Source organism: Gordonia sp. SL306 (assembly GCF_026625785.1).
In the GTDB taxonomy this organism is placed as follows: domain Bacteria; phylum Actinomycetota; class Actinomycetes; order Mycobacteriales; family Mycobacteriaceae; genus Gordonia.
Map to the genome: position 1 here is coordinate 571,706 of NZ_CP113063.1, position 114,456 is coordinate 686,161.

At 66.9% G+C, this 114,456-nt stretch carries 111 protein-coding genes, 2 tRNA genes, 1 other RNA gene and 1 riboswitch (2 of these 115 only partly in view); of the genes, 40 read left to right on the forward strand and 74 right to left on the reverse strand.

Annotation, left to right across the window (positions count from 1 at the left end; translation table 11 throughout):
* Positions 1–1,340, forward strand: the 3' portion of a protein-coding gene (locus tag OVA31_RS02730; protein ID WP_267629591.1) for a S1C family serine protease. 55 nt of this gene lie to the left of the window's left edge; the window shows 1,340 of its 1,395 coding nt (coding positions 56–1,395); its start codon lies off the left edge, out of view; the stop codon is at positions 1,338–1,340.
* 102 nt (positions 1,341–1,442) lie between these two features.
* On the opposite strand, the gene OVA31_RS02735 is transcribed toward OVA31_RS02730, so the two are convergent.
* Together OVA31_RS02735 and OVA31_RS02740 are read right to left on the reverse strand one after the other, a co-directional pair.
* Positions 1,443–2,414, reverse strand: a complete 972-nt coding sequence (locus OVA31_RS02735) for an isopenicillin N synthase family dioxygenase (protein WP_267629592.1) — start codon at positions 2,412–2,414, stop codon at positions 1,443–1,445.
* Positions 2,411–2,920 (reverse strand): nucleoside deaminase, encoded by a 510-nt coding sequence (locus OVA31_RS02740; RefSeq protein ID WP_267629593.1) that lies wholly within the window; start codon positions 2,918–2,920, stop codon positions 2,411–2,413. The genes OVA31_RS02735 and OVA31_RS02740 overlap by 4 nt, the downstream gene beginning before the upstream one ends.
* An 87-nt stretch (positions 2,921–3,007) precedes the next feature.
* On the opposite strand from OVA31_RS02740, the gene OVA31_RS02745 reads away from it, so the two are divergent.
* On the forward strand, positions 3,008–4,588 hold the full coding sequence (locus OVA31_RS02745) for a PucR family transcriptional regulator (protein WP_267629594.1): 1,581 nt from the start codon (positions 3,008–3,010) through the stop codon (positions 4,586–4,588).
* A gap of 7 nt (positions 4,589–4,595) precedes the next feature.
* Here OVA31_RS02745 and OVA31_RS02750 read toward each other — a convergent pair whose 3' ends face one another.
* The 9 genes from OVA31_RS02750 to ehuB form a co-directional block, all read right to left on the reverse strand.
* The gene (locus OVA31_RS02750; protein WP_267629595.1) at positions 4,596–6,017 is read right to left on the reverse strand and encodes a purine-cytosine permease family protein; all 1,422 of its coding nucleotides are present in this window, start codon (positions 6,015–6,017) and stop codon (positions 4,596–4,598) included.
* 96 nt (positions 6,018–6,113) lie between these two features.
* Positions 6,114–6,635: a hypothetical protein gene (locus OVA31_RS02755; protein ID WP_267629596.1), complete on the reverse strand. Its 522-nt coding sequence runs from the start codon at positions 6,633–6,635 to the stop codon at positions 6,114–6,116.
* 88 nt (positions 6,636–6,723) lie between these two features.
* On the reverse strand, positions 6,724–7,986 hold the full coding sequence (locus OVA31_RS02760) for an RNA polymerase sigma factor (protein WP_267629597.1): 1,263 nt from the start codon (positions 7,984–7,986) through the stop codon (positions 6,724–6,726).
* Positions 7,970–8,341 carry a YciI family protein gene (locus tag OVA31_RS02765; RefSeq protein ID WP_267629598.1) on the reverse strand — a complete coding sequence of 124 codons (372 nt, stop codon included), beginning with the start codon at positions 8,339–8,341 and terminating at the stop codon, positions 7,970–7,972. Before OVA31_RS02765 ends, OVA31_RS02760 begins: the two co-directional genes overlap by 17 nt.
* 80 nt (positions 8,342–8,421) lie before the next feature.
* The gene (cynS, locus tag OVA31_RS02770) at positions 8,422–8,874 is read right to left on the reverse strand and encodes a cyanase (RefSeq protein ID WP_267629599.1); all 453 of its coding nucleotides are present in this window, start codon (positions 8,872–8,874) and stop codon (positions 8,422–8,424) included.
* A gap of 103 nt (positions 8,875–8,977) precedes the next feature.
* Positions 8,978–9,739, reverse strand: coding sequence for an ectoine/hydroxyectoine ABC transporter ATP-binding protein EhuA (gene ehuA / locus OVA31_RS02775; protein WP_267631380.1), 762 nt, complete (start codon positions 9,737–9,739; stop codon positions 8,978–8,980).
* Between the two features lie 52 nt (positions 9,740–9,791).
* Positions 9,792–10,436, reverse strand: a complete 645-nt coding sequence (ehuD, locus tag OVA31_RS02780) for an ectoine/hydroxyectoine ABC transporter permease subunit EhuD (protein ID WP_267629600.1) — start codon at positions 10,434–10,436, stop codon at positions 9,792–9,794.
* Positions 10,433–11,164, reverse strand: coding sequence for an ectoine/hydroxyectoine ABC transporter permease subunit EhuC (ehuC, locus tag OVA31_RS02785; RefSeq protein ID WP_267629601.1), 732 nt, complete (start codon positions 11,162–11,164; stop codon positions 10,433–10,435). The genes ehuD and ehuC overlap by 4 nt, the downstream gene beginning before the upstream one ends.
* Before the next feature lie 20 nt (positions 11,165–11,184).
* Entirely contained in the window at positions 11,185–12,081 is an 897-nt protein-coding gene (gene ehuB, locus OVA31_RS02790; protein WP_267629602.1) for an ectoine/hydroxyectoine ABC transporter substrate-binding protein EhuB, read from the reverse strand.
* A gap of 242 nt (positions 12,082–12,323) precedes the next feature.
* Between ehuB and OVA31_RS02795 the strand changes: the two genes are divergently transcribed.
* Both OVA31_RS02795 and OVA31_RS02800 read left to right on the forward strand, forming a co-directional pair.
* On the forward strand, positions 12,324–12,791 hold the full coding sequence (locus OVA31_RS02795; RefSeq protein ID WP_267629603.1) for a hypothetical protein: 468 nt from the start codon (positions 12,324–12,326) through the stop codon (positions 12,789–12,791).
* 17 nt (positions 12,792–12,808) lie between these two features.
* On the forward strand, positions 12,809–14,182 hold the full coding sequence (locus tag OVA31_RS02800; protein WP_267629604.1) for a diacylglycerol/lipid kinase family protein: 1,374 nt from the start codon (positions 12,809–12,811) through the stop codon (positions 14,180–14,182).
* Between the two features lie 46 nt (positions 14,183–14,228).
* On the opposite strand, the gene OVA31_RS02805 is transcribed toward OVA31_RS02800, so the two are convergent.
* On the reverse strand, positions 14,229–14,594 hold the full coding sequence (locus tag OVA31_RS02805) for a DoxX family protein (RefSeq protein ID WP_267629605.1): 366 nt from the start codon (positions 14,592–14,594) through the stop codon (positions 14,229–14,231).
* A 103-nt stretch (positions 14,595–14,697) separates the two neighbouring features.
* Here OVA31_RS02805 and OVA31_RS02810 point away from each other — a divergent pair, with 103 nt between their 5' ends.
* Entirely contained in the window at positions 14,698–15,111 is a 414-nt protein-coding gene (locus tag OVA31_RS02810) for a winged helix-turn-helix transcriptional regulator (RefSeq protein WP_267629606.1), read from the forward strand.
* Positions 15,112–15,142: 31 nt separating this feature from the next.
* Here OVA31_RS02810 and OVA31_RS02815 read toward each other — a convergent pair whose 3' ends face one another.
* Both OVA31_RS02815 and OVA31_RS02820 read right to left on the reverse strand, forming a co-directional pair.
* Positions 15,143–16,864, reverse strand: a complete 1,722-nt coding sequence (locus OVA31_RS02815) for an MFS transporter (RefSeq protein WP_267629607.1) — start codon at positions 16,862–16,864, stop codon at positions 15,143–15,145.
* Positions 16,861–17,301 carry a MarR family winged helix-turn-helix transcriptional regulator gene (locus tag OVA31_RS02820; protein WP_267629608.1) on the reverse strand — a complete coding sequence of 147 codons (441 nt, stop codon included), beginning with the start codon at positions 17,299–17,301 and terminating at the stop codon, positions 16,861–16,863. The genes OVA31_RS02815 and OVA31_RS02820 overlap by 4 nt, the downstream gene beginning before the upstream one ends.
* A gap of 239 nt (positions 17,302–17,540) precedes the next feature.
* Between OVA31_RS02820 and OVA31_RS02825 the strand changes: the two genes are divergently transcribed.
* Positions 17,541–18,950 carry an amino acid permease gene (locus OVA31_RS02825; protein ID WP_267629609.1) on the forward strand — a complete coding sequence of 470 codons (1,410 nt, stop codon included), beginning with the start codon at positions 17,541–17,543 and terminating at the stop codon, positions 18,948–18,950.
* Here the strand turns inward: OVA31_RS02825 and OVA31_RS02830 are convergent.
* Entirely contained in the window at positions 18,905–20,887 is a 1,983-nt protein-coding gene (locus OVA31_RS02830) for a hypothetical protein (protein WP_267631381.1), read from the reverse strand. The two genes, OVA31_RS02825 and OVA31_RS02830, sit on opposite strands and share 46 nt — an antisense overlap.
* A 139-nt stretch (positions 20,888–21,026) precedes the next feature.
* The gene (locus OVA31_RS02835; protein WP_267629610.1) at positions 21,027–22,268 is read right to left on the reverse strand and encodes an ATP-grasp domain-containing protein; all 1,242 of its coding nucleotides are present in this window, start codon (positions 22,266–22,268) and stop codon (positions 21,027–21,029) included.
* A gap of 250 nt (positions 22,269–22,518) precedes the next feature.
* Here OVA31_RS02835 and OVA31_RS02840 point away from each other — a divergent pair, with 250 nt between their 5' ends.
* On the forward strand, positions 22,519–22,968 hold the full coding sequence (locus OVA31_RS02840; protein WP_267629611.1) for an SRPBCC family protein: 450 nt from the start codon (positions 22,519–22,521) through the stop codon (positions 22,966–22,968).
* 167 nt (positions 22,969–23,135) lie between these two features.
* Positions 23,136–23,846: a DUF427 domain-containing protein gene (locus OVA31_RS02845; RefSeq protein ID WP_267629612.1), complete on the forward strand. Its 711-nt coding sequence runs from the start codon at positions 23,136–23,138 to the stop codon at positions 23,844–23,846.
* A gap of 5 nt (positions 23,847–23,851) precedes the next feature.
* Here the strand turns inward: OVA31_RS02845 and OVA31_RS02850 are convergent, their stop codons facing one another.
* The 4 genes from OVA31_RS02850 to OVA31_RS02865 form a co-directional block, all read right to left on the reverse strand.
* Positions 23,852–24,733 carry an acyl-CoA thioesterase gene (locus OVA31_RS02850; RefSeq protein ID WP_267629613.1) on the reverse strand — a complete coding sequence of 294 codons (882 nt, stop codon included), beginning with the start codon at positions 24,731–24,733 and terminating at the stop codon, positions 23,852–23,854.
* Positions 24,734–24,908: 175 nt separating this feature from the next.
* On the reverse strand, positions 24,909–25,892 hold the full coding sequence (locus OVA31_RS02855; protein WP_267629614.1) for an arabinofuranosidase: 984 nt from the start codon (positions 25,890–25,892) through the stop codon (positions 24,909–24,911).
* Positions 25,893–25,997: 105 nt separating this feature from the next.
* Positions 25,998–27,662, reverse strand: a complete 1,665-nt coding sequence (locus OVA31_RS02860; protein ID WP_267629615.1) for an ABC-F family ATP-binding cassette domain-containing protein — start codon at positions 27,660–27,662, stop codon at positions 25,998–26,000.
* A 148-nt stretch (positions 27,663–27,810) separates the two neighbouring features.
* On the reverse strand, positions 27,811–28,437 hold the full coding sequence (locus OVA31_RS02865; protein ID WP_267629616.1) for a TetR/AcrR family transcriptional regulator: 627 nt from the start codon (positions 28,435–28,437) through the stop codon (positions 27,811–27,813).
* Between the two features lie 103 nt (positions 28,438–28,540).
* Here OVA31_RS02865 and OVA31_RS02870 point away from each other — a divergent pair, with 103 nt between their 5' ends.
* On the forward strand, positions 28,541–29,398 hold the full coding sequence (locus OVA31_RS02870; RefSeq protein WP_267629617.1) for an SDR family NAD(P)-dependent oxidoreductase: 858 nt from the start codon (positions 28,541–28,543) through the stop codon (positions 29,396–29,398).
* 136 nt (positions 29,399–29,534) lie between these two features.
* On the opposite strand, the gene OVA31_RS02875 is transcribed toward OVA31_RS02870, so the two are convergent.
* Complete coding sequence (locus tag OVA31_RS02875; RefSeq protein WP_267629618.1) at positions 29,535–30,032, reverse strand: peptide-methionine (S)-S-oxide reductase; 498 nt, start codon at positions 30,030–30,032, stop codon at positions 29,535–29,537.
* 79 nt (positions 30,033–30,111) lie between these two features.
* The gene (locus OVA31_RS02880) at positions 30,112–30,753 is read right to left on the reverse strand and encodes a TetR/AcrR family transcriptional regulator (protein WP_267629619.1); all 642 of its coding nucleotides are present in this window, start codon (positions 30,751–30,753) and stop codon (positions 30,112–30,114) included.
* Positions 30,754–30,873: 120 nt separating this feature from the next.
* On the opposite strand from OVA31_RS02880, the gene OVA31_RS02885 reads away from it, so the two are divergent.
* Together OVA31_RS02885 and OVA31_RS02890 are read left to right on the forward strand one after the other, a co-directional pair.
* Positions 30,874–31,341, forward strand: coding sequence for an iron chaperone (locus OVA31_RS02885; protein ID WP_267629620.1), 468 nt, complete (start codon positions 30,874–30,876; stop codon positions 31,339–31,341).
* Positions 31,342–31,369: 28 nt separating this feature from the next.
* On the forward strand, positions 31,370–31,600 hold the full coding sequence (locus OVA31_RS02890) for a DUF1059 domain-containing protein (RefSeq protein WP_267629621.1): 231 nt from the start codon (positions 31,370–31,372) through the stop codon (positions 31,598–31,600).
* Between the two features lie 308 nt (positions 31,601–31,908).
* On the opposite strand, the gene OVA31_RS02895 is transcribed toward OVA31_RS02890, so the two are convergent.
* Entirely contained in the window at positions 31,909–32,412 is a 504-nt protein-coding gene (locus tag OVA31_RS02895) for a peptide-methionine (S)-S-oxide reductase (RefSeq protein WP_267629622.1), read from the reverse strand.
* Positions 32,413–32,499: 87 nt separating this feature from the next.
* Here OVA31_RS02895 and OVA31_RS02900 point away from each other — a divergent pair, with 87 nt between their 5' ends.
* Complete coding sequence (locus OVA31_RS02900) at positions 32,500–32,874, forward strand: VOC family protein (protein WP_267629623.1); 375 nt, start codon at positions 32,500–32,502, stop codon at positions 32,872–32,874.
* Between the two features lie 102 nt (positions 32,875–32,976).
* Here OVA31_RS02900 and ychF read toward each other — a convergent pair whose 3' ends face one another.
* The 3 genes from ychF to OVA31_RS02915 all read right to left on the reverse strand — a co-directional run bounded on the left by ychF (position 32,977) and on the right by OVA31_RS02915 (position 35,837).
* Positions 32,977–34,056 (reverse strand): redox-regulated ATPase YchF, encoded by a 1,080-nt coding sequence (ychF, locus tag OVA31_RS02905; RefSeq protein WP_267629624.1) that lies wholly within the window; start codon positions 34,054–34,056, stop codon positions 32,977–32,979.
* Between the two features lie 142 nt (positions 34,057–34,198).
* Positions 34,199–35,437 carry an AI-2E family transporter gene (locus tag OVA31_RS02910; RefSeq protein ID WP_420714131.1) on the reverse strand — a complete coding sequence of 413 codons (1,239 nt, stop codon included), beginning with the start codon at positions 35,435–35,437 and terminating at the stop codon, positions 34,199–34,201.
* 79 nt (positions 35,438–35,516) lie between these two features.
* The gene (locus OVA31_RS02915; protein ID WP_267629625.1) at positions 35,517–35,837 is read right to left on the reverse strand and encodes a hypothetical protein; all 321 of its coding nucleotides are present in this window, start codon (positions 35,835–35,837) and stop codon (positions 35,517–35,519) included.
* Between the two features lie 118 nt (positions 35,838–35,955).
* Between OVA31_RS02915 and OVA31_RS02920 the strand changes: the two genes are divergently transcribed.
* From OVA31_RS02920 to OVA31_RS02935, 4 genes are read left to right on the forward strand one after another with little or no spacing between them, the layout of a single operon-like run.
* Positions 35,956–37,623, forward strand: coding sequence for a DNA-3-methyladenine glycosylase 2 family protein (locus OVA31_RS02920; RefSeq protein WP_267629626.1), 1,668 nt, complete (start codon positions 35,956–35,958; stop codon positions 37,621–37,623).
* On the forward strand, positions 37,620–38,183 hold the full coding sequence (locus tag OVA31_RS02925; protein ID WP_267629627.1) for a methylated-DNA--[protein]-cysteine S-methyltransferase: 564 nt from the start codon (positions 37,620–37,622) through the stop codon (positions 38,181–38,183). Before OVA31_RS02920 ends, OVA31_RS02925 begins: the two co-directional genes overlap by 4 nt.
* A gap of 57 nt (positions 38,184–38,240) precedes the next feature.
* The gene (locus OVA31_RS02930) at positions 38,241–39,446 is read left to right on the forward strand and encodes a DNA recombination protein RmuC (RefSeq protein WP_267629628.1); all 1,206 of its coding nucleotides are present in this window, start codon (positions 38,241–38,243) and stop codon (positions 39,444–39,446) included.
* A gap of 34 nt (positions 39,447–39,480) precedes the next feature.
* Positions 39,481–40,488: a DUF6542 domain-containing protein gene (locus OVA31_RS02935; protein ID WP_267629629.1), complete on the forward strand. Its 1,008-nt coding sequence runs from the start codon at positions 39,481–39,483 to the stop codon at positions 40,486–40,488.
* Positions 40,489–40,499: 11 nt separating this feature from the next.
* Here OVA31_RS02935 and OVA31_RS02940 read toward each other — a convergent pair whose 3' ends face one another.
* The 6 genes from OVA31_RS02940 to OVA31_RS02965 form a co-directional block, all read right to left on the reverse strand.
* Positions 40,500–41,066, reverse strand: coding sequence for a nucleosidase (locus OVA31_RS02940; RefSeq protein WP_267629630.1), 567 nt, complete (start codon positions 41,064–41,066; stop codon positions 40,500–40,502).
* Positions 41,067–41,081: 15 nt separating this feature from the next.
* Positions 41,082–41,849: a fructosamine kinase family protein gene (locus OVA31_RS02945; RefSeq protein ID WP_267629631.1), complete on the reverse strand. Its 768-nt coding sequence runs from the start codon at positions 41,847–41,849 to the stop codon at positions 41,082–41,084.
* Positions 41,846–42,781, reverse strand: a complete 936-nt coding sequence (locus OVA31_RS02950) for an SDR family oxidoreductase (protein ID WP_267629632.1) — start codon at positions 42,779–42,781, stop codon at positions 41,846–41,848. The genes OVA31_RS02945 and OVA31_RS02950 overlap by 4 nt, the downstream gene beginning before the upstream one ends.
* A 59-nt stretch (positions 42,782–42,840) precedes the next feature.
* On the reverse strand, positions 42,841–43,962 hold the full coding sequence (locus OVA31_RS02955; protein ID WP_420714132.1) for an N-acetylmuramoyl-L-alanine amidase: 1,122 nt from the start codon (positions 43,960–43,962) through the stop codon (positions 42,841–42,843).
* Positions 43,963–44,158: 196 nt separating this feature from the next.
* Entirely contained in the window at positions 44,159–45,229 is a 1,071-nt protein-coding gene (locus tag OVA31_RS02960) for a CobW family GTP-binding protein (protein ID WP_267629633.1), read from the reverse strand.
* A complete protein-coding gene (locus tag OVA31_RS02965) occupies positions 45,226–46,107 on the reverse strand; it encodes a rhodanese-related sulfurtransferase (RefSeq protein ID WP_267629634.1) in 882 nt (293 codons plus the stop codon). Before OVA31_RS02965 ends, OVA31_RS02960 begins: the two co-directional genes overlap by 4 nt.
* A 64-nt stretch (positions 46,108–46,171) precedes the next feature.
* Here OVA31_RS02965 and OVA31_RS02970 point away from each other — a divergent pair, with 64 nt between their 5' ends.
* Both OVA31_RS02970 and OVA31_RS02975 read left to right on the forward strand, forming a co-directional pair.
* On the forward strand, positions 46,172–46,897 hold the full coding sequence (locus OVA31_RS02970; RefSeq protein ID WP_267629635.1) for a hypothetical protein: 726 nt from the start codon (positions 46,172–46,174) through the stop codon (positions 46,895–46,897).
* A gap of 204 nt (positions 46,898–47,101) precedes the next feature.
* A complete protein-coding gene (locus OVA31_RS02975; protein ID WP_267629636.1) occupies positions 47,102–47,437 on the forward strand; it encodes a histone-like nucleoid-structuring protein Lsr2 in 336 nt (111 codons plus the stop codon).
* Positions 47,438–47,520: 83 nt separating this feature from the next.
* Here the strand turns inward: OVA31_RS02975 and OVA31_RS02980 are convergent, their stop codons facing one another.
* Complete coding sequence (locus OVA31_RS02980; protein ID WP_267629637.1) at positions 47,521–48,891, reverse strand: LLM class flavin-dependent oxidoreductase; 1,371 nt, start codon at positions 48,889–48,891, stop codon at positions 47,521–47,523.
* A gap of 120 nt (positions 48,892–49,011) precedes the next feature.
* On the opposite strand from OVA31_RS02980, the gene OVA31_RS02985 reads away from it, so the two are divergent.
* The 3 genes from OVA31_RS02985 to OVA31_RS02995 all read left to right on the forward strand — a co-directional run bounded on the left by OVA31_RS02985 (position 49,012) and on the right by OVA31_RS02995 (position 51,938).
* Positions 49,012–49,719, forward strand: a complete 708-nt coding sequence (locus OVA31_RS02985; protein ID WP_267629638.1) for an alpha/beta fold hydrolase — start codon at positions 49,012–49,014, stop codon at positions 49,717–49,719.
* A 139-nt stretch (positions 49,720–49,858) separates the two neighbouring features.
* Positions 49,859–51,490, forward strand: coding sequence for an esterase/lipase family protein (locus tag OVA31_RS02990; protein ID WP_267629639.1), 1,632 nt, complete (start codon positions 49,859–49,861; stop codon positions 51,488–51,490).
* 10 nt (positions 51,491–51,500) lie between these two features.
* Complete coding sequence (locus OVA31_RS02995; protein WP_267629640.1) at positions 51,501–51,938, forward strand: VOC family protein; 438 nt, start codon at positions 51,501–51,503, stop codon at positions 51,936–51,938.
* Positions 51,939–52,485: 547 nt separating this feature from the next.
* Here the strand turns inward: OVA31_RS02995 and OVA31_RS03000 are convergent.
* Positions 52,486–53,127 (reverse strand): hemerythrin domain-containing protein, encoded by a 642-nt coding sequence (locus tag OVA31_RS03000; protein WP_267629641.1) that lies wholly within the window; start codon positions 53,125–53,127, stop codon positions 52,486–52,488.
* Positions 53,128–53,254: 127 nt separating this feature from the next.
* On the opposite strand from OVA31_RS03000, the gene OVA31_RS03005 reads away from it, so the two are divergent.
* Positions 53,255–56,644 (forward strand): AfsR/SARP family transcriptional regulator, encoded by a 3,390-nt coding sequence (locus OVA31_RS03005; protein WP_267629642.1) that lies wholly within the window; start codon positions 53,255–53,257, stop codon positions 56,642–56,644.
* A 122-nt stretch (positions 56,645–56,766) separates the two neighbouring features.
* Positions 56,767–57,684, forward strand: coding sequence for an NADP-dependent oxidoreductase (locus OVA31_RS03010; RefSeq protein WP_267629643.1), 918 nt, complete (start codon positions 56,767–56,769; stop codon positions 57,682–57,684).
* Positions 57,685–57,763: 79 nt separating this feature from the next.
* Here OVA31_RS03010 and OVA31_RS03015 read toward each other — a convergent pair.
* The 3 genes from OVA31_RS03015 to pgm form a co-directional block, all read right to left on the reverse strand.
* A tRNA-Ala gene (locus tag OVA31_RS03015) sits at positions 57,764–57,836 on the reverse strand.
* Positions 57,837–57,948: 112 nt separating this feature from the next.
* Complete coding sequence (locus tag OVA31_RS03020; RefSeq protein ID WP_267629644.1) at positions 57,949–58,695, reverse strand: DsbA family protein; 747 nt, start codon at positions 58,693–58,695, stop codon at positions 57,949–57,951.
* A gap of 114 nt (positions 58,696–58,809) precedes the next feature.
* Positions 58,810–60,450, reverse strand: a complete 1,641-nt coding sequence (gene pgm, locus OVA31_RS03025; protein WP_267629645.1) for a phosphoglucomutase (alpha-D-glucose-1,6-bisphosphate-dependent) — start codon at positions 60,448–60,450, stop codon at positions 58,810–58,812.
* A gap of 97 nt (positions 60,451–60,547) precedes the next feature.
* Here pgm and OVA31_RS03030 point away from each other — a divergent pair, with 97 nt between their 5' ends.
* Both OVA31_RS03030 and OVA31_RS03035 read left to right on the forward strand, forming a co-directional pair.
* Positions 60,548–61,714, forward strand: a complete 1,167-nt coding sequence (locus tag OVA31_RS03030; protein WP_267629646.1) for a lipase family protein — start codon at positions 60,548–60,550, stop codon at positions 61,712–61,714.
* Between the two features lie 10 nt (positions 61,715–61,724).
* A complete protein-coding gene (locus OVA31_RS03035; RefSeq protein ID WP_267629647.1) occupies positions 61,725–62,408 on the forward strand; it encodes an alpha/beta fold hydrolase in 684 nt (227 codons plus the stop codon).
* Here OVA31_RS03035 and OVA31_RS03040 read toward each other — a convergent pair.
* Positions 62,348–64,144, reverse strand: a complete 1,797-nt coding sequence (locus tag OVA31_RS03040; protein WP_267629648.1) for a long-chain-acyl-CoA synthetase — start codon at positions 64,142–64,144, stop codon at positions 62,348–62,350. The genes OVA31_RS03035 and OVA31_RS03040 overlap by 61 nt on opposite strands.
* Positions 64,145–64,337: 193 nt before the next feature.
* Here OVA31_RS03040 and OVA31_RS03045 point away from each other — a divergent pair, with 193 nt between their 5' ends.
* Entirely contained in the window at positions 64,338–65,840 is a 1,503-nt protein-coding gene (locus tag OVA31_RS03045; protein ID WP_267629649.1) for a carboxylesterase/lipase family protein, read from the forward strand.
* A gap of 71 nt (positions 65,841–65,911) precedes the next feature.
* Here the strand turns inward: OVA31_RS03045 and ssrA are convergent.
* From ssrA to OVA31_RS03090, 9 genes are all read right to left on the reverse strand, one after another.
* Positions 65,912–66,282, reverse strand: a transfer-messenger RNA (tmRNA) gene (gene ssrA, locus OVA31_RS03050).
* Positions 66,283–66,377: 95 nt separating this feature from the next.
* Positions 66,378–67,655: a glycoside hydrolase family 27 protein gene (locus OVA31_RS03055; protein WP_267629650.1), complete on the reverse strand. Its 1,278-nt coding sequence runs from the start codon at positions 67,653–67,655 to the stop codon at positions 66,378–66,380.
* Between the two features lie 3 nt (positions 67,656–67,658).
* On the reverse strand, positions 67,659–68,132 hold the full coding sequence (gene smpB, locus OVA31_RS03060) for an SsrA-binding protein SmpB (RefSeq protein WP_164308896.1): 474 nt from the start codon (positions 68,130–68,132) through the stop codon (positions 67,659–67,661).
* A gap of 25 nt (positions 68,133–68,157) precedes the next feature.
* Complete coding sequence (gene ftsX, locus OVA31_RS03065) at positions 68,158–69,066, reverse strand: permease-like cell division protein FtsX (RefSeq protein WP_190265677.1); 909 nt, start codon at positions 69,064–69,066, stop codon at positions 68,158–68,160.
* Positions 69,067–69,152: 86 nt separating this feature from the next.
* Entirely contained in the window at positions 69,153–69,839 is a 687-nt protein-coding gene (gene ftsE, locus OVA31_RS03070) for a cell division ATP-binding protein FtsE (protein WP_164308894.1), read from the reverse strand.
* 72 nt (positions 69,840–69,911) lie between these two features.
* Positions 69,912–70,376: a hypothetical protein gene (locus OVA31_RS03075; RefSeq protein WP_267629651.1), complete on the reverse strand. Its 465-nt coding sequence runs from the start codon at positions 70,374–70,376 to the stop codon at positions 69,912–69,914.
* Positions 70,366–71,322 (reverse strand): mechanosensitive ion channel family protein, encoded by a 957-nt coding sequence (locus OVA31_RS03080; protein WP_267629652.1) that lies wholly within the window; start codon positions 71,320–71,322, stop codon positions 70,366–70,368. Before OVA31_RS03080 ends, OVA31_RS03075 begins: the two co-directional genes overlap by 11 nt.
* Positions 71,315–72,430, reverse strand: coding sequence for a peptide chain release factor 2 (gene prfB / locus OVA31_RS03085; protein ID WP_267629653.1), 1,116 nt, complete (start codon positions 72,428–72,430; stop codon positions 71,315–71,317). The genes OVA31_RS03080 and prfB overlap by 8 nt, the downstream gene beginning before the upstream one ends.
* A 68-nt stretch (positions 72,431–72,498) precedes the next feature.
* On the reverse strand, positions 72,499–72,897 hold the full coding sequence (locus tag OVA31_RS03090) for a hypothetical protein (protein WP_267629654.1): 399 nt from the start codon (positions 72,895–72,897) through the stop codon (positions 72,499–72,501).
* A 107-nt stretch (positions 72,898–73,004) separates the two neighbouring features.
* Between OVA31_RS03090 and hisN the strand changes: the two genes are divergently transcribed.
* Together hisN and OVA31_RS03100 are read left to right on the forward strand one after the other, a co-directional pair.
* A complete protein-coding gene (gene hisN, locus OVA31_RS03095; protein WP_267629655.1) occupies positions 73,005–73,826 on the forward strand; it encodes a histidinol-phosphatase in 822 nt (273 codons plus the stop codon).
* Positions 73,827–73,912: 86 nt separating this feature from the next.
* On the forward strand, positions 73,913–74,308 hold the full coding sequence (locus tag OVA31_RS03100; protein WP_267629656.1) for a VOC family protein: 396 nt from the start codon (positions 73,913–73,915) through the stop codon (positions 74,306–74,308).
* Between the two features lie 16 nt (positions 74,309–74,324).
* Here the strand turns inward: OVA31_RS03100 and OVA31_RS03105 are convergent, their stop codons facing one another.
* Positions 74,325–74,984, reverse strand: coding sequence for an MBL fold metallo-hydrolase (locus OVA31_RS03105; protein ID WP_267629657.1), 660 nt, complete (start codon positions 74,982–74,984; stop codon positions 74,325–74,327).
* Between the two features lie 76 nt (positions 74,985–75,060).
* Complete coding sequence (locus tag OVA31_RS03110) at positions 75,061–75,543, reverse strand: DUF2752 domain-containing protein (protein ID WP_267629658.1); 483 nt, start codon at positions 75,541–75,543, stop codon at positions 75,061–75,063.
* Positions 75,544–75,698: 155 nt separating this feature from the next.
* Between OVA31_RS03110 and OVA31_RS03115 the strand changes: the two genes are divergently transcribed.
* Both OVA31_RS03115 and OVA31_RS03120 read left to right on the forward strand, forming a co-directional pair.
* Positions 75,699–77,087, forward strand: coding sequence for an acyl-CoA dehydrogenase family protein (locus OVA31_RS03115; RefSeq protein WP_420714133.1), 1,389 nt, complete (start codon positions 75,699–75,701; stop codon positions 77,085–77,087).
* A gap of 23 nt (positions 77,088–77,110) precedes the next feature.
* Positions 77,111–78,334, forward strand: a complete 1,224-nt coding sequence (locus OVA31_RS03120) for an acyl-CoA dehydrogenase family protein (RefSeq protein WP_267629660.1) — start codon at positions 77,111–77,113, stop codon at positions 78,332–78,334.
* A gap of 189 nt (positions 78,335–78,523) precedes the next feature.
* On the opposite strand, the gene crcB is transcribed toward OVA31_RS03120, so the two are convergent.
* The 6 genes from crcB to OVA31_RS03150 all read right to left on the reverse strand — a co-directional run bounded on the left by crcB (position 78,524) and on the right by OVA31_RS03150 (position 82,805).
* Entirely contained in the window at positions 78,524–78,889 is a 366-nt protein-coding gene (crcB, locus tag OVA31_RS03125) for a fluoride efflux transporter CrcB (protein ID WP_420714134.1), read from the reverse strand.
* Positions 78,889–79,389 carry a fluoride efflux transporter FluC gene (locus OVA31_RS03130; protein WP_267629662.1) on the reverse strand — a complete coding sequence of 167 codons (501 nt, stop codon included), beginning with the start codon at positions 79,387–79,389 and terminating at the stop codon, positions 78,889–78,891. The genes crcB and OVA31_RS03130 overlap by 1 nt, the downstream gene beginning before the upstream one ends.
* A gap of 19 nt (positions 79,390–79,408) precedes the next feature.
* A riboswitch (Fluoride riboswitch) is annotated at positions 79,409–79,498 on the reverse strand.
* A 16-nt stretch (positions 79,499–79,514) separates the two neighbouring features.
* Positions 79,515–80,021 (reverse strand): DUF6790 family protein, encoded by a 507-nt coding sequence (locus OVA31_RS03135; protein WP_267629663.1) that lies wholly within the window; start codon positions 80,019–80,021, stop codon positions 79,515–79,517.
* Between the two features lie 5 nt (positions 80,022–80,026).
* A complete protein-coding gene (locus OVA31_RS03140; protein ID WP_267629664.1) occupies positions 80,027–81,907 on the reverse strand; it encodes a propionyl-CoA synthetase in 1,881 nt (626 codons plus the stop codon).
* A 147-nt stretch (positions 81,908–82,054) separates the two neighbouring features.
* Positions 82,055–82,303, reverse strand: a complete 249-nt coding sequence (locus tag OVA31_RS03145; protein WP_267629665.1) for a DUF2630 family protein — start codon at positions 82,301–82,303, stop codon at positions 82,055–82,057.
* Between the two features lie 40 nt (positions 82,304–82,343).
* Positions 82,344–82,805, reverse strand: a complete 462-nt coding sequence (locus tag OVA31_RS03150; RefSeq protein WP_267629666.1) for a MarR family winged helix-turn-helix transcriptional regulator — start codon at positions 82,803–82,805, stop codon at positions 82,344–82,346.
* A 58-nt stretch (positions 82,806–82,863) separates the two neighbouring features.
* Here OVA31_RS03150 and OVA31_RS03155 point away from each other — a divergent pair, with 58 nt between their 5' ends.
* Complete coding sequence (locus OVA31_RS03155) at positions 82,864–83,115, forward strand: hypothetical protein (RefSeq protein ID WP_267629667.1); 252 nt, start codon at positions 82,864–82,866, stop codon at positions 83,113–83,115.
* Complete coding sequence (locus tag OVA31_RS03160) at positions 83,067–83,750, forward strand: alpha/beta fold hydrolase (RefSeq protein ID WP_267629668.1); 684 nt, start codon at positions 83,067–83,069, stop codon at positions 83,748–83,750. Before OVA31_RS03155 ends, OVA31_RS03160 begins: the two co-directional genes overlap by 49 nt.
* Positions 83,751–83,802: 52 nt before the next feature.
* Here OVA31_RS03160 and OVA31_RS03165 read toward each other — a convergent pair whose 3' ends face one another.
* From OVA31_RS03165 to OVA31_RS03190, 6 genes are all read right to left on the reverse strand, one after another.
* Entirely contained in the window at positions 83,803–84,414 is a 612-nt protein-coding gene (locus tag OVA31_RS03165) for an MSMEG_1061 family FMN-dependent PPOX-type flavoprotein (protein ID WP_267631384.1), read from the reverse strand.
* 67 nt (positions 84,415–84,481) lie between these two features.
* Entirely contained in the window at positions 84,482–84,907 is a 426-nt protein-coding gene (locus OVA31_RS03170) for a hypothetical protein (RefSeq protein ID WP_267629669.1), read from the reverse strand.
* Complete coding sequence (locus OVA31_RS03175; protein ID WP_267629670.1) at positions 84,907–86,040, reverse strand: molybdopterin-dependent oxidoreductase; 1,134 nt, start codon at positions 86,038–86,040, stop codon at positions 84,907–84,909. The genes OVA31_RS03170 and OVA31_RS03175 overlap by 1 nt, the downstream gene beginning before the upstream one ends.
* Complete coding sequence (locus OVA31_RS03180) at positions 86,037–86,720, reverse strand: class I SAM-dependent methyltransferase (protein WP_267629671.1); 684 nt, start codon at positions 86,718–86,720, stop codon at positions 86,037–86,039. Before OVA31_RS03180 ends, OVA31_RS03175 begins: the two co-directional genes overlap by 4 nt.
* Entirely contained in the window at positions 86,720–87,412 is a 693-nt protein-coding gene (locus OVA31_RS03185) for a TIGR04282 family arsenosugar biosynthesis glycosyltransferase (protein ID WP_267629672.1), read from the reverse strand. The genes OVA31_RS03180 and OVA31_RS03185 overlap by 1 nt, the downstream gene beginning before the upstream one ends.
* Entirely contained in the window at positions 87,409–88,065 is a 657-nt protein-coding gene (locus tag OVA31_RS03190) for a glycosyltransferase family 2 protein (RefSeq protein WP_267629673.1), read from the reverse strand. The genes OVA31_RS03185 and OVA31_RS03190 overlap by 4 nt, the downstream gene beginning before the upstream one ends.
* Before the next feature lie 116 nt (positions 88,066–88,181).
* Here OVA31_RS03190 and OVA31_RS03195 point away from each other — a divergent pair, with 116 nt between their 5' ends.
* From OVA31_RS03195 to OVA31_RS03205, 3 genes are read left to right on the forward strand one after another with little or no spacing between them, the layout of a single operon-like run.
* Positions 88,182–89,552, forward strand: coding sequence for a hypothetical protein (locus tag OVA31_RS03195; RefSeq protein ID WP_267629674.1), 1,371 nt, complete (start codon positions 88,182–88,184; stop codon positions 89,550–89,552).
* Between the two features lie 20 nt (positions 89,553–89,572).
* Positions 89,573–90,262 carry a response regulator transcription factor gene (locus OVA31_RS03200; RefSeq protein ID WP_267629675.1) on the forward strand — a complete coding sequence of 230 codons (690 nt, stop codon included), beginning with the start codon at positions 89,573–89,575 and terminating at the stop codon, positions 90,260–90,262.
* A 24-nt stretch (positions 90,263–90,286) separates the two neighbouring features.
* On the forward strand, positions 90,287–91,318 hold the full coding sequence (locus tag OVA31_RS03205; RefSeq protein WP_267629676.1) for a sensor histidine kinase: 1,032 nt from the start codon (positions 90,287–90,289) through the stop codon (positions 91,316–91,318).
* Here OVA31_RS03205 and OVA31_RS03210 read toward each other — a convergent pair.
* From OVA31_RS03210 to OVA31_RS03225, 4 genes are all read right to left on the reverse strand, one after another.
* Positions 91,216–92,358 carry an NAD-dependent epimerase/dehydratase family protein gene (locus OVA31_RS03210; protein WP_267629677.1) on the reverse strand — a complete coding sequence of 381 codons (1,143 nt, stop codon included), beginning with the start codon at positions 92,356–92,358 and terminating at the stop codon, positions 91,216–91,218. The genes OVA31_RS03205 and OVA31_RS03210 overlap by 103 nt on opposite strands.
* Positions 92,355–93,233: an S-methyl-5'-thioadenosine phosphorylase gene (locus OVA31_RS03215; protein WP_267629678.1), complete on the reverse strand. Its 879-nt coding sequence runs from the start codon at positions 93,231–93,233 to the stop codon at positions 92,355–92,357. The genes OVA31_RS03210 and OVA31_RS03215 overlap by 4 nt, the downstream gene beginning before the upstream one ends.
* A 152-nt stretch (positions 93,234–93,385) precedes the next feature.
* Positions 93,386–93,462 (reverse strand) — tRNA-Met (locus OVA31_RS03220).
* Positions 93,463–93,572: 110 nt separating this feature from the next.
* Positions 93,573–94,820, reverse strand: coding sequence for an MCE family protein (locus OVA31_RS03225; RefSeq protein WP_267629679.1), 1,248 nt, complete (start codon positions 94,818–94,820; stop codon positions 93,573–93,575).
* A 304-nt stretch (positions 94,821–95,124) separates the two neighbouring features.
* On the opposite strand from OVA31_RS03225, the gene OVA31_RS03230 reads away from it, so the two are divergent.
* Positions 95,125–95,412, forward strand: coding sequence for a hypothetical protein (locus tag OVA31_RS03230; RefSeq protein ID WP_267631385.1), 288 nt, complete (start codon positions 95,125–95,127; stop codon positions 95,410–95,412).
* Positions 95,413–95,496: 84 nt separating this feature from the next.
* On the opposite strand, the gene OVA31_RS03235 is transcribed toward OVA31_RS03230, so the two are convergent.
* Positions 95,497–98,490 carry a UPF0182 family protein gene (locus tag OVA31_RS03235; protein ID WP_267629680.1) on the reverse strand — a complete coding sequence of 998 codons (2,994 nt, stop codon included), beginning with the start codon at positions 98,488–98,490 and terminating at the stop codon, positions 95,497–95,499.
* A gap of 279 nt (positions 98,491–98,769) precedes the next feature.
* On the opposite strand from OVA31_RS03235, the gene OVA31_RS03240 reads away from it, so the two are divergent.
* Entirely contained in the window at positions 98,770–99,390 is a 621-nt protein-coding gene (locus tag OVA31_RS03240) for a PPA1309 family protein (protein ID WP_267629681.1), read from the forward strand.
* Between the two features lie 12 nt (positions 99,391–99,402).
* Here OVA31_RS03240 and OVA31_RS03245 read toward each other — a convergent pair whose 3' ends face one another.
* Positions 99,403–100,443, reverse strand: coding sequence for a PDZ domain-containing protein (locus tag OVA31_RS03245; RefSeq protein ID WP_267629682.1), 1,041 nt, complete (start codon positions 100,441–100,443; stop codon positions 99,403–99,405).
* Between the two features lie 88 nt (positions 100,444–100,531).
* Between OVA31_RS03245 and OVA31_RS03250 the strand changes: the two genes are divergently transcribed.
* The 3 genes from OVA31_RS03250 to OVA31_RS03260 all read left to right on the forward strand — a co-directional run bounded on the left by OVA31_RS03250 (position 100,532) and on the right by OVA31_RS03260 (position 104,480).
* On the forward strand, positions 100,532–102,019 hold the full coding sequence (locus OVA31_RS03250) for a zinc-dependent metalloprotease (protein ID WP_267629683.1): 1,488 nt from the start codon (positions 100,532–100,534) through the stop codon (positions 102,017–102,019).
* A gap of 122 nt (positions 102,020–102,141) precedes the next feature.
* Complete coding sequence (locus OVA31_RS03255; RefSeq protein WP_324290176.1) at positions 102,142–103,083, forward strand: hypothetical protein; 942 nt, start codon at positions 102,142–102,144, stop codon at positions 103,081–103,083.
* Positions 103,084–103,163: 80 nt separating this feature from the next.
* The gene (locus tag OVA31_RS03260; protein WP_267629684.1) at positions 103,164–104,480 is read left to right on the forward strand and encodes an ABC1 kinase family protein; all 1,317 of its coding nucleotides are present in this window, start codon (positions 103,164–103,166) and stop codon (positions 104,478–104,480) included.
* A 148-nt stretch (positions 104,481–104,628) separates the two neighbouring features.
* Here OVA31_RS03260 and OVA31_RS03265 read toward each other — a convergent pair whose 3' ends face one another.
* The 7 genes from OVA31_RS03265 to OVA31_RS03295 all read right to left on the reverse strand — a co-directional run.
* Positions 104,629–104,919: a WhiB family transcriptional regulator gene (locus tag OVA31_RS03265; protein WP_267629685.1), complete on the reverse strand. Its 291-nt coding sequence runs from the start codon at positions 104,917–104,919 to the stop codon at positions 104,629–104,631.
* Between the two features lie 563 nt (positions 104,920–105,482).
* Positions 105,483–107,528: a UvrD-helicase domain-containing protein gene (locus OVA31_RS03270; protein ID WP_267629686.1), complete on the reverse strand. Its 2,046-nt coding sequence runs from the start codon at positions 107,526–107,528 to the stop codon at positions 105,483–105,485.
* Between the two features lie 186 nt (positions 107,529–107,714).
* Complete coding sequence (locus tag OVA31_RS03275; protein ID WP_164308860.1) at positions 107,715–107,999, reverse strand: mycoredoxin; 285 nt, start codon at positions 107,997–107,999, stop codon at positions 107,715–107,717.
* A gap of 49 nt (positions 108,000–108,048) precedes the next feature.
* Positions 108,049–109,002, reverse strand: coding sequence for an NAD(+) diphosphatase (nudC, locus tag OVA31_RS03280; RefSeq protein ID WP_267629687.1), 954 nt, complete (start codon positions 109,000–109,002; stop codon positions 108,049–108,051).
* Entirely contained in the window at positions 108,999–110,069 is a 1,071-nt protein-coding gene (locus OVA31_RS03285; protein WP_267629688.1) for a potassium channel family protein, read from the reverse strand. Before OVA31_RS03285 ends, nudC begins: the two co-directional genes overlap by 4 nt.
* A 37-nt stretch (positions 110,070–110,106) precedes the next feature.
* Entirely contained in the window at positions 110,107–113,499 is a 3,393-nt protein-coding gene (locus OVA31_RS03290; protein ID WP_267629689.1) for an ATP-dependent helicase, read from the reverse strand.
* Positions 113,492–114,456, reverse strand: partial view of an ATP-dependent helicase gene (locus OVA31_RS03295; RefSeq protein ID WP_267629690.1) — the 3' end only. The gene runs 2,599 nt beyond the window's last position; the window shows 965 of its 3,564 coding nt (coding positions 2,600–3,564); its start codon lies beyond the right edge, outside the window; the stop codon is at positions 113,492–113,494. The genes OVA31_RS03290 and OVA31_RS03295 overlap by 8 nt, the downstream gene beginning before the upstream one ends.

A 114,456-nucleotide genomic window follows, 5' to 3' on the forward strand; every position in this document is an offset into this window, starting at 1 on the left:
GCAGCCCGATCACCCAACCATTCACCCAGCAGAGTCCGCCTCAGCCACCGAACCCTCACTGGGATACCTATCAGCCGAGCGCGTATCCGCCTCCGCCGGTGGCAGATCGCCCACGCAGCCTGGCCCGGCCGATCGTCGCGACCGCTGTGCTCGCGGGTCTCGTCGGCGGAGCCGTCGGGGTGGGCGGCAGTGCGTTGCTGAATCGTTCGGACGCGAGCCCGTCGGTCCCGTCACTCACCTCGCAGCCCGCGTCCGCGGCCAACGCCGCGGACGTGAAGCCCGGCTCGGTGACCTACGCCGCGCAGGTGGCCTCCAAATCGGCCGCCGACATCAAGGTGAGCACCGGCCAGGGAACCGCGGTCGGCAGCGGGATCGTCCTGTCCCCCGACGGCTATGTGCTGACCAACAACCACGTGGTCGCGGCGGCCGGCAACGGCAGCACCATCCAGGTGACGACCAGCGACGACAAGACGCACACCGCCAAGGTCACCGGCACGTCCCCGTCCTATGACCTGGCGGTCATCAAACTCGACAATGCCTCCGGACTCACCCCCGCCGCGCTGGGCGATTCGAGCGGCCTGCAGGTCGGCGAGCAGGTCGTCGCGGTGGGCAGCCCCGAGAACCTGTCGAACACGGTCACCTCCGGCATCGTCAGCGCTCTGTCGCGCACCGTCACCGCAGGCGACGAGAGCGGATCCGGGCTCACCGTCTACAACGGCCTGCAGACCGACACCGCCATCAATCCCGGCAATTCCGGTGGCCCGCTGGTGAATCTGAAGGGTCAGGTGGTGGGGGTGAACTCCGCCGTCGACACCGGTCAGAGTTCCAGCGGCGGGGTCCAGGCCTACGGACTCGGCTTTGCCATCCCGATCAACGCCGCCAAGCGCATCGCGAACGAACTGCTTCAGGACGGCCAAGCAACGAAACCTGTTCTGGGCGTGTCGGGTTCGCTGGCCTCAGCCAACGGCGACCAAAACGTCGAGGGTGCCCAGATCTCGGCGGCGCAGCCGGGTGGCGCGGCCGCGGACGCCGGCCTCAAGGCCGGCGACGTGATCACCAAGATCGGCGACACACCGATCAGCGATTACGCCGACCTGATGGCACAGGTCCTCACCCACGCCCCCGGCGACACCGTGCCGGTCACCGTCGGGTCGGGGAACAACGCACGCACCGTGCAGGTGAAACTCGGCAGCGCGGTCGACAAGGAACAGACGACCATTCCGGAGTCCGGCGGCCAGGGCGGTCGATCCGACGGCCAGGGCGGCTTCGGCGGCCAGGGTGGCGAGTCCGGCGGATCAGGACTGCCCTTCGGCGGCAGCCCCTTCGGCATGGTGCCCTAGAGAACCCCGGGGGAGCGGGGCGGCTCCGTCGATCACCTGATCGACGGAGCCGTTTGCCTGTCCGGCCCTCGTCGCGTGCTGGTCGCGCCGTCGCATCGACGGTCAGCCCACCGTGATGGCGTCGAGCCGCTCCTTGATGAAGTTCCCAGAGATCACCGGCGGACGGCCGGCGTGCCGGCCCACCGGCGGTTCGAGCGGTGACACGATCGCGTCGTGATCGAGCTCATAAAAGAAGATGAGTGACACCAGATCCTCCTCTGGCGCATCGGGTTGCGGCGGCAGGACGCGATGGCGCCCCGCCGGCCACCGGCCGCCCGACCAGTACTCGAGCAGATCGCCGATGTTGATGGTCAACGCGGCCGGATCGAATGGTGCGTCCGCCCAGCCGGTTTCGTCGCTGTACACCTGGAGGCCACCGGCGCCGGGCTCGCGGTCGAGCACCGTGACCGTACCGAAGTCGGTGTGCGGGCCGATCCGGAACTGGCCCGGTTCCGGATCTCCCACCACCGCCATCGGCGGGTAGTGGTTGATGTTCGACGTCCACGTGGAATTGCGTGCCAGCTCCTGGAAGGGATTCGCGTCGCCCACGAGCCCCAGTGACGCCGACATGAGCGCCAGCAGATCGTCGGAGAGTGCCTTCACCTGAGAAGTCCACTCGGTGAACAGTTCACGCAGGCGCGGCACCTCGGCCGGCCACACGTCCGGAGCGAACCAGTAGTCGTCGACCTCCGCAACACCCACCCGGGTCTGGGCGCCGGAGTTGTAGGTCTCCTTCAGGTCCGGCGGCGTCTCGGTACCCTCCGCATAGCCGTTGGCCTCCATCCCCGGCCCGATCCAGCCACGACCCCCGACTCCCACCGAGTACTGCTCTTTGACGTCGGTGGGCAACGCGAAGAACTGACGGGCGGCGGTTCGCAGCGTCGCCGCCAGATCGGGATCGATGCCGTGTCCGGTGACCAGAAGGAAGCCCGCCTTCTGCAGCGATTCGTCGACGGCCGCACACACCTGGTCGGCCGCCGCTCCCCCGGCCCGCCACTGCGCGATGTCGACGGTGAGGATCGGGCTCGCGGTCATACGTTGCCTCCGGTCAGCTTGGGTGCCGTCGCGTCCGCGACACCGATGTCCTCGTTCCACAGGGTGGGGTTCGCGGCGATGAAGTCGGCCATCATCGCCACGCACCGACCGTCGTCGACCACGGTCACCTCGACCCCGTTGTCCCGCAACCAGTCCTCGCCGCCGGAGAAGGTGCGGTTCTCCCCGACCACCACCGCACCGATCCCGAACTGACGGATCAGCCCACTGCAGTACCAGCAGGGCGCCAAGGTGGTGACCATGATCGTCGACGAATAGTCCCGCTGGCGTCCCGCCGCCCGGAAGGCATCGGTCTCGCCGTGCACCGACGGGTCGTCGTGCTGGACCCGACGATTTCGCCCCTCCCCGAGGAGGGTGCCGTCCGCGGCGAACAGGGCGGCTCCGATCGGGATACCCCCCTCATCCAGGCCGAGGCGCGCCTGACGGTAGGCGACGTCGAGCAGGACGGCCAGATCGAGGTCGGGCACTGCATCGGTGCGGCTTGTCATGCAGACGAGCCTGCCCCGGTACGACGCCGTGGACAACGGACAGTCCGTCGCCTCGCAAACCCGGACAGACGTGCATATCGTCGGACCATGTCCTCTGCTCCCGCGGCGCTGCCGACCTTGCGCGAGATCGTCGAGCGCCACCTGCACCGCGCCGACCCGCGGGTGCTGACCGCGCACGATCACCTCGACGTCCCGGTCGGTTGGGTGCACTCCAGCGAGATCTTCGAGATCGGTCCGCTGCTGTCCGGTGGTGAGCTCCTCCTCACCACCGGCCTCGGGCTCGGCGGACTGGACGCCGGCACACGCAGGCACTATGTGCGCGACCTCGCCGAGCGCGGTGTCGCCGGCCTGGCTTTCGAGATCGGCCGGACCTTCGACGCGATTCCGGAGGAGATGGTCCGGGAGGGCTCGGCGCGCCGTCTACCGATCATCGAGCTGCGTCGCGTGCTGCCGTTCATCGAGGTGTGCCGCGAGGCGAACACGTCCATCGTGACCGGCGAGCTCGCCGGCCTACGCCTGCGCGCGGTGCTCGACGATGCCCTGCACGCGGATCTGTTGGCCCCCGGCGCAGTGGCACGGATGCTCGCCCATGTGTCCGAGGTGACCGGCCACCCGATCGCACTGGTCGGTTCCGGCGGAGCACTGCTCGCCGCCCATGGCGTCGACGACGATCGATCGGCCTGGCGGATGGTCGACGCCGCGACGGCCTCGGCGGCAGTCATGGCGCGGGATCGCGAGATCGCCCGCCTGATTGCCGGAGGGGACTCGGCAGGCCACCCGCCACCCGTGGTCGCCATGATGCTGGCGGCCGCGGCCGGTCCGATCGCAGCAGCCCTGACCCGTTCCGGTACAAGGGGTTCCGCGGTGGGTACTCGTCTCGTCGAGGAGATCGTCGGCGGGCGGCACGTCCGCCGTGCGGATCTCTTCGCACGTCTCGTGAGTTCCGGGGTCCCGGTCACCGACTCGACGCGGCTCGTCACGGTGGCGGCCGAGGCGCCCGACCCGAGGATGGTGGAAGCGGCACTCGCACGCTCGGCGTCGGCCCTTCCCGGCCTGGTGCAGGCGACGATCGACGCCACCGTGTACGCGCTGGTGGCCGCGCCACGCTCCGAGCACGGTGACGATCCGGTCCAGCGGGTCACCGACACACTCGTCGGCCTCGGCCAGCAGGCCGGCCGGATCACCGCCGTGGTGGGCGAGGCCCACTCGCTCGACGCAGCGAACCCAGGGGCCGAACTCTCCGCGACCCTGGCCGCATCGTTGCACCGTTGCGCCGAAAGGCTGCCGATCGCCGTGGGTCTGATGCGCGACGGTGTCACCGACAAACGGATCTTCACCGGCCGCGAGCTCGTGGCCGACAGCGCCGCGCGGTCAGCCGACCCCGAGATCCACGACGAGTTACGCCAGCTCATCGCACCCCTGATTGCCCACGATCGCAGCCAGTCCACCAATCTCGTCACCACCCTCGACGTCCATCTCCGTCACGGATGCAGTGCGACCCGGTCTGCCGAGGTCCTCCATCTGGGCAGGCAGAGTCTCTACCAGCGACTCGACCGCATTCGCGGACTCCTCGGCTTCGACCCGACCTCACCGGCAACGTACACGTCGATGCTGCTGGCCATCAGTGCGTTCCGCTCACAGTCGCAGACACCGCCCGGGCGGCCGTGAGGACGGATCAGGCGTATTCGCGCTGTGATCGCTCGACACGCTTGCGGGCCAGGATCAGGTATCCGACGAAGGCGATGACGAAACCGACGAACGCCCCGATGTCACCGAGCTCCGGCACGGCGCGGACGACGTATCCGACGAAGCGCTCCTGATTGCAGAACAACAGCAGCGATGTCACCAAGCCGATCGCGAACGCGGCGACGCCACCCCAGTTGGTGTAGCGGGTGTCGTACAGCAGGGCGAGCGACGGCCGTTCCCGCCGGAGCAGCCGATCGGCGAAGACCACGCCGAGCCACGGGCCGATCCAATAGGCGACCAGCAGCAGGAACGCCTCATAGGACGCGGCGGCGTCGGCCAGCGCCCACCAGGCGACCAGGAAGCCGACGATGCCGAAGAACACCGTCACCAAGGCCCGCTGGATCCCGACCGGCAGCCGGAAGCCCATCGTCACGAAAGCCATTGCGCCCGAGTAGACGTTGATGGCATTCGCCGCGACGGCGCCGACGGCGATCGCCAGCAGCGTGAGATCGGCGACGACGCTCGGGAGGTTCGCCGTGAACGCCTCCGTCGGATTGTCGGAGGAGGGTGCGCCGATGGTCACCGACGCCGCTCCGACAACCATCAAGAACGTGCACGAGATGTACAGGCCCGCAGACGCGAACAGTCCGGTCTGCAGCTTGGACACGGTGGGCGGCAGGTACCGCGTGTAGTCGGCGGCATAGGGCGTCCAGCCCGCCGTGTAGCCGAAGGCCGCGCCGACGGTCAGCAGGAAGCCACCGAGCGAGAACCCGCCGTCGGCGGAGGCGGCCGAGACGTCGGACTTGCTGAAGATGATCACCGCACCGATCAGGAAGACCACGGCCAGCACCGGGGCGGCCACCCGCTCGAATCGCTGCACGAGATTGTGGCCGAAGAAGGCGAACGCGGTCTGGGCGATCACGATGATCACCAGACCGAGCAGCGGCGTGAATCCGAAGAGTGTCGACAGCGCGAAGGCACCGCTCACGCTGTTGGTGGCGAACCAGCCGACACCGCACATGATCGCCATGAACGTCGCGGGCAGGACGTTGCCGCGATGGCCGAATGCGAGGCGACCCAGCACCATCTGAGGCACCCCGTGCAACGGCCCCTCCGCCGACAACAGGAAGTGGGCAACCGCGCCGAGAAGGTTGCCGATCGCCATCGCCGCGACGGCCTGCCAGAACGACAGGCCGAAGTACAGCACGGAGATGACGCCGACGAAGATCGTCGCGAACTCGAGATTGGGCGCGGTCCAGGTCCAGAACAGCCCGCGCGGCGAACCGTGCCGCGCATCGAGCGGGATCGGCTCGTTGCCGCCCGGCTCGACGGCGAGAACCTTCTTGCCATAGCCGGCCTGTGGTGCGACGGCAGCCGCGTCGGGGTGTTCAGGGGGTGCGCCGAGGGTCATGGCGCAACTCTGCTGCCCCGGACTGACGTCGGCAACTGACGGACTGTCCGCTGCCGACGCCACGAGACGACACAGATCGACGCCCCCGAACCTCGACTACTTGATGTCGATCATTCCGTCGAAGACGAACGGGGTCATCGCCGGTCGGCAACCGTCGAACGACGACGTCGCCATCGGGCCCATGATGCCCACGTGGCTCGGGGCACCCGACGCCCCCTTGCGCACGGTGATCTGGACGGCGGCCGCACCACGGGCCGCGGCAGGCAGGATGTCGGGGGTGGTCGCGGTGATCGGATAGATCAACGACGCCGTGTTCCCTGCGGTGTAGAGGCAGGTGATGGGTCCGCGGACCTGGATCGGCGTGGGATTCGTCCCGTCCAGCACGGTTGCCCGATAGGTGCCCATCGTCTTCCCGTCCGCGGTGCGGGCGCCGATCGCCTCGATCCTCAGCAGGTGCACACCCGGGGCGATCGCCATGTCACCCGACACGACGAGTGCAGCGGGTTTCTCGGCGGTCATGGGCGCGGCGGACACCGCCGGTGCGGTCACCAACGCGGTCGCGCCGAGAACGGCAGACGCCGCGGCGACCAGGGCTCGACGAATTGTCGGATGACTCATCATTCCTCCTCGTGGAGTTGAGACCCGACCTGGGATCGAGGCTAATCCGCGGAACCGGCCGCGGCGACACCCCGCTCTCAGCGCAATTTCAGCTTGACCCGACCGTCGCCCGACGAGCTTCGAGGTGCGCCCTCTCGGCGGGATCGGTGGTCAGGGCGATCGCCTTGTCGAAGGCCGCGGTCGAGGCGTCATCGCGACCGAGCCGGTCCAGCAGATGCGCTCGCGTGACCCACGCCGGCTGGAACCGATCGGCGTCGGCCACACCGTCGAGCCGGCCCAGAGCGGCTGCGGCGCCGTCGGTCTCGGCCACCACCGCCACGAGCGCCACCGCGCCCGCCAATGTCGGCGAGAGCGTCTGCAACGCCTCGTGGAGTCGGCGCAGGGTGAGCCAATCGGGAGCTGCATCCGGCCGGCGGGCGCAGTGGACGGCACCGATGGCGGCCTCGAGCTGAAATCGACCGATCCGGCCGAGACCGTGTGCGGTGCGCAGGTGAGCGTGCGCGCGAGCGATGAGATCGGCGTCCCAACGCCCCGGATTCTGTTCGGCCAGCGGCACGAACCGCCCGTCGTCATCGGTCCGGGCGGGTAGTCGGGCGCTCGACAGCTCCATCAGCGCGACGAGGCCGTGCGCCTCGGCGCTTGTGGAGGCGACCTCGGCCACCACCTCGCCGAGTCCGAGGAGCAGGGCCTGACGCTCGTGCGCCAGGGCAGGCCATTCGATGGTGTACGCGGCGTAGATCGCCTCGAGGACAGGTGCGAGGCGGTCGGCGAACTCGTCCACCGGGGGAACCTCGAACGGCAACCCGAGGTCGCCGATGCGTCGTTTGGCGCGTACGAGGCGGGCCGCCATCGTGGTACCGGGAATCGCGAACGCGTGGCCGATCCGGTTGGCCGGGTAGCCGAGGACTGTGTTGAGCATCAGCGGCGCGTGCACTGCCGCGCTGATCTCGGGGTGAGCACACACCAGGAGCAACTCGAGGCGCCGATCCCGGAACGGTGACACCCGCCCGTCCGGGCCGTCGGCACCGCCCGGCGCCGAATCGAGTGACGCCGCGTCGAGGGGAACCGAGGTCCTTACCGCAGCCGAACGCCACCGGTCGCGTTGACGATTGCGGGCGACCGTCAGGAGCCAACCATCCGGATCGCGTGGCACGCCGTCGGCCGGCCACCGGGTCAGGGCCCGTTCGAATGCGTCACCGAGCGCGTCTTCGGCTCCCGCGAGGTCGTGTGTGGCTGCGGCCAACAACGCGAGAAGGCGACCATAGGAATCCCGTGCCGCCCCCTCGGCGTGCGCCCGCGCCTCGGCGATCGCACTCGCCGAGGGCGGGGCGCCGTCAGTCCGACCAGACACCGTCGACACAGGAGAGGACGGACCGCCTGACCTCCACGACCGCGTATTGCGTGGCGGGCATCTTCTCGGTCCAGGCCAGCGCGGCGTCGTGATCAGGGACGTCGATGACGAACACGCCGGCGAGCGCCTCCCTGGTCTCGGCGAACGGCCCCTGCTGCACCCGGAGGTCCCCCTCGCGCCTGGTCACCGTCTGCGTGGCGGAGGGCGAGGCGAGGATCTCGGCCGCCACCAGCACGCCGGCCGCGTACAACGCGTCGGTGTAGGCGCGGATCAACGACTTCATCTCGTCGACGGCCTCGGCGGTGACCTCACCCGGAGCGGGCTCGGCGTTGTTGATCAGCAATGCGTAGCGCATGGTGTCCTCCTTGTCTCAGTGTGGCCCGTTGTCGGTGCCACATCAGGAGGACGAACGAGATGCGCTGAAATCGACACCCCCTACCAGCGGTAGTCGAGGAACTTGCCGTCGAACGTGATCACCACCCGATCCCCGTCCGGATCGGCACGCCGGGCGAAATCGACCTTGAAGTTGATCGCGCTCATGATCCCGTCGCCGAACTCTTCGTGGATCAGCTCCTTGAGTGCCGGTCCGTAGACGGCGAGCGCCTCGTGGAAGCGATAGATGGTCGGGTCGGTCGCGACCGATTCGTCGGCGATCCGGGTCGGCTGGCGCACCAGACTCTCGATCACTCCCTCGCCGAGCCCGAGGAGTTCGCAGACGATGGTCGCCTTGTCCACCGGCACCGGATGCTGCCCGAGGAGTGCGGCCACCGTCCAGACGACCGGGGCGTCGATTCGCTCGGCGATGTCGGACCAGGACAGTCCCTGACGGATGCGGGCGGCGACGATCAGTTCTGCGGCATCGGTCTTCGGCATGATCGGAGTGGTCATCGGAGCTCCTCGACGATTCGGATGGACCGCTCTACCTTGACCACATCGCTTCCGGGGTGTCCACCGGAACCGGCGAGGGGCGTCCCCCACGCCCGTGACCGGATCAGTGCGACAGGACAGCCTTCAAGAAGCTCTTCGTGCGATCTTCCTGCGGATCGGTGAAGATGGCCTCGGGCGAACCCGCCTCCACGATCTTGCCCGCGTCGAAGACCAGGACCCGATCGGCCACGTCGCGGGCGAACCCCATCTCGTGAGTGACGATCAGCATGGTGATGTCGGTGGTCTCCGCGATCGCACGGAGAACGCCGAGGACATCGGCCACGAGTTCCGGGTCGAGCGCGGAGGTCACCTCGTCGAGGAGCAGGATGTCGGGGTCCATCGCCAGTGCACGCGCAATTGCGACGCGCTGCTGCTGTCCGCCGGAGAGCGTGGTCGGGTGGGCGTCTTCCTTGTCCTGCAGGCCAACCGTTTTCAACAGCTCGCGGGCCCGGGAAGTGGCCTCTCCCTTGCTCTTTCCGAGCACGTGTATCGGCGCCTCGGTGATGTTCTGCAGCACGGTCATGTTCGGGAACAGGTTGAACTGCTGAAAGACCATGCCGATCTTCGACCGGGCCGCCCGCTGATGCTTCGGCGTCGCCTTCACCAGCTTGTCGCCCTTGTACTGATGCGTGAGCGGCTCGCCCTCGACCCAGATCACCCCGTCATTGCACGGTTCGAGCGTCATCAGGAGACGCAGGATCGTCGTCTTGCCCGACCCGCTCGGGCCGATCAAAGCGACGCGCTCACCGCGCTGCACCGTGAAGTCGAGATGATCGAGCACGACGTGATCACCGAACTTCTTGACCACCTGGTCGAACACCACCATCGACCCATCGGCTGCCGGCCGCGGCCCGGTCGTCGCGAGTGATGGTTGCTCGTCAGTAGGCAAGGGACTTCTCCACTTTTCGGATGAGGATCGATGTCGGGTAGCTCGCGACCAGGAATATCACCCCGGCGATCGTGATGGGTTCCAGATACTGAAAGGTGCGCGCACCGTACTGCTGCGCCGCGGTGACCATCTCGACCACCGTGATGGCGAACAGGAACGGGGTGTCCTTGAACATGGAGATCGCATAGTTGCCCAGCGCCGGCGTGGTGCTGCGTATCGCCTGTGGGAGGATGACGGCTCGCCAGGTCCTCGCCATGGGAAGGGACAACGCATGCGCTGCCTCCCACTGGCCCTTCGGCACCCCGTCGATGCCGGCGCGGTACACCTCGGCCATGTACGTCGAGTAATGGATTCCGAGCACCGTGATGCCGATCTGCAGAGCCGAGAATTGCGGGAGCAGGTAATAGGCAAACAGCAGTTGCACCACGAGGGGCGTCAGCCGGATGAACTCGCTGATCATGCGCACCGGTACCGTGACCAATCTCGGCCCGGCGCGTCGCACGATCGCGATCGCCAACCCCAGGACAGCCGCAATGAGGAATCCCAGAACTGTTGCCAGCAGGGTGATCTTGAACCCCTCCAAGAGGACCGGAAGACAATCTGCTGCGCGTTGCCAACTCCAGGTGACGTTCATCGGCCGACTCCCACGGACTCGGAGATCTTCTCAGGACGTAGGCTCAGTACTTCGCGCATCGACGGCCCCACCCCCAGTCGCGACTTGGCGCGGACTTCCAACAGGTTCATGACGAGGGTCAGCACGTAGGCGATGCAGAAATACAACACGAGGCCGACCCCGAAAGAGAAGATGGTGTCGCCCGTTCCTCGACGCAACTGCTCGATCTGATAGGTCAGATCCTGAAGCAGGATGAAACTCGCAAGCGCACTCCCCTTGAGCAACTGGATCAGGAGATTCGTCAACGGCGGGATCATCTGCGCCCAGGCCTGCGGGAAGATGATCCGGTACAAGCGCTGCCACGACGAGAAGTTCAGGGCCACGGCGGCTTCCCGTTGCGGAGCGGGTACCGCCGCCAACGACCCCCGGACCACCTCGGCACCGTAGGCGCCGTAGTTGAGGCCCAATGCCAGTATTCCGCAGAACATCGGTTCGAGTTGGAACCCGAACAGCGGCAACACGTAAAACAACCAGAACAGCTGCACCAAGAGCGATGTGCCCCTGAAGAACTCGACGATCACGCGGGCGGTACCCCGGATAACGAGATGTCGTGACCCCGCTGCCACGCCCAGCACCAGGGCGAGCACAAACGCCAGCGCCGCGCCGCCGAGGGTCAGGTAGAGGGTGGTGAGAATGCCTTCCTGGATGCGCGGCCACGCATCCAGGAAGGCTTCGAAGTTGTCTCCCACAGTCGGCTACTCGACCATCCTCAGATGTTTCCCGCACACAGATCGGCCGTGGTCAGCTTCGGATCGGGCAGCTCCTTTTCGGTGAACCCGAACTTCCCGACGATCGAGAGGTACTTCTGCGGATCGGATGTGATCTTCTTGAGCTCGGCGTTGTAGGCATCGAGCAATTCCTTGTCGTTCGTGCGGAAGACGGTCCCGCCCGCCCCGACTTGGGGCTTCCCGTCGATGACGGCGACGAACGACGGCGTGACGTCGACCGGCGCTTCCGGGTTGTTGTTCTTCATCCAGTTGAGCGAGATACCGGTCAGCGCGAACACGTCGGCGCGCCCGGAGGTGACCGCATCCATCCCATCCTGAGGGGTGGCCACCTGCATGCTCGAGATCCCCAGACTCTTCGCGTAGTCTGACTCGATCGCACCGGTCATCGTGGCGAGTCGAGCACCGCTGCTCGCCACCGACTGCATATCCGTCATGCCCTTCGGGTTGCCCTTGTTCACCATCAGGGCCGTGGTGTAGTTGAACTCGGGATCGCTGAACGCGGCCTGTTTGCAGCGCTCGGGGAGTATCGACATACCCGCACTGACCACGTCGAAGCGGTTGGCCTGCAGGCCTGGGATCAAGGCCCCGAAGTCCGCATTCACGCCTTTGACCTCATTGATCCCCAGGTTGTGGAATATTTCCCGGTGCAGCGCCACGGTCGCGCCGGTCAGCTGCCCGTTCTCCTCAAATGAATACGGCGCCTCACCGGCGAAACCCACAGTCACCGCGCCTTTTTCACGCAATGACTCCAAGAGGTTCGAATCACCACCCGAATCGGTGGACGAACATGCCGCGAGACTTGCCGCGACCAGTGCGCTGACAGCCAATATGGTTGCCGACCTACGCTTCACAGACTTTCTCAACACCGAGATTGTCATCGACTCAGCCTTCCGATCGCGACCGGAAAGACTCTGCCCGCGCGTCGCTGAAGAGCGATTTCACGGGTATACGCACTTCCGACCGACTTATTCACCTTGTTCGATTTCTTACGCTTGTGAAGCTAACACGAGAATGGCGCCGCTTCCGCGCCAAATCCCAGGACACGTTGGTGAAGATGATGTTCATGTCACGAAATCACTTCCCCGGCCCGCCGCCGGACGTAGGGTGTAGCGTTGCAGGCGTGACGGGACCCACATCCCAACGGCCGCAGACGATGAAACTGCAGAGCGTGACCAACCGCATCGTCCGCGCCCTACTGGCCACACCCGTGATCAGCCGCGCGATCGGCCGACGTCTGGTCACCGTGTACGTCGTCGGGCGAAAATCCGGCAGGCTCTACTCCGTGCCGGTCGCCTACGCATCCCACGACGAGAAGTTGTTGATCGGCACGCCGTTCGGGTGGGGCAAGAACTTGAGAACCGGTGAATCGGTGGAAATCCGGCTGCTGGGCCGACGGCGGTCGGCCGATGTCGAGGCGTTCACCGACGAGCCGAGCGTCGTCGAGCACTACGCCGTCATCTGCCGCGACAACAAGCAGTTCGCCTCGTTCAACAAGATCGGCATCGACGCCGACGGCACGCCGAATCCCGACGATCTGCACACCGCATTCACCGCCGGAGCGCGCTCCTTCCTGCTGACCCCGCGCTGAGCAGCGGGACACGCCGCATGAAGTCCATCCCCGGGCAGTCGAGCCCTGCCTCGGTGCCGGGGCTCGACCGCCGCCTCAGCGCCGCCATCGCTCTCACCGGTGTCGCCCTGATGGCCGTGGTGGTGGCGCTGTTCCTGATCACCCGAGGGATCGACGTCGTGATCGGACTCCTCGGCTTCGGCATCACCATCGCCGGTGCGTGGTGGGTCATCACGGAGCGGGGCGTACGTCGTCTCGGTGGGGCGATCGCGGTCGCCGTGGGCATGGCCGTCATCGCCACCGCATTGACGCAGGCGCTCGCCGATCCCGCAACGGTGGCGGTTCGACTGCTCACGGCCGGCGCGGTGTTGGCCGTGGCCACCGGGTGTGCACGGTACGCGCTGGCCCCGGATCTGCATGCACTCGATCGGACCAGGGAGACGAGACGCCCGACGAATCCGGTGCTGATCTGCAATCCCAAGTCGGGCGGCGGGAAGGTCGAGCAGTTCGGCATCGTCTCTGCCGCAAGGGATCTGGGAGTCGAAGTGATCGTACTCGGCCCGGACGACGATCTCGAGCAGCTCGCCCGGGACGCCGTGGCGCGCGGTGCCGACTGCCTCGGCATGGCGGGCGGCGACGGATCGCAGGCCCTGGTCGCGTCGGTTGCCGTCGAGCACGGACTGCCGTTCGTCTGCGTCAGCGCGGGCACCCGCAATCACTTCGCCCTCGATCTCGGGCTCGACCGCGACGACCCGAAGGCGGGTCTGATGGCATTCCGCGATGCCGTCGAACGGCGGGTCGACCATGCCACCGTCAATGGTCGTCTGTTCGTCAACAACGTCTCGCTGGGCGTCTATGCAACCGTCGTGCACGAGAGCTCGTATCGGGCGGAGAAAGCCCAGACGTTCGCCACGATGCTGCCCGATCTGCTGGGCCGCACCGCAGAGCCTTTCGACCTCCAGTTCACCTCCCCCACCGGCGACGAGGTCGACGGGTCGTTTGTCATCCTGGTGTCGAACAATCCCTATACCGCAACGGCTTCGCTGGACGCCGCGGCGCGGCGGGTGATGGACACGGGCCGGCTCGGGGTGATCGCGATCTCCACCTCGACCGGGGCCGAGGCCGCCCGACTTCTGACCAGATCCGCGCTCGGGCTGCGCAGGACCAGCCCCTTCTGGCACGAATTCGCGACCGAGGAGTTCGAGATCCGATCGCACGGCGGGCGGGCCTTCGTCGGCATCGACGGCGAAGCGCTGGAACTGACGACACCCTTGCGATTCCGCAGTCATCCGAGGGCGCTGCGTCTCCTGGTCCCCGCCGGCAACCGGGCCGCCGCGGCGCGGCGCCGCGCACGCGCCGTGGACCTGCGGTCGCTGGTCGATCTCGCGAGGGGGCGTGCCCCGCGGATGTGAGATCCCGGGGTCATGGGCATCTGATGACCGCGACCCACCGACAGGCTCACCACCACACGGTTGACAGCCAAACGAGCACCGCAGCGACAGCGACCAATGCGACGTTCAAGCCGATGAGCCGAGCCTCACCTCGGCGGAGATGCAGTGCGATGGCACCGATCTGGAGCAGCACGAGCGCGACTGCCGACACCGACGCGAGGACCGCGGCGATGCCCGTGGCGGGCGGCAGGATCAGCCCGAGCGCGCCGAGCACCTCGAGGACGCCGATGATCCGCACGAACCCCAGCGGCACGGTGTCGATCCATCCCATCATCGGCCGGAGCTGGTCCGGGGATCGCACCACCTTGATTCCGCCCGAGTAGAGATAGAACAGCGCAAGGATCGCGCCGACGATCCAGTAGGCAATGATCACGGGGATCCTCCTTGGTTACGATAAGTAAGCAACTGCATTGTCGATCAGAATCGGATGCCGTACAAAAGGCACACGCGTGTGCGTCACTGACAAGGAGCGGTCGATGGCCGACGACGAACGCCTCTGTTCGATCCGGGGCGACCTGGGTCAGGCCGTGCGTGGACTGCTCGACCGGATCGCCGACAAATGGGCACTGCTCATCATCGCGACCCTGCACGACCGCCAGTTGAGATTCACCGAGGTGCAGCGGCTGATTCCCGGCATCTCACAACGGATGCTGTCGCTGACCCTGCGAAAGCTGGAACGCGACGGTCTGGTCGCGCGTACGGCATATGCGGAGGTGCCGCCCCGCGTCGAGTACCGACTCACCGACCTCGCGGACTCGCTGCTCCCCCATGCGATTGCGCTGGCCAACTGGGCGGCCGAGCACAACGACACCATCGGCACGAATCGTCGCGAGTACGACGCGCGGCGCGACGAGGAGGCGGCATCGCGCCGGAGACGTCGCATGCCGTGACGGCCGGCATCCCCACTCCGGACCGCGGCCCTCACTCCCTCGAACTCGCCACCGACCTCTGCGGCGGCTTGCCGCGCAACGCCGACGCCACCGCCGCACAGATCGACAGGGCGATCGAGGCGGCGAAGACCACCACGAGGCCGTCGTGGAAGGGCCCCGAGAGCAGATCCGGGAAGAAGCTGTGCCCGGTCAGGTGATCACGTTGGGTGGCCGTGAGCGCGTCGAGCGTTCCCGTTCCCGCGAGCAGGTGATCGATCGGGTTGACGCCGAGCATGGCCGAGAACAGTGAGGACACCGGCGGCAGGTTCGCGACATCGGTCGCGACGCCCGGCGACACGCCCTGCTGTTGGAGCCCGGCCGACATCGCCTCGGGCAGGTTTGCCGAGAGCCCGACCACCATGAGCGAGAAGAACACTCCGATCGACAGCGCCGTGCCGGAGTTCTGGAACGTGGCGCGCATACCCGACGCGACACCGCGGTAGCGCGCAGGCACACTGCTCATGATCGACGAGGTGTTGGGCGCGGCGAACATCCCCGTGCCCACGCCGTTCAGCGCGATCAACAGGGCGAAAGCCCAGTACGAGAAGGTGATCGGCAGGAACAGCAGTCCGACGAAGCTCGATCCGAACAGCACCATGCCGACGGTCGAGAATCCGCGCGCGCCGAATCGGTCCGACATCGCACCGGTGAGCGGGCCGGACACGAAGAAACCCAGCGTCAACGGCAGCATGAAGATACCCGCCCACAGTGGGGTGTCGGCGTAGTCGTAGCCGTGCAGCGGCAACCAGATCCCCTGCAGCCAGATGATCAGGATGAACTGCAGGCCGCCCTGCGCCAGCGAGGCGCAGAGAGCTGCCCCGTTACCCGCCGCGAAGGCGCGGATCTTGAACAGGCCCAGCTCGATCATGGGTTCGGCCACGCGCTTCTCGATGACGAAGAACGCAACCAGCAGCACCACCCCGGACACCAACAATGCGACCGTCGTCGGGGCGGTCCAGCCCATCGTGTGCCCACCGTGGGGCTGCAGGCCGATCGTGATGGCGACGAGGACCGCGGACAATCCGATCGCGAACGTTGCGTTGCCCCACCAATCGATCCGGCCGGGATGCCGTTCTCCACTGTCACGGAGTTTGAGATAGGCCCACAAGGTGAAGAAGACGCCGACCGGGACATTCACCCAGAACACGGCACGCCAGTCCCAGGCCGCCAGCAGGCCACCGAGAACCAGCCCGCTGAGTTGACCCGCCAGCGCGGCAACCTGGTTGAGTCCCAGTGCGAAGCCACGACGATCGGCCGGGAAGGCGTCGGTGAGAATGGCCGCCGAGTTGCCCGTCAGCATCGACCCGCCCAGGGCCTGGAGGACGCGCCAGGCGATCAGCCAGGTCGCGGCCGCTGAGGCGTGAAAAGGGTCGAACGACAACAGGATCGACGCCACCGTGAACACCGCGAAGCCCGCGTTGTAGATCCGCACCCGGCCGAACATGTCACCCAGCCTGCCCAGCGTGGTGACCGCCACCGCCTGGACCAGGCGGTACCCCATGATCATCCAGAGCAAGTACCCGATATTCTCCGACGCAAGGGGATCCAGGCCGATACCCCGGAAGATCGCGGGCAGGGAGATGATCACGATCGACCCGTCGAGCGCCGACATGAACACCGCCGCAGTGGTGTTCGACAAGGCGACCCAGCGATAGCCGTCGTCGGGTGCCTCGGGCGTCGGTGACGTGGACTGCAGTGTGGACGTGGAGCTCACAGGGCGCCCCGCAGTCGGTCGAGGAGCGGTAACGCGTCGGACACGGCTGCGATCTCGGCAGCGGTCAGGGTCGCCGACATCGCCTCCGCGATCGACCGCGTGCTGTGGTTGCGACGATCTGTGAGCGCCTCCCCACCAGCAGCGGTCAGGCTCAGCAGGATGCGACGGCCATCGGTCGGGTCCGGCGTGCGCGCGATCAGCCCCCGCTCCTGCAATCCGGCGATGGTCACCCCCATCGACTGAGGGCTCACATGACCGTGCCGGGCCAGGTCCGCAGCCGAACACGAGCCGTCCCGGTCGAGCCGGGCGAGGACCGTCGTCTCCGGCACACTCGGGTCGTCGGGGCCACGGTGTTGGCGCAGCCGTCGCACCAGCGACCCGACGGTGATCCGCAGCTCGGACGCCACGTCGAGGACATCGGAATCGTCATCGATCATTTCATCAACCTAACTTGATCAGTTTGGACTGATCAAGTCGGACATAACGGGTTGCACACCCTCCGCACCTCATCGACCACCGCCGCAGAATCCGTCGAATCCGACACCGGCTCCGGCCAATTCGGATGAATCGGACAAATATCGTGGCGATCGGCGGGCTGACGAAGCCTGAGTGATCGAGTGCACATCCGGACGTCTAGATTGGGCCGCTGACGGTACACAATTCTGAGGGAGTCGGTGTGGAGACGAACGAAGACGTCGATGTCCGGGCATCCACGGAGCGCGACGAGGGCTACCAGCGCGGGCTGACCACCCGGACGGTCCAGATGATCGCGATCGGTGGCGCGATCGGCACCGGGCTCTTCTACGGTTCCGGCGGTGCGATCGAGAAGGCCGGACCGGCCCTCATCCTCGCCTACGCCCTGGCGGGCCTGGCGATCTTCATCGTCATGCGCGCCCTCGGCGAACTGCTGATCTACCGGCCGATCTCGGGCGGCATCAGCGAGTACGCCGACGAGTTCCTGGGCCGCTTCGCCGGCTTCAGCCAGGGGTGGACCTACTGGGCCGTGTGGACCACGACCTGCATGGCCGAGATCACCGTGGCAGGCAAGTACATCAACTACTGGTGGCCGTCCATCCCCGTCTGGGTGACCGCGCTGGTCGCGCTGGTGGTCCTCTTCGGCGCGAACCTGATCTCGGTCGGCATGTTCGGTCGCGCGGAGTTCTGGTTCTCGGCGATCAAGGTCACCGCGATCCTCGGCATGATCATCGTCGGCATCGGGGTGCTGCTGCCGATCGCGGGCCTGGGACCTGACACCGGCCCATCGGTGACGAACCTGTGGAGTGACGGCGGCTTCTTCGCGACCGGGTTCACCAATGCGTTGCTGAGTCTGCAGATCGTGATGTTCGCCTACGTGGGTGTGGAACTCGTCGGCGTGACCGCCGGTGAGGCGCAGAACCCGAGGGTCACCTTGCGCAAGGCCATCAACTCCGTGCCGTTCCGCATCGGCGTCTTCTATGTGGGCTCCCTCGTGGTGATCCTCTCGGTACGGAGCTGGCGCGACTTCCAGGAGGGCCAGAGCCCGTTCGTGTCGGTGTTCGAATACATCGGAATCCCCGGCGCGGCAGGCATCGTCAACTTCGTGCTGCTCACCGCCGCGCTGTCGTCGTGCAACTCCGGCATCTACTCCACCGGCCGGATGGTGCGCTCGCTGGCCCAGCGCGGTGATGCACCACGGCAACTCGCCCGGCTGTCCGGACGTCAGGTCCCCATCGGGGGAATCGTGCTCAGTGCCGTGGTGATGGTGGCCGGTGTCGTCGTGAACGTGATCGACCCCGATCACGCCTTCTCCTACATCACCTCGGTGTCAACGGTCGGCATCATCGTGGTGTGGGGAACGATCCTGGTGTGTCACATGGCCTATCGCAAGAAGGTGGCCCGCGGAGAGCTTCCGGCGTCGGACTATCGGGTGCCAGGCGCGCCGGTCACCACCTGGGCTGCGCTGGCCTTTCTCCTCATGGTGTTCGTCCTGTTGTTCTTCGACACCGACGGCCGCGTCGCGTTGATCGTCGGCGCGGTCTGGTTTGCCTGCGTGGGAATCGGCTACCTGGCGTGGTCGCGCGGTAGATCGCTGGTCGGAACGCGCTGACCGGCGTCCGGTAGGTCGGTCGTCTCCGGCCGACCCATCCGGTCGACTCCCCAGCTGCGTTCGGTGTAACCGATCACCCGTGCGACATCCTCGGCCGGAACATCTTCGGTCGCACCGTCTTCGAGCGGGTCGGCATGAAAGATGTACAACCGCGAGGCGAACTGTTCGAAGGGCAGCGATCCCTCGCCGGGTCGCTCACCGTTGCCGGCCGTGCCGACCACCACCGAGTCGCCCCAGTCCTGCCCGCTGTCGTTGTTCGGGTTGAAGAAATAGACGCGGATGACACCGTTCGGGTCCGCGGCGACACGCAGGATGGTGATCGCATGCCAGCCGACGTAGCGCGCGGCACTGTCGGTGAACGCGATCCCGGCGGGTTGCGGGTGGATCAGCGGCTGATTGCCGTTGTAGCCGGGGTGATACGCCGCGTAGAACTGCCGGATGAAATCGTCGAGGTCGATGATGTCGCCGGTCGCCACGTCGACGTTGATCCGGAAGCCCCGGGCCGACCACCAGCCGTGGAACTCCGGGTTCACCCAGCGATGCGGGTCACCGGGACGGTCGGCACAGCGACGGACCATCTCCGCGTAGATCCGATCGAGGTGCGGAACCACCAGGAGCGAAACAGGATCCAGATCGATCGGATCGGCCGTGGCGACCCCGCCGACGCTCTCCACCGACGAGACACGCTGCCCTTCGAAATGGGCGACGACCTCGTCGTCGCGGGCCGCCCAGGCCACCACCTGCAGCAGATAGTCGGGATCGTTGTAGGCCCACATCGACAACGCGCGGGCCGACTGACAGGTCGGATTGTCCCCCTGCCCGACACCCAGCGGCTGGCCGAGCATCGACAGCAGGCCGCCGATGAGCAGCGACTCGGGATCGACGGCGGGACCGAACGCTGACTGCAGACGGTCGGAGACCGTCGGCGAGAGCTTCAGTGCCAGTTGCCGCCACAGCGACGGGACCACCGGTGGCTGATGCAGGATTCCGCGGTCGAGCAGCAACGCGAGGCCGTACAGGCACTGCGCGTTCTGCGGATGCACGGTCCGGGTGATCAGCTCGAGCACCAGGTCGGTGTAGCGGAGCAGACAGTTGCGCCCCACCTCCGACAACCCGAGCGCTTCGGGGAGGAGAAAGACGTTGTCGTCCACCAGGAACCGGGCCAGCGCGGCGTGGTACGGGGAGACGAGGCCGGTGTCGTGCATGGCCCGCGCGAATCCGCGTGCCTCGAACTCGAGCCCTTCGGCGTCCATCGCCGACAACCGCGACAGATAGACGTCGATGCCCGGATCCTCCCGACAGGCCTCGGTCGGCCCGAAGAGCGCGGTGGTCAGCCGGTCGAGACCCTGCGCGGACGTCCCGAGGTCGACGTCGGGATCGTTGCGATGGATCGCGATCCGCGTGACCATCGCCTTCACGTGATCGACCTGGATGGGTCGCTGCCGGAGTATCCGCCAGATCTCCTCGACCAATTCGTCGAGCACGCTGTCGTAGCCGATCTGGTCGAGAACGTAGCCGAAGACCTCGCGGATCACCTTGGCGGCGCTCCCCTGTCGCACGCGCTCGGCCTCCGACGGCGGCGCGAGCAGCAGGTCGAGGTTCATCGCGAGGATCTGCGACAGGAAGCGTCGGGCGTCGTCAGCGGTCATGTCGGCATGGTCGTAGTCGCCCATCGCGATCGCGACCATCCGCAACTCGCTCGTCGACTCCAGGATCACGGTGTCGGTGTGACCACTGCGCAGGCTGGGACCGGCGAGCGCCGGCACCAGGATGCTGGGTTGATCCCAGTCGGTCCCGGCAAAGACGCCCGCATTCTCCAGTGTCGCGGCGCGTTCGCGCACAGCTGCGCAGCCGCCCTCCTGGGTGAGCACGCGGCGCAGCGAGTCGAGTACTCGCCGCACTTTGCCGACCTTGGCGAAGTCCGGCGCGTCGAGCATCGCCGCGGTGGCGTGATCGAGTTGCTCGACCCGGGTTGCCAGCGCCCGGCCGGAGTCGGTGTGGTCCGAAGAAGGCACTAGCACCCTTTGCTGTCCTCACGGTCCGCGCAGGGCACGCCGTGGTGGCCCCGTGCAGATCTCATACGTAGAAGTCGAGCTCTTCTTGCTGTTTGAGCAGATCCCGCATCCGGTAGGGATCCTCCCCGAAGAAGTACAGCAGACCCCAGTGCGTCCCGAAAGCCGTGCGCTTGGTGACCGTCTCCTCGAGGGGTTCCGCGAGATCGTTGGTCTCGTAGTAGTCGTCGTCTGCGGTCACCTCGGGGATCTCCAGGTTGGAGACCACACGGCGACGTGGATACACGCCGAAACAACCCGCGACACCGCTCGCATCCACCACCTCGCGCGGGAAGAACGCGTCGATCTCCTCCTCGGTGGTCTTCGGATCGAAGGAGAGCACCAGGGCCTGGTAGGCGTTGAACCCGTATGCGCGTTCCAGCAGCTCGAACACCTTGAAGCCCGGCGGCCGGTAGGCGACCTCGCCGAAGTACATCTCGCCGTCGTTGGTGACGAAGTACTCCGGGTGCACGAAGCCGAAGTCGATCTCGAATGTCTTGATCAGCTTCTCGATCTGCGCGGTGATCGCCGGACGATACTTCTCGAGCTCCGGCGTGGCGGGCACGAACACCGAGTAGCCCAGCGTCACGTACTCCGAGATGTTGAGGAACTTGATCTTGCCGTTGTGGATCCAGGCCTCGACCGCGAACTCCCAGCCGTCCAGATGGGACTCCATCAGCACCGGGAACTCTTCCTCGGGGATCGTGTCGACCTCGTCGGGTGTTCGGATCACCCGATGTCCGAGGCATCCGGCCTTGTCGAACGCCTTGAGGTGAATCGGGTCGTTGGGGTCGCCGTCGAGCTTGAGCAGTGTCTGGTTCACGCGGCGGAGGAACCGGACCACGTCGTCGCGGTCGTGCGCCTCCTCGAAGATGCCGACGCGGATGCCGCCGAGTTGCGCGCGACGTTTCATCAGCGCCTTGTCGCGCAGCAGCATCGCCTGCCCGAACAGGCGCGGCTTGTTCATCAGGACGGAATTGATGGCGCCGGCCCACTCGACGGTCTCCTCGAACAGCGGGATCGCGACGTCGACACCCATGTCCTGCAGAGTCTCGGCGATCTCGAGGGACCGATCGTTCAGGCGTTCGAAATTCCACGGCACGTAGGGAATGTCGTGTTCAGAGCAATATTCTTGCGCCCAGTCGGGCGCAACGACCACATATCTGCGGTCGAATCGATCGAGGGCCTCGATGGCCCCGAGACTCCAACCGAGTAGTGCCACAAACCCCTTGTCAGGGTTTTTTGCTGTCTTCACAGGCTTGGTCATGCATGTCCTCTCGCTGTCGATCGTGCGCGATTCATGCTCTCTGGTCCTGCGCACAACCGTACATAGGCGCCCGACGACCGCTCGCGGTGCCGCCACGTCCGAGTTGCGACGACTCAATCCATGGTTCTCGATCATGAAGATGAATTGGGCTGTGCCTGTTCAGCGCTCACCCTTCTGCAATCGCAGGGTGCACTCGCGCGCACACCCGACCGTCCCACACTCATTGCACCGCCCGCCTAAGCTGGTGGTCGTGTTCGATGTGGAACGGGACCCGACCGCGGTCGAACTGGGTCTGTTCGTACCGCAGCCGCCTGCCACCGTCTGGCGCGCGCTCACCGAGCCGGCACTCATCGAACGCTGGCTGGCATCGACCATCGGGTTCGCGACGGAGGTCGGGACGACTTTCATCCTGGAGATCCCCGCCGACCCACCCGCAGAGGTGGCGTGTCAGGTACTGACAGTGGACCACGGGCGACGATTCACCCACAGCTACACGGATCTGCGCGGCAATCCGCCTGCGCGCTGGTTCGTCGACTGGTTACTCGAACCACAGGGCCGTGGAACCCGAGTGCTCCTGACTCACAGTGGTTTCGACCTCGACGACCGCCTGCAGAAGATGGCGCGCAACGCGATCGAACGAGGCTGGCGCAACCGGATGCTGCCGAGGCTCAGCGACGTCGTCGCCGACGTCGGACTCTGATCACGCACGGCTCGCGTTCACGCTCAGGCAGCGGATACGTCGCGCAGGAGACCCCGTAGCCGCTAGCCTTTTGCACAAGTCGTGGTGAGCCGTCCGGGAGGTCGAACAGCAATGAGGCATAACAGCATCCGAGCCGTAGTCGCCCGCCGCGCATCAGGCGTGACTCGATGAGCCTCGTCGCGGGACACGGACCCCTCAGTGGAAATCCGGCCGGCTGGTTCTCGGGTGCGCTTCCGGCGGATCTGGTGTTCGTCGAGCCACATCCGCGCCGCATCCAGGCGATCCGTGACGGACAGACGGTCCTCGACACCGAACGCGCGGTGATGGTGCACCGGCCCGGCCAGTTCCTCAGTTACGCGTTCCCGGCCGACGAGGTCGGCCACCTGCCCACCGAGCCCGAGCCGGAGGCACCGGGGTTTGTGCACGTGCCCTGGGACGCCGTAGACGAGTGGTACGAGGAAGGCCGCAAGCTCGTCTGGTACCCGCCGAACCCGTACCACCGGGTCGACTGCCGCCCGACCACCCGGGGTCTGCGCGTCGACGTCGCGGGTGTGACGCTCGTCGACACCACCGACACCGTCATCGTCTTCGAGACCGCGCTGGAACCGGTGCTCTATGTGGCACCTGCGCATGTGCGCACCGATCTGCTGCGCCGCGGAGATCTGACGACCTATTGCAACTACAAGGGCAACGCGACCTACTGGACCGCGGTCATCGGTGACACCGTGGTCGAGAACGTCGCCTGGAGCTATGAAGATGTACTGCCGGAGAGCACTGTCATCCGTGGACATCTCAGCTTCGACCCGGCCAAGGCCGATGTGCTCGCCGAGCTTCCGGCCCGTGCCCTGGGAGCTGCGGATTGCGGCTGCGAGATCTAGATCCCCTACAGCCTCGCGCGCGACTCCACTGCTGAATCGGATGTCCGCAGCGGACGGATGAGTCCATCCTGGACGAAGGACGCCAGGAGCGCACCCTCTTCGGTGTGCACCGTGCCGCGCACATAGGACATACCCGCGCCGACCTGCGTGCTCTCGTGGGAATAGAGGATCCATCCGCCCCACCGGACCGGCTCGTGAAAGCTGATCGCGATGGTCATCGGCGCGGTGGACACGGTGAGATGCGCTTGGCTGGTACCGATCCCGGCGTGCGCCCGCATCGTGGTCGAGATACCGAGATGACCGGTGAAATGCGCCAGCAGCGCCTTGGCCAGGTCGTCGCGTTGTGGGACCGGATCGTATTTCAACCAGGCGTACAACTCTGGCGGCCCCACCTCGTCCGGGCTGTTGACCTCTCGGACGTCGACCAGGCGCACATCGCGGCCTGGCAACGGCATTCGTGCGACAAAGGCCTCGTCGGGCGCGGCGACCATCGGGCGTGGGAGGTGGTGGGCGATCAGGTCTTCGGTCGGGACGTCGGCGAGGACGGTCACGGTGACGCATCGCTTCCCGTTCTGCGAGGCCGCGACGACGGCGGTCGCGACGGACCGCCCCTCGTGGACGACGTCGATGTCGAACTCCACCGCCGGACCGACCGTGACCGCCCGTGCGAACACGGCCTGCGCCGACCGTATCGACTTGTCCGGGAACCGCGTGGCGGCCGCCACGATCGCCTGCGCGAGCACCTGCGTGCCCTCCACGACGACGCGGCCTTCCTCCCCCTCGATCCCGGTCGCGCCGGTGAATCGGTCGGGGCCGTCGGGCTCGACGTCGAAGAGGTCGAGCAGCACGTCGAGCGACCAGGCAGTCTCGTCGGATTTCGTCGTCATGTCGGTTGCTTCTCCCGTTTCCGTGCCGGAGCTCACGTCGAGGCCACTGGAAAGGCTACGGTATCGGAGAACACGCACTCGAGCGACATCCACCTCGGTTCGGACAAGCCACCTTCGAACCATGTGAAGGTGAATTGTCGGAACAGGGGTGATCGAGTCCCCCGCGGGATGGTCCTCAGGCCGGCTCGCGCATCACCCCGACATGCCGCACCTGACCGGAAATACCCGGAAGCTCCTTCACCGGCGTCCAGGTGCGCAACCCGTTCGTGCTGTCGGAGTACAGCTGCTTTCCTCTGGTGTAGGCGTCGAGGTACATCCGCCAGGCGCCGCTCGGCAGCTGGACGACGGCCGGGCCTTCCACGTACGTTCCCCAATTCCCGGGCGGGACGAACCGATAGGGCCCGATCAGCGACGACGCGACCGCATGCTGGATGACTTTCTTCGTCTCGTTCTTGGTGAACGCGTGATAGGTCGCACCCACCTTGACCACGGTGGTGTCGATGTGGTCGGCGCCGATCCCGGCGAGCGGAACGGGTGGGCTCCACAGTCGGAGCGATGGCTCGAGAGCGGTCATCAGATAGGGCACAAAGCCGCCACCGGTCGACATCGACAGGATCACGTTGATGCGGCCGCCCTCCACAAACCATTCGGGCGCCCAGGACTTGGTGGTGAACGGCGACAACGACGGACCGTCGCTGGAGCCTGCCGACCCGGAGGATCCCGGCCCGCTCGATGAGCCGAGACCTTTGCCGTCGCCCGTGCCCGGCAGGAATGCACAGCAGAACGGGGTCGGATAGTTGTGCAGGAACGTCCAGTTCACGCGATCACGGCTACGCGCGAACCCGATGTTGGCGCCGTCGGCCGTCGTGTAGGTGATGTAGTACCACCCGTCGGTATTGCGGAAGATGCTCGCGTCGCGCACACGCCCTGACGGGGGCCGATATGCCGACCGGCGGAGGAGTTGGAATGTCGTGCCGTTCCCGGACCCGTAGACGTCCATGTCGCGGTCGGTGGCGCTGCTGAACGCCACCATCGTGTATCGCCAGCCGGTCGGCGGGGCCGCGGCACTGCTCCCCGAGCCCGAGACGAGCAGTGCCGCGACAGCGAGCAGCACCACCGTCACGCTGGAAAAGGTGGTGGTTCGCTTGGTGAGGATCACCGATGCAGTATCGACGGCGACCAGCACCCTGTGCGCGGCTTTGGCCACAGCCGGGCGAAATTGTTACTGGTGGGGCCACGGTGTCACGCCCTGGCGCCTCCCGACTCACAGCTCGGTGACGCGACCGCCGTCCACCTGCCAGGTGCGATCGAGACGCACGTTTGCCAGCATGCGGCGGTCGTGGGTCACCAGCAGGACGGCGCCGTCGTAGGAGTGCAACGCGGATTCGAGTTGCTCGATGGCGGCGAGGTCGAGGTGATTGGTGGGTTCGTCGAGTACCAGGACATTGGTCCCCCGCGCCTGCAACAGGGCCAGCGCAGCGCGGGTGCGCTCCCCGGGAGACAGATCGGCGACAGCACGGTCGACGTGATCGGCGCGGAGCCCGAACTTCGCGAGAAGCGTACGCACCTCTGCCGTCGTGAAGTCGGGGACGAGTTCCTCGAATCGCTCGACGAGTGGCCGCGGCCCAGCGAATTCGCCACGCGTCTGGTCGATTTCGCCGATCGCGACGTTCGCGCCCAATTGCGCGGTCCCGGCTTCGGGTGTGATCCGACCGAGGATGAGCCGCAGCAGAGTCGACTTCCCGGCTCCGTTGGGGCCGATGATGCCGATCCGGTCGCCCGCGTTCACCTGCAGCGACACCGGGCCGAGAACGAAATCTCCTTGTCGCACAACGGCATTGTTGATAGTCGACACGACTGAGCTCGAACGTGGCGCGGCACCGATGGTGAACTCGAGCACCCATTCCTTGCGAGGTTCGGCGACCTCGTCCAGACGCGCGATCCGACTCTCCATCTGGCGGACCTTCTGCGCCTGCTTCTCACTGGACTCGGTGGCCGCACGCCGACGGATCTTGTCGTTGTCCGGGGCCTTGCGCATCGCGTTGCGGACACCCTGACTCGACCATTCACGCTGCGTTCTCGCCCGAGCCACCAGATCGGCCTTCTTCTCGGCGAATTCCTCGTACTCCGCGCGCCGGTGCCGGCGCGCGACCTCGCGTTCCTGCAGGTAACTGTCGTAACCGCCACCGAAGAGTGTGTTGGTGTGTTGCGCCAGATCGAGTTCGAGGACGCCGGTGACGCTGCGAGACAAGAACTCTCGGTCGTGGCTCACCAGAACCACACCGCCGCGCATGGCGCCTACCACGCCCTCCAGCCGATCGAGTCCATCGAGATCGAGGTCATTGGTCGGCTCGTCGAGCAACACAACGTCGAACCGCGAACAGAGCAACGCGGCCAAACCGACCCGCGCGGCCTGTCCGCCGGAGAGATCGGTCATCATCGCCGATGCCGGCGCCACCACGCCGCTGCCGAGGCCCAGATCGGCAAGGACTTCGGGCAGACGCTCGTCGAGGTCGGCGGCACCGGTGACCAGCCAGTGGTCGAGTGCCGCGGCGTAGACGTCGGCCGAATCCTCGGGACCGGTCGCGCCCGAGGGGTCGGCGAGGACAGCCGCGGCCGCGTCCATGGCCTGGGTCGCGGCCGCACAGCCGGTGCGGCGGGCAACGTACTGCCCGACGGTCTCGCCGGGGACTCGTGCGTGTTCCTGCGGCAACCACCCGACGAACGCGTCGGCCGGAGCGCGCGTCACCTTGCCCTCCAGCGGCGCGAGGTCGCCCGCGAGGACCCGGAGCAGCGTGGTCTTGCCCGACCCGTTGGCACCGACGACGCCGATCACGTCACCCGGCGCGACCGTGAGGTCGAGGTGATCGAACAGCACACGGTGCGCATACCCGCCGGCGATGTCCTTGGCGACGAGTGTTGCGGTCATGAGGAGATGATCGCACCTCGATGGGAGCACAGGTCAGACGCACACCGGTTGCTACGTGGTGGAGCGGAACTCCACCACGTTCCGAGACCGTAGAACGAGATCGGGTCGTCGAATGGACTACGTCCCTGGACGCCTCCTGCGCTGCCGCTCAGCGCGGCCGCAGTCCCGTCATGACCATGCCGAGCACGCCATCGGCGAACGTGTCGTCCAATTCACCGGTCCGTAGCAGCCAGCGGTGGAAGACCGGGCCGAACAGCAACTCGACCGCCAGTTTGGGGTCCAGTGAGTCGTCCACCTGACCGGCCAGGACACCGGCCTCGATGCGGGCGGCGGTCGCGTCGAGTTGCGGGCGGAGCAGCCGCCGCACCAGTTCGTCGGCGATGGCGACGTCGGTCTGGATCTCAGCGGTGATCGCGCGCTGAAGGCGGTCGTTGGCCGGATCGGCGAGTGCCGCGACGGCCCCCCGGAGCACGAGCCGAAGGTCGGATTCGAGATCGCCGGTGTCCGGCAGCGTCACCGAACCCCCGTCCTGCGAGTTGGCGTCCAGAATCGCGTCGAAGACCACGGCTGCCTTCGATGGCCACCAGCGGTAGATCGTTTGTTTGCCAACTCCGGCGGCGGCCGCGATTCCTTCGATGCTCAGTCGGGTGTATCCCACGTCGGCGACCAGGTCGCGTGTCGCGGAGAGGATCGCCCGACGGGCTCGGTCGCTGCGCCGGGAAGCGTCGGGGCCCGGCACATCTGAACGTGCGGGTCCCGGAGATACAGGGGTCATACGGTCAAGCTACAACACAACGAGACGAGACGCACCGTCTTGACAGAGAGCATGTCGCTCGGCCATGCTGACGAGACACACCGTCTCGTTGGAAGGGATCACTATGAGCGAAGCATCACGCGCTACTCGCACGTGGCTCATCACAGGCGCCGGCCGCGGGCTCGGCCGGGCGTTTGCGCAGGCTGCCCTCGATCGGGGGGATCGCGTCGTCGGGACGGTCCGCCGCCACGGAGCAATGGCGGAGCTGCTCGCCGACCACCCGGACTCGGCGCGGGAGATCCAGCTCGACGTCCGCGACGCCGCCGCAGTCACCGCCACGGTCGATCAAGCGGCACAGGTCTTCGGCAGCCTCGATGTCGTCGTCAACAACGCGGGTGCCGGTTTCGTCGGAGCCCTCGAAGAGGTCGATGAGCAGCAGGCCCGAGATCATCTGGACCTGAACCTGTTCGGTGCGCTGTGGGTCTCCCGGGCCGCGATCCCACACTTGCGGGCGAGCGGTGGTGGCGACATCGTGCAGATCTCGACGGTCGGCGCCATCGGTTCGATGCCCATGTTCGGGCTCTACAACGCGAGCAAGTGGGCCCTCGAAGGATTCAGTGAGGCGTTGTCCACCGAGGTCGCGCAATTCGGGGTCCGGGTGACGATCGCACAGCTCGGCGGATTCGCCACCGACTGGGCCGGGTCGAGCATGTCGTTCGCGACACCGAAACCGGAGTACGACGACCTCCGCACCGCCATGTTCGGCACCGCGGAGATCCCCTGGCCGACCGCCGATCCCGATGGACCGCCGACGGATGCAGATCCGCGCCTGGCCGCCGACTCGCTGGTCGCGCACCTCTCTGATCCCGACCGCCCACTGCGGGTACTGATCGGCGACGACGCCCGGGACCATGCCGCTCTGGCCTACGCGGCACGTCGGGATTCCTACGGCAAGGCCACCGACTTCACCTGGCCGTCATAGGTCGATCAGAACCGGCCTCACGGAAGCCACAACTCCCACCGATCGCTGAGGATGTTGCTGTCCTGGGTTCAGACGTTGAACCGGAACTCCACCGTGATCCGCAGCCGATCAGCATCAGCTTCCACAAATGGGCACGTCATCTTCGGGCTTGGGCTGCGTACTTGGTCAGCAAACCTTCAGGGATGTGACAGGAGTCCTCAGGGAAACGCGCGAGCCGATGCTGATGTTCTTCGGCACTTCGCACATAGTTGGCGAGCGGCAGCACTTCGACAGCGACGCGATCGGCGTCGTCTCTCGCGGCGATGAACTCTCGCGCCTGGTCGAGGTGGGTCGGCCGGTCGGAGTACACGCCGGTGCGATACTTCTCGCCGACATCCGGCCCCTGCCTGTTCACGCTGAAAGGGTCGATGATCTCGAAAAAATACGCCATCAGTTGCTCGACACTCACAACGGTCGGATCAAATCGGGTCAGCACGCATTCGGCGTACCCGTCGTAGCCACTGTCGACGGACCGACTGGTGCCGTTGGCCCTGCCGGCCTCGGTGAACGTCACCCCCGGCAACGTCGCGATGAACGCCTGCACGCCCCAGAGACAGCCGCCCGCGAAATACACATCTTCGGTCTCGCGCTCCACATCCACGTGCGCGAGGGTACGGGTCGGCGACGCGACGCGGGGAATCGCTCGATCAGACGTTGAACCGGACTCCGCGACCTTACGGCGCCGACCCGTACGCGGCCATGAACATGTCGATGAGTGCGTCGATGACGTGTTCATCGACCGGGCGCGTCGTGAGCAAGAAGCGATAGTAGAGCGTCCCGGCCAGGAATTCGGCGGCGAGATCCAGATCGGCTTCGGGATCGAGTTCACCCCCACGCTGTGCGGCCAGGATGCGGTCGAGCGTCCGCTGTTCGACCGTAGCCAGGAACCGCTCGTGGAGCGTCGCGCGTAGCGCGGGGTCGGCTTGTACCTCGGCGATGACTGCGCGATAGATGGGTCCTATCGGCGGGTTCGACAACGCCTGACTGGACCGGATGAACTGCTCACGTAGGTCGGCTCGAATCTTCCCCGATCTCCGGTAGTCGAGGTCGGTGATCCACACGTGATTCAGTGCGTCCAGAAGCAATTCGACGATGGATGGCCAGCGCCGGTAGATCGTGTGCTTTCCGACTCCCGCCCGTCGCGCGACCGCCTCGATCGTCAGTCCGCGGTAGCCGTCCTCGGCCGCGAGCTCGAGCGTGACCTCCAACAGCTGGTGCGTCCGCTCCTTGCCCCGACGCCGCGGCATCGGGGCCGACGAATCCGGGGTCGGGGACGACGCCACCCCTGTCCGCGACGGCTCGTTTCGTTCGACCATGTTCCACACCCTACCGGCACGATGCGTGCCGTTGACTGCAGCAAGCAGACAGTGCACAATCGACACCTAACGGCACTACCCGTGCCGCTAGACGCATCAGGTCGACGAAAGGACCGAGCCATGACCACCAGCACCTCCGACGAACGGCAAGCGTTCACAGCAGAGGAACGGGCCGCGATGAAGGAAAGATCACGAGAGATTCGCGCTGCAGGCAAGCGCATGTCGGCAGCCCAGAAAGCCGCCGAGGCCGCACGCGCCGTGACCGCCAAGATCGACGAGATGACCGGCCGCGACCGCGACTTGGCCAAGAAGGTACACACCATCGTGACGACGAACGCACCGCAACTCGCTCCGCGGCTCTGGTACGGAATGCCCGCTTACGGCTTGAACGGAGACGTCGTCTGCTTCTTCCAAGACGCGGCAAAGTTCAAGGCGCGGTACGCAACACTCGCGTTCAGCGACCGGGCCGAACTCGACGACGGACACATGTGGCCGGCAGGTTTCGCCCTCATCGAGATCACCGACGACGTCGAGAAGCAGATCGCAACACTCGTTCGGCGCGCTGTGGGCGCGGCCGAGCATTCGTGATTTCCGCCCCCTCACCAAAGGAGAGACCATGAAAACCATGACGTGCCGGCAACTCGGGGGACCTTGCGACGCAGACCTTTCCGGCGAGACCGCCGACGAGATCATCAAGGCTCAAGACCGCCACCTCCGTGAGGCCGTCCGCGACGGGGACACCACCCATGTCACGGCACACAATGACATGAAGCACCGATGGCGACACCCGCGGAAGGCGATGGGCTGGTATCGCGAGACAAAGAAGGCTTTCGCCGCGCTGTCGTGAGCCCGTCCGGTGCATGAGTCTGCGACACCCGGCTCACGCACCGGACGCATGCTCAACCACGAGAACAGTGGACGCGGCGTATACCTGCTCGATCCGTCAGGGCACTACCTCGAATTGATTACTCGCCCCTACTTGTGATCGATTCCCGCCTCCTCAGTGCCGTACTTCCGCACACGCCACTGACGAGACAACAGGAATGTGCTCTACCGTCGGCGCAGGAAAGGTTGGCGTGGAACTCGACTACACATTGAAACGGAACTCCACCGTGATCCGCAGCCGATCACCATCAGCTTCCACGTGTGGGCACGTCATCTTCGGGCTTGGGCTGCGTACTTGGTCAGCAAACCTTCAGGGATGTGGCAGGAGTCCCCAGGGAAACGTGCGAGCCGATGCTGATGTTCTTCGGCACTTCGCACATAGTTGGCGAGCGGCAGCACTTCGACAGCGACGCGATCGGCGTCGTCCCTCGCGGCGATGAACTCTCGCGCCTGGTCCAGGTGGGTCGGCCGGTCGGAGTACACGCCGGTGCGATACTTCTCGCCGACATCCGGCCCCTGCCTGTTCACGCTGTACGGGTCGATGATCTCGAAAAAATACGCCATCAGTTGCTCGACACTCACAACGGTCGGATCGAATCGGGTCAGCACGCATTCGGCGTACCCGTCGTAGTCACTGTCGACGGACCGACTGCTGCCGTTGGCCCTGCCGGCCTCGGTGAACGTCACCCCTGGCAACGTCGCGATGAACGCCTGCACGCCCCAGAGACAGCCGCCCGCGAAATACACATCTTCGGTCTCGCGCTCCACATCCACGTGCGCGAGGGTACGGGTCGGCGACGCGACGAGGAGAATCGCTCGATCAGACGTTGAACAGACACCCACGATTCGGCAAGGAAAACCATGACAGCGCACTTCAACCACACGATCGTTGCGTCGACGGACCCGGCACAGATGGCCCTCTTCTACCGTGATCTCCTCGAAGCGGACGAAGCCCCCTCCTGGGGCCCGTTCGTCAACATCACGATCGCTGACGGCGTACTACTCCAATTCGCGACCCCACCGATCGAGTTCCCGCCGCAGCACTACGCCTATCTTCTCGATGACGCCCACTTCGACCGCATGTACGCCAAGCTCGTGAAGAGCCACCGACAGCACTGGGCTGACCACCAGCGGTCCCGACCTGGCGAGCTCAACCACGAGCACGGTGGACGCGGCGTCTATCTGCTCGATCCGTCAGGGCACTACCTCGAATTGATTACTCGCCCCTACTTGTGATCGATTCCCGCCTCCTCAGTGCCGTACTTCCGCGCACGCCACTGACGAGACAGCAGGAATGTGCTCTACCGCCGGCGCAGGAAAGGCTGGCGTTGAACTCGACTACACATTGAAACGGAACTCCACCACGTCGCCGTCCTGCATGACGTAGTCCTTGCCCTCCATGCGCACCTTGCCCGCGGCCTTCGCGGCGGTCATCGTGCCCGCGGTGTCGAGGTCGTCGAAGGAGACGATCTCGGCCTTGATGAAGCCCTTCTCGAAGTCGGTGTGGATCACACCGGCGGCCTTGGGTGCGGTGTCGCCGCGGTGGATGGTCCAGGCCCGCGATTCCTTGGGCCCCGCAGTCAGATAGGTCTGCAGCCCGAGCGTGTGGAAGCCGGCGCGGGCGAGCGAGCGCAGACCGGGTTCGGTCTGGCCGATCGAGTCCAGGAGCTCCTGCGCGTCCTCCTCGTCGAGTTCGAGGAGTTCGCTCTCCACCTTCGCGTCGAGGAACACGGCGTCGGCAGGCGCGATGGAATCGCGGAGTTCCTGCTTCCGCGCATCGTCGGTCAGCACCGACTCGTCGGCGTTGAAGACGTAGAGGAACGGCTTCGCGGTCATCAGGTGGAGTTCGCGAACCGCAGACAGGTCGAACGAGTCCTTCTGGGAGAACAGCGTTTTGCCCTCGTTGAGGAGCTCCTGCGCCTTCTGCGTGGCCGCGACGGTCTCGGCGAGATCCTTGTTCTTGCGTGCGTCCTTCTCCAGGCGCGGCAGGGCTTTCTCGATGGTCTGCAGATCGGCCAGGATCAGCTCGGTCTCGATGACCCCGATGTCCGAGAGCGGATCCACCCGGCCGTCGACGTGCACGACGTCGTCGTCGGAAAAGACACGGACCACCTGACAGATGGCGTCGGCCTCACGGATGTTCGCGAGGAACTGGTTGCCCATCCCCTCGCCCTCGGACGCGCCCTTGACGATGCCGGCGATGTCGACGAACGAAACCGTCGCGGGCAGGATGCGTTCGCTGCTGAAGATCTCGGCCAGCCGGTCGAGGCGCTTGTCCGGCAGCTCGACGACGCCGATATTCGGCTCGATGGTCGCGAACGGGTAGTTGGCGGCCAGCACATCGTTGCGGGTCAACGCGTTGAACAGGGTCGACTTACCGACGTTGGGAAGGCCGACGATTCCGAGGGTGAGACTCACGGGCGACCAGTCTATCCGCCGCGGGTCGTCGATCGGCGGGCGCCGTCGGTGCTGTCGACGAAAAAGCCGTTGCTGTCGGCGAAGAATCGGTTGCTGTCGGCGAGAAAGGGGTTGCTGTCGGCGGGGTCGGGCGGCGGGCGGGTCAGGACGGGGTGGCGGTGCCGGGATCGTCGGACGGGGCGTCGGGCGGCGGGTCGTCGTCGGGAACGCTCTTGTGGGCCGTCACCGGAGTGCCCTCGGGTGCCAGCGACTCCCCTGCCCGCAACGCGATCTGCTCGTTCAGGTACCGCAGCACCACCGCGATGGCTGCCGCGGCGGGCACCGCCAGGAATGCGCCGGTGATTCCGAACAGCGTGCCGCCGAGGGTCACCGCGAGCAGCACGATCACCGCGTGCAGGTCCATGGACTTCGACTGCAGCCACGGCTGCAAGACGTTTCCCTCGAGCTGCTGGACTGCCAGGATGATGCCCAGCACGATCAGCGCGGTGGTGAGGCCGTTCGACACCAGGGCGATCAACACCGCCAGGGCGCCCGCGACGAACGCACCGACGATCGGGATGAACCCGCCGAGGAACGTGATCACCACCAGCACTCCGGCGAGCGGCACCTGCAGGATGAACAGGCCGGCACCGATCAGGGTCGCATCGACAAAACTCACGATCGCCTGGGTCCGGATGAAGCCGCCGAGGCTGGTCCACATGCGGGTGAGCACTTCGCCGACGTGCGTCCCGGACGGTTTGCCGACCGTGCGGTCGAGCCACGGGATGAACTTCGGCCCGTCCTTGAGGAAGAAGAAGACGAGGATGAGGGCGGTGAACAGTGTGACGAGGATCGAGGTGGCGGTGCCCACCCCGCTGAACACGCCTGCCGCGATACTCGACGCGCTCGACTGCAGCTTGTCGGTGACCGTGTTGACGATGTTGTCGAGCTGCTCGTCTTTCACGTTGAGCGGCGGACCCTGAATCCAGTCCTGGAGTTTGTGCACGCCGTCGGTCGCCCGCGACGCCAGCTCGGGCGCCTGGCGCACGATGGACGGCACAATCAGACTGATCACCCCGGCCAGCACCCCGACGCCGAGAAGCATCATCACCAGCGATGCCGCCGCGGGCGGGACACCACGCTTGCGCATCCAGCGGACGGGTGGCCACAGCACCGTGCACACGATGATCGCGAACAGGATCGGCAACAGGACGACCCAGAACTTGCCGAGGAGCCAGAACAGGATCCACAGCGCCGCGACGACCAAGACGATCTGCAGCGCGACGACCGAACTCGCCCTCAGGCCCGCGAGGACCACCCGAGCCCTGGTCGGATATGCGCCGTCGCCGGTGCCATTGGGCGGACTGTCCGAGCTGTCCGGCACGCCCGATTCTTCTGTCACGCAGAGATCGTCACATACCGGGTCCGCGTCTGGGCCGATACGCGGGTGTGTCGGCCGATACGCGCGTCACACCCGGAGGTCAGCTCTGGTGGTGCCGCTTGATCCTGCGTTCGACGTAGCGGACCAGTTCGTTGACCGCCTCGAGCTGCAAGACGAGTGGCGACAACGGCGCCGGCGACGTCGGGCCCGCTTCGCCCGTCTCCTCGGGCGCGACGCGCTGGTCGTGCGACGGCGGCGGCTCGGGCAGCGCCGCACCTGCCGGCTCCTGCTGCGCTGCGCTCTGGACCGTCTCGGGTCCGTACAGGCCCATCATGATCTCGAGCCCCCACGCCGGGAATTCCGACAGGGGGAGTTCGTCGTGCCGACCTCGTTGTCGGGCACCGGTGAACGGTGTGTTCATGGGCTCATCGTGCCAGGAATTGTTACCTACGTCACCAATTTCCCCAATTCGACACGCCTCCCACGGCCGTGTCCGATTCCCGCCAGAATCCGTCGGCGATCGGTGTCAGAGTGGTCTGGTGACCACGACGATCCGCCTCCCCGAATCCCTCGACTTCGATCGGTGCTATCGCGCCGTTTCGTCGCGGGACGCACGCTTCGACGGCCAGTTCTTCGTCGCCGTGCACACCACCGGGATCTACTGTCGGCCGTCGTGTCCCGCCCTGACGCCTCGCGCGCAGAACGTGCATTTCGTGCTGACCGCTGCCGCCGCACAACAGGAGGGGTACCGGGCCTGCCGGCGCTGTGCTCCCGATGCGGTTCCCGGTTCCCCGCGCTGGAACACGGGAGCCGATCTGTCCTCGCGTGCCATGCGACTGATCGCCGACGGTGTGGTGGAACGAGAAGGCGTCGACGGCCTGGCCGCCCGACTCGGCTACACACCACGGCACCTGAACCGGGTGCTGACCAACGAACTCGGCGTCGGTCCCCTCGCGCTGGCCCGGGCACATCGCGCCGCCACCGCGCGGGTCCTGATCCAGTGCACGCCGATGCCCATGGCAGACATCGCCTTCGCGGCCGGCTTCACCAGTGTTCGGCAGTTCAACGACACCATCCGGGAGGTGTTCGCCCTGACACCGAGCCGCCTGCGGAAGTTGCCGTCGCCGACCGGTCGCTCGGGGCAGGGTGCCGTCGGAGAGGTGACGCTGCGACTCGCGCACCGGATGCCGCTGGACACCCGCTGGCTGCACTGGTTCCTCTCGGCTCATGCCGTTCCGGGCGGCGAACTGGTGGAGACCACCACCGATGGCTCCTGGCGTCATCGGCGCACGATGAGGCTCCCCCACGGCCCGGCCCTGGCCACCATCGAACCCGGGCACGCACACATGACCGCGACCATCACCCATCTCGACATGCGCGATCTCGGCGTCGCGGTCAACCGCCTCCGACGGTTGCTCGATCTCGACGCCGACCCGGTCAGCACCGACCTCGCGCTGCGGACCGACCCCGCGCTGGCGCCGCTCGTCGACGCCGCGCCGGGCCTGCGGGTCCCCGGGTCGGTTGACCCGACCGAGACCCTGATCCGGACGATGATCGGTCAGCAGATCAGCGTGAAGGCCGCCCGGCACCACACGGCACGCCTGGTCGACACGCTCGGACTGCCGGTGTCGTGGCCACCCGATGCCGCCACGGACCGCTCGCCCGCCGCCGGCTGGACCCTCTTTCCCGACGCGGCCACGATCGCCGAGCACGGGCACCGAGTGCTGACCGGGCCCAGGCGCCGCATCGACGCCATCCTCGCCGTCGCCGAGACCCTCGCCGAAGGCCGCCTGGAACTGCACGCGGGCCGCACGGCCGACGAATTGCGCGCCGCCTTGATCGAACTGCCCGGGATCGGGGCCTGGACCGCCGACTACGTGGCGATGCGGGTCACCGGCGAGCCCGACATCCTGCTCGACCGCGACCTCGTCGTCGCACGGGCCGCCACGGAACTGGGTGTCGACCTCGCCGACGGTGCGCCGGCGTGGTCGCCGTGGCGTTCGTATGCATCGATGCACCTGTGGCGCCACCGGCTGTCGGTGACCGAGCCGATACTGACAGGACCGATCACGAGCGAGCAGACGTCGAAGCACCATTCCACGCGGGCCCCGTCCTCACGATCGCGAATCGCCCGAGCGGCGCAGACGCGATCGACCCCACCACCTCGTCGCCAACAACTCGACGAGCCTGCAGAAGGAGCACGATGACATCCACGATCTCGAATCCGGTCTCGGACCCCGCGGCGACCGCCACCGCGGCCACCAGCACCGCCCGCTGGACGTCGGTTCCCACACCCGACGGCACGTTCACCGTTGTCGCCGACGATGCCGATCGGGTGCTGGCCTCGGGATGGACCGACGACCCGGAGTACCTGGCCGCGCTCGTCCACCGCTCCATCCGGCCGGAACAGTTGCGACGCGACGGACTCGACGAGCTCCGTGAGCGGGTGGACGCGTACTACGCGGGCACCTTCGACGCTCTCGACGCCGTCGAGGTCGTCCAGCATTCGGGCCCGTTCCTCGAGCACGCGTGGACGGTGCTGCGAACGGTGACGCCCGGCGCCCCGGTGACCTACGCGGAGTTCGCGGAGCTCTCCGGCAACCCCACCGCGATCCGCGGCGCGGCGTCGGCATGCTCACGCAACGCGGCCGCGTTGTTCGTCCCCTGCCACCGAGTGCTGCGCAGCGACGGTTCGCTCGGCGGGTTCCGCTACGGCCTCGAGGTGAAGCGCTCACTGCTCGACCGTGAGGTTCCCGTGGCCGGGTAGCGATCGGACTCTGCCGGCGATCGCGGGTGCGGTCCACTGTCGGACCCGTCGAGCACCATGACGGTCATGAACACCTCAGTGATCGTCGCCCTGATCGCCGGCATGATCCTCGGCGGACTGGTCGGGTGGCTCGCGCACGCGTCGCGGGCCGCCGCCGCGCTCGCCGCGGCCAGGGCCGAACTGCACTCCGTGCGGGCCGCGCACGATCTCGCGGCCCGTTCACTCTCGTCGGCTAGCGAGGATGCGGCGCGACGCCAATCGTCGGCCATCGGCTCGCAGGTCGCACACATCGTCGACCCGCTCCGGGCCGTGCTCGGTCAGCTCTCCGACGAATTGCGGCGAACCGAACACCACCGGATCAGCGCATACTCGGGGCTCACCGAGCAGGTGCGGGGTATGCACGCCGTGTCGACGCAACTGACCGACCAGACCCGGCAGCTGGCCAACGCCCTGCACACACCTCAGGTCCGCGGTCGTTGGGGCGAGCTGCAACTCGAGCGGGTCGTCGAGCTGGCCGGGATGACCCGGCACTGCGACTTCTCGACGCAGGTGTCCGCGGACGGGTCGTCAGGGCCGGTGCGGCCGGACATGGTGGTCCACCTCGCGGGTGACCGGAACATCGTGGTGGACGCGAAGGTGCCGCTGCAGTCGTACCTCGCCGCCATCGAGGAGCCGGACCCCGCGACCGCCGACCGGCTGCTCGGCGAGCACGCCCGCGCCGTCCGCTCCCACATCACGCAGCTGTCGTCGAAGGCGTATTGGTCGGCCTTCGACAACACCCCGGAGATGGTGGTGCTGTTCGTACCGAGTGATCCCGTGCTCGAGGCAGCGGTCCGGGCCGACGGAGATCTCATCGAGTTCGGTTTCGGCAAGAACGTGGTCCTCACCACTCCGTCGACCCTCATCGCTCTGCTGCGCACCGTCGCGCTCGGCTGGCGGCACGACGCGATGGCGCGCGATGCCGCCGTGATCCATCAGCTCGGGACCGAACTGCACCACCGCCTCGGCGGCGTCCTCGGCCACCTCGACCGGCTGGGCGGGTCGTTGCGCCGCGCCGTCGAATCCTTCAACTCGACGGTCGGTGCCGTCGATGCTCGCGTAGGCGTCACAGCTCGCAAATTGGCCGAACTGGACGCCCTCCAGGGTGAACCGCAGCACACTTCCGCCGCCCCGATCGACATCACCGTCCGCACCGCGGGAGGCATCCGGACCAGCGACGACACCTCGGAAACGGACCAATGGGCAACATCACCCGGTGGTTAACAGTTTTCGGGGGGTTAACCGGTACCGTCTAGATGTGTCTTCTGCCCCGCAACAGCGATCAGCAGTACCGCTGGATCAGCAATCCGTGCTGCCGACGGTCCGCGGCCTCCCTTGGTGGGGCGGCGTGCTGGTGGCCACCGTCATCACGGGTATCGGTGCGGCGATCGATGCGAGCAACACCGACGCCCTCGGCGGCATCTTCAAATTCTGCTATCTGGTCGGCTGCGTCATCGCAGCGCTCGCCGTGCGGCGCCGCGCGTTGTTCACCGCCGCAGCCCAGCCGCCCCTCATCGCGTTCCTCGTCGGTGTCATCACGCTCTATGGCCTCAACTCCGACCAGGCCTCGTCCGGATTGAAGAGCCTCATCTTCAAGGTCCTGCTCCCCGTCGCCGACGCCTTCCCCTGGATGCTGCTGACGTTCTTGGTGACCCTCGGTCTCGTCGTGGCGCGGTGGTACCTCACCCGCGACCGCTCCACCAGCATCGGCCTCCGGCGATCGAAGGGATCGTCGCCGAAGCCCAGCCCGGCCAAGACCGCCGACCGCAGTCCGCGTACCGCCACCAAGCGCGCCGCTCGTCCGGCCGCGACCAAGGCTCGGCCTGCCGAATCCGGCGACCGGAGAAAGCCTGCTTCCGCCGCGCAGAAGTCTCGCCGGCCGCGACCGGCCGCCGAAGGCACGGCCGACGGTGCCGGTGTCGTGAAGGGTCAGAAGGTCGTCGACGAACCGACCACCCGCGCAGCCGCGCCGACCAAGCGCTCCGAGGGCGGCAAGCGGGCGGCCGCCGACCGGCCGCAGGCAACCAAACGCCGCGCGACAGCAGGTGCGGTGCAACGGGCAGAGGCCGGTGAGCTCATCGGCCCCGGCGAGGAGTCGCTCGGCGAGACCATCGCGCCGCCTGCGACCCAGGCCCGACCCACCGCCGGTGCCGCGGCCCGTCGACGGTCACCGTCGTCAGCGGCCGATCACGCACGCTACGAGTCGGCGACACCGCAGCCGTCGGCCTCGCGATATCCGTCGACCCGCGCGCGCAATCGAGGCTGACAGCAGCCACGTCACGCCTGGGAAACTCTCTCGAACCACTCGCCCAGTCGACGTGCCGCGTCGTCGACCAATGATGGCCAATCCATCGCGCCTTCGTCGGCGCCGTCGCTGACCACCTTCACCATTCGGCAGGGCACCCCGAACTCCGCGCTCACATGAGCGATCGCGCAACCCTCCATGTCCACCAGGTCGGCTCGCGCGGCCAGCGTCGCGCGCCGCACCGGGTCGGCGACAAACGTGTCCCCGGAGGCCAGCACGGTGCCGTCCCCGTCGGGCATCTCCCATCGGTCGACGACCGGATAGCCCATCGAACGCAGCTCGGTGCTGCTGATGTCGTGCTCGATTACGGTCGACGGCTGGAAGAGGCCACAGTGGTGGTCGTGGAGTGCGCCTGCGGTTCCCACGTTGACGACCTGACGGACCGGCGTATCGTCGCCGACTCCGGCCAGCACCCTGGTGAGGGCCGTGGCGGCGCGGACCTTGCCGATGCCGGTAATCAGAACGCGGGTACCCGGCGGCACGTAGCGCGCCTCGGCTCGGGTGGCGGCGACGACGAGCGTGGCGGGGTCGATTGTCACGCAGTGAAACTATCGTCACCGCGCGGCGAGCGCGACGCAGGCCCGGGCCGCACGTCCCAGCGCCGTGCCGTACGACGGGCCGTGGCCGGCGGCGTGCACCGCGAGCGGATGCAGCTGGTGCAGCGCCACGCGATCCTCCCAGCCGGCACGCAACGGGTGCTCGCCCTGGTAACCGGCGACGATCTCGGTGAGCAGCGGACACCCGAAGAGTGCGAGCATCGCGAGGTCCGTCTCGCGGTGGCCGCCGTGCGCGGCCGGGTCGATGAGCACCACTCCGTGCGCGGTCCACAGCACGTTCCCGGTCCACAGGTCGCCGTGTAGCCGTGCGGGTGGATCGCCGTCGTCGAAAGCACCGCTCGCGACGAGCGCGCACGCCTCGCGGGTCGCGTCCGCGTCCTCGGGCTCGAGATACCCCGCGTCGATCGCAGGCGGGAGATACGGCAACACCCGCTCGTCGGCGTAGAACTCGCCCCAGTGCTCGTGCGTGCGGGTACTCAGTGGCCGCTCGCCGATGAACTGCCTGCCCTCATAGCCGTCGGGCGGACTGCCGAACTCGGCGGCGCCCGCGTCGTGCATCCGGGCCAGCGCGACGCCGAAGTCCCGCGCATGCGATGCGGTGGGACGCGTCGTCGTCAGGTGCGCCAGCTCGATGAAGTCCTCACCGACGTCGATGACCTCGACCATCGGTCCACCGCCGTCGCGCAGCCATCGGAGTCCGGCCGCCTCGGCACGAAAGAAATCCGGATCGACGTCACGGCGATCCTTGCGGAAGCCGCGGGTCATGTGGACGAGACGTCGGTGCCGTTCTGCGCGGCGGCCTTGCGTTCCAACGACCGTGCGCTGACCCGTGCCAGGTGGTCGAACTGGTTGTTGGCCACCCGCATCAGGATCTCGTAGGGCAATGCGAACTTGCGCGCCCACCAGTATCCGAAGCGAATGTCGAACGAGGTGTAGACGAGGAAATGATTCTTCCGAATCCCCTTGAGGATTGCCGCCGCCGCGGTTTCGGGCGTGACGGCGACCTTGTGGAACCGCGCGATCTGTGACTTGATCCGCGGGTCGTCGCGGTTGATGCCGGCGATCTCCACGCTGTCGACCAGAGGCGTGTCGACACCGCCCGGGCACACCAGAGACACCCCGATGCCGTGCCGCCGCAGGTCGAATCGGAGGACTTCCGACACGCCTCGCAATCCGAATTTGCTCGCGCTGTACGCCGCGTGCCACGGCAGCGCCAACAACCCCGCCGCCGACGACACGTTCACCAGATGACCGCCCTGACCGCGTCGGATCATCTGCGGCACAAAGCATTCGATGACGTGGATGGGGCCCATCAGATTGACGTCCACCATGGTGCGCCAGTGTCGGTGTTCGAGGTTCTCGACGGTCCCCCACGCCGACACACCAGCGATGTTCATGACGACGTCGGCCACGCCGACCTCGGCGTCCACCTGATTGGCGAACGAGCGGACCCAGTCGTAATCCGAGATGTCCCCGGCCTGGTGGTAGACAACCGCGCCGCCCGCGTCGTTGATCTCTCGCACCACCGCGTCGAGTGGATCGGCATGCAGGTCCGTCAACACCAGCCGTGCACCATTCCTGGCCGAGGCGATCGCGGTTGCCCGGCCGATCCCGCTCGCGGCACCGGTGATCAGCACGATGCGGTCACGCAGCGTGGGCACCGGTGTCGACATGACGATCAGATCCTTGAGCCCCATGACACCACCCTAGGCGCTGCATCCCGCACCGACGACGGCCTTGGCCGAGCCGAGCACCGTCATCCGATGGGCAACTTGCCGCCGAACAGCCCGTAGACCACCGTCAGCATCGCCTTGAGCACCTGCGCCGAGACGTCCTGCCCCTGACCGAGGAGCAACTGGGTGATCGCCTTCGGGTCGTCGGTGCCCAGCAGTTGCTGGACGAACGGGATGACCGTGGCGAGCCCGCTGTCGTCGCTCTCGGGAGTCGACGGTGTCGTCGAGTTGGGCGCCGCCGAATTGGGTGCCGTCGAGTTCGGTGCTGGCGAGTTGGGTGCCGCCGGTGCCGGAGCAGGCGCGGCCGCCGGGCCGCGGACATAGTCGAGAATGCCGTCGGTGACCGCCATCGCGTACTTGAGCTGTCCGTCCTTACCCGAAAGTGACGCCGCCTCAGCCGGATTCGACAGGTTTCCCATCTCGATGAACACCGCGGGAACCTTCGTCAGGTTCACCGCCGCGATGTCCGACCGGGTCTGCAGACCCTTGGTGACACCCGCGTAGTTGGCCTCGGGGAAACCGGCCTTCACGAATGCGTCACGCATGGCCGACGAGGCCTTGCGGCCTTCCCCACCCTGGACGCGGCTCACCGTGCCGTCCGGGACCGGCAGCTGCGGCACGATCATGTGGAAGCCCTTCTTGGCCGCATCCGAACCAGCGGAGGTCGAATCCGCGTGCAGGCTCACCGCGACGGCGGCACCGGAACGGCTGGCGGCCGCAGCCCGCTGGTCCACACAGCCACCCCATCCCGTGTCGTCGGGTCGGCTGAGGAACACACGCGCACCCTGGCTCTCCAGGCCTGCCTTCACCAACTGGGTGATCTGCCAGTTGACGGTGTGCTCCTTGGTGCCGTTCACGCCGGTCGCACCCGACGTCTGGCAGTCCTTCTTGCCGCCTCGCCCGTCGGGCACCTGAGCGTTGAGTTTGTGTCCGGCCGAGCCGCCCTGGTGCCCGGGATCGAGGAAGATCGTCTTGCCCGCCAGGACGGTGCCGGTCGGTTGCGGCGCCGCGACGGCGTCGGGGGCCGCGATGGTCGTCATCGTGCCGGCCGTCAGGGTGAGCGCGGACACCGCCGCGACGACGATGCGCCGCCGTCGGCCGATCATCCGTCCCCCGGAACGCCGGGTCATCACAGTCTGGGTCATCACACACCGGGCGCCATCCGACCTGCGGTCGGACCGGCGCCACACTCCCTTCCAAGATGCAACACTGGCCACTTTAGTCACATTGGTAACAGTGAAACAGGCTGCCAGACGAAACGAAAATTCGCGACCTGCGGCGATACAAACCGTTAGGGAGCTGTGACATCACGCCGTGCACAATCGGGCCTCATACCGGACCTCACACCGACGAGAGATATCGCGTGATGCTGAGGATGCCGTGCTCGTCGGGGGTACCGTCGCCGACCGTCGCCTGGAGCCCACGATGCGCCTCAGACGGGTCGAGACCTGCACCGATCACCACCAGGCGCGAGATCCTCGGTTCGCCCGACCACGGCAGCCGCTGCACCCGGACGAACCCGCCGACGGCGTGCACCACGAACTTCTGACGGTGCCCCGGCACGTCGAAGGCGGCGACACCCTTGATCCGGTAGCACCCGGCAGGCGGACGCTCGAGAAGTGCGGCCAGTCGCCGCGGATCGAGCGGCGCCTCGCTGACGAACTCGACGGATTGGTACCCGTCGTGCAGGTGGGTGTGGCCGGAATGATCGTCGCCGTCATGACCGTGGTCGTGGCCGAGGCCCTGGTCATCGACTTCCGCGAGGAGCGCGTCGAGGGTCAGTTGACCGCCCGATGCGGTCGAGGTGACCGGTCGATCGGTGGCGTCGAACAACAGCCCGGGATCGACCACGGCATCGGTGGTGACGACCGTCGGCGCCGAGTCGTTGACGGCACCGACCAGGTCGCGCACACCGGCCAGCCCGGCGTCGTCGACGAGGTCTGCCTTGTTGATCACCACCAGGTCGGCGATCTCGATGTGCCGGTCCACCTCCGGGTGGCGCCGACGCAGATCGGTCAGAGCCGCCGCGTCGACCACATAGGCCAGGCCGCCGTACCGCAACCTCGCATCCGTGAGGCCGGTGATCATCCGGATCAGGGCGCGGGGCTCGGCGATGCCACTGGCCTCGATGACGATCACGTCGATCCCCGCGGCCGGCCGCAGCAGAGCGGTCAACGCGCTTTCGACCCCGTCGGCGTCGACGCTGCAGCACACACACCCGTTCGACAGGCTGACGGTCCCGTCGGCCTGACCGGCGATCAGCATCGCGTCGATGTTGATCGACCCGAAGTCGTTGACCAGCACGCCGATCCTGGTTCCCGACGCACTTCGCAGCAGGTGATTGAGCAGTGTCGTCTTGCCGGAACCCAGATACCCGGCAACAAGGACGACCGGTACCGATTCACGGGTCACCGTGATGCCGCCTCCAGTGACTCGCTGCTCGCACCCGCCTCGCAGCCGGGACAGATCACCGCGAGCTCGCGACCGAGGGCGTCGGGGAAGTTCGCCACGCCGCTGGTCTTCGCCCCACACCGTGCACAGGTGCCGACCACCGCGGCGTGATCGGAGAACTCGACCGTCATGCGGTTGTCGAACACATAGAGCGAGCCCTCCCACAGGCCGTCGTCGCCGAACTCCTCGCCGTAGCGTGCGATGCCGCCGTCGAGCTGGTAGACCTCCTGGAATCCTCGCGCCCGCATCAGGCTGCTGAGGACCTCGCAGCGCACCCCTCCGGTGCAGTAGGTGACGACCGGCCGGTCCTTGAGATGGTCGTAGGCCCCGCTGTCGAGGAGCGGGACGAAATCGCGCGTCGACTGCGCGCCGGTGACGACCGCTCCCGCGAAATGACCAACCTCGGCCTCGATCCGGTTCCGGCCGTCGAAGAAGACCACGTCCTCACCGCGGTCGGCCACCAGCTCGTTGACCTCGCCGGGGCTCAACCGGGTGCCCCCACCGACCACCCCGTCCTCATCGACGTGGACCTCGTCGGGCACGCCGAATGTGACGATCTCCGGCCGAACCCGAACGCTCAGTCGGGGAAAGTCGTCTCCCGTCCCGTCGGACCATTTGATGTCGGCGTGCTTGAACGCCGGATACGAGCGGGTGGCCTTGACGTACCTTTTCACCTGAACGATGTCGCCGCCGACGGTGCTGTTGATGCCGTGGGGTGACACGATGATCCTGCCGCGCAGGCCGTGCTGTTCACAGATGGCCTGTTGCCACAACCGGATGGCGTCGGGATCGGCCAGCGGTGTGAACACATAGAACAACACGATCTTGGGAGTCGACACAGTGCAAGGGTACGGACGACTGCGCAGGCGCTTTTCACATGTCTGCGTCGTCGGGGCCCTGGTAATGCTCGTCAGCGCGGGGTGTTCACTCACCTCGGGTACCGATCCGTCCCGGATCGTGCTGCCACCCACCGATGTGCTGTCCACCGAATCCGAGGTCGAGACCACGACGACCGCCCCTGCGCCGTCCACCCCCGATACCGCCGTCGCCCTGCCGGACTGGACGATCGGCCGCGTGATCGCGCTCGCACCTCGTGTCGACAATTCCCACTATCACCAGGGTTCGGTACGACCCAATTCCCCGATCGAGGACACGTCCGGCTTCCACTTCACCACTCCCGACCGCCGGGTGAACTGTTCCACCGGAACCAACGGCAGCGCCACGCTGGCCTGCCGACTGAACACGGAAACGCGCGGGAACCCACCGGCCGACACACCGAGCAGTTGCCGGTGGGCGCGCAATCTTGTGACGCTGAGCACCGATGATGCACAACGCGGTGCGTGCGCCAATCGCTATCCCGTCCTGTACCGGAGCACAATCGTGGACTACGGCCACACCATTTCGATCTCGCGGTTTTCCTGCCTCGTCGAGACGGCCGGAATGTACTGTCTCGAATCCAGGTCGAAGTCCGGATTCGCCATCACCCCAAGGGGTTACCTCCCGATTGCGGCCGGCGACCGCGCCCCGTCGGCGCTGACCGGAATACCCGAGTCGGCTTCCGAATCAGAGGCCGCGACCACGCGTGAGGGAAATCAGGAAACGCCTGTACCCAGTCCGCCCACTTCATGATCGAACTCCGGTAATCACCCGAGTCGTTATTCGCATACTCCAGGGAATGGTGGGGTTCTCAGGAACTTATTATTTCCGGACGTCTACCATGTATCCGACCAACAAAGAAACAATCGTTGTTGCTCCCGGCTTGCGCACGGCGAATGGTTGGTCGAGACAATTCAGGTGAGAACAGATTCTCACTCCGAGGACAGGGAGTTCACTATGGCGAAGAAGGAAATCGTCCAAGTCATTGATGACATCGATGGCAAGGTCCTCGACGATTACGAGACCGTGCGTTGGTCATTGGACGGAAAAGCCTACGAATTCGACACTTCGTCGAAGCATGCGGCGCAGTTCCGTGATTCGTTGGAGAAGTACGTCTCGGTATCGCGAGTGACGTCGTCGCGGGGCATCAAGCGAGCGGCCCCGGTCTCCACGGCTCGCAGCAAGGAACAGACCAAGGCCATTCGCGAATGGGCCAACAAGAACGGCTACGAGGTCAGCGATCGGGGCCGCATCCCGCTCAGCGTCATCGACGCCTTCGAGGCCGCGCACTGACCAACCGAACACGCTTCGCCATCGCGAACGCCTGTCGCCGGAAGGCCCGGACCCGCAGAGGTCCGGGCCTTCCGCCGTTTCGGTCACCCCGCCAGCAACGCCGATTCGGCTCGCAGGTCTGCAGGCAGATCCTCGTCGGCGGTGCCGAGTCCTAGATGCTCACGCAGTGTCGTGCCGTGGTACTCCTCACGGAACAATCCGCGCCGCTGCAATTCCGGGACCACATAGTCGACGAAGTCGTTGAACGTACCCGGCGTCTGGGCACTCGACACGATGAATCCGTCCGCCTCTCCCCCGGTGAAGGACTCCTCGATCTGATCGGCCACATCGGCCGCCGTCCCCACGAATTGCGGCAGCAGAACTCCCTGGGCGTAGAGCTTGCCGATGTCACGCAACGTGAGACTGTCGCGCTGACTGAGCCGGCGCGCGACATCGAAGAGTCCTTGGGTTCCGCTCACGGAGATGTCCTCGACGGGCGCTTCGAGGTCGTATTGCGAGAAGTCGTGATCGGTGTGGACCGAAAGCGTGATGAGCCCCGAGATCGGATCGGCGAGTTCGTTGTGAAAGGCCTGCTTCTCCCGAGCAATGGAGGCGGTTTCCCCGATGAAGGGGATGAACGACGGAAAGATCTTCACGTGATCGGGATTGCGACCATGATCCGACGCCCGCGACTTCACGTCGTCGTAGTACGCCCGGCGCCCCTCCGGGGTCGGGTCGATCTCGAAGATCGCCTCCGCCCATCGTGCGGCGAAGTTCTTCCCGGTCTCCGACGACCCGGCCTGGATCAGCACCGGGCGGTGTTGAGGTGATCGGGGTTGGTTCAGCGGTCCGCGCGTCCGGTAGTACTCACCGACATGGTCGACGGTCCGGATCTTGTCCGGGTCGGCCCACACTCCCGACTCCTTGTCCGCGGACACCGCATCCGGTTCCCAACTCGACCACAGTTCGATCGCGGTTCGCACGAATTCCTCCGCGCGCAGATAGCGTTCGTCGTGCTCGACGTGCGATTCGAATCCGAAGTTCTGGGCCTCGGCCTGCGACAGCGACGTGACGATGTTCCATGCGATCCGGCCGCGGGTCAGGTGATCGAGAGAGCCGAACACACGCGCGAGCTCGTAGGGGTGGAAGTAGGTGGTGGACTTGGTGACCGCGATGCCGAGTCGGCTGGTGACGGCCGCGATGCTGGCAGCCACCAGCGTCGGGTCGATGGTCGCGGCCGCCTGGGTCCCCCGACGAAAAGGCTCGGATTGGTCGCCGCCGAATCGCACGGGAGCGGCGAGCAGATCCGCGAAGAATGCGAAATCGAACTTGCCGCGTTCGAGGATCCGCCCCACTCGGTGATAGTGATCGGGACCGAAATAGTCGGTTTCCGAACCAGGATGCCGCCACGCGGCATGCGAATGGGTGACCGGGGAGGCGATGAGGAATCCGCCGAGGTGCAACTGTCGGGTCATTTTGCGTCCTTCACTGGGTGTGCGATGCGCGACGAGTCAATCCCGATGCGGCGCATTTGCCCACGGTTTGGGTCGTGCTGATCCGATCCGGCCCTGCCGGTCCGCCCTTAGGATGAGCGGATGGCGACCTTCGCACTCGTTCCCGGGGCCGGCGGTAGCGGCTGGTATTGGCATCGCGTCGTCCCGGAACTCGAGCAGCGGGGACATCGGGCGGTGGCGCTCGACCTCCCGTCCGGGGATCCGGCCGCAGACTTCGCGGCCTACACCGACGCCTGTGTGCAGCAACTCCGCAACGCCGGGATCGATATCGCGGCAGGCGACGGTGACGTCGTGGTGGTCGCGCAGTCGCTGGGTGGATTCACCGCACCGGTGTTGGCCGAGCGAGTGGGCTCCGAACGCATCGTGTTGGTGAACGCGATGATCCCGCTCCCCCACGAGACCCCGGGTCATTGGTTCGGCCACAGCGGCGCCGGGCAGGCACGCAAGGCACTCGCCGCCGCCGACGGCCGTGAACTCGGCGACGACATCGACGAGATGCAGGAGTTCTTCCACGATGTGCCCGACGACGTCGTCGAGGAGGCGATGAGGCAGGGCGAGCCCGAACAGTCCGATGCGATCATGGACTGTGCCACGCCGTTCGACGTCTGGCCCGCCCCCGTCACGGTCGTGACCGGTCGCGACGACCGCTTGTTTCCCAGGGACTTCCAGGTGCAGTTCGCCAAGGAGCGCCTCGGCGTCGATGCCGTGGTGGTCCCCGGCGGTCACCTGGCAGCGCTGAGTCAGCCGGCGGCCCTGGCCGATGCGTTCCTCTCCAGCGGCGGCACCTGAAAACAGGTCGCATTGCCCGACTCGGGTAGTGCACTACTCTTCCGGTCAGATCGCCGGGCTCGCAGAATGATCTGGAGTGTTCGATTCCTCCACCTGGTCCGCCCGGACCAGGTGCCGCTCATCGCGTAAAGGCCGAAACATGGAGCGATACCCGATCATCTACATCCGGGGCTACGCCGGCGGGACAGCCGGCATCGACAGCCAGGTCGATGATCCGTTCTACGGATTCAACGAAGGCGCCACGCATATCCGGGTCGACGGGAACGGGGACCCGCGGTTCTACCAGTTCGAAGGACCGATGCTCCGGTTGCTGATCGACCACGACTACAAACTGCTCGTGCACGGCGACCAGGAGGCGTATCTGCGCAATGCCGATGACGGTGCCATTGCCGAGGACTCGATCTGGGTATACCGGTTCTACGATCAGGCCGCGACGACATTTGCTGCTCCACCTCACCGGAACGTTGCGCAGAGGGTCTTCTCCTCGATACATCAACGCGTCACCGCCGACGGATTCGACATCGAAGACGCTGCACTCGGCCTCTACGACCTGATCGATCTGGTGCGTCGAAAGACGAGCGCGGACAAGGTGATCCTGGTGGCTCATTCGATGGGCGGACTCGTCGCGCGCTGCATGATGCAGAAGACCTGCCAAGAACAACAACGAACGCCGGCACGAGAACTCGTCACGAAGTTCTTCACCTACGGAACTCCGCATGGTGGCATCGTGTTCGGCAGCGGCGTGCTGAACTGGCTCGAGGAGACGGTCGGCCCGGCAGGTGCGGACATCTTCGCTCCCGAGAAGATGTACGGATACCTCACCCCGGGCAAGACGTTCGGTGACGAACCGAGGAACGGCGAGTTCGACCCGCAGGACCTCGCAGGTGCGCTCGACACCGACGACGTGTTCTGCCTGATCGGCACGAATCCGAAAGATTACGGTCCATCCAAGGCGGTGGTCGGCCCCAAGAGCGACGGCCTCGTTCGGATCGAGAACGCCTACGTCCGAAAGGCGCACCGCGCCTTCGTGTATCGGTCCCACTCCGGCCGGTACGGCGAGGTGAATTCGGAGGAGGGTTATCAGAACCTGCGGCGCTTTCTGTTCGGGCGCTGGACGGTCAAGGTCGGCCTGGACGGACTGGCGAAACTTCCCGACGATCGAGACGGAGACGATCACGTGACGTGGCAGGCCGATCTACGCCTGTCCATTCGTGGGCTTCCCGTGGTGCTGAGCGAGCAGCGGGCCGACCAGTACTGCCCCATTCAGCTCGACGACGAGCTACGTCGACTCGGCGACAGCCCCGACCATCCTGTCCCGCTCCTGAGTACCTTCCTGCTGGATCCCGCATCGATGGCCGACGTCGCCGGTGCCGAGGTCCGTCACGAAGGGCGAGCTCGATACAGCCTCGTCCTTCGGGTGAGCAAACTCGCCCAGCGCAACAGCATCTTCGATTTCTCCGACCATCTCGAGCAGGTCTTCGATTGGGCCGACTCATTGATCGTCGACGTGGGACCGAACCAGGCGCAGACAGGTATCGAGGCCTTCACGGCATGGAACTCGTCGATCGGCGGAGCGATTGATACTTTTGAACCGATCACCCAAGGGCTGAAAGATGCCGGCCGACAGAACACACCCGTGCCGACTGAGCAGAGTGACGGACGCTGGAGCTTCGGAGTCCCCTTGCCCGAGGTGGCACGGAAACTGGAGATCTTCGGCGACGATGCCCGCTTGACGTTCGAGATCACCGACCGCGACGGCCCGACCCGGTAGCCTGCACCGCATGGCCATCAAACTGGAGAACGTCGGCATCGCCGTCCTTGACCTCGAAGCGACGATCGCCTTTTTCACCGACCTCGGTCTCACGGTACTCGGCCGCGACACGGTCAGCGGTGAATGGACCGACACCGCCGTCGGTCTCGACGGCAACCATGCCAAGATCGCGATGCTGCAGACGCCGGATGGTCAGGGTCGCCTCGAGCTCTTCGAGTACATCCACCCCGAGGCCATCGAGACGGCGCCGACGCTTCCGAACGAGATCGGTATGCACCGGGTCGCCTTCTCCGTCGACGACATCGACCACGCCCTCGAGATCGCCGCGCGGCACGGCTGTCGCCCCCTGCGCGGCGTGGCGACCTATCAGGACGTCTACAAGCTCACCTATGTCCGCGGTCCCAGCGGCATCATCGTGATGCTCGCCGAGGAACTGAAGAAGGGCTGACGGCCCCGGGAGATCGCCCAGAAGCAGTGAAACCCGCTCCGACCGAGGTCAGAGCGGGTTTCATGGGTGGAGCTAAGGGGACTCGAACCCCTGACCCCCACACTGCCAGTGTGAAAGTCGTTGCGCGCGGGCACCTTTGGTGTCGTCCCGCGTAGCATTGCGACCACCATCATCACGGCCGCGGAGGAGGCGTGGACTCCGTAAGCGGTCGACTTGGGCCCCTTGCTGCGGAGTACCATCGCCGCGTCTCCAATCGGGGATCAGGGCGAGGGTGTACGAGCGCGCCTAGTGGCGCCGGCAAGCACGACAAGAATGGACGCTACGGCGGTCGTGTCACGGATGCCCTTCACACACAGCCGCGCACGGAAAGCGAGATCCTGGATGGGGGAATCCGGATATCGAAGACGGTCGCACCCCGCGGCGCCCAGAAGAATGAGTTCTCCATGACGATGACCGCGATTCCGATGAGTGCGGCGAGGGAACTGCCGATGGTCGGCTCACGATGAACTCCTTTGGTGAAGAGTTGGTTTCAGATGGTCGGAAATGGTCAGGCCGCGCGGACGCGGTGGGTGTAGCGGGCGTAGCGGGGGCGGCCGAAGAGGTGCCAGATGCCGCGGACCGGGGCGGGCAGGCCGGACAGCAGGCGCGCGCGTTCGGACGGGTTCGCGTCCTCGAGGACCACCCCGAAAAGTGTGAGCAGTGTGAGCTTGGGAGTGTGCGCCACCAGGTGCTCACCCTGCGAGGCCCATTCCGCTTCGCTGAGGTGGTCGGCGGCGAGTGGCAGCAGGGTGGCTTCCTCGTCGTCGAGGTGCTCGGTCAGGACCGCCCGGTGGTCGACGAGTGAGGCCACGAGGGCATCGCGTTCGGCGGCACCGGCGTTGGCCTCCCAGACCGGCACATCGGCGTCCAGCCTGGTCAACGTGGAGGCCACTCGCTCATGCTGAGCTTCCATCCGCAGGACGATCTCGGTCCCGAGGTCCACCCGGGCCAGCAGCGGCGGCCATAGCAGCTCGTCCTCGCCCTCATGGTGATTCTGCAGCCCCAGCCGGTAGAGACGGAAGTGGTCGGCGACGATCGCAGCGCGAGCGGTGTTGCCCGGCGGGACCGCCGCCACCAGCTCGATCAGCAGCCGCGATTCGCGGCGGAGTCCGCGGTGGACCACTTCCATATCACGTGTGTCGATACTCATCTGCTGGTTCCCTTCGTGTTTCATCGGTTCGATGGGTCGATGCGCCTAGACTGAACCCCACGTTTTGGAAGGCACTTGGAGACAACTTGGAACACCGGTGCCGGCCGCGCGTACGATCGGCCGGATCATGGGTTTGATCCGGGTATTGGGCTCGTTCACGGCCGAGGACAGCGATGGGCCGGTCCCGCTCGGCGGACCGCGGCAGCGCGGGGTGCTGGCCCTGCTGCTGGCCGCCCGCGGGCAGGTCGTGTCGGTCGATCGCCTGGTCGAGGATCTGTGGCGTGGCGAACCGCCGGGCAGCGCCCGCACCTCATTGCAGGCATACGTGTCCAACCTGCGCCGGTTGCTGGAACCCGGTCGCGCGCCACGCACCCCGGCCCGGATGCTGGTGAGCGCCGCACCCGGCTACGCGCTGCGGTTGCCGCCGGAATCGGTGGACGCGTGGCGTTTCGAAGAGTTGCTCGACGAGGCTCGTGCGCTCGCCGATCCCCGCGCCGCCCGCGAACGGCTGGGTGCGGCGCTGGCTCTCTGGCAAGGACCGGCATTCGCCGAGTTCGCCGACGAGCCCTGGGCCGCAGCAGAGATCGCCCGGCTCGACGAGTTACGGGTGGTCGCCCGCGAACTGCGCATCGCGGCAGGGCTGCGGCTGGGCGACCACGCGACGGTGGTTCCCGAGGCGGAGGGCCTCACCCGCGACGAGCCGCTGCGCGAAGAGGGCTGGCGGATGCTCGCCCTTGCGCTGTGGGCCAGCAGTCGCCGAGCGGACTCGCTGGCCGTGCTGCGCCGCGCGAGCGCGACGTTCGCCGACGAGTTGGGTCTCGATCCGAGCCCGGATCTGCTGGAACTGGAATCGGCACTTCTCGCCCAGCGCACAGATTTCCTGCGTGCCGCCGTTCCGCTCACCTCCGTGGCACCCCGGCGCGCCGAGGTGTCCGGCGACAGTGCCCCGTCGTTCGATCAACCCGCGTCGCATGCCAGTGCGGAACAGGTCCGAGATGTCACAAGAACGCTTGGGGCACGAACGGACTCGACGACATCAGCGCTGCGAACCATCGAACCGTCAAGCGGCGAACCCGGCACAGGCGCATTCGTGGGCCGCGATCGCGAATTCGCGGCGATGATGGCCGCGGCGAAGGAAGCCGCCGCCTACGGGGTTCGTGTCGCGCTGGTCACCGGGGAGGCCGGACTCGGCAAGTCGACATTGCTGGAGCATCTCGGCGCACGGCTCGAACAGGACGGGTGGCTCGTTGCCGCCGGACGCTGCCCCGAGCTGGACAGCGCTCCGCCCGCTTGGGCGTGGGTCGAGGCTCTGCAGGCCGTGGCGGCGTTTTGCCCGCCCGGCGAGCTGTCCGGCGATCTGGCCCCGCTGCTCAGCGATTCCGCGCCCGGCGCCGATGACGCGACGGCTGGGCGGTTCCGGCTGCGCAGGGCACTGTGGAACTGGCTCAGCGCGGCCGCAGCCGCGCGTCCCGTCGCGCTGATCCTCGACGATCTGCACTGCGCAGACGGCACGACGTTGGATCTGCTCGGCGGAGGCGTGGGTGTGCGGGCCCCGATCCTGATCGTCGCGGCGTATCGCGGGGACGAGGGCGAGCGGCTTACCGACACCCTCGGATCCCTCGCCCGGTCCGCCCCGATGCGGCTGGACCTGCCCGGACTGCCAGCCGACGCTGTCGCCGAGCTCGTACGTGCCGAGTGCGCGGCCGACGACACGACCGTGGCCGGGATTTCCGAGCGAACCGGCGGCAACCCTTTCTACGTGCGGGAGAGCGCGCGCCTGCTACACGGAGAGGGCGCGCTGGTCGCGCTCTCCGAGGTCCCTGACGGTGTCCGAGATGTACTGCGGCGCAGGCTCGCCCGGCTCCCCGAGGGCGACGTCTCCGTCCTGCGGCTGGCGGCGGTGGCCGGACGAGAGAGTTCGGTCGATGTGCTGGTCCAAGCCGCCGACACCGACGAGGACGGCGTGCTCAATGCACTGGACGCAGGCGTCATCGCCGGATTGCTCGACGAGCCGGGGCCCGGACGCGTCCGGTTCGTGCACACTCTGGTCCGGGACACGCTGGTGACCGATGTCAGCCAGGTACGGACCAGGAGGATGCACGCCCGGATCGCCGCGGCACTCGAGGGGTCGGGCGATATCGTTGCCCTCGCACATCACTACGCGCGCGCGGGGTCACCGAATGCCGTCGGCTACTGTGTGCGCGCCGCGGAGCTGGCCGAAGCACGCTATGCCCACGACGTGGCGGCCGCGCTCCTGACCGAGGCCATCACCAATTCCGTCGACCCGGACAAACACATCGACCTGCTCGGCAGGTTGCTACGCGCACAGGTACGGAGCGGATCCTTCTCCGCGGCCAGGGACACACGCAAACAGGCCGTGGAGTACGCCGACTCGATCGGGCGCGAGGACCTGATGGTCGCTGCATTCACCGCCTGGACCGAACCCACCCCCTGGCAAGCCCGCCCATACGGCACAATCGACCACCCCATTGTCGAACACCTCGGCCGCCTGCTCGAAAGGTCCGACCTCGCCCCCGGCCTGCGGGCCCACCTTCTCATCGCCTACGCCCACGAGCTGGTTGGCGAGGACGATCCGACGGTCGTCGCGGCGGGGAGACAAGCCCTCGACCTCGCGGCCGATCCTCGTCTTCGCGCCGCGGCGCTGCTGGTTCTCGCACGCGCGTCCGGGCGAGAGGAGTACTCCCGTGAGCTGGTGACGATCGGCGTCGAACACGACCTGCCTGTCTACCACGTGACCGGACTGCTGGAGCAGGCCGCAAACGCCGCGGCGGCCAACGATCCGACGACCATGCGGCGTGTCACCGAAGAAGCGCTCGACCTCGCCCGCACCTACCGGATGCCGGAGGCGATCGGCGCCGCCCAGATCGCGCTGGCGACACTGGTGCTCATCGAGGGCCGGTTCGCCGATGCCGAACGTCGCTACGCCGAGGCCACCGAACGCATGGAACGCGCCGGATCGGTGCACGCCGCGGGCTTCCTCCGTCTCGCACGGGCGGCGGTCTGGATCGGCGCCGGCACGCTCGGCGACCACCTGGAGGACGTGCGGGCCTTCCACGCGGCACTCGGCCCCATGGTCGCCGACCTGCTCACGCTCGCCCTCCACTCCGCAGGCCGCGGCGACGAGATCCGCCGCTTCCAGGCAGCACCGCCACCCATCCGGCCCGACTTCTTCTTCACCTTCCTGACCAGCCTGCGTGCCCTGGCGACAATCGCCGCGAACGACCGCGACACCGCCGAACAGGTCTACGCGGACCTGCTCCCACACCGAGACGGACCCCCGGCCGGCGCGGAGAGCGTGTCACTGGCCCTGCGCCCGGTCGCCCATACGCTCGGCGAACTCGCCGTCTTCCTCGGTCACCACGACGAAGCCGTCGCCCACTTCACTCGCGCCGCCGCCATCGCCGATCGGTGGCATGCCCCACACTGGTCCGCCGACGCCCGAACACAAGCCGAACATGCTCGCGGCAGCCATGTTTCGAGCCCTCGTCCACGCTGAAGCGCGTTCGGCGCGAGTGTCCTGTGCACCGGTTCCAGCGTTCCAAGTCAGCTCCAAGGCCCTTCCAAAACCCCCGGACCATTGTCGTGCTCATCGAAACCGAAATTACAGAGGAGCGAAACATGAGCACACCTACTTTCCGTGCCGCCGTCGTCCGCAAACCGAGTGGGCCCGACTCGATCGAGATCATCGACGTCCCGCTCACCGAGCCCGGACCCGGTGAGGTCCGGGTCGCGGTCGCGGCTACGCCGGTCAACCCCACCGACCTCGGAGTCGTGGGCGGGTTCTTCCACGAGCTGGGCATGATCAACCAGCCAGCGCACACCGGGCTGGGCTGGGACTTCGCCGGCACCGTGCGCGCCGTCGGGCCCGGCGTGAACCTGTCCGTAGGCACCCGGGTCGCCGGTGTCGTCCTCGGTTTCGACCGCGACTTCGGTACCTACGCCGAACAACTCGTCGTGTCCGCCGCCGACCTCGCCGTCGTACCCGACGGACTCGACCTGGTCGCGGCATCGACGCTGCCGCTGTCCGGCCTGAGCGCGGCGCAGATCGTCGATCTACTCGGCGACGCACGCGTTGGCGGAAACCGACTACTGGTGACCGGCGCGGCCGGAGCGATCGGGGCCAACGTTGCCGCCCTCGCCCCCGACCGCGATTGGCAGGTTACCGGCCTGGCCCGAGAGACGGACGAACACTTCGTGCGGAGTCTCGGCGCTGAGTTCGTCACGAGTGCCGGGACGGGCTGGGACGCGGTGGTCGACACCACGCCGCGGCAATTGTGGGGCCTGACCCCGGTCCGCGACGGCGGAGCCTTCGTCGGTGTCCGGCCCAATATCGTGCCAGTGGCCGAGCGAGGGATCACTGTGAGCACACTGATGGCACAGTCGAACGGTCCCCGACTGGGGCAGCTGCTGACCGACGCGGCGTCGGGCCGGTTGCCGACTCGCGTACATGCCGTCATGCCGTTGGCCCGGGCCGCGGACGCCCACCGGGCCATGGCCGAGGGCGGGACGCGCGGGCGCTACGTGCTCGAGCCCTGAGCCCGAACAAGACTGTGGCCCTGACGAGCGAGAAGCTCTTCAGGGCCACAGCAAGTGTTTGCGCAAGGGCAAACTCGGGTGGAGCTAAGGGGACTCGAACCCCTGACCCCCACACTGCCAGTGTGGTGCGCTACCAGCTGCGCCATAGCCCCGTGTGTAGTTGTCTCGGCCCTTCGAAGCGCTCACCGCGGTGGTCACATCGTTTCCAGAGCAAGGGCAAAACTACACCATCGCCGGGATTCCGACCAAATCCGCCTGCCGCGCTCAGCCCTTGTCGGCGAGCAGGCCGTCGAGCCATCCAGTGCCGTCCATGATGCCGTCGACGGGCGCTCCGCCCGACAGCACCGTCGGTGTGGCGACCTGCCCGTTGGTGGCCTTCGAGAGCTGGTTCTCCGATTGGTCTGCGGCGTCTTTCGCCTCGGCGACCTTGGCCCCGTCGGCGACGCACTTCTGGGTCGCCGGTGACGCCCCCTGCTCGCCGGCGATGCGGGCGAGATCGGCGTTGCTCAGGTCCGTGCCGCCGCCCTCCTTGGGCTGATTGGCGAACAGTGCGGAATGGAATTTGAGGAAGATCTCCTTGTCCTCCCCGGCGCCCACGCACTGGGCGGCACCTGCGGCCCGCGAGGAGTAGTCCCCCGACGACGACTGGTCGTCGAGGAAGTTCAGCATGTGATAGCGGACCCGCAGCGTGCCCTCGTTGATCGCCTTGGTGATCGAGGCGCCCGACTGCTGTTCGAACTCATGGCACACCGGGCACATGAAGTCCTCGAACACATCGATCGTCTGCGGGGCCGACGGCGCGCCGATGATCTGCGCCGCGTTCTCGCTGAGCACCGCCTCGTCGACTCCGCCGGAGTCACGGTGGCTGTTCCACACGATGCCACCGACCACCAGCGCGGCGATCACCGCGATCGCGGCGCCGGCCAGGATGTAGGTGGTCCGGCTCGAGGTGGCCCTCGGCTGATATCTCGACGTCTCTTTGGGCGTCGCGGGCTTGCGCTTGTCGCTCACACCACTACCTTCTCATCGCTCACGCGACCGTCGGGAATCGCAGCCGACGTCGACCGGTTGACGGCGTCGACTCTAGCCAGCTGCCGATGAGAGCAGACTGAGACGAGCCGCAGGTCAGACGAGAACGGAATCGACCAGCTCCTGCGCCTGCGCCTGCACCGTCGCGAGATGCTCGGCGCCCTTGAACGATTCGGCATAGATCTTGTAGACGTCCTCGGTTCCCGACGGACGTGCCGCAAACCACGCGTTCTCGGTGGTCACCTTCAGGCCCCCGATCGGTGCGCCGTTGCCCGGCGCCTCGGTGAGGATCGCGGTGATCGGCTCACCGGCGAGCTCGGTGGCGCTCACCTGATTCGCGGACAGCTTCGCCAGCAACGCCTTCTGATCTCGCGACGCCGGCGCGTCGATGCGCGCATAAGCGCTCTCCCCGTACCGCTCGGCGAGCTCGCGGTAGCGCTGTGACGGCGTCTTGCCGGTCTTCGCGAGCATCTCCGACGCCAGCAGGGCCATGATGATCCCGTCCTTGTCGGTGGACCACGGCCCGCCGTCGAAGGTCAGGAACGATGCCCCGGCGCTCTCCTCGCCACCGAAGGCGATGCTGCCGTCCAGCAATCCGTCGACGAACCACTTGAACCCGACCGGCACCTCGACGAGCCGACGACCGATACCGCCGACGACGCGGTCGATCAGCGACGAGCTCACCAACGTCTTCCCCACCGCCGCGTCGGCACCCCAGCCCTCGCGATGGGTGAAGAGATACTCGATGGCCACCGCGAGGTAGTGATTGGGATTCATCAGGCCCCCATCGGGGGTCACGATGCCGTGGCGGTCGGAGTCCGCGTCATTGCCCGTCGCGATGTCGTAGGAATCGCGCGCGGAGATCAGCGACGCCATGGCGTTGGGCGACGAGCAGTCCATCCGGATCTTGCCGTCGGTGTCGAGGGTCATGAAGCGGAAGGTCGGGTCCACGGTGGGATTGACGACGGTCAGGTTCTGGAGGTTGTAGCGGAACCCGATCTCCGCCCAGTACCCGACCGACGCACCGCCGAGCGGGTCGGCGCCGATGTGGACTCCGGCGTCGCGAATGGCCGTCATGTCGACCACTTCGTGCAGGTGGTCCACATAGTTGAACGTGTACGGATACTCACGGATGTACTCGCTCTTGCGTGCTCGCTCGAACGGGATGCGCTTGACACCGGCGAGGCCGTCGGCGAGCAGCTCGTTGGCGCGACGCGCGACAACCGACGTGATGCTGGTGTCGGCCGGTCCTCCGTTGGGCGGGTTGTACTTGAACCCGCCGTCGCGCGGCGGATTGTGTGACGGCGTCACGACGATCCCGTCCGCGAGCACCCCCGGGTTGGCCTGATTGAAACGCAGGATCGCGAAGCTCACCGCCGGGGTCGGCGTGAATTTCTCGTTCTCCGCGATGTAGACGGTGACCTCGTTCGCGGTCAGGACCTCGAGCGCGCTCCGCCAGGCCGGGATCGACAACGCGTGGGTGTCGAACCCGATGAACAGCGGCCCCTTGATCCCGGCCGACGTCCGGTATTCGACGATCGCCTGGGTGGTGGCGAGGATGTGCGCCTCGTTGAACGCCGAATCCAGGCTGGACCCACGATGCCCCGAGGTACCGAACAACACCTGCTGCATCGGATCGGCCGGGTCGGGGACGAGGTCGTAATAGGCGCGTTCGACGGCAGTCACATCGATCAGATCTTCGGGGAGCGCAAGTGTTCCTGCGCGCGGGTGTGCCATGCCGCAATTCTGCCATCGTGGGACCGATCCGGTCGGTGACTACGAGCGAACGGCTACCGTGAGCTCTATCCGCACGATGCACGGAGGGCCCTTCCGCATGAGATTCGTACGACTCCTGGTGGCCTCGGTCGCGACCGTCGCGTTCGCGCTGGTACCGACCCTGACCACCGCGCCCGCGAACTCCGCCCCGTATTGGCCCGCGTCCGCCGGTGACTCCTCCTATGCCACACCGGCCGGGCTCGCCGGGGCCCGACCCGGGCAGGTGCTGAAGTACCGGCCCATGCCCAGCCCGTTCCCTGGTTCCACCGCCGCCAAGGTGATGTTCCGGTCCACCAATTCGCAGGGACGACCGATCGCCGGCGTCACGACGGTGTTCACCCCAGTCGGCGGCGCGCGGCACAGCTTGCTCTCGTATCAGCCGTTCACCAACGCGCTGGGTCTGCAGTGCGCGCCGTCGAGGCAACTCTTCGCGGGCGGGCTGCAGGAGAACCCGTTGATCCAGACGATGCTCGCCGGAGGTCACGCGGTGAACGTTCCCGACCACCTCGGACCGACCAGTGCCTACGGCGCCGCCCGCCTCGGCGGCGTCCTCACCCTCGACTCCATCCGAGCCGCGCAGGACGAGCCACGGCTACGCGTCGGACGTGGTGTCCGGACTGCACTGGCCGGTTACTCGGGTGGAGCCATGGCCAGTGCCTTCGCCGCCGTTCTGGCCCCGCGCTTCGGCCGGGGCCTCAACCTCGTCGGACTCTCTGCCGGCGGCACCCCGATGAACATCGAGTCCATCGCGCGGTCGCTCGGCGGCACCCCCAACCCGCTGTTCGGTCTGGGCTTCGCCGCGGCGATGGGGCTCGAGCGCGAGTATCCACAGCAGCTCCCGCTGTCGACCCAGCTGAATGCGCAGGGGCGAGGACTGGCGGCTCGCATCCGCAACGCCTGCACCCAGCAGATCATCGACGCAGGCGCCAACAAGCGGGTCGCCGACGTGGTACCCGGCGGGCAGTTCGCCGAGACCCGGGCCGGCCTCGGCGCCCTGCGCCAGAACAGTGTGCAGGACTATCCGGGCGCCCCACCGATGCCGGTCCTGCTCTATCAGGGTTCCGGCGACCAGCTCACGCCGACGAGCACGGTCGAGGCGGTCGCGGCCACGTGGCGTCGCCGCGGCACCCCGGTGCAGACGGTCGCCATCCCGGGCGATCACGGATCGACCATCGTCACCGGAATCCCGATCGCGATCGGTTTCCTGAACGCACGGCTCGGCTGATCGGAGACACGTGGCGAAGCGCGCACCGACCACACCCCGACTACTCGTGCTCGTCCTGCCGGGCGGCACCGACTCCAGCTACCGACCGTTCAGTCCACGTCAGGCGTCCGCACTCCGGATGTATCCGTTCACCTGGTCGATCCGGGCGCGGTTCGGGCGGTCGGTATGCGTGCGGCAGGTCCGCTATCGCGTCTACGGGTGGAACGGCCGACAGAACAGTCCGATGCCGTACGCGCGTGCCGCACTCGACGACCTCGAGCGCACTCACCCCGGTGTGCCGGTCGCGCTGATCGGGCACTCGATGGGCGGCCGGGTGGGTGCACAGCTGGCGGCCGATCGGCGGGTCGTCGGTTTGCTCGCCCTCGCCCCGTGGTGGCAGTACGCCGATTGGCGCTTCATCCACGACGGGGTCCGCGTGGTGGCGATACACGGGACCGCCGACGAGCGGACCTACCCGCGCCGCACGGAGAAAGGCGTGCACGAACTGGCGGCCCGCGGCGTGGACGCCACATTCGTGCCGGTACCCGACGGCGATCACGCCATGCTCGATCACATCCGGCTCTGGCACGGTGCCGCACTCGATTTCGTCGGTGCGGCCCTCACCCGTCGTCGCGAACCGGCCGCGTCATCGGCTCAGGAGGAGACCTTCGCCCCTGCCGACGCGATCACATCGTCGAGGTGCTCGGCCCGGTAGGCCTCGTAGGTCGCGGGGGTTCCCCGTAGGACGAACACCGGGTCGTCCCCGGTGTCGGTGTACCCCTGATTTCGGAGATCGACTCGGACGTTCTTGAACGTGGAGGTGTGTTCGAGATGATCGACGATTCGAATGAACAGCGGTATCGCGTAGCGCGGCAACGTCTCCCGCACATGCTCGGCAATCTTGTCGGGGTCGAAGGGGGCACCGTCGGCCAGCAGGACAGCGGCCATGCCCGCTTTGCCGTCCGCTCCCGGCACGCCGACGCCGAACACCACCGACTGATCGACGAGGTCGCAGGAGTCCAGTGCCGCCTCGACCTCGGTCGTCGCGACGTTCTCACCCTTCCACCGGAAGGTGTCCCCGATCCGGTCGACGAAGGCGATGTGGCCGAATCCCTGATCGTGCACCACGTCTCCGGTGTTGAACCAACGGTCGCCGGCCTTCACCGCATCGCCGACGACCTTCTTCTCCGACGCCTTCGGGTCGGTGTATCCGTCGAAATGGGCCCGATCGTTGATCTCACCGAGCAGGAGCCCGGTGCCGTGCTTGCCGACCGGGATCACGTGGCCGTCGCCGTCGCGGCGCGGCTCCCCGCTCTCCTCGTCGAACTCCACGATCGCGTATTTGAGCGGGCTGAAGCCCGCCGACTTCGGAATCCCCAGCAGATTGACGAAACCGATGTTCCCTTCACTGGCGGCATACAGTTCGGCCACCCGGTCGATCCCGAACCGTGTGGTGAACTCGTCCCAGATCTCCGGCCGCAGTCCGTTCCCGACCACGACACGGACGGAATGCGTACGGTCGGTGGGCTTTTCCGGCTGGGCGAGCAGGTAGCGGCACAGCTCACCGATGTAGCAGAACGCAGTGGCCTTGTTGAGGATGATGTCGTCCCAGAATCCGGACGCGGAGAACTGCTCGCCGACCGCCACGCAGGCACCGGCGCGCATCGCCGCCGACACGGACACCGTCAGAGCGTTGTTGTGATAGAAGGGCAACGCCGCATACATTGTGTCGTCCGGGCGCAGCCGCACACCCATGCCCCCGATGCCGTGCATCGCGACATGCCACCGATGATGACTCATCTTGCTGGCCTTCGGATATCCCGTTGTGCCGGAGGTGAAGATGTAATAAGCCGTCTCGCCGGCCTGGACGGTGTCGGTCACGGCCGGGTCGACCGGGCTCAGTGTGGCGCTCTGCGACTTCAGATCGTCGAAGTCGACGATCACGGCAGGCAACGACTCACTCGGCACCGATTCCACGGCTTCTTCCAGCCCTGGTTGCAGCAGAAGGATTTTCGCATCGATGAGACCGAGGCTGTGCTCGAGCACCGCGCCTCGCTGATGGAAGTTGATCATGCCGGCGATCGCACCGAGTTTGACGGTTGCGAGCATGCACAGCACGACGTCGGGGTGGTTCTTGGCCAGGATGGCGACCACATCGCCACGGCCGATCCCCCGCTCGGCGAGGAACGCCGCGAAGCGATTGACCTGGGCGTTGCATTCCCGGTAGGTCATCGACTCGCCGTGGAACCGCAGGAACGGGCGGTCAGGGTACTTCGCCGCCGTCTCCTGGAATGTCTTCCCGACCGACTCCCGCCGGGTGAGCGGTCGAGGGATCATCTTCGGGACCACGCCGGCGAGGATGCGCCAGTCCTTGCCGATCCCACGCAGACCACGCAGGATGTCTCCCCCGGTCACCTCGATGTGGTCACGGTTCTCCGCCATTGCCGCCATCTGTGTTCCTCCCCAGCATCGCTTGTCGCCGATCGACACGTCCGCCCCCGCGCACGCCACAACCGACCCGATCGTGACCGCCAGGCTATCCGAAGACACCTGTGGTCAGAAGAGGATCGCCGATTCGTCGGACGATCCAGCGGCCCCGACCGATACTGATGTGACCACCATCACAGCGGCATGGAGGATTGCCATGTCCGATGAATCCGATCGTCCCGTCGTCACCACGACGGCCGGACCCGTACGCGGCCGCCGACTCACCGACGGCGTCGTCCGGTTCCTCGGAATCCCCTACGCGGCAGCCCCGTTCGGCGTCAACCGGATGCGTCCTCCCCAGCCTCCGGAGACGTGGCAGGAGCCCCGGGACTGCGATGAGTTCGGCCCGACGGTACCCAAGGGTGACTACCCGCCGCACTACGCGACGCTCTTCGCCGAGGTGACCGTCGACGGCGACGAGTGCCTGAACGTGAATGTCTGGTCCCCCGGCCTCGACGACGCGCGGCCGGTGCTGGTGTGGATCCATGGCGGTTCGTTCATGAACGGATCGAACTCGGTGGCCGAGTACGACGGCACCGCGTTCGCCAGGGACGGGGTGGTTCTCGTGTCGGTGAACTACCGGCTGGCCGCCGAAGGCTTCCTGTTCCTCGACGACGGCACCGCCAATCTCGGACTGCAGGACCAGATCTGCGCCTTGCGATGGGTACAGGAGAACATCGCCTCGTTCGGCGGCGATCCCGCTCAGGTGACCGTCGCAGGCGAATCCGCCGGCGCGATGAGTGTGTCCACCTTGCTGACGATGCCCTCCGCCCACGGCCTGTTCACGCGGGCGATCACCCAGTCGGGTGCCACCGCGCACACCATCAGTCCCGAACAGGGACTGATGGTCGGGCGGTACCTCGCCGAGTCGCTCGGCGTCGAGCCGACCCGAGAGGCCATCGCGGCGGTGCCGCTGGACCGGCTGGTGGCCGCCGCCGCTGATCTGGTGACCGAGGTGCAGACCACTCCCGACCCCGAGAAGTGGGGCACCCTCGCGATGAGTCTGCTGCCCTTTGCTCCCGTCGTCGACGGAGATGTCCTGCCGCGCCACCCTCTCGACGCCATGGCCGAGGGCGCGGGCTCCGACGTCACGGTGCTGACCGGCTCGACCAGAGACGAGGCACGCCTGTTCCTGGTGGCCCCCCAGACCATCGACCTCATCGACGAATCGACCTATACCGCGACCGCGCAGGTTTACGGACTGGACGCGCAGGCAATCGAGACCTACTCGCGGAACCGTCCGGGCGCGAGCCCCGGCGATCTCGTCGCCGCGGTCGTCACCGACTGGTTCTTCGGCATCCCGGCTGTGCGCGTGACGGAGGCACGAGTGCGGGCCGGTGGTGCGCCGACCTGGCTGTACCGATTCGACTATCCGGATCCGGCGGCGAACCACGGGTTCGGCGCGTCGCACGCGGCGGAGATCCCGTTCGTCTTCGACACCCTGCACGAGAAGACGGTGGCGCCTCGCCTCGGCGACCATCCGTCGCAGGCGGTTGCCGACACGGCCCATCGCGTCTGGGTCGACTTCGTCACCACCGGCTCTCCGGGGTGGACGTCCTACGATCTCAGTGCCCGGCATGTGGGATTGATCGCCGACGTGGTGGCCGACGTCTCCGATCCGGCGAAGGACGAACGGGAGGCGTGGGAGGGCGTGCGCTGACCGCGACCCGGCAACCGCCGCACCACGGACACGGAAACGGCCCCCGGACCATGTGGTCCGGGGGCCGTCTGCTGTGGAGCTGCCGGGAATTGAACCCGGGTCCTCCGTCGCTTCAGTAGGGCTTCTCCGTGTGCAGTCCGCTATGCCTCTACTCGGATCTCCTGGTCACGCGAACAAGCCAGGATGACGATCCCAGTCGCTGTTGGTTGTCCCGTCCACACCCGCGACCGGCGAGGACGGTGAGCTCCCTGAGATGATGCCGGGACCCGGGCTGGGAGCAGACCCGGGCCGACAGACTAGCCGTCGCTGTCAGGCAGCGAGGGCGTAGTCGCGCTGATTCTTATCGGCGCTTAATTGGTTGCTACGACGCTTACGGTGGTCTCTAGCCTGCACCGACACGCTTCCCCTACCTCGACGCACGCAGTCGAAACCGATCAGCCCCGAGACAGGAACCCACCGATCTCTCGGTGAGCACTTCAGTCTAACAACGCCCGGCGACGAAATCATCCGGGTATCCGCAGCGGCCGGTCGCCCTGCTCACGCGATCTGCAAGACGACCGTGTCGTGAACACCGACGTCGGCGCTGAGCCGGCCGCCCGAGGCCTGGTATCGCCTTCCGGTCCACGCGTCCACCGCACTCACGGTCTTGTCGCCCACCAGACCCAGGCTCGTCAACGGCACCGACATCCGGCGGGGATGACCGGCCCGATTGGTCAACGAGACGACGATGCCCTTCTCCCCGATCGCTCGTGCCCAGATCTCGGGATCGTCGTCCACGGGTGCGCCCGCGCTCACGCGCTGGTCCTGGTCGATCGCGAGGATCGCCCGATTCCGCAGGATGTCGATCGTCGCCTGCGACATCCGCGTGAGGTCGTTTCCTGCCATCAGGGGCGCGGCCATCATCGCCCACATGGACATCTGTGTCCGTTGCTCCGCAACGGTCAACCCCGGATCGCCGTCCACACCGACGACCAGCATGTCGGGGTCGTTGTATGACGACGGCCGCACCCGGGCCGCCAACGGCGCGATGGCGTCGACGATGTCGGTGATGCCCTGGGACCCCGATGACCCGGTGTCCGTGGACCATTTCGGCTCGATGTCGTTGGTGACCCGCGTCATCGTCGCCACCCCGCCCCAGTCGTAGCGGGTGCCCGGTACCGAACCGCTCACCCCGCTGTTGGGATTGATGCTGTAGAGGATCGGCCGCCCGGTGTCGCGGATGCCGTCACGCATCGCGGTGAACGCCTCGACCTGGTGGTCATGGTCGGAATCGCTTGAGCACCAGTCGTATTTCAGGTAGTCGACCTGCCAGTCGGCGAAGGTCCGCGCATCCTGCTTTTCGTGCCCGAGACTCCCGGTCGAGCCCGGGTACGTCCCCTGGAATTGGGTGCAGGTCTGTTCGCTCGCGCCCGAATAGACACCGAACCCGAGCCCGCGCTCATGCAGATAGGTTCCGAGTGCTGCCATCCCGGACGGGAACCGGGCCGGATCGGCCTGCAGCGAACCATCGGCGGCACGCTGATCGGCCGCCCAGCAATCGTCGACCACCACATACCGATAGCCGGCGTCCCGCAGACCCGACGACACGAGCGCGTCGGCCTGTGCCCGCACGATCTGCTCGGTGATGTTGCAGCCGAAAGTGTTCCAGCTGTTCCATCCCATCGGCGGAGTCGGGGGCAGATCGGCGACGGCGACCGCGTCACCGCCGATCCGACCCGGCGGATCCGGGGTGCAGCCCGCGATCAGCACGGCCAACCCGACGGCCACCACGCAGAGAAGTCGGCGGCGCGTCGCCCGGGCTCGAGGAATCGGCACCGATCACATCCCCTTGACGCGACGACCAATCTCACGGGCCACTTCACGCTGCGCGGTCCGCCGCGCGATGTCCTGTCGTTTGTCGTGCGCCTGCTTGCCTCGCGCGAGTGCGAGTTCCACCTTCACCTTGCCGTCGCTGAAATACATCGACAGCGGGACCAGGGTGAGATTCCCGTCCCGGATCTTGCCGATCAGGTTGTCGATCTCACGCCGGTGCATCAAGAGCTTCCGATTGCGGCGCGGCGTGTGATTGGTCCACGATCCGCTCCCGTATTCGGGGATGTGCAGGGCGCGCAGCCAGATCTCACCGTCGTCGACGGTGGCAAAGGCGTCGACGAGCGATGCCTTGCCGTCCCGCAGGCTCTTCACCTCGGTGCCCAGCAGCGCGATCCCGGCCTCGTAGGTGTCGAGGATGGCGTAGTTGTAGCGCGCCTTACGGTTCGTCGCGATGACCGTGCGGCCCTTCTCCTTCACCATCTCAACACCTCCTCGTCTGGGTTCGTCACTCGCGGACGTACACGCGAAGCGTCACATATGCGGTGACGCCTGACAACAGAATTCCACCGATGATCAGCCACGGGGACACGAACAGCACGTCGGATGCCCCGATACGCGCCAGGATGTTGACACCGTACAGATCCGCCAGGGCCTTGTCGAAGAAGAGGACCTTCGCGGTGAACAGCCCTCCGATCGCAAGGAATGCACCGACAAGGGCCGCGACCACCGCCTCGAGCAGGAACGGCAGCTGCGTGTACCACCGGGTGGCGCCCACCAATCGCATGATCGACACCTCGGTCCGACGGGTGAACGCCGCCACCTGCACCGTGTTGACGATCAGCAGGATCGCCGCGAGCGCGAGCACGAGCGCAACGGCGAACGCCGCGTTGCGGGTTCCGTCGAGCACACTGAATATTCGTTTCACCAACTCGCGTTGGTCGAGTGCCCCGTCGACGCCGAGATCCTTCCGATCCTTGAACTCGTCGAGCACCGGCCCGAATTGCGAGGGATCGGACATCCGCACCTTGAGCGACGCCGGGATGGTGCCCTCGCGGATGTTGTCGGCGATGTCAGGGTTGTCCTTGAACGTCTGCTTGGCGGCCTCGAAGGCCTCCTTGCGATCGATGAAGGTCACCGAGCCGACACCGGGCTGGTTCTGGATCTCGGTGCGCAGAACCGAACACGGTGCCTGCTGGCAGTTGGGATCCGCTTCGGAGACCGCGTCATTGATGAAGAACTGCATCTCCACCCGGTCGAGGAAGATCTTCTGACTCTTGTCGGCCATCTGGATCACCAACAGTCCGCCACCGAAGATGCCGAGAGTGATCGCCGTGGTCAGGATCATGGCGATCGTCATGGTCACATTGCGGCGGAGACCGTTGAGGACCTCACTGATGATGAAGTTCGCTCGCATGGAGTGCGCAGTCCTTACAGGGATCGAGGGCGGAAGGGGCGGTTTCCCTCCGGCGGTCGTGTCACGGGGCGGGTGCGGGCGCTCGGCTAACCGATGCCGTACACACCTTGCGGGTCGTTGCGGACCAGCCGGCCGTTGTCGAACTCGAGGACCCGTCGACGCATCGCGTCGACGATGTGGCGGTCGTGAGTGGCCATGACCACCGTCGTGCCGCGCCGGTTCACCCGGTCGAGCACATCGACGATCTCCTCGCTCGTCTCCGGATCCAGATTTCCGGTCGGCTCGTCGGCGAGCAGGACGAGCGGGCGATTCACGATCGCCCGGGCGATTGCGACCCGCTGCATCTCTCCGCCGGAGAGTTCGTTGGGCATCCGGTCGGCCTTACCCGCGAGCCCGACGTAGTCGAGCACCTCGGGCACCACCCGGCGGATCGTCGACGGCGGCTTACCGATGACCTCGAGGGCGAAGGCGACATTGTCCGACACCGACTTCTGCTGCAGCAGACGGAAGTCCTGGAACACGCAGCCAATCGATTGACGCAGCTTGGGCACCGAGCGCGCCTTGAGCGTGTTGACGTGGAACTCGCCCACGTAAACCTGCCCCGACGTCGGCTTGTCTTCCTTCAACAGCAGTCGGAAGAAGGTGGACTTACCCGAGCCCGACGGACCGATCAGGAACGCGAACTCACCCTTGTCGACCTCGAGACTGAGGTCTGACAGGGCGGGTCGGCTGGAAGCCTTGTACTTCATCGTGACGTTCTCCAGCGTGATCACGAGAAGCCAGTGTAACTGTGGGCCCTGAGAGGTCCGCTCAGGTCCGCGTCACCGTCGATCCACGCTCGGCGTTCACCGTTGCGGCACCGAACTCTCGTCCCCGTTCTGCGGCGCATTGCCGAAGTTCGGCAGCGTCACGCCTGGCAGACCAGGGACGGTCTGACGTGTCGTCGTGGTGGTGCCCTGTTGTTGCTGACCGGTCTGGTCGCCGTCGGGGTTGTCGTTCTGGCCGGTCTCATCGCCCGTGGTCGTCGTCGACTCCGTGGTCGAGGTCGACGACGGTGTCGAACTCGGCGTCGAGGACGGCTTCGGTGTCTCGGTGGTCGTGGTGCTCGACTGCGTCGTACGTGCCGGCTGCGGTGTGGGTGGGGCGACCACCCCGTAGCGCTGCGAGGTGTAGCCGTAGAGCACGACCGATCCGAAGAAGACGATCAGCAAGATGGCCGTACTCGTGCGGATGCGGGTCTTGTAGATGTGTCGCCAGTCGCGCGGTTCACGGTGTCCGACCTCGCCGCGATCGTCGTGCTCACTCGTCACGATGCTTCGCCTTCCCGACCTCGTCGGCCAGCGCGGCAGGCGGGCCACTCGCGGCCTCCACCTCGCGCCCCGGCGCCACCGTGATCCCCTCACGGGCCAGGGCCCGCACGATGCTGACACGCAGGGCACGACTGATGTCGAACTGCTTGCCCGGCAGCGTACGTGCCACCACGCGGACGGTGATCGAGTCCAACTCGAGGTCGATGACGCCCAGCGGCGAGGGCGGGTCGAGCATCAGGTCATGCCACCGCTTCTCCTCGTAGAAGTCGACCCCGACCCGATCCAGTGTCTCGTTGACCTTCGCGATGTCGGCCTCGGCAGGCACCGGGACGTCGACCACCGCGCGCGCCCAGTCCTTGGAGAGGTTGGTCGCCTTGATGATCTGACCGTTCGGCACCGTGATCACCTCGCCCTCGCTGGTGCGAAGTTTGGTCATACGCAGCGTGACGTCCTCGACGGTGCCCTCGGCGAGCATGCCCCCGGTGACCGCGAGGCTGACCACATCGCCATAGCCGTACTGTTTCTCGGCGACGACGAAGAACCCCGCGAGAATGTCCTGGACGACGCGTTGCGCGCCGAAACCGAGAGCCGCACCGATGACCGCGCCGGGTCCGGTCAGGCCCGTGATCGGGATGTTGAACACCACCATGATGCGCAAGATCACGATGATCGCCACGATGACGATCAGCGTCCACGCGACCACGTCGACGAGTGCCCGGCGATGCTTGGCGTCCTCGGTCTGGACGATCAGGTCGCTGTTGTGGAACTGCGACTCGACGCGGACCGCGTACTTCTCGGCCGACCATCGGATGCAACGGATGACGAGGAGGCCACCGAGAATCCAGATCAGGATCTCGAGTCCGTCGGTGGCCGCCCAGACGTAGAACCGCCCGAGCACCGATGCCGTCGCGCCGTCGGCGAACGCGAGAGGCGTCAGGTCACGCATCCGCCGAGGCCATCCGCCATCGGATTCCGGCTTCGATGAACTTGTCGATGTCGCCGTCGATGACCGCGGTCGGGTTGTTGTCCTCCACGTTGGTCCGCAGGTCCTTGACCATCTGATACGGGTGCAGGACGTAGGAACGCATCTGGTTGCCCCAGCTCGAACCGCCGTCGCCCTTCAGGGCGTCGAGCTCGGCCCGCTCCTCCTGACGCTTGCGTTCGAGCAGCTTGGCCTGCAGGACACGCATCGCCGACGCCTTGTTCTGCAGCTGACTCTTCTCGTTCTGACAGGTCACGACGATCCCGGTCGGGATGTGGGTCAGCCGGACCGCGGAGTCGGTGGTGTTGACCGACTGGCCACCGGGTCCCGACGACCGGTACACATCGACCTTCACGTCGTTCTCGTCGACGTCGATGTGGTCGGTGGTCTCGACCACGGGCAGCACCTCGACCTCGGCGAACGAGGTCTGACGACGGCTCTGGTTGTCGAACGGACTGATGCGCACCAGACGATGGGTGCCCTGTTCGACCGACAGCGTGCCGTACATGTACGGCGCCTTCACCGTGAAGGTGGCGCTCTTGATGCCCGCCTCCTCCGCGTAGGAGGTGTCGTACACCTCGACGCCGTAGTTGTGCTTCTCGGCCCAGCGGATGTACATGCGCATCAGCATCTGCGCCCAGTCCGCAGCGTCCACACCACCCGCGCCGGAGCGGATGTTGACCAGTGCATCACGCTGGTCGTACTCGCCGGCCAGCATGGTCTTGACCTCCATGGCCTCCACATCGGCCCGCAACGACGCGCGCTCGGCATCCGCATCGGCCAGCGCGGCGGTCTTGTCGTCGCCCTCCTCCGCCTCGGCGAGCTCGTAGTGGACGGGAAGATCGTCGAGACGCTGGCGCAGTTCGCTCACCTTGCGGAACTCCGACTGCGCATGCGACAGCTCGCTGGTGACCTTCTGCGCGTGCTCCTGGTTGTTCCATAGCTCGGGGTCAGAGGCCTGCATCTCCAGCTCGTCGATCCGTCGACGCAACTCGTCGAGGTCGAGCACCTTCTCGACCGTGGTCAAGGTGGTGCCGATGGATTCGAGGTCTGCGGTTACGTCGGGATGCACGGTGATCAAGACTACCGGGGCAAAACCGTCTCGGTCTGCCCCTGTCCGCTAGCTCGTACCGGAGATGATCACGCGGGTGGGAACTGCCCGGGCGGTGGCGGTGAATCCATGGGCGGCAACTCGCCGAACCGCCACGACGATGTCGCCTTGCCCGGCTTGTAGACGACCGGCAGGTCGGCGCCGATCTGGGGCCACGGGTCGTTCTCACCGAACACGAGGGTTCCGTAGACCTCGGCGGGATCGGTCTGTGGTCCGACGATCGTCCCGGACACCGTGCAGTACCTCTCGCCCTTCGCGTCGCCCTGGTCGGGCCGGTCGCTGACACCTGTGACCGTCAGCGTGCCCTGCACGAACTGACCTGCCCTCGACGGGTCGAGCGGGCGCGGGTTACGCCCGCGCTGCCATTGGACGAGCAACGCCACCAGAAGAGCCGCCAAGATCGCACTGAACGCCACCGCGAGCCACATGCGCCCACCCTACCGTCGGCGGTCGGGCAAATCCGACGTACCGCTTCGGCGGAGGTCATCGTCGATCTCCGGTGTGACGTGCGTGGCGGTGGCGATAACCTACCCGCATGCCACACGACCTCGCGCCCACCGGGATCTCCGACGATCTCGAACTCGCGCTGTCGCTCGCGGACTCGGCCGATGCCCTGACAATGGAACGGTTCGGCGCGGTCGATCTGCGCGTCGACGACAAGCCCGACCTCACTCCGGTCTCCGACGCCGACCTCGCATGCGAGACCATGGTGCGCCAACGGCTCGCGGCCCGGCGTCCCGATGACGCGGTACTCGGTGAGGAGTTCGGCGGGGACGCCGTGCTGACCGGTAGGCAATGGGTCGTCGACCCCATCGACGGCACGAAGAACTTCGTCCGCGGTGTGCCCGTGTGGGCGACGCTGGTCGCACTCCTCGTCGACGGCGTCCCGCGGGTCGGCGTGGTGTCGGCGCCTGCGCTGCGCCGACGATGGTGGGCCGCCGAGGGCCTCGGCGCATTCTCGGTGTTCGACGGTGAGGAATTGCCGCGCCGGCTGTCCGTGACCGCCGTCGCCGAGCTGCCGTCGGCCAGCCTCGCATTCTCGAGTCTGTCGGGCTGGGCGGATCGGGGTATCCGCGACGAGTTCATCGCGCTCACCGATGAGGTGTGGCGGGTCCGCGGCTACGGCGACTTCTGGAACTACTGCCTCGTCGCCGAGGGCGCCGTCGACATCGCGGCCGAACCCGAGGTCTCCCTCTGGGACCTCGCCGCCCTCGACATCCTCGTCCGCGAGGCGGGCGGGAGTTTCACCGCACTCGACGGCACCGCCGGGCCTGCCGGCGGCAGCGCCGTCGCCACCAACGGACGGCTGCAGGACGCAGCACTCGAGGCGCTCGCACCCGCCCCGAAACGTCCCTGAACCGTCCGTTCGGAGAGTTCAATGTCGGTGTCGGCACGCCTAGGATCGGTGAGACGGGGGCACTCGCCGACCAAGGAGCACCTGACATGGCATTTCCCGCGTTGACCCATGCCGCCATCACCGTCACGAACCTCGACGCCAGCACCCGCTGGTACACCGAACTCTTCGGAGCGGGCCCCGTGCTCGATGAGGACGAGGAGTCGGGCACCTTTCATCACACCGTCTTCGCCCTCGACGGCGGCATGCTCTTCGGTCTGCACACGCACACCGAGCCGGGACCCGACGACGCCTTCGACGAACGACGCACCGGCCTCGATCACATCGCGTTCGCGGTCGGGCGCGATGAACTCGATTCGTGGACAACACGTCTCGATGGGCTCGGCATTACACACAGCGGCGTGAAGCACGCTCATTACGGCTCGGGCATCTCGTTTCGCGATCCCGACGGCATCGCCCTCGAGTTCTTCGCCCCACCTGCGTGAGCGCGGGATCGGGCGGCTAGAGATCCGTGGCCGACTCCTCGTCGAGGACCACGAACTCGGTGGCGGCGTCCCTCATCTCGGACAGCCGCCCGTAGTGGATGCCGGTGCCGGCGTCGGACAGGATCGCCTGGTGAATCGGCACGGCGACGCGCGGTGCCATCGCGCGGAGGTAATCGACCGACTCGCTCAGCTTCATCCAGGGCGCCGCCGACGGCAGCGCCAGCACATCCACGGTCTCGAACGGGATGTAGAACGAATCGCCGGGATGCATGAACCGGCCCGTCATCGACTTCGTGTCGAGGACGTAGGCGACGTTGTCGATCACCGGGATCTCGGGATGGATGACGGCGTGGCGGCCCCCGGTGAAACGCGCCGTGACCGCCCCGATCTGTACATGCGACCCTGCGTTGGCGGTCTGCCACGGTCCCGCGACGTCGTCGCCGTTGAGCTGTGACGCGGTCTGCGGGTCCGCGTAGCGGATCGCGTCCGGATTGGCCGCGACGAGGTCGGGCAACCGGGCGATGTCGCAATGGTCGGGATGCTGATGGGTGATCAGGATCGCGTCCAGCCCGGTGACGCCGTCGAATCCGTGGGAGAAATTGCCCGGGTCGAAGAGGATCTTGGTTCCGTCGATCTCCACCAGGACGCACGAATGACCGAAGTGAGTGATCTGCATGGGTCCACTCTGCTCCCGACCCACGCCGACGTCACGTCGCGACACTCACCGCGCCACACCCACCGGCTCACCACGGTCACGTGATCGCGGGAAAGACTCCCCACCCGAATCCGGCGTCGACGGCACGGGCGATCCCGTAGCCGAACCAGACCACCAGGACGGCCAGGGCGACCGGACTCGTGAGCGTGCGCTGCACTTGCGTGAGAGCCGGACGTCCGGTCACCAGCGAGCCGATCGCGACGACGGTGACGACCGCGACCACGAGCATGAACAGCGGCCCGAAGGCGTTGAACGAGAACGCCGACCCCACGTCGCCGTGCCCGAGTGCGACCCAACTGCGGGTGAGCCCGCAGGCCGGACAGGGTAATCCGGTGATCCGAAGGAACGGACAAAGGATTGGGCCGCGGTCGACCACCTGGGGGCCGAGTACGGTCGCGAGCCCGAGCGCCGTGAGTCCCGCGGCACCGACAGCGGCTACGGTCAGACGGCCGGCCCCACCGAGGCGCCCGGGCTCGGCAGATCGACTCGACGACACCGTCGCCTGCTCGCCCGAAGTCACCCGACCAGCGTAGATCGATCGTGACGGCATCGTCATCGGCGAGCTGCGTGACAAGCTCCTTACCGGATAGTAAGGTCAGTACTTACTACCGAGTAAGATCGGGTCGCGAGTCCGTCCGGACGCGGCCCCAACCGCCCGAGAAACAGCTGGTGATCATGACCTCACAGACCGAGTCGCGGCACACCGAACCGCGCGACACCTCCGCCGTCGGAAAGAATCCGCACCCACGTTCGTTCATCGGTACCGCAATGCGCGTGCTGACGACGGTGACCGGATCCGAGTTCGCGGAGAAGTACAAGATCCGCGAGCCCATCAACCGGATCGCGTTCCAGGGCACCAAGACGGGCTTCCAGACCCTCGGGGCCGCGAACCGGGCGTTCAAGGCGGCCCAGGGCGGCGGTTCCGGTCAGGCGAAGCGTCTGACGACTGCGCCGAAGGACTACTTCAACCTCAACCCGGACGACGAGCAGCAGATGATCGCCGAGACGGTGAAGGAATTCGCCGTCGAGATCCTGCGCCCGGCCGCCTACGACGCCGACAACGCCGCCGCCGCGCCCGAGGAGATCCTCAAGCGGTCGGCTGAGCTCGGCATCACCATGATCAACGTCCCGGAGGAGTTCGAGGGCGCCGCATCCGAGCGGGGCGTGGTGACCAACGCATTGGTCGCCGAGTCGATGGCCTACGGCGACATGGGTCTCGCGCTTCCGCTGCTCGCGCCGAGCGGGGTCGCGACCACCCTGACCAATTTCGGCACCGACGAGCAGCAGCGCACCTACCTGCCCGACTTCGCCGGTGAGAACGTGCCGCAGTCGGCGGTCGTGATCGCCGAGCCGCGTCCGCTCTTCGACGCCTTCGCGCTCGAGACCAAGGCCACCCGGGTGCCCAGCGGCTACCGCCTCAACGGGGTGAAGTCGTTCGTACCCGCGGCCGGATCATCCGAACTCTTCATCGTCGGCGCGCAGCTCGACGGCCGGCCCGCGCTGTTCATCGTCGAGTCCGACACGAGGGGCCTGATCGTCGAGGCCGACCCGGGTATGGGCGTGCGTGCCGCGGGCATGGGACGCCTGCTGCTGCAGGACGTCGCCGTGCCGGAATCCGCACTCCTCGGAGGGACCGAGGGCGAGGCCGCCACCGCCGCCTACCGCGACGTCGTGCGCCTGTCGCGGCTGGGCTGGTCGGCGCTGGCCGCCGGTACCGCAAAGGCCGTCCTCGACTACGTGATCCCCTACGTCAACGAGCGCGAGGCGTTCGGTGAGCCGATCTCCAACCGCCAGGCAGTGGCCTTCATGGTCGCCAACATCGCGACCGAGGTCGACTCGATCCGGCTGGTCACGCTGCGCGGCGCGGCGCGCGCCGAGCAGGGATTGTCGTTCGCCCGTGAGGCGGCGCTCTCCCGCAAGCTGACCATCGACAAGGGGCTGCAGATCGGTCTCGACGGTGTCCAGTTGCTCGGCGGCCACGGCTTCACCAAGGAGCATCCCGTGGAGCGTTGGTACCGCGACCTGCGTGGCGCAGGCATCGGCGAAGGCATCGTCGTCCTCTGACGGCCGGAACAGGGACAACTGACATGAGCATCAATCTCGAACTCCCCAAGAAGCTGGGCGCGACGATCGACCAGGCCCACCAGGCGGCCGCGGAGATCTTCCGGCCGATCTCACGCAAGTACGACCTGCGCGAGCACGAATATCCCGTCGAACTCGACACCCTCGCGAGCCTCTACGACGGTCTCGCCGAGGCCGGGCAGGCCGGTGCGGGCGCGGACGGCGGTCGCAGCCAGAAGAAGTCGGACCGGCCGAAGCCCGAGGGCGCGGTGGTCAACGGCGGCAACATGCAGTCGGTGATCAACACGATGGAAACCTCATGGGGCGACGTCGGCTTGATGCTGACCATCCCCTATCAGGGGCTGGGCAACGCGGCGATCGCCGCCGTCGCGACCGACGAGCAGCTGAAGAACTTCGGCAAGGTGTGGGCCGCGATGGCGATCACCGAGCCCAGCTTCGGTTCGGACTCGGCTGCCGTGTCCACCACCGCAACCCCCGACGGCGACGACTACGTCCTCAACGGCGAGAAGATCTTCGTCACCGCGGGTTCGCGCGCCACGCACATCGTGGTGTGGGCGTCGGTCGACAAGAGCCTGGGCCGTGCCGCCATCAAGAGCTTCGTGGTGCCGCGCGAACATCCGGGCGTCGAGGTCGTCCGCCTCGAACACAAGCTCGGCATCCGCGTCTCCGACACCGCGGTCATCCGCTTCGAGAACTGCCGCATCCCCAAGGACAACCTGCTGGGGTCGCCGGAGGTGGACACCAAGAAGGGCTTCGGCGGCGTCATGCAGACCTTCGACAACACGCGACCGATGGTCGCGGGTATGGCCGTGGGCGTCGCCCGCGCCGCGCTCGAAGAGCTGCGGCGCATCCTGGAAGAGGCCGGCATCGAGATCGACTACGACCGCCCGGCCGCCGACCAGCACGCCGCCGCCGCCGAGTTCATCCGGATGGAAAGCGATTTCGAGGCGTCGTATCTGCACACGATGCGAGCCGCATGGATGGCCGACAACAAGGAGCCGAACTCCCTCGAGGCCTCGATGTCCAAGGCGAAGGCCGGGCGCACCGGGACCGACATCACCAACAAGGTGGTGGAATTGACCGGCACGCTGGGATATTCGGAACGACTGCTGGTGGAGAAGTGGGCCCGTGACTCGAAGATCCTGGACATCTTCGAAGGTACCCAGCAGATCCAGAACCTGATCATCGCGCGCCGCGTGCTCAACAAGAGCAGTACCGAGCTGAAGTAGTCGGGCTCACCGCACCGTCCATCCGCCGGTCGAGTAGGCGCGAACGAAGTGAGTGTCGTATCGAGACCAACTCTCACACGAGGGCTGGTCTCGATACGCCTCCTCGCTACGCTCGTCGCCTACTCGACCGACGAAGCCAAGCGGTCGCCTACTCGACCGACGGCTCACCACCCGGCCGGTTGGGCATCATCAGATCGCCCATGCCAGCACTAATCCCAACCCGCACGCCAGCGAACTCAACAGCAACGACCCGATCGCATATACCGCCGCCGCCCCGGTCCGACGCTGTTCTGCCAGCCGGACCGTCTCGAAACTGGCCGTACTGAAAGTCGTGTAACCACCGCAGAATCCGGTCCCGACGACCGTCTGCCATCCCGTCGGAGCGGAGTGGAACATGACCAGACCGGCCAAGAACCCCAGCAGCAGCGAACCGCTCACGTTGATGATGAACGTCGCCCAGGGGAAGGTCGTCGGCCGCCACTGTTTGATCGCGCCGTCCAGGACGAAACGGGCCACCGCACCCACAGCGCCGGCGAGCATCACCGCGACCACCATCACGACACGTCACCGCCCCGAGGCAACAGCTTGCCCGCCACCGCGATCCCGAGCCATGCACAGATCAGCCCGACGATCACCGTCGTCACCCCGTAACCGACGGCGACCAGCGGCGCGCCGCGGTGCGTGAGCAACGACGCCTCGAGCGCGAAAGTGCTGTAGGTGGTGAAGGAACCGCAGAAGCCGGTACCGGCGAGGAGCCGCGTGCGGCGGCGCCATCCGTCGTCGTCACCGGCGAGCACCAGGCCTTCGAGTAGCGCACCGAGGAGGAACGCGCCCAGCACGTTGACCAGGAATGTGCCCCACGGCCACCCGGTCCCCTCCGCCGGCAGCAACTGCTCGACCCCGTAGCGCAGACCCGTCCCGGCCATACCACCGGCAAAGACCCAGGCAAGCGCGCCAACCCGCAGGTGCAGTGGGCGGACCACATCTGGATCGAGGGGGAGCTCGGCGTGCGGATCGTCCGGACGTGAACGATCCGAGGAGTGATCTGAACCCATGCAGCAGCCCTATCCGTCAATCGGAACAGGAACCATCAGCCGACAGCGGCGGTTCGGGCATCGACGGCTGCGGCCGTCAACCCGGGCGAGATCCATCACCCATCGACACCCTATACCCGCCGAGCTCACGTGACGACCACGTACAACACGATCAGATAGATCGGCACGATCACGTCGAAGAAGAAGATCGGCCCGGCGTTGCCTGCTGCGAAGTTGCGGTGTACCACCATCTCTCGCACGTGGCCCACAGCCGCCCCGAGATAGAACACCGCGAAGGCGATGATCGTGGCCAGCCAGAACTCGGTGCCGAATGCCGAGGCGATCACGCCGAGGACACCTGTCGCGAGACTCGCCAGTCCCACCTCCCACTGCCAGGGCGTCTTCGCCGGCCAGCCGATGGACTCGGCGATCGGCTCGCCGAAGAACATGTGCCCGAAGCCGGTCATCCATCCCTGCACGCCGATCATCCAGAGAATCGAATTCGCCAGGAGGTCGGCGCCGAGATCGCCACCCGCAGTGGCTGCGTCGATGGCGGTGGACACGACCGTGCCGATCAGACCCACGAACGGGATGACCCGGATCGACAGCCTCAGCGCCCTGTCGAGGCCGGTACCCGCGTCGACGTCGGCCACCGCCGTCAGCCGCCCAGTTGCTTCGCCAGATCCGCCAGCACGTCGGCATCCTCGATGGTCGAGGGCACCGTGTAGTGCTCGTGGTCGGCGATCTGACGCATCGTCTTGCGCAGGATCTTGCCCGACCGGGTCTTCGGCAGGGCCGGCACGATCGTGACGTCGCGGAAAGTGGCAACGGCGCCGATCTCGTCACGCACCATGGCGACCAGTTCGTCCCGCAACGTGTCCGGTTCGATCTCGACTCCCGCCTTGAGGACCACGTAACCGCTCGGACGCTGCCCCTTGAGGTCGTCGTGGATGCCGATCACCGCGCACTCCGCGACCGCCGGGTGCGACGCGACCACGGCCTCGATGCTGCCGGTGGACAGGCGATGTCCGGCGACATTGATGACGTCGTCGGAACGCCCGAGCACGAAGACGTAGCCGTCGGCATCCACATAGCCGGAATCGCCTGTCAGGTAATAACCCTCGAACGCGGACAGGTACGAGGCACGGAACCGCTCCTCGTCGTGCCACAGGCCGGCCAACGTGCCCGGCGGAAGGGGCAGTTCGATGACGATGTTCCCCTCCTCCCCCGCCGCGAGCTGCGTGCCCTCGGCATCGACGACCCCGATGCGGTAGCCCGGCACCGGCACGGTCGGCGATCCGGCCTTCAGTGGCATCGGTTCCAGCCCACGGAGATTCGCCGCGATCGCCCAGCCCGTCTCCGTCTGCCACCAATGGTCGACGACGGGAACCCCGAGCACGCGGGTGGCCCACCCGAAGGTATCCGGGTCCAGCCGCTCGCCTGCTGCGAACAGTGTTCGCAGAGAGGATGTGTCGTACCGCGCGAGTTCGGCCGCGTCCGGATCCGCCTTGCGGATGGCACGGATCGCGGTCGGTGCGGTGAACAGTGCGCGGACACCGTGATCGGCGATGACCCGCCAGAATGCCCCGGCGTCGGGCGTCCCGACCGGCTTGCCCTCGTACATCACCGTCGTCGCACCGATCAGCAACGGCCCGTAGACGATATAGGAGTGCCCGACCACCCAGCCGACGTCCGACGCCGTCCACCACACGTCGCCCGGCTCGATACCGTAGATGTTGCCCATCGACCAGGTGAGTGCGACGGCATGGCCACCGTTGTCGCGGACCACTCCCTTGGGCTTCCCGGTGGTCCCCGACGTGTACAGGATGTAGAGCGGGTCCGTCGCAAACACCGTCGCCGGACCCACCGGGCGCGCATCGGCCATCGCCGCGTCCCAGTCGAGCCAGCCGTCGTGATCGGCTGCGCTGCCGGTGATCTCGGGCCGACTCTTGACAACGATCGTCGCCGGCGGAGACGAGGCCAGTTCGACGGCGCGAGCCACCATCGGCAGATACGGAACCGATCGACCTGGTTCCAGGCCACCGGACGCGGTGACGATCGCGACAGGTTCGGCGTCGTCGATGCGGCTCGCCAACTCGGGTGCCGCGAAGCCGCCGAACACCACCGAGTGCACCGCCCCGATCCGGGCACACGCGAGCATCGCGATCGCGGCCTCCGGGATCATCGGCATGTAGATCACCACCCGATCACCCGCGGCCACGCCATTCGCCGCGAGAACCCCGGCAAACCGCGACACCTCGTCGAGCAGTTGGGCGTAGCTGAACGTCCGGGTCGCGCCGATCATCGCCGAATCCCAGATCAGTGCGGTGCGATCTCCGTGCCCGGCCTCGACGTGGCGATCCAAGGCGTTGTAGGACGTGTTCAGTGTCCCGTCGGGAAACCAGCGGTAGAACGGCGCAGCGGAATCGTCGAGCGCCGTGGTGGGCGGGGAGACCCAATCCACGCCCTCGGCCGCCGTCAGCCAGAATCTCTCCCGGTCATCACTCGCCTGTGCGAACGCCTCGCTGTATCGACCCATCGTCGCCCCTCTCACTCGCGCACCGTGCATCACACCGATGGGTGCCGCACATCGCTACGAGCGTAGCCATGTGACCGTTGCCGCGATGTCGGTTCCCGGCTTCGGGCAGACGCGGCTGTCGGCGGCCGATGCGGCGCCCGACGCTCGTCAGTCCAGGTACTTCTCGACGACGTCCGCGGGCCGTACCGAGGCGTCGTCGGGGTCGGCACCGGCGTCGCGCTTGGCCTGCCGTTGACGCAGCAGATCCCAGCACTGGTCGAGCGACACCTCGACCTCGCGGAGCCGACTGTTCTCTTCGTCGCGGGAGATCTCACCCCGCCCCATCCTGTCGCGCAGGTCGCGCTCCTCGGCGATCAGGTCGGTGATGTGCCCATGGATCGTCTTGTCGGTGGCCATACCCCCACGGTAGACCCGGCCACCGGCTTCCGGCGCGGGATCAGGTGGACGTGTCCGCCTCCCCCACTGCCGAATCCAATGCGGTGACAAACCGTCGGACGACGTCGAGTTCGGCCTCGGAGAACTCGTCCACGACACCCAGCGCGCGCTCGATCAGTGGGCCGAAGAACTCCCATCCCAGCTCTCGCGCCCGATCCGTGACGGTCAGCCTGACCCGTCGACGATCGCCCGGAACACGCTCGCGAGCAACGAGATCCGCGCGTTCCAAGCGGTCGACGAGTGCGGTCACAGACGCGCTGTTGAGCTGGAGTTGCGAGCCAAGCTCGCCGGGGCTCGCGGCACGCCCGTCCCGTTCGGCATCGAGGAGTGCGATGAGCGCGCGCACATCCGTCGGGTGCATTCGATTCCGGCCGGCGAACGACGCACCGAGGAGGTCGAGTCGGATGGTGAGCGCGCGGATCCGGTGGATGAGATCGAGTTCCGGCCGCTCGACATCTGTCATCCCCACGCCTCCCGCGATATCTTGATCATCAAGATAGTTGATCACCGAGGAGAATTTCGTGTCCCGAGCAGATCTGGCCGCCTTTGCTTCCACCCCGGATGGTGTTGCGTTCTTCGGCGCCTACGATCGGCTGTTGGACCGATGGCCGTCCGGGACGGTGACAGTCGACCTTCCGGGACGATTCGGTAGCACCCGGGTCACACGTGCGGCCCCGCCGATGCGCCACCGCTCCTTCTGCTGCACGGCGGCGGCGCGACCGCCATGGCGTGGACGTCGGTCGTCGACGATCTCGGGCGAGATCACCACGTGATCGCGCCCGACCTCGTCGGCCAGCCGGGCCGCAGTCGCAATGGCGGCGAGCGGCTCCGGTCGCCCGCCGACCTCGGCGAGTGGATCCACAGCGTTCTATCCGGCGTCGGCGTCGGCGTCGACGCCGGCCAGGTCGATGTCGTCGGACATTCGTATGGCGCGATGATCGCGTTGGCCCACGCACTGCGTGAGCCGGCAGCAATCGGCAGGTTGGTCCTTCTCGATCCGAACTCGTGCTTCGCCGGCATGAGTCCGCGGTATCTGATGCGTGCGCTGCCACTGCTCGTACACCCGACCGAGGAGCGCGAGCGGCGGTTGGTGTCGTGGGAGACGGATCATGCGTCGCTCGATCCGGAATGGCTCACGCTGATCACGAAAGGCGCGGCGTTCCCGGCGTCGCGCGCGGTGGTGCCGCGCCGTCCGAGTGGTGAACTGCTGTCACGACTGGCCGGCCACCCGGTCACCGTCGTGCTCGCACCGGGCAGCAAGGTGCACCATCCTGCCCGGATCGCCGATCGCGTCGGCGCATTGCTGCCGTCGGCATCGGTCGTGATGCTCTCGTCCGGCACCCATCACACGCTGCCCATGGCTCCTGCGGACGAACTCGGTCGGGTCCTATCCGATTCGCTTGGCTGACGCCCGGGACGCCCGTGACACCAGGCGGTGCGGCGGGATCAGTACTGAGAGATCAGTACAGCCACTTGCGGAAATTGGCCTCCGCAAACCCTTCTTCTAGCTCTGCCTCGTCGAGTTCCGGCATCAGCGTCTTGGTGATCTTCGCCGTGCTGGGCAGCGCTTCCGGTCGCCAGGTGTCGGGACACCAGAGATCCGATCGCAGGAACGCCTTGGAGCAGTGGAAGAAGATCTCTTCGATGTCGATCTCGACCGCCAGGATCGGCCGCCGGTCCTTCACGGCGAGCCGGTCGAAGTAGTCCCCGTCGTCGACGATCCGAGCCGAGCCGTTGATCCGCAGCGTGTCCCCGCGACCCGGGATCACTGCGATGGTCCCGATGTGCGGATTCTGCAGGATGTTGAGGTAGCCGTCGACCCGCCGATTGCCGGGACGTTCCGGGATGGCGATCCGCGTCTCGCCGATCACATGCACCACCTTGCCGGGCGGATCCCCCTTCGGGGACACATCGAGTCCACCGGATGCATCAGACGTCGCGAGGAACACGATCGGGGTCGCCGCCAGCCAGTCGATGTGGACCTGATGCAGCGACGACCGGACCTTGGTCACGACGGTCTCGTGCGGATGGCCGACTATCCCGCGCAGTTGCTCCTCGGTGGTGATCTCCACGGCACCCATGGTCTCACCACGCCGTGCACCCGACGAAATCCTGTCCGCACGCGTGCGGACAGGTGCGTCACGTCGACGCCCGGCGACGGCGCGCCGAGGCCACCATCACGACGCCGAGAACCGCCCATACCAGCAGGACCGCGATGGTCAGGCCCCATCCGAATGGGCGATCGAGGATGGTCGAATTGACCGGCCGCTCGCCCGCCGGGCGTGGTGCGAGCACCGGCAAAGCGAGCAGGACCAGCAAGTTCGTATATGCCAGCGCGACCAACACGGGGGTGCACCATGCGGGTGGGAGTGCGCGGCGCGTGGTCGCGGCGACGAGCAGACACAGCGGGGCGAAGACCAAGTCGTGGGCCAGGAGCCCAGCCGCCAGCCACAGCACGATCGAGAGTTGATCGCCTGAGGAGAACGACCAGATCAACATCAGCCCGCGGACGACGAGCACGCACCCGGTCAGCACCAGACCGATCCGGAACATCCGCATCACCATCACGACACCTCGATCCTGCCGACCCACTTCGTCTGCATGACGCCCGGCAGATTCGGGGCGATGAGCCGGACCGGGAAGCCGTGGTCGATGTCGAGGTCGGCACCGTGCAGGCGCAGGGCGAGCAGTGTGCGGGGATCGGCCGCGTGGGAGGACGGCACCATGCTGACCGCGTACGGCCCTCGCTCCAGCGAGATCACCCGCACCGGCGCGCCGACGGTCCCGCCGACCGCCCGGACCAGGTCACGCAGGCGCACCCCCGACCACACTGCGTCCGCACTCCAGCCCTCGACGCAGGTGATCGGTAGCGACTCCGTGTGTTGCGGCAGGGCGCGGAGGGCAGCCAGATCCCAGGAGACGTCGCCGGCCGGGCCGGAGGCCGCGAGACGGTAGGAGTCGGCGGTGGCGGCCATGGTCACCTGCGCCTGCTCGGCGGTGCGATTCACCGGGAGTCCCTGCGGACCGGCACCGCTACGGGGCGCGAACACCGCGACGCGCCGGAGTGCGGGCACGGTCTGCCCGGCGAAGGCAGCCACCGCCACCGCGACGGCGCCTCCGGCCCCCAACAGGACCGTACGACGGTCGATGCCACCGGGCCTTCGTCGCGCGGTGTCGTCGACCGCCCGTTCGCGCTCGGCCTCACCCAGTGCGACGCGGATGATCGGCAGCTTCACCGCGATATGCACCAGCAGTGCCCCGATCACGATGTAGGCCATCGCGTGGTGGGTCGTCGTGAAGAAGAAGCGCCATGGATACCACTGGGCGATGTTGAGCAGGCCGGTCAGCAGTTGGAAGATGCTCGCCGACACCAGCACCGCGATCGACAGCCGCTCGATGAGACGCACCGGCGATCCGATGAGTGGCCCCTCGAAGAGCTTGCGGTAGACCACTCCGAGTTTGATCAGCAGCAGAGGTATCGCGGCGATCCCGGAGAGGACGTGAACTCCCTGTGTGGTGCGGTACAGCCACACCGGCGTCGACTGCCAGGCGAACCACCCCGGCGGATGCTGAATCCAGTTACTAAACAGCCCGGTCACGAAACAGATCGCGAAGCAGGTGGCCAGCGCGAGTCCCACGCGGGTGGCGCGAAATCGCCGTTCGCCTTCCGCTTCGTCCGTCTCGACCGCCGAGTTCATCGCGAGACCAGTTCCGCCACTTCGCGTTCAGCGATCCGACGAATCGATCGGACCTCGAGCGCACCCTGGTGCGCCGCGTCCTCGAGCCCCAGGACACCCAGCCGCGCCCAGGGGAACCAGGGGCCGACTGACCCGCCCGACTCCAGCCGGACGGTCTGGTGGTCGACGTGTTCCACGTCGGGATCGAGTTCCACGTGGACCACCCCCGCGGGAGCGATCAAGGTGGCGGCTCGTCGCAGCACCCTGGTCGGGTCCCCGCCGATGCCGATGTTTCCGTCCATCACCAGCACGTTCTGCCAGCGGCCCTCGCCGGGAAGCCTGTCGAAGATGTTGCGGCAGAGCGCGACCGCTCCCCGACGTCGCGTCTCTGCGACCGCCGCACGGGAATGATCCACGCCCAGCGCGACCCGGTCCCGGGCCGTCAGCGCCGCGACGAAACGTCCCGGACCGCAGCCGAGATCGATGGTGGTACCCGGACACCGTGAGACCAGCTCCTCGTCGAACATCCGATCACCCGGATCCGTCGACTCACCACGCCACCGTGACACCGGCAGCCGATCCAGTGTGCCATCGGCATGCCTGAGGAAACACGCATCGGCACGCAGCATCAGATCGTGTGTCGGTGGCACGTCGGACGGACCTGGCAGGCCTATCGGGTCGTGGTCGGGCGCGGCCGTCATCAGGCGCTCACACCGAACGGGTGAAGCGTCCGCACTGCGATCGCGAATGCGCTCTGCGGCACACAGAGTCCGGCCACCGCCGCGACGTCGTCGGGCCGATCGACATCGACGAGGGTACGCAGTGGTCGCACCAGCAGCCCGTCGCGACGAAGCCCGTATTCGGTACCGGCGCAGGTGTCCGGGGTGGACATCGGGACGTCGGGCAGGACATCCGCTCCGCGTGCACCGACGAGTCCCAATGCCCACCAGCCTCCGTCGACGGCGGGCCCGAGGACGGCGGTCCCCGAACGCAAAAGACCCAGGCCCGTCCGGAGATCGTGCGCCGTCACCTGCGGTGTGTCCATGCCGATCTGCAGCACCCGGTCGACGCCGAGGGCGACCGCGTCGACGTGGGTGTTGCGGAGGCGCTGCCCGAAGGTGTCGCCGCGCTGGCCGATCACCGTGCAGTGACGCAGCAGATCCGCGAGTTCGGCGGGCCGGGCACCGTGCGCCGGTTCGCCGACCATCGCGACGATGACCTCCGCGCCGGTCGTGCAGGCCGTTCGGACGGTGTCGACGAGCGCGGCCGCGGCGAGGTCGGCGGCCGCCCGCGGACCGAATCTCGGGATGAGTCGGGTTTTCGCCGCACCCGGAATCGGTGCCTTGGCCACGATGAGCACGGCGTCGGTGTTGCTGATGGCCGACGGTCTCATGACAAGGCCGCCAGGAAGTCCCGGCCCGCCTGCACCGATCCGGCGATGGAGCCGGACACCTTGGAGCGTCCTGCGGTTCGCGGCGTGTAGGTGACCGCACACTCGGACACCCGCAGGCCGGATCGTGCTGCGCGCACGAGCAGTTCGACCGGGTATCCCGAGCGCCGATCCTCGATCCCGAGGGCCAGCAGTCGCTCGCGCTCGATCGCCCGCATGGGACCGATGTCGTTGACCGGCAATCCGTATCGTCGACGGAGCCACCATGCGACGGCGGCCGACCCGGCACGCGCATGGGCAGGCCACGCCTCGGGCCCGGTGGGTCGACGCCGGCCGACGGCCAGATCGGCCCCCGCGCCCAGCCGGTCGACCAGGCCGGGCAGCTCAGCCGGCGACATCGACCCGTCTCCGTCGATGGTGCAGACGATAGGTCGCTGCGCCGCCAGTACCCCGGCATGAACGGCCGATCCGTATCCGGGCCGCGGTTCGACGATCACCCGCACACCGAGCTCGGCCACCACGTCCGCCGTGCCGTCGGTGGAACCGTTGTCCACCACGATCGCCTCGAACCCATTCGGAATCCCTTCCAGGACAGAGACGATCGCCCCGCGCTCGTTTCGGCAGGGAATGATGACGGATACGTCGACATCGCTCATGAATCCCCACGCTATGAGCGGTTGCCGCCGGTGAACAGGGTTCGGGCGGTGACGGAAGTGTGACGTCGCGTCCGGACCCCTGTCGTCGCGCCACCCCCGCTCCTACGGTGGGTCATGTGAGGTCACCGACGGCACCCCCCGACACCCCTGTGCACACCGCAGAACCCGTGCACCGCCGCGGCATCGTGCGCAGCGACGTCGTGTGGGTCTCTGTCGCCATCGCACTGGTGGTCGCGGCTGTCGTCGTACCGATCACCATGGGCGACGCATTGCGGGGCCGGATCTTCGCCGGGGCCGCACCGCTGTTCGGGCAATGGAGCCCGCACGTCGGTCCGGGTTCGATCCCCGCCGTCCTGATCGCTGCCGCCGCGGTGATGCTGTTGCCCGGCTGGGCATCTCGACTCCGGTGGAGGACCCTCACGATCACCGTGTGGGTCACCGCCGTGCTGTGGTCGCTGAGCCTGGCGTTGATCGACGGATGGCAGCGCGGCATCGCCGGACGACTCGTCCGTCCCGACGAGTATCTGTCGGAAGTGCCGGGCGTGCACAGTATCCCGGGCATGCTCGCGACATTCTCGGGTCGCATCCTCGACTTTCAGCCGGACTCCTGGACCACCCACGTGTCGGGTCATCCACCCGGGGCGCTCATCACCTTCGTGTGGCTCGACCGGCTCGGTCTCGGCGGCGGCGGCTGGGCGGGGATCTGGTGTGTGCTGACCGGATGCAGCGCCCTCGTCGCGGTGATGGTCACGCTCCGGAATCTCGGTGCGGAGGACTGGGCACGCCGGTGTGCGCCGTTCCTGGCGCTGTTTCCCGGTCTCGTCTGGGTGGGGGTGTCCGCCGACGGATACTTCATGGCGGTGGCGGCGTGGGGTGTCGCATTCGTCGCGATGGCGACGGACCGTCACGGTGTCGGCGCAGCCGTTGCCGGCCTTCTCGGCGGTGTGTTCCTCGGGTTCTCGATCTTCCTCAACTACGGGCTCGTGCTGATCGGATTCGTCGTGCTGGCCGTGCTGATCTCGGCCCGTACGGCACGGCCGCTGCTCCTTGCCGTGCCCGCCGCCCTCGCGGTCGTCGGCGCCTTCCGTGCCTTCGGGTTCTGGTGGTTCGACGGTTATCGACTGGTGGTCGACCGCTATTACCAGGGCATCGCCTCGATCCGGCCGTTCGCGTATTGGGGGTGGGCGAACATCGCTGCCACCCTGTTTGCCGTCGGTCCCGCCGTGCCCGCCGGGCTCGGCCGGATCTTCGGATCGCGGATGTGGCGTCATCCCGTCGTGCTGCTCTCCCTCGCCGGCCTGGTGGCCATCCTCGTGGCCGACCTGAGTGCGTTGAGCAAGGCCGAGACCGAACGGATCTGGCTGGGCTTCAGCCTGTGGACCATGGTGAGCACGGCGCTGCTCCCCGTCGGCCGGCAGCGCGTGTGGCTGTGCGCCCAGGTGGCCGTCGCCCTCGCGGTCAATCATCTTGTGTTGACGTACTGGTGAGACGGGTGTGGGCTGACGTCATGCAGATTCTCGTCGCCGACGACGACCCCGTGGTGGCCGACGTGGTCCGGCGCTACCTCGAACGCGACGGTATGCACGTCATGGTGGTGGGGTCGGGTCGGCAGGCCCTCGACGAACTCGAGCGGAATCGGGTCGATCTGGCGATCCTGGACGTGATGATGCCCGACGGCGACGGGATCGACGTCTGCCGCCGCATCCGCTCCGGCGTTCATGCAGACCTGCCGGTCATCATGCTGACGGCCCTCGGGGAGGCCGAGGACCGGGTGCTCGGCCTCGAGTCGGGTGCCGACGATTACGTCGCGAAGCCGTTCAGCCCGCGCGAGCTGAGCCTGCGCGTCCAGTCGGTGCTGCGTCGCGCGAGCGCGGCCACGGCGGAATCGACGGCCGGCCAGTTGTCCGATGGCGGGGTGTCCGTCGACCTCGCGGCCCGTGAGGTACTGGTGGCCGGCCATCCGGTGTCCACCACCAAACGCGAGTTCGATCTGCTCACCTTCTTCCTCGGTCACGTCGACACGGTGTTCTCCCGGGACGAATTGCTGGAGCGGGTGTGGGGCTGGCGGTTCGGGGATCTGTCCACCGTGACGGTGCACGTCAAGCGGCTGCGTGCCAAGCTCGGCGGCGCGTCGCGGATCGAGACGGTGTGGGGTCGTGGATACCGGTGGTCATGCCGGGCCGATGGCGACGCGTGAGGTTCCGTACATGAGTGCCGACCGATGAATTCCGAGATCGTACGAATCCTGTTGCTGGCGTTGGCCTGGACTGCGCCGGTGGTGTTGGCGGGCGCCCTGTTGCTGGTCGCCATGCGGCGTGCCTCGCTGCTGATCAGCATGGTGTTGATGGTGCTCATCCCGATGGCGGCGACTTTCGTCGGCGTGTTCGGCGTCAGCGGCATGATGTTCACCGGCGACATCTGGCGGACCGCCGCCGTGCTGGCGGCGGTCGCGTTGGTGACCATTCCGGCGGCCCTGTGGCTGGGGCGGTTTCAGGCCAGGCGCACCGTCTGGGAACGTCACATGCGCGAGCAGGAACGCGCCGCGGAACGCTCCCGCCGTGAACTGATCGCCTGGGTCAGCCACGATCTGCGTACGCCGCTTGCCGACATCAAGGCGTTGGCGGAGGCTTTGAGCGACCATGTGGTCACCGATCCCGGCGAGGTGGCGTCCTTCGCGACGCAGATCGACCGACACACCGTTCGGCTGGCCCGCATGGTCGACGACCTGTTCGAGATGGCGCGGATCAACGCCGGGGCGCTGACACTGGACATGGAGGCCATCGACCTGCGCGAGGTGGTCGACGAGGTGACCGGCGCGACAAGCACTCTCGCTCAGCGAGCCGAGGTGGCCGTGCGCGTGACCTGCCCCGACGTTGCGGTCACAGTCAACGGCAGCGCCTCGGCGCTGTCGCGGATCCTCACCAACCTGATCGTGAACGCGGTGGCGCACACGCCGCCGGGCGGTGCGATCGACGTCGCGCTCGGCAGCTCGCAACGAGCCGCGTGGATACGGGTCGACGACACAGGCGTCGGCATCCCGGAGAACGACCTGGAACGGATCTTCGAGACCTCCTATCGGGGCAGCCCGTCGCGCACGCCCTCGGCCATCGACGGGGTGCCCGCCGGCGCCGGGCTCGGGTTGGCCATCGCTCAGGGCCTTGTCGACGCCCACTCGGGGTCGATCGTCGCGTCCAACCTCGACTCCGGGAGCCGGTTCGAGGTGACCTTGCCGCTCATCCCGGCCGGTGCCTGACCCGCCGAGCTGCGCAGCGGTTCGGAGGCGAAGCGCGCGATCCCCACGTCCGGCGGGATCGCGGCCCGAAAGCCGATGTGCTCCTGGGCCCGTCGAGGATCGGCGACGACGTGACGGACGTCGCCGAGCCGGAATCCGCCGGTGGTCTCGGGTGCCGGACCGTGGGCCGCCTCGGAGAGCAGACGCGCCACGGTCCCGATCGAGATCGGGGTTCCCGAACAGACGTTGAGCGCCTGGAAACCGTCGGTATCCGTTGCTTCGATCGCACAGCGATTGGCCTGTGCAACGTCGTCGACGTGCACGAAGTCGCGCATCTGGCCGCCGTCCTCGAACACCAGCGGGGCGAGGCCTGCGGCCAGCCGCGACCGGAACACCGATGCCACACCGGCATACGGGGTGTCCCGGGGCATCCAGGGCCCGTACACGTTGTGGTAGCGCAGGGCGATGACCGATCCACCGGTCTGCTCCGACCAGGCGCGCGCATAGTGTTCCTGCGCGCATTTGCTGGCGGCATAGGAGGTGCTCGGCGCGAACGGTGTGCCCTCGTCGGTGAGGGTCCAGCGCAACGGCTGCCCGTCGCGGAGATGCTCGAACATTCCCGCGCGCAGATCCTCTGGCCTGCGATCGCCGACCGGGTGGACCGGCCTGCCGTCGGCATCCAGAAAGCGCCCCGCACCGTAGACCACCATCGACGACGCCAACACGAGTCGCGCACAACCGGCCTCGAACATCGCGGCCAGCAGTCGAGCCGTGCCCCAGTCGTTCTCGCGGGCGTAGCGGGGTGCATCCGATGCGTCCACACCGGCTCCGACCATCGCCGCCTGATGGCACACCACGTCCACGCCGTCGAGCAGCGTGATCATCGCTTCGTGGTCGGCGACATCGACGCGGTGCACGCCGTCGGGAAGCTCCGCATCCACCGGGTGCGCGGCAGGGATCAGCGCGTCCACCCCAACCACCTCGTGATCGGCCGCCCGCAAGACTTCGGCGATCCGCCAGCCGATGAAGCCCGCGGCACCGGTCACCAGCACGCGGCTCATCGCGCACCAGCCGTCGGCCGAACGTCGAGCCCGGCGCCGAACAGCGAGTCCACGTCGTGCTCGGCTGCACCACAATCACATTCGGCGCCTGCGTCGATGGACTCGATCGCGGCCCGGATCACCTCGACGAGACGAGGCAGACTCCTCGCGAACTCGGCGAACACCTGGGCGGCCGTGACCCCCGTACCCGACTCGATGCCTGCATCGAGGTCGGTGACCAGACACGCAGCCGAGTAGCACAACTTCAGTTCGCGGGCGAGCACCGCCTCGGGCTGTCCGGTCATGTTGATCAGCGAAGCACCTTCGGTTGCATACCACCGACTCTCGGCCCGGGTGGAGAACCTTGGGCCCTCGATGACGACCATCGTCCCGCCGTCGATCACGTCGTCGGAGGCCGATGCGAGCGATCGCCGGAGACCCGGACAGTACGGGTCGGCGAACTGCACGTGCACCGGGCCGTCGGGCCGCTGGGCGCCGGCCCAGATCTCGGGCCGATCGAAGAAGGTCTGCGCCCGCTGCGTGGTGCGGTCGATCAGCTGATCCGGGACCACGATGGTCCCGGGTCCGTGGTCGGGGCGGAGCCCACCCACCGCGCACGCACCGATCACACGCCGGACGCCCAGTGCCCGCAACGCCCAGAGATTGGCACGGTAGGGAATCCGGTGCGGCAGGTATTCGTGATGTGCACCGTGCCGCGGGAGGAACACCAGACGTCTCTCATCGACCGTGGCGACCCGCAGTGGCGCGGATGGAGGACCGAAGGGAGTATCCACCTCCGTCTCGATCACGGTGTCGTCGTCGGAGAAGAACCGGTACAGGCCGGTGCCACCGATGATGCCGATGGCGGGTGCGGAATCATCCGTCGCGCTGTGCATGCCTTCGATGGTGCGCGCCTGCGAGGCGCGACGTCACCCCTGTGACCGATCGGTCACGGTTTCGTCATGATGCCCGCCGGGGGCCAAAGGTCAGCGTCGGACCGGGAAAGCGAGAACCCCCGCCCGGGTGTCCCGGGCGGGGGTTCTCGTGTTGGTAGCGGGGACAGGATTTGAACCTGCGACCTCTGGGTTATGAGCCCAGCGAGCTACCGAGCTGCTCCACCCCGCGTTGGTGAATACAACGTTACACACCCGTTCCGACCAGATGCAAATCGCCTTCGATATAGGGCGCCACCTGCGACGATGGTGTGATCGCCGACACGTCGGCGCACCCGGCCATCATCGCGGGCGGACTCCCATCAGCGCCGCCAACTGCTGTGCCAGCGGGTTGAGATCCAACCGCTCGGGATCCTTCTTCGGGGTGCTGTCCCATGGCTGTGTCGACTCCGGATTCGCCAACGCCGCGCGAGCCGCTCCGCGCACCCCGGTCGGGTTGCCGACCGGCACCGAACACTTCGCGTTTGTGTTGAACGGGAAATCGTCGTAATGGATGTCGAACGACGGATCCTTACGCTTCATCTCCCGGATCATCGCGTCGGTGCCCTCATAACCCCGCGTACACGCCGGCGGGTTGTTCGTCTCCAACACCACGCCGAAATGAATCTGACCATCACCCGGCGCGGTGGCATGACTACTCGCCGAAAGCTGGGACAGCATTGCCAGAGAAGGACGGATCGCAAACGACGTCGGCGCGACGGTGCGCACCGTTCCGGCCAGTTGCCGGACAACCGTGGAGATGTCACCACCGCTGCGCCGCAACAACTCCGAGATCTGCGTCGCCGACGCCGTACCCGTCGTCAACAACCGACGCAGATCCGGATCCGACGACGCCAACGTCGCCGTGATCAAATCCAAATTATGCGACCACGACAAAATCGCATCCGACTGGTCGGCTTGTGTTGCCAGCACCACATTCGAGTTCTGAATCAACGAAATCGTCTCATCCAACGAGTCATAACCCGACCGCGACAACTTCGACAACGAATCCACCAACCGCGTCAGATTCTCACCCTGACCGTTGAACGCCTTACCCAACTCCGTGATCACCGTATGCAGATCATCCACCGGAATCGACGACGTGAAATCAATCGCCGACGACACCACATCCTCCAACGGCGGCGGCACCGACGACTTCGTGATCACCGACCCATCCGACAAAAACGGCCCCTCCGACGACGTCGGCTGCAAATCCACGAACTGCTCACCGATCGCCGACCGATTCGCCACCACCGCCGTCGCCGACGCCGGAATCTCCGGACCCCCCGAGTTCAGCTCCAACGCCACATCCACACCCGACTTGGTCAACGTCAACTTCCCGACCCGACCCACCGGCACACCCTGATACGTCACCTCGGCATTGGTGAAAATGCCACCAGAATCCTTCATCGACGCCGTCACCGTGTAGACACCGAGACCGACGGCATGCTCCAGGTGGACATACCGAAACCCCGCATAGGCGGTGGCGACCAAGCCCAGGACCACCACGACGGCAATCTGCATGCGCGCCAACCGAGAAAGTGGTGGCATGAACGAGACCGCCTTCCCCGACGAACAATGGCGCCGGCCAGCGCCGTCGTCACCTTACTGACGAGTCAGTCCGTCGGACAGACGTTCGTGGCGCATCCCCGGCCCGGTTTCGGCGATGACCGCCGTCACGTACGGCGATGAACAGGGCCACAGTCACCCGGCCACCGTGAGCACTGACGAGCACAGTCGCGATTGAGCACAAAACCCGCTCCGAACTGCGTAAACGAAGCGTCCTCACAATCAGCCTGTGACACACATCACAGGAGCGTATCCTGGCGGTACGTCAACCGAAGGAGGAGAAATGATGGCTACTCATCATCTGCCCCATCACGAGAGCCACGGAAACCATCCGATGAGTGTCGTCGGGTATGTGCTGGTTCTCGGCGGTTTCGCTTCGGCCGCGCTCTGGCTCGTGTCGATGGCAGGCGGCCACGTCGCAGCGGCCATCTTGTTCGGCCTGTTGATGATCGGTGCGTTCGCCGTCGCCGCATCGATCTTCCTGTCTCTCAATCATCGCCACCATCACAGCCCGGTGCTACCCGACGACACCGAGCGGGAACTCGATCGGTACATGCACCGATATCGCGAGTGATCCACTGACATCCGCCGACGAAATGGCGGGGCGCACCAGAGAATTCTGGTGCGCCCCGCCATTTTCCGATTCGAGCGGCAGTGATCAGCCTCCCGACGGCAGTGATTCGTACTGCGACACCGCCTGGTTCAGCTGATCGAGCGCCTCGCCGTAGGCCTTGAAATCACCCTTCACCTGCGCGTCCTTCAGCGCGGTGAGCGCGGAGCCGATCGCCTGGACCGCAGCGTCGCGCTCCGGCGACTGCCCCTGCTGAGGCGACGGGTTCGCCGACGCGGCATTCGCGGACTGTGAGGGTTGGGCACTCGCACCGCCTTCGACAGCCGGACCACTCTCCGGGTCGGTCACCGCCGCGGGATTGATGCCCACCTGGCGCAGCGCCTCCGAAACCGTGGCCGCGTAACCGACGCGGGCACCGTCGCTGGCCGCGTTGTAGTAGACCAGCACGCGATAGAGCTTGGGAATCGCCGAGTCGTCGGTCTTCGACTGGGTGTACATCGGCTCGACATACAGAATCCCATTGCGGCCCACCGGTAGCGTCAGCAGATTGCCGTAAGTCACCCGGGTGGTGTCCTCGACCTGTTTACGATCCGAGGCGACCGGGCCGGCGCTCTTCATGTTCTCCTGCGCCTGCTGCGGGCCGACGGTCTGTTTGGCCGTGGGCAATGTCTTCACCGTGATCCGGCCGTAGTCCCGCGGGTCGGACGACGCCGTCATGTAGGCGGCCAGGTTCCGGGTGTTCAGACCTGTCATCACCGTCGTCAGCTGGAACTGCGACTCCGTGCCGTTGGGAGCGGCAGCGGTGAAGTAGTACGGCGGCTGATTCAGCCCCTGCTGCACGGCCTGGTCCTTGCTCGGATCCGCGGGAATCGACCAGAAGTTGTTGCTGCGGAAGAAGGTCTCCGGATCGGACACGTGGTACTTGGCGAGAAGGGCGCGCTGAATCTTGAACAGGTCCTCCGGGTACCGGAAATGCGAGAGCAGATCCGGATCCTTGTCGAGCTCGGCGCGCGACTTGACCGTTCCCGGGAACACCTTCATCCACGTCTTCAACACGGGGTCGGAGGTGTCGAACTGATAGAGGTCCACCTTGCCCGTGTAGGCGTCGACAGTGGCCTTCACGGAGTTGCGCGCGTAGGAGATCTGACGGTTGACCTGGGTCCGACCGGTCTGCCCCTGATTGAGCTCCTGCGCATCAGACGTCGCACCCTGCAGTGACATCCGCTGCGCATACGGGTAGGTGTCGAGCGTGGTGTACCCGTCGACGACCCACTTGATCGATCCGTCGGCCATCACGGCGGGATAGGTCTTGGAGTCGAGCGTCAGCCAGGGAGCGACCTTCTTCACACGGTCCCGCGGATCGCGGTCGTAGATGATCTTGGAGTTCTTGTTGATCGCGCCCGAGAGCAGGATGTTGCGCTCGGTGTACTTCACCGAGTACAGGAAACGGTTGAACCAGTTCCCCAGCGAGACACCGGAATCGGCGGTGTAGGTGTAGTTCTTGCCGTCCTCGTCGTACTCCCGGTCGCCGTTGTCCGAGCCGACGATGGCGTAGTCGGGGTTCACCTTGGCGATGAGCTCACCGAAATAGATGCGCGGCTGTTTGACCTTGATGGGCGCGGTCTGCTGATAGTCCTTCGACCGGATCGTCTCGAGGTCGCTGACCTTGAACACCGGCAGACCACCCCGGTCGCTGTCGCTATCGGACGACGCCTCGTCGACGGTGTTGGCCGGCGCTGCGATGAATCCGTTGCCGTGGGTGAACACGGTGTGCTTGTTGATCCAGTTCTGCTGGTTCTCGCCGTACTTCGACGGATCGAGCTCACGGGCCGCGACCACGTAGTCGCGCTCCTGTCCGTCGACCTTGTAGCGGTCGACCGCGAGCTGCGCGGGGAAACCATAGAAGTTCTTGAGGAACTGTCGCTGATTGAAGGCCGGCGCGATGACGTTCGGATCCAGAATCCGGATGTTCGACAACGTCGCCGAATCACTGTTGACCGCCACCGGATCCGCCGGGGTCTCGGTCCAGTTCTGTTCGTAGGTGACGTCGTCCTTGTCACGTATCTTGTACGCCTGTTTGGTGGCCGTCAGGTTGCGCGCGATGTACTCCGATTCCTTCTGCGCGGCGTTCGGCTTGACCGAGAACTGCTCCATCGCCAGTGGCCACCCCACCCCGATGACCAGGGCCGACAGCAACATGAGTGCGGTGGCGAGCGCCGGCACCCGGAGGTCGCGCAACACCACGCCCGCGAAGAACGCCAGGGCGCAGATGATCGCGATGGCCATCAGGATCAACTTCGACGGCAGCACCGCGTTGATGTCGGTGTAGCTGGCGCCGGTGAAGATCTCCTGTTTGCGCTGGCTCGACAGCAACGAATAGCGGTCGAACCAGTACGCGACAGCCTTGAGCAGCAGGAAGATTCCCGCAAGCGTGGCGAGCTGCACACGCGCCGCGGTGGTCATCGACGGCTTCGTCCCGCCACCGCCGAGGCGGAGCCCGCCGAACAGGTAATGGGTGATCAGGTTGGCCAGGAACGAGATCACCAGGATGACGAACAGCAGGTTGAGCACGAGGCGGTAGAACGGCAGATCGAACGCATAGAAGCTGACGTCGAGCCCGAACTGGGCGTCCTTGACGCCGAAGCTCTCACCGTGCAGGAAGGTCTGGACCGTCGCCCAGGAACCCTGGGTCACCAGGCCGGCGAGCAGGCCGATCAAGGCCGACGGCACAATCGCGAACCAGCGCGTCCGTCCCATCACGGTGGCCCGATAACGAGCCAGCGGATCGTTCGGCCCCGAGGCCGGCACGAAGACCGGCCGGGATCGATAGGCCATCGCGATGGCCCCGAATACGACCAGACCGACCACCACGGCCGTGACGAGGAACAACACGACGCGTGTCCACACGATCGTGGAGAACACCCGGGTGTATCCGAGATCGGAGAACCACAGCCAGTCGGTGGCGAGTCCCACCAAGCGTGGCCCGATCAGCAGCAGCACGAGGACGGCGACACCGATCCCGATGGCGATCTTGCTCCTGCGCGACAGTGTCGGCATCCCTGCCGGCCCGCGTACGCCCACCTACCCACACTCCAAAGTTCTCATTTCGGGCATCGGCCCGACCCGTACGAAGCCCGCAGGGCTCGTGTTCGTCCAACTGTACTGGCCCGGTGTGGCGCTGGTCCGACACCGGTGCCGCCGGCCGCCGACCCCGCACTCGGTGACGAGGTCGAGAGGGCGGCGCCCTGCGTGAATCGACAACGCACTGCCACCCGGGTGAGTTCCATGTCACATCGCACTCGTCGTGGTGGCCCCGCGCGAGTGGCACCCGTCGTCGCCGGAACACGGCAAGATGGACCGGTGACCGATCAGCCATCACCCTCGTCCGGCGGCCTCTCACCCGACGCGCTGGGCCGCGCTCTGAGTGACATCGTGACATTCGTCGACGAGAGCGGCTGGGATCAGCCGCCTGCCCTCTTCGCCCTGGTCCCGACGGCCACGCTGGCGCAGACCCAACCGGATCTGATCGACCCCGACGACGACTCGGAGCTGAGTCCGATCGCGCAGGAACCCCTCCCGATCGGCTCCGAACCGTCCGGCACCGCAGACCTCGAACGCATCCTCGCGACCACGACCTGGCCGGCCCCGGTCACCGGCGCGGCGCTGGTCCAGGAGATCCTCGTGCTGCCGCCGGAGGCCGAGGCGGACCTTGATTCGGCGTTTCTGCAGGTGCCGGGCGACCCGGACGACCCGACCGGGGGTGACGCCGTCTTGCGCGCCTCGGCCGACGCCCATCCCGGTGCACGCCCGGCCCGGCTCGCCGTCGGCGCACTGCGCAACGGCCGCACGCTGGCCCTGATGCAGCTACGTCCCGAGAAGGATGCCGAACCGACCGGCATCGAGTTGCTCACCCATCACGACCTGGCCACCGATCTGCGCGCGGCCCTGGCAAACACGCTCGACCACGGTCCCGACAGCTGACACGGTCGGAGATCAGCAGTGCGGGGCGGGCCGTCCTGCGCCCACATCGCCGAGCGCGTCGACGGCGCCCTGCAGGGTGTCCACCTTCACCAGCGTGAGCCCGTCCGGCGCGTCCGAGGCGGCCTCGGCGCAATTGCGCTGGGGCACGAGGAACACGGTGGCGCCGGCGTCCCGGGCGGCGCGCGTCTTGTGCGTGATGCCACCGATCGGGCCGACCGCACCGTCCTCGTCGATCGTCCCTGTCCCCGCGATGAACTTGCCGTGGGTCAGTTCGCCCGGGCTCAGGCGGTCGATCACCGCCAGACTCAACATCATCCCGGCCGACGGGCCGCCGATATCACCGACGTTGTACGAGACCTTCAGTGCCGGATCGGCATTCACCACTTCGGGGGTGACCCCGAGATAGCCGACCTCGGGATCGCCGGGACGAGCCGCCAGCGTGACCGTCACGGTCTGCTTGGCACCACCGCGATCGATCTCGATGGGAACTGCTGTGCCCGGCGCATTGCCCTTGACCGCGGCCTGCATCTCCGCCGTCGTCGCCACCGGCTTGCCTGCGACCGCCAGCACCTGATCGCCCTGCCGGAGCACATCCGCGGACGGGCCGTTGGGCGCGACGGTCACGACGACGACCTTGGTCGGCCGGTGCAAGAATCGCAGCGCCGCGGCGGTGGCGCTGTCCTCCGATCCCGTCATCTCCTGCTGATTCTGTTGCTGGACATCGTCCGGCGACTGATCGGGCGGGTACAGGCGGTCACGCGGCTCGAGCGTGTACGTGCCGGACATCCACATCCCGAGGGCCTGGAACATCGACATTCCGTCGGTGACCGAGACGGTCGTCAGATTGAGATTTCCGGTCGTCGGATCGGTGGGCGTGCCGGTGATGTCGACCACGGACTTGTCGTCGAGGGTGCCGAGTGTGTTCACGGTCGGGCCGGGACCGAGTGCCACGAACGGCACCTGCACGGTCGTCCCGACGAACAGCAATGCGACGAAGACCAGCGCGGTGACGGCGACGGTCGCGATCCGACGATGCCCGGGCTGCAAGCTCATTCCGCTCACAGTAACGGACCCCTCCCGCATTGAGCTGCCTACGCTCAAGGCGAACGCCGGGACGCCTGGCGGGCGGTACCGTGGAGGCATGAGTGATCTGCCCTTCGGGTTCTCCCCCTCCGGCGACGACGACGACGAGCGCCGCGGCGAGGACAACCGTCGCGAGGACAAGTCCGGCAACGACGCGACCCCCGGCGATCCGGGCAACCCGCAGAACCCGTTCGGTTTCGCGATGGGCGGCGCCGAGGGTTTCGATCCGTCGCAGCTCGGCCAGATGTTCTCCCAGCTGGGCAACATGTTCAGTGGAATGGGCGCCGGGATGGCGCCCGGTGCGGGTGGCGGTCCGGTGAACTACCAGGTCGCCACGAACCTCGCCCGCCAGCAGATCGGCAACTTCACACCCGTGCTCGACAAGGAGACCCAGGCCGTCGCCGATGCGGTCCGCCTGGCCGACGTCTGGCTCGATGATGTGACGACCTTCCCCGGCGGGGTTCGCCAGGCCGTCGCGTGGACGCCGGTGACGTGGCTCGAGGAGTCGATGCCGACCTGGAAGCGCCTCTGCGATCCCGTCGCCACGCAGCTGTCGCGCACGTGGGAACAGAATCTGCCAGCGGAGGCCGCCCAGTTCGCCGGCCCGATGATGGGCATGCTGACCCAGATGAGCGGGATGGCCTTCGGCACCCAGCTCGGCCAGGGACTCGGCCAGCTGGCCAAGGAGGTCCTCACCTCCACCGACGTCGGACTCCCCCTCGCCCCGGAGGGCACCGCAGTCCTGCTGCCCGAGGCGATCGCGAGTTTCGCCGAGGGGCTCGAGCAACCGGCGCAGGAGATCATCCTCTTCCTCGCCGCCCGCGAGGCCGCGCATGTGCGCCTGTTCACCCACGTCGGCTGGCTGCGGCAGCGTCTGCTGTCCACGGTCGAGGAGTATGCGCGGGGCATCAGCATCGATTTCAGCGGCATCGCCGACATGACCTCCGGCATCGACCCGCAGGAACTCCTGTCCGACCCGTCCAAACTCGAGGAGCTGATCGGGTCGTCGGCGTCGTTCGAACCGACCACCACACCCGAGCAGCAGGCGGCGCTGGCCCGGCTGGAGACCCTCCTCGCCCTGATCGAGGGCTGGGTGGAACAGGTGGTGTCGAAGGCCCTCGACGACCGCATCCCGAGCGCGGCAGCCCTCACCGAGACGATGCGGCGGCGGCGTGCCACGGGCGGGCCCGCCGAGCAGACCTTCGCGACGCTCGTGGGCCTGGAGTTGCGGCCACGCAAGGTGCGGGAAGCCTCGGCACTCTGGCGGCAATTGCTGGAGGCAGGCGACATCTCGACTCGTGACGGGGTGTGGGCACATCCGGATCTGATGCCCGACGCCGACGATCTCGATCATCCGGCGGCGTTCATCGACGGCGTCATCGGCGGCGGGGCCAGTTCCTTCGACGACCCGATCGCTCAGCTCGAGGCCACTCTCGCGCAGGAGCGCGCGGACCAGGAGTCACGGGGCGACAAGCCGGACGACTCCTCTGGCCCGTCTGACTCCCCTGACTCCGACGACCCGCCCCGCGACTCCGGCGCATCGTGACCACCGCGGTGCTACCGGACCCTCCGGCACCACCGCAACCGCACTGATCACAGGCGTTCCCACTTGTGCACAACCTGTTCGGCGACCCGTGCGACCGCCTCCGGGGGTGGCAGAGTGACGTCATGTCCGATCCGAGCGTCCGGCACCCACGCCCCCGGGACGAATCCCAGGGTGCCCGGGAGCCCGTCGAGCTGCCGATCAGCCTGCCTCTCGTGCGACCGGGGACACCGGTCCTCGTCCGGCCCGGCAATCGCGTGCACGTCGGCAGCGATCCGCACCGCAGCCTGATCATCGAGCTCACCTCGCCGGTCCGCGCGGACGCGGTCGCCGCCCTGGTTCGTGATCTGACCCGCCCCCGGTCGCGGGGCGAGATGTTGCGCCGCGCGCGGTCGATCGGCCTGACCGCGGCCGATCTCGCGACCATCGTCGGCAGACTCACCTCCGCAGGCCAGGCGATCGCCACCGACAACGGCAGATCGTCGTCGACGCTGCGCATCCGTCTGCACGGACGCGGCCCGCTGTCGGACCTGCTCGCCGCCTCGCTGGCCGAGGTGGGGATGGTGCCGCGCCGGTCGACCCGTCGTCCCCATGACACCGTCGTCGACGGGTGGGATGCGAACCTCGTGGTGCTCACCGACTTCCTGGTGCACGAGCCGGCCGTCGTCAACGCACTCATCACCGCCCGCATACCGCATCTGCAGGTGCGCGTCCGAGACGGAGTCGGCGTGATCGGACCACTTGTGTTGCCCGGCCTCTCGAGCTGCCTCCGGTGCGCGGATCACCATCGCACCACGATGGAACCGGACTGGCCTCTGCTGGCCGCACAGATGGTGCGTCAGCCGGGCTACGCCAGTGCCGGCACCATCCGGAGCACCGCCGCGCTCACCCATGAGCAGATCGAACAGCTCGCAGGCGCGCTCTGGGCCGGCGCGTCGACCGAGTCGACACCCCAATTGTTCAATCGCGCTTTGGAATTCCACGCCGATCCGGCAAGGCTCGCGGTGGTGGAATGGCCACCGCATCCACTGTGCGACTGCCGCCCGATCACCGCGCAGGCCGGTTGACCACGGCAGCAGCCCCGCGCTCGGGTGTGGCGGTCGTCGGGGCACGCCCGTCCTCTATCCTGAGGTGGGGAAAGGACGCTATGAGCGACATCACTCGGGGGCAGGGACGACGCAACGCCAAGTTGGCGTCGCTGCCCATCGGTATGGCCGGACGCGCAGCGGCCGGTCTCGGTAAACGCATGGTGGGCAGGGACAAGGACGAGGTCCAGCAGGAGATGCTGGAACGGGCCGCCGAACAGCTCTTCGCCGTGCTCGGCGAGCTCAAGGGCGGCGCCATGAAGGTCGGCCAGGCCATGTCGATCATGGAGGCCGCCATCCCCGACGAGTTCGGGGAGCCCTTCCGCGAGGCGTTGACCAAACTGCAGGCGGAGGCGCCGCCGCTGCCCGCGGCCAAGGTGCACAAGGTCCTCGACCAGCAGCTCGGCACCAAGTGGCGCGAACGGTTCCGTGAGTTCTCCGACGAACCCGCCGCGTCGGCCAGTATCGGGCAGGTCCACCGGGCCGTCTGGTCCGACGGCCGCACTGTCGCCGTCAAGGTGCAGTACCCGGGTGCCGATCACGCACTCAAGGCGGACCTCAAGACGCTCTCCCGGATGTCCGGGCTGTTGCAGAAGCTGTCACCGGGCACCGATGTCCGGGCGATGATGGACGAACTCATCGACCGGACAGAGGCCGAGCTCGATTACCTCGGAGAAGCCGACAATCAGCGCGCGTTCGCCAAGGCCTTCGACGGCGACCCGGACTTCCTGGTTCCCAAGGTCGTGGCGAGTGCACCGAAGGTGGTTGTCTCCGAATGGATCGACGGCACCCGGCTGTCCAAGGTGATCGCCGACGGCGATCAGGCGACCCGCGACAACGCGGCCGCGAAAATGGCCACCTTCGAGGTGAGTTCACCGTTCCGGGTCGGACTGCTCCACGGCGATCCACATCCGGGGAACTTCTTCCTGATGGACGACGGCCGTTTCGGCATCCTCGACTTCGGAGCGGTCGGTCACTATCCCAACGGTCTGCCACCGGAGACCGGGCCCATTCTTCGTCTGGCGCGGGACAAACAGTACGAAGAGCTCAAAGAGCTGATGGTGCAGACCGACTTCATCCGGCGCTCGCATGCCGACCGAGTGAGTCCGGCCGACATCGAGGCCTACCTGAAGCCGTACGTCGATCCGCTCTACACCGAGTCGTTCCATTTCACGCGCAAATGGATGCAGCGCGCCGCCGGCAAGGCCACCGACGTCCGCGGTGACGTCTACAAGACATCGCGAAACCTGAACGTGCCCAAGAACTATGTGATGGTGTTTCGGGTGCTTGCGGGATGTGTCGGCATCGCTTCCCAGCTCGAGGCGAACGCACCGTATCGCGCGATCATGGAGAAGTGGGTGCCAGGCCTCGCCGATTGAGTTCGGCACGACGTTTCGTGCTGTTCGCACGGTCCGTCCTCAGGGGCCGACCGGGATTCCGGTCGGCCCCTGAGGAAGCGAGCCTGCGAGCGCCAGCCGGTTCCCTGAGGAAGCGAGCCTGCGAGCGCCTCGAAGGGCCGCCACCTCATCAGGCGGCGTTCTTGCGCGGCCGACCGCGCGGGCGCTTCCGCGCGACCACGGTGCCACGGTCGAGGATCTCACCGCCCCAGACCCCCCAGGGCTCGGCACGTTCCAGCGCAGCCTGCAGGCAGGCGTCACGCAGAGGGCACTCGGCACACATTGCCTTGGCCCGCTCCAGATCTCGGGGGTCCTCGGCGAACCACAGATCGGCGTCGGCCACCTGGCAGGGCAGGTCCAGGCCATCGACCGACACGTGGTCCGCCGAAAGACACGATTCGAGAACGCAATCGACGGTCATCTTGCTCTCCACATCTACTCGTGTTGGGTGTTGAACCCGGAGTCCTCGATGTGGAGTAGACGAAATGGGAACTCACCGTCTGGGATGAGATCGATTTCGGGTATCTACAACAAGGGCCACGGGTTCGCGTCTGCGATTCGCCCGTGGCCCGAAAAGTGCGGAGTTAACGTCTCCGCAGACTTCGTATCTGCACGGGGAACCGCTGCGCGGCTCGCGCGCCGGCGATTGCCGGGTCTGCGAGCGCTACGGCTGCGGCGGGCGCATGGGCTGCCAACGGGCGCACATGGGTCGTATCGACCCAGGAGCGGTCGCGACGGAATTCCATACCGACGAACTCGGTCGACGTCGCCGTTGGTGCCAGAGGCATCGCCACAGGCACGCTGACGCTCGCCTGAAGGTTGATTCCGTTCACTGATCCGCTCCTTTCCGTGCTCGTCGGCTTCCACATGTGAGGCGACCCGTTACGGACAAACAGGTGGCACCCCGTGCTGACGAATCAAGACTAGGGGGTGGGACAAACTTCGCACAACCCATTTTTGACCTGCGGGTTTCGGTACGCGTCGCTACTCAACCCGGCGACCTTTGACCAGGTCGAGGAGTTCGGGACCGAACTCCTCGAGTTTCGTCGGTCCGATGCCCGGAATCGCACCGAGGGATCGGGCATCCGCCGGTCGCTGGTCGGCCACCGCGTCCAGCATCGCATCGGTGAGGATGGCGAGTTCCCGCACGCCACGCCGCCGCGCCCGGTCGGCCCGCCAGGCCCTCAGCGCGGACACCAACGATTCGTCACGGTCCTCGATGCGGCAACTCGCGCACCGACCTCGCACCCGCGACTCCGGGTTCACCAGTTCCGCTCCGCAGACCGTGCATCGCCCGCTCCGATTCGGATCGAGATCGATGCCGTCGAGGAACCGGGTGCGTCGCCGGGTAGCCCGGCCGGCCCCGGATCGCGACAGGCTCCACGACAGGTAGAGGTGTTCGCGAGCCCGAGTGATGCCGACGTAGAAAAGCCGGCGTTCCTCCTCGACCGCCTCGTCGCCGCGTTCGATCGCCTGAGTGATGGGAACCGATCCCTCGGTGAGTCCGACCAGGAACACCGCGTCCCACTCCAACCCTTTGGCCGCGTGCAACGACGCCAGCGTGACGCCGACCTGCGCGGGGGTGTGCCGCTCACCCGCCCGCAACGCCAGCTCGGACACCAGCCGCCGCAACGTCATACCCGGTTGGTCGGCGATGATCTCGTCGACGACAGACATCAACGTACGCAACGATTCCCATCGGGCCTTCGCGGTCGGCCCCGCTGGTTCGGTCTCGCTCAGGCCGAGCGGCGCAAGGACCGCGCGTACCACCCGCGTGGTCTCGGCGCCTGCGGGCAGGTCGTCGCGGCCGGCGGCGGCCTCGAGGTTCCGCATGGCCTGCCCGATCTCGGTGCGCATGAAGAATGCCTCCGAGCCCCGTACCTGATAGGGGATGCCCGCCTCGGTGAGTGCCTCCTCGAATCGTTCGGATTGCGCGTTCACGCGATAGAGCACGGCGATCTCCGACGGCGACGTACCGGAGTTCACCAGGTGTTTGATCTGCGCGGCGACCCCGTTCGCCTCACGCAGGTCGTCGGCGAACTCGGCGGGTCGGGGAACCGGCCCCCGGGGACGTTGTCCCACCAGCTCGAGCCTGGTACCCGGTGAACGCTCCGTCGCGGCACCGATGACCTGATTCGCCAGTGACACCACCTCGGGGGTGGATCGATAGTCACGTTCCAGACGGACCAGCGTCGCCTCCGGGTGGCGACGGGTGAAGTCCAACAGGTATTTCGCCGTCGCACCGGCGAACGAGTAGATGGTCTGGTTCGCATCCCCCACCACCGTCAGGTTGTCGCGCTCCCCCAGCCACGCCTCGAGCAGTCGTTGCTGGACCGGTGTGATGTCCTGATACTCATCGACGACGAAACACCGGTAGCGCGAACGGAAATCGGCTGCGTGGTCACTTTCCCGAAGCAGCTCGCCTGCGTAGATGATCAGATCGTCGAAATCCAGGAGCAGATGTGCACCATCACGTTTCGCAGCCTCGTACGTGTCGAAGACCGCGGCCACCGCATCGTGGGGGAACGGAGTGTCGCGACCGGCGGCACCGGCGTGCGCCACGTATTCGCCGGGTGTGATGAGAGATCCCTTGGCCCACTCGATCTCCGACGTCAGGTCACGCAAGGACTCGCTCGTGGTGGTCAAACCGACGTGACGAGCGGCGCGTGCGACCAGAGGGAGTTTGTGGTCGAGGAGCTCCCAGCTCAGTCCACGCGGCCAGAAGTATCGGAGCTGACGCAGGGCCGCCGCGTGAAATGTCTGCGCCTGCACCGAATTCCCGGGCCCGGCGATGTCGAGCGACCTGAGTCGCGACCGCAATTCGCCCGCGGCTCGCGTGGTGAACGTGACGGCGAGCACCTGACTCGGATTGACCTGGCCGCTGTCGATCAGATGCGCGATACGGCGGGTGATGGTCCGCGTCTTCCCGGTCCCCGCTCCCGCCAGCACGCACACCGGGCCACGTGGGGCGAGTACCGCCCGCTGCTGCTCGGGGTCGAGACCGTCGAGAATGCGGTGGAGATCGGGCACCGGTTCACTATGCCATCCGGCACGGACACCCGATCGTCACGTCCCGCTACGCCGATCTGCGCACGGTCGGCACAATTCTGGGCACGGTCGGCACAATTCTGGGCACGATCGGCGATTTTCTGGGCACGATCGACGAGTTTTTGCGCCCGCTCGGCGAGTGTCGGGTGTCCGCGCCACCGGCGACGATCAGACGCCGAGCTTGGCCTTGACGTCTGCGATCGACGGGTTCGTGGCGGTGCTGCCGTCTGCGTACAGCACCGTCGGGACGACGTGGTTGCCGCCGTTCACGCTGCCGACGAACTCCGCCGCGTCCGGGTTGAGCTCGATGTCGACCTCCTGCCACGTCAGACCGAGGCTCTTGAGTCCGGTCTTGAGCCGCGCACAGTAGCCGCACCAACTCGTGGTGTACATCGTCAGTTCGCCGGTTTCGGAAACCCGGGCGGAGGCGTCGTCGTCGATCACATTGCTCATGACATCCATAACAGCACGGAACGGCGCACTGTTCCCGGCGAGCCCGGTATCAGCGGTCCGCGTACGCCCACGCCGTGATGAGCGATCGGGCGATCGAGATCGACCCAGGGAGACGCAGCCTGCGCTCATCTGTCCCCGTGCCCACGGATCCGTCGCCACGCACCCATTCGGTGCCCTCCTCGAGCGCGTCGATGACCTCGGCGCGGTCGAACCAGACGGCATCGCCGATCTCCCCGTCCAAGAACTCCAGAGGTTCGTCGGGGTCGCCGATCGCGGCGAAACCCAGCATCAGCGACCGCGGGAACGGCCATGGCTGGCTGCCCAGGTAGCGGGGTTCGCGGATGCTGATGCCGACCTCTTCGTGGACCTCGCGCGCGACGCATTGTTCGAGCGACTCCCCGGGTTCGACGAAACCGGCGAGGGTCGAGTACCAACCGTCGGGCCAGATCGCCTGCCGTCCGAGCAACACCCGATCGGCACCGTCGTGGACGACGGTGATGATGGCGGGGTCGGTTCGCGGGAACTCGTCGGCGCCGGTGTCCACGTGCCGTCGCACCCAACCGCCGCGAGCCGGGACCGTCGCCGACCCGTCCACCGGCGAGAAGCGTGCGGTGGCATGCCAGTTCAAGATGCCCAGCGCCGTGGCGAGGAGGCCTGCCTCGTCGGCGTCCAGGCCGTGTGCGCCGCGACGCGGGTCGTCGGTGGGACCGTCGATGTGATCGACACGTCGAGCCCATAGATCCGCTCCGGCGCTCTCGGCGCCACCGATCCCGAGGAACACCGCATCCGCGAGCGGCTCGTCGGCGAACTCGCCGGCGGCGAGCCAATGCAGGCCACCACCGTCGGACACCGGGTAGCGCCCGCTGGAATCGATCAGGAGCAGGCGGGCCGTCGACCACCCCGCCTGCATGCGTGCCGGGTCGTCGCGGATCTCATCGGCTCGGTCAAACGTCGCGCGCGACAGCAGCGGCGGCTGGTCGAGCACGAACTGATCCCCGATCACTCGGACTGTCCCTTGCGCACGTAGAGCAATCTGTCCCCTGCCTCGATCTGCTCGACCTCACTGTCATCGACACGATGCAACACTCCCCTGCGCACCACCCCGAGCACGATGTCGCGGGTGTGTGAGGGCGATCCGCCGGTCTCGGTCGGGTCGACCTCGCGCTCGGCGATCGCGTACCCCGCATCCGGCGTCAGGAGATCCTCGATGACCTCCACCACCGACGGCGTCATGGTCGCGATACCGAGCAACCGTCCGGCCGTCTCCGACGACACCACCACCGAGTTCGCACCCGACTGCCGCATCAGGTGGGTGTTCTCCGATTCCCTGATGGACGCCACGATCTTCGCCCGCGGATTCAGTTCTCGAGCGGTCAGCGTCGCCAGCACAGCGGTGTCGTCGCGGTTGGCCGCGACCACGATGCTCGCCGCGTGTGCCACACCCGCGAGCCGCAGGACATCCGATTTGGTGGCGTCCCCGCGGACCGTCACGAGGCCGTCGGCAGCGGCCGCCTCCAAGATGTGCGGGTCCGAGTCGACCACGACGATCTCGGCCGGCTTGATGCCGTCGCCGATCATCGCGTCCACCGCGGTCCGTCCCTTGGTGCCGTAACCGATGACGACGGTGTGATTGCGCACGCTGTTCCTCCAACGCTGGATCTTGAGCGCCTGCCGTGACCGTTCGGTCAGCACCTCCAGTGTGGTGCCGATCAACACGATCAGGAACAGCACGCGCAACGGGGTGATGATGAGAAGGTTGATCAGCCGGGCGGACGGGGTGTACGGGGTGATGTCGCCGTACCCGGTGGTCGAGAGCGTCACCGCGGAGTAGTACATCGCATCGAGGAACGACAGTGGGTTCGGCTGGACGTCCCGATACCCGTCGCGGTCGAGATAGACGAGGATCGACGTCGCGAACAACGCGACCACGGCGAAGACCACTCGCTTGCCGATTGCCCGGCCCGGACTCTGCTGCAGTTCGGGAATCCGGACAACTCCGACCAGCGCGTAGTCGGGGCTGTCCGCGAGTTCCTCGGACCGCAGGCGTCGCCGAAACCCCCTGGACCGCATCAGCCGTACCGCCGTTCGCTCACGAGTGGAATCTAGCTCATTTCGCCAGCATTGCAGCGAGCGCCGGCCGATCGGGCAGGTCGTCGGGTTCCAGCGTGTAGCCGGACCGCACGTAGTGGAATGCGGCACGCACGTTCTCGAGTGGCACACCGGCCAATTGCGCCCAGGCGATCCGGTAGGCGGCGAGCTGGACGAAGAGCGGTTCCCGGCGCGCCGGTTCGGGCACCGACCCCGTCTTCCAGTCGACCACCAACCAGCGCCCCCCGGCCTCGGCGAACACGGCATCGATCCGGCCGCGGATCACCGTCGGACCGATCACCGTCTCGAACGGCACCTCCACCTCGGTCGGGCTGCGCTGTGCCCAGGGCGACGCCAGGAAGGCATCACGCAGCTGATCGAGGTCGGCGTCGGGTGACGCGGTCCCGTCGGCGGCACCCGGCAACTCGTCGACATCGAGAAGGCGGGTCGCGCCGAACCACCGCTCGACCCAGGCGTGGAACGCGGTACCCCGGCGGGCCGTCGGGTTGGGCTGATAGGGCGTCGGGCGCCGTAGCCGTCGAGCGAAAGCGGCCTCGTCGGTGTCGAGCTCCACGAGCTGGCTCACCGACAGATGCGTCGGCAGCTCCACGTCGACCTCCGCCTGATTGGTGCTGTGGTGTTCGGCCAGCAGGGCGGCCACCTCGGCGCGCCATGCGGCGATCTCCTCGTCGTCCTCTTCGTCTCCTGTCCGGTCGGACGCCGGGGCATCGAACAGTGCCGGCGCGTCGCGATCGGCGATCGCATCGAGGACCAGACGGGCCGCAGCCGTCACCGCGAAGCGGCGCTCGCCGAGCAGATCACGCGGCCACGACTCGCTGACGATCCGCTCTGCCAGCGGGTTGGCCGCACCATCGGTCGGCTCCGGTGCGTCGACATCGATCACCATGTCGGTCGAGTCCACGTCGGGGTCGGCGATGGACGCCGACATGATGGTGCGGATCTCCTCGAAGAACGGTGAACCGCCTCGCGGCTTGTCGCCGGTCTCGGACCAGTGGTGAGCCGAGATCAACAATTCGTGCTTCGCACGGGTCAGGGCCACATAGAGCAATCTGCGATCCTCTTCGAGCCGCCGCCGGCCGATCGCCTCCTTGTGTTCGGTGAGCGTCGTCTCGAGTTCCTTGCGATCCGACACCGACCGCAGATCCAAGGCCGGGAACCCCTCCGCATCGGTCCCGTCGGCCAGATCGCCGCGCAGCGCCGCAGGCAACTCCTTGGCGCTGCCCAGCCACGTCGTGTCGGCGCGACCGCCGGGAAAGATGCCCTGACACAGATGTGGCAACACCACGACATCCCACTCGAGGCCCTTCGCGGCGTGCACGGTGAGGATCTGAACCCGCTGTTCGGCGACCTCGATCCGACCGGGCTCGAGCCCCTTCTCGATGGTCTCCGCAGTGTCCAGGAACGCCAGCAGCCCCGGCAGATTCGCTCCCGGCCGGTCGGCGTATGCGGTCACATAGTCGGCGAAGGCGTCCAGGTGTTCACGCCCGGTGATCGCACCGCGCATGCGATGAGCCCGGATCTGCGCCTCCACCGCCACTCCGATGGTGTGTTCGACGTCGGCCACCAGTTCGGGGAGCGGTTGACCGATCCGGCGACGCAACGACTCCAGCTGCGCGCCGAAGGCGCGGATACGGGCGTATCCCTCGCTGCTGTAGCGCTGTGCGTCACCCGGATCGACGATGGCATCCGCGATCCCGGCACGGTCGACGATCTCCGTGGGCAGGACCGCGTCGAGGGCATCGTCGAGCTCCTCCCGGGACGCCACCACGCCGGTCGAGCCATACGACTCCACCGCGGCCAACTCGGTCGCGCGTCGCCACAGCGTTGCCAGATCACCGGCGCCGAGTTGCCATCGTGCACCGGTGAGCAGGCGCATCGCCGCGGTACCGGCCATCGGGTCGGCGATGACCCGCAACATGGCAACGATGTCCTCGATCTCCGGGACATGGAGCAGGCCGCCGATACCGACGACCTCGGCAGGGATGCCCCGACTCTCCAACTCGGCAGCCAACGGGGCGGAATCCTCGTTGCGCCGCACCAGGATTGCCGTGGTGGGCGGCGGCGCGCCGGCAATCTCGGCGTCCCGGTAGTGCCGCTCCACACGATCAGCGACCCAGTTCCGCTCGTCGACGACGGTGTCGGCGAGTGCGAGTCGCACCGAACCGAGCGGGGCGTCGGGACGCGGTCGCAACACACTGACGGGTATCCCCCGGCGACGCAGTTCGTCCGACGTCTCGTTCGCGAGGCGCAACGCGTGGACGGCATTTCGCCAGCTGGTGAGCAATTCCAGCCGAACGGCGGGCGACGAGTCGGACTGTCGGAAGTCGTCGGTGAACCTGGGGAGATTGGCCGCCGACGCCCCACGCCACCCGTAGATGGACTGGATGGGGTCACCGACGGCGGTGACTGCAACGCTCCCGACACCACCGCGCCCGCGTGTGGGCGCCGACCCGCGGCGGCCCGGCGCCACGCCGAACAAGGTCGCCAGCAGGATCCGCTGCGAGTGACCGGTGTCCTGATATTCGTCGAGGAGCACCGCCTTGAACGATTCACGTTCGGCGGCAACCACTTCAGGATTTCGCATCACCAGTCGCGCCGCCAGCGACATCTGACTGCCGAAGTCGAGCGCGGTGGCCGCCCGCATGGATTCCGACAGCGCCTCCACCATCGGGATCAGTTCGCGCCGTTCGTCGATGACGTCGCGCACCTTCAGCAGGGCCTGGGTCGGCGTGTCGCGCTGGCGTGGACCCTTCGGCAACGTCTCGATCAGTTGATAGAGGTCGTCGCCCGTGCGTCTCAGGTCGTCCATGTCGACGAGGTGCTCGGCCATCTCCCCGTACAGCTTCAGCACTGCCTCGGTGACACTGGCCGGGACCTTCTTCGTCTGCAGCTCCCCGGTCCAGTTCGCGACCACCGAGAACGCCATCTGCCACAGCTCGGTCTCCGACAACAACGTGGAATTCGGCTCCACCGGCAGCAACAGACCGTAGTCGGCGATGAGCCGCCCGGCGTACGCGTGGTACGTGCTGACCTCCGGGTCACCGCCGCTCAGGCGCGCAGTGATGGCACCATCGGGATCCCAGCTGCGCAACGCGGACGACCCTGCCAGCATCGACAGTCGACGCCTGATGCGGGCCCCCAGCTCACTGGCCGCCTTGCGCGTGAAGGTCAGTCCGAGCACCTCATCGGGTGCGACGAGACCGTTGGCCACCAGCCACACCACCCGGGCCGCCATGGTCTCCGTCTTACCGGCCCCCGCCCCCGCGACGACGAGGATCGGCTCCATCGGCGCCTCGATCACGGCGACCTGTTCGGGCGTCGGTGTGGGCAGCCCGAGGGCAGCGGCCAGCGACACCGCGGAGATCCTCGACCTCACGAGCCGGTCAGTCATCGATCACCGTCTTGCCACGCAGTTGCGCCGGACAGCTGGTGGCCAGCGCGCAGTGGGCACATCCGGGGTTGAGGGTCGCGGCAAAGACCGGACCGACGCTGGCCCGGGCTGCCTTGCGTACCACCGAGATCCACTCGTCCACCCGATCCGAGGTGAGAGGCTCCTGGACCCGTTCCGTTGCGCCGCTGTTCCGGTTCGCCGCCGAGACGTACACCAGGCGACCGCCGCCGGGGGCGGCGCCGGTGCCCTCGACCCCGCCCAGTGCCAGTGCGAGTTGATAGGTCGCCAGCTGTGCGTGATCGTGCGCATCCGCCTTGGTGATCGCGGTCTTCGCAGTCTTCACGTCGACCACCACCGGCCGACCGTCACGGTCGCGTTCGAGACGGTCGATCCGGCCGCGTAGGCGCACCGGCACCTCCGGATCACCGTCCGCGCCGCTGTCGGCATCTCCGGCCGGCAGGGTCGCGTCGATCTCCGCCTCGACACCCATCTCCGACAGCTCGTCACGCGAGAGTCGCAGCCAGTCACGGAAATTCGTCAGCATCGCCTCGGCCCGCTCGAGTTCCCGCACCGAGTACCACGCCGCCCCGGTATCGACCCGGTCCCAGATGCCGCGCAGCGCAGCCGTCACCTCGGCAGGCTCGATCTGGCCGGCCACGGCCTGCACCAGGGTGTGCACCAAGGTCCCGGTCAGCGCAGGCGTGCCGTCGCCGTCGCGTCCGCCATGCCGTTCGAGAACCCAACGCAACGAACATCGCGTCAACGACTCCACGTTCGACGGCGACAACATCACCGGCCCGCGGTCCGGAGTCCACAGGGCCGCATCGGAACTCGGTCCCGCCAATCCGTACCAGTCCTTCGGAGCGGCACCGGGAATATCCGAGTCGGCGAGTTCGGCGAGCAGTTCGGCGGCGGCCCGCGTGCGCGCATCGAGCTCGGCCGCATTCGGCCCGCTCG

Bases quoted from the DNA above. Each gene is read 5' to 3' on its own strand.
- OVA31_RS03040 (WP_267629648.1), bottom strand. From the start codon at position 64,144: ATGGCGGCAATGGCGGAGAACCGTGACCACATCGAGGTGACCGGGGGA.
- OVA31_RS02850 (WP_267629613.1), bottom strand. From the start codon at position 24,733: ATGACGACGAAATCCGACGAGACTGCCTGGTCGCTCGACGTGCTGCTC.
- OVA31_RS03170 (WP_267629669.1), bottom strand. From the start codon at position 84,907: ATGGTGATGCGGATGTTCCGGATCGGTCTGGTGCTGACCGGGTGCGTG.
- OVA31_RS03290 (WP_267629689.1), bottom strand. From the start codon at position 113,499: ATGACTGACCGGCTCGTGAGGTCGAGGATCTCCGCGGTGTCGCTGGCC.
- OVA31_RS02995 (WP_267629640.1), top strand. From the start codon at position 51,501: ATGGCCATCAAACTGGAGAACGTCGGCATCGCCGTCCTTGACCTCGAA.
- OVA31_RS02915 (WP_267629625.1), bottom strand. From the start codon at position 35,837: ATGAACACACCGTTCACCGGTGCCCGACAACGAGGTCGGCACGACGAA.
- OVA31_RS02820 (WP_267629608.1), bottom strand. From the start codon at position 17,301: ATGATCGATGACGATTCCGATGTCCTCGACGTGGCGTCCGAGCTGCGG.
- OVA31_RS02885 (WP_267629620.1), top strand. From the start codon at position 30,874: ATGACCACCAGCACCTCCGACGAACGGCAAGCGTTCACAGCAGAGGAA.
- OVA31_RS02945 (WP_267629631.1), bottom strand. From the start codon at position 41,849: ATGACCCGCGGCTTCCGCAAGGATCGCCGTGACGTCGATCCGGATTTC.
- OVA31_RS02740 (WP_267629593.1), bottom strand. From the start codon at position 2,920: ATGACAAGCCGCACCGATGCAGTGCCCGACCTCGATCTGGCCGTCCTG.
- OVA31_RS03185 (WP_267629672.1), bottom strand. From the start codon at position 87,412: ATGAGACCGTCGGCCATCAGCAACACCGACGCCGTGCTCATCGTGGCC.
- OVA31_RS03045 (WP_267629649.1), top strand. From the start codon at position 64,338: ATGTCCGATGAATCCGATCGTCCCGTCGTCACCACGACGGCCGGACCC.
- cynS (WP_267629599.1), bottom strand. From the start codon at position 8,874: ATGACCACTCCGATCATGCCGAAGACCGATGCCGCAGAACTGATCGTC.
- OVA31_RS02975 (WP_267629636.1), top strand. From the start codon at position 47,102: ATGGCGAAGAAGGAAATCGTCCAAGTCATTGATGACATCGATGGCAAG.
- OVA31_RS02980 (WP_267629637.1), bottom strand. From the start codon at position 48,891: ATGACCCGACAGTTGCACCTCGGCGGATTCCTCATCGCCTCCCCGGTC.
- OVA31_RS02930 (WP_267629628.1), top strand. From the start codon at position 38,241: ATGACGGTCATGAACACCTCAGTGATCGTCGCCCTGATCGCCGGCATG.
- OVA31_RS03215 (WP_267629678.1), bottom strand. From the start codon at position 93,233: ATGCACAGCGCGACGGATGATTCCGCACCCGCCATCGGCATCATCGGT.
- OVA31_RS02745 (WP_267629594.1), top strand. From the start codon at position 3,008: ATGTCCTCTGCTCCCGCGGCGCTGCCGACCTTGCGCGAGATCGTCGAG.
- OVA31_RS03260 (WP_267629684.1), top strand. From the start codon at position 103,164: ATGAGCGACATCACTCGGGGGCAGGGACGACGCAACGCCAAGTTGGCG.
- OVA31_RS03245 (WP_267629682.1), bottom strand. From the start codon at position 100,443: ATGAGCTTGCAGCCCGGGCATCGTCGGATCGCGACCGTCGCCGTCACC.
- crcB (WP_420714134.1), bottom strand. From the start codon at position 78,889: ATGGTGGTCGCGGTGATGCTCGCCGGCGCTGTGGGTGCGGTGGCCCGT.
- OVA31_RS02800 (WP_267629604.1), top strand. From the start codon at position 12,809: ATGAAGTCCATCCCCGGGCAGTCGAGCCCTGCCTCGGTGCCGGGGCTC.
- OVA31_RS03230 (WP_267631385.1), top strand. From the start codon at position 95,125: ATGGCTACTCATCATCTGCCCCATCACGAGAGCCACGGAAACCATCCG.
- OVA31_RS02870 (WP_267629617.1), top strand. From the start codon at position 28,541: ATGAGCGAAGCATCACGCGCTACTCGCACGTGGCTCATCACAGGCGCC.
- hisN (WP_267629655.1), top strand. From the start codon at position 73,005: ATGCCACACGACCTCGCGCCCACCGGGATCTCCGACGATCTCGAACTC.
- OVA31_RS02860 (WP_267629615.1), bottom strand. From the start codon at position 27,662: ATGACCGCAACACTCGTCGCCAAGGACATCGCCGGCGGGTATGCGCAC.
- OVA31_RS03205 (WP_267629676.1), top strand. From the start codon at position 90,287: ATGAATTCCGAGATCGTACGAATCCTGTTGCTGGCGTTGGCCTGGACT.
- OVA31_RS03145 (WP_267629665.1), bottom strand. From the start codon at position 82,303: ATGGCCACCGACAAGACGATCCATGGGCACATCACCGACCTGATCGCC.
- OVA31_RS03120 (WP_267629660.1), top strand. From the start codon at position 77,111: ATGAGCATCAATCTCGAACTCCCCAAGAAGCTGGGCGCGACGATCGAC.
- OVA31_RS03210 (WP_267629677.1), bottom strand. From the start codon at position 92,358: ATGAGCCGCGTGCTGGTGACCGGTGCCGCGGGCTTCATCGGCTGGCGG.
- ehuB (WP_267629602.1), bottom strand. From the start codon at position 12,081: ATGACAATCTCGGTGTTGAGAAAGTCTGTGAAGCGTAGGTCGGCAACC.
- OVA31_RS03005 (WP_267629642.1), top strand. From the start codon at position 53,255: ATGGGTTTGATCCGGGTATTGGGCTCGTTCACGGCCGAGGACAGCGAT.
- OVA31_RS02750 (WP_267629595.1), bottom strand. From the start codon at position 6,017: ATGACCCTCGGCGCACCCCCTGAACACCCCGACGCGGCTGCCGTCGCA.
- OVA31_RS03255 (WP_324290176.1), top strand. From the start codon at position 102,142: ATGTCCGATCCGAGCGTCCGGCACCCACGCCCCCGGGACGAATCCCAG.
- ftsX (WP_190265677.1), bottom strand. From the start codon at position 69,066: ATGCGAGCGAACTTCATCATCAGTGAGGTCCTCAACGGTCTCCGCCGC.
- OVA31_RS03030 (WP_267629646.1), top strand. From the start codon at position 60,548: ATGAGATTCGTACGACTCCTGGTGGCCTCGGTCGCGACCGTCGCGTTC.
- OVA31_RS03010 (WP_267629643.1), top strand. From the start codon at position 56,767: ATGAGCACACCTACTTTCCGTGCCGCCGTCGTCCGCAAACCGAGTGGG.
- pgm (WP_267629645.1), bottom strand. From the start codon at position 60,450: ATGGCACACCCGCGCGCAGGAACACTTGCGCTCCCCGAAGATCTGATC.
- OVA31_RS03160 (WP_267629668.1), top strand. From the start codon at position 83,067: ATGGCGTGGACGTCGGTCGTCGACGATCTCGGGCGAGATCACCACGTG.
- OVA31_RS02900 (WP_267629623.1), top strand. From the start codon at position 32,500: ATGACAGCGCACTTCAACCACACGATCGTTGCGTCGACGGACCCGGCA.
- OVA31_RS03285 (WP_267629688.1), bottom strand. From the start codon at position 110,069: ATGCGGTCCAGGGGGTTTCGGCGACGCCTGCGGTCCGAGGAACTCGCG.
- OVA31_RS03200 (WP_267629675.1), top strand. From the start codon at position 89,573: ATGCAGATTCTCGTCGCCGACGACGACCCCGTGGTGGCCGACGTGGTC.
- OVA31_RS03000 (WP_267629641.1), bottom strand. From the start codon at position 53,127: ATGAGTATCGACACACGTGATATGGAAGTGGTCCACCGCGGACTCCGC.
- OVA31_RS03080 (WP_267629652.1), bottom strand. From the start codon at position 71,322: ATGCGTGACCTGACGCCTCTCGCGTTCGCCGACGGCGCGACGGCATCG.
- OVA31_RS03250 (WP_267629683.1), top strand. From the start codon at position 100,532: ATGAGTGATCTGCCCTTCGGGTTCTCCCCCTCCGGCGACGACGACGAC.
- OVA31_RS02765 (WP_267629598.1), bottom strand. From the start codon at position 8,341: ATGCGCTACGCATTGCTGATCAACAACGCCGAGCCCGCTCCGGGTGAG.
- OVA31_RS02810 (WP_267629606.1), top strand. From the start codon at position 14,698: ATGGCCGACGACGAACGCCTCTGTTCGATCCGGGGCGACCTGGGTCAG.
- OVA31_RS02835 (WP_267629610.1), bottom strand. From the start codon at position 22,268: ATGACCAAGCCTGTGAAGACAGCAAAAAACCCTGACAAGGGGTTTGTG.
- OVA31_RS02830 (WP_267631381.1), bottom strand. From the start codon at position 20,887: ATGCTCGACGCGCCGGACTTCGCCAAGGTCGGCAAAGTGCGGCGAGTA.
- OVA31_RS02880 (WP_267629619.1), bottom strand. From the start codon at position 30,753: ATGGTCGAACGAAACGAGCCGTCGCGGACAGGGGTGGCGTCGTCCCCG.
- OVA31_RS03105 (WP_267629657.1), bottom strand. From the start codon at position 74,984: ATGCAGATCACTCACTTCGGTCATTCGTGCGTCCTGGTGGAGATCGAC.
- OVA31_RS03140 (WP_267629664.1), bottom strand. From the start codon at position 81,907: ATGGGTCGATACAGCGAGGCGTTCGCACAGGCGAGTGATGACCGGGAG.
- OVA31_RS03180 (WP_267629671.1), bottom strand. From the start codon at position 86,720: ATGACGGCCGCGCCCGACCACGACCCGATAGGCCTGCCAGGTCCGTCC.
- OVA31_RS02755 (WP_267629596.1), bottom strand. From the start codon at position 6,635: ATGAGTCATCCGACAATTCGTCGAGCCCTGGTCGCCGCGGCGTCTGCC.
- OVA31_RS03150 (WP_267629666.1), bottom strand. From the start codon at position 82,805: ATGACAGATGTCGAGCGGCCGGAACTCGATCTCATCCACCGGATCCGC.
- OVA31_RS02925 (WP_267629627.1), top strand. From the start codon at position 37,620: ATGACATCCACGATCTCGAATCCGGTCTCGGACCCCGCGGCGACCGCC.
- OVA31_RS03265 (WP_267629685.1), bottom strand. From the start codon at position 104,919: ATGACCGTCGATTGCGTTCTCGAATCGTGTCTTTCGGCGGACCACGTG.
- OVA31_RS03100 (WP_267629656.1), top strand. From the start codon at position 73,913: ATGGCATTTCCCGCGTTGACCCATGCCGCCATCACCGTCACGAACCTC.
- OVA31_RS02990 (WP_267629639.1), top strand. From the start codon at position 49,859: ATGGAGCGATACCCGATCATCTACATCCGGGGCTACGCCGGCGGGACA.
- OVA31_RS02735 (WP_267629592.1), bottom strand. From the start codon at position 2,414: ATGACCGCGAGCCCGATCCTCACCGTCGACATCGCGCAGTGGCGGGCC.
- OVA31_RS03275 (WP_164308860.1), bottom strand. From the start codon at position 107,999: ATGAGCAATGTGATCGACGACGACGCCTCCGCCCGGGTTTCCGAAACC.
- OVA31_RS03190 (WP_267629673.1), bottom strand. From the start codon at position 88,065: ATGAGCGATGTCGACGTATCCGTCATCATTCCCTGCCGAAACGAGCGC.
- OVA31_RS03130 (WP_267629662.1), bottom strand. From the start codon at position 79,389: ATGGGTTCAGATCACTCCTCGGATCGTTCACGTCCGGACGATCCGCAC.
- OVA31_RS02955 (WP_420714132.1), bottom strand. From the start codon at position 43,962: ATGACCCAGACTGTGATGACCCGGCGTTCCGGGGGACGGATGATCGGC.
- OVA31_RS02865 (WP_267629616.1), bottom strand. From the start codon at position 28,437: ATGACCCCTGTATCTCCGGGACCCGCACGTTCAGATGTGCCGGGCCCC.
- smpB (WP_164308896.1), bottom strand. From the start codon at position 68,132: ATGGTGAAGGAGAAGGGCCGCACGGTCATCGCGACGAACCGTAAGGCG.
- OVA31_RS03115 (WP_420714133.1), top strand. From the start codon at position 75,699: ATGACCTCACAGACCGAGTCGCGGCACACCGAACCGCGCGACACCTCC.
- OVA31_RS02845 (WP_267629612.1), top strand. From the start codon at position 23,136: ATGAGCCTCGTCGCGGGACACGGACCCCTCAGTGGAAATCCGGCCGGC.
- OVA31_RS02950 (WP_267629632.1), bottom strand. From the start codon at position 42,781: ATGGGGCTCAAGGATCTGATCGTCATGTCGACACCGGTGCCCACGCTG.
- OVA31_RS02985 (WP_267629638.1), top strand. From the start codon at position 49,012: ATGGCGACCTTCGCACTCGTTCCCGGGGCCGGCGGTAGCGGCTGGTAT.
- OVA31_RS03090 (WP_267629654.1), bottom strand. From the start codon at position 72,897: ATGTGGCTCGCGGTGGCGTTCAGTGCGATCTTGGCGGCTCTTCTGGTG.
- OVA31_RS02890 (WP_267629621.1), top strand. From the start codon at position 31,370: ATGAAAACCATGACGTGCCGGCAACTCGGGGGACCTTGCGACGCAGAC.
- ehuA (WP_267631380.1), bottom strand. From the start codon at position 9,739: ATGGTGGTGTTCGACCAGGTGGTCAAGAAGTTCGGTGATCACGTCGTG.
- OVA31_RS03175 (WP_267629670.1), bottom strand. From the start codon at position 86,040: ATGAACTCGGCGGTCGAGACGGACGAAGCGGAAGGCGAACGGCGATTT.
- OVA31_RS03225 (WP_267629679.1), bottom strand. From the start codon at position 94,820: ATGCCACCACTTTCTCGGTTGGCGCGCATGCAGATTGCCGTCGTGGTG.
- OVA31_RS02970 (WP_267629635.1), top strand. From the start codon at position 46,172: ATGCTCGTCAGCGCGGGGTGTTCACTCACCTCGGGTACCGATCCGTCC.
- ehuD (WP_267629600.1), bottom strand. From the start codon at position 10,436: ATGAACGTCACCTGGAGTTGGCAACGCGCAGCAGATTGTCTTCCGGTC.